This window comes from Demequina phytophila (genome assembly GCF_000971135.1).
GTDB classification, from domain to species: Bacteria; Actinomycetota; Actinomycetes; order Actinomycetales; family Demequinaceae; genus Demequina; species Demequina phytophila.
Genome location: NZ_BBLW01000008.1, coordinates 1 through 110711, shown reverse-complemented (window position 1 = coordinate 110711; position 110711 = coordinate 1). Strand labels below are relative to the sequence as shown.

Sequence of the window (110711 nt, the reverse complement as noted above, 5' to 3'; positions counted from 1 at the left end):
GTGGCGAGGTTCGGGTCGCTGAGGCTGGTGCGGGTCGCCTCCGTCGGGATCGTGCTCGCGTTCTGGGCCATGGGCCTCGCCGCGCACCTCGGCACGTGGATCGGCTTCGCGCTCGCGCTGTTCTTCGCGCTGGGCTCGTTCGAGACGCTCAACGCGCTCTCCAACGCCGAGGCGGCCACCGTCGAGCGCCATGTGGGTCGGTCGATCCTGTCCCAATTCCACGCCGTGTTCTCGCTCGCGTTGCTCGCGGGGGTGGGGATCGGGGCGCTGTACTCGTTCGCAGACGTCGCGGTGCCGGTGCATTACGCGGTCAACGTCACCGTGGTGGGTGCGGCCTACCTGGTGCTGTCGAGGGTGGCGATCCTCGACGGCGCGCGCCCGGACGTCGACAGCGTCGAGCGGCGCGACGGTCTGTTCGTGACGCTCAAGGTCGCGGCGCGCGAGCGGCGGACGCTGGCGCTCGGGTTCATCCTCTTCTGCGCGTTCACGGTCGAGATGGGGGCGGCGAACTGGGTGCCGCTCGGGATCGTCGACGACTTCGGCAGGACCGAGGCGCTCGCGGCGGCCTTCTACGCATTCCTGGTGGTGGCGCAGAGCATCGCCAGGCTGATGGGCACGCGGGTGGTCGACCGCTGGGGCAGGGTGACGGTGCTGCGCGCGTGCGGCTCGCTGGTGACGGTCGGCGCGCTGATCTTCGCGTTCACCCCCACCTTCTGGGCCGTGCCGGTGGCGATGCTGGTGTGGGGCGCGGGCGTGTCCATGGGCTATCCGCTGGCCATCTCCGCCGCCGCCGACGAGCGCAGCCACGCGACCGCCCGCGTCGCTGCCGTCGCCGCCTTCGGCACCATCGCGGGCCTCACGATGCCGCAGGTGATCGGGCTCATCGCGGAGCAGGTCCCCCTGCGCCAGGCTCTGCTGGTGAGCGTGGTCGCGGCGGGGGCGATGGTCGCGCTCGCGTCGGCCGCCCGTCCGCCCGAGCCGGCCGCGACCCAGGCGCGGCTGCGCGGCGAGGAGGGGGATCGGGGCGCGGATACCCTGGGCGCATGAATCTTGCCGCGTTGACCACCCTGCGCGTCGGGGGCCCGGCACGCGAGCTGCGCGAGGCGCACAGCGAGCCCGAGCTGATCGACGCCGTCCGCTCCGCCGACGCCGACGGCACGCCGCTCCTGGTGGTCGGCGGCGGCTCCAATCTGCTCGTCGCCGACGAGGGCTTCGACGGCGTGGTGGTCCGCGACCGCCGCGAGGACGTGTCGCTGGTCAACGACGGCGCGTGCGGCGGCCTGTCGATCACCGCCGCCGCGGGCACCCCGTGGGACGCCCTGGTGGCGCAGGCCGTGGCGTCCGAATGGAGCGGGTTCGAGGCGCTGTCGGGCATCCCCGGCTCGACGGGTGCCACCCCCGTCCAGAACGTCGGGGCGTACGGCGCGGAGGTCAAGGACATCGTGGCGGTGGTGCGCACATGGGACCGCGAGGCGGGCTCCGTGAAGACGCTTCCCCTGGTCAAGGCCGAGTTCGGCTACCGCGACTCGATGCTCAAGCGATCCATGACCCACGGGCCGTGGGGTCCGACGCCGCGCTACGTGGTGCTCGACGTCACCTTCCACACGCGGATGGCGAGCCTGTCCGCGCCGGTTCGCTATCAGCAGCTCGCGACCGCGCTCGGCGTCGAGCCGGGCGCCCGCGTGCCCATCGTCGACGTCCGCGAGGCGGTTCTCGCGCTGCGCGCGTCGAAGGGCATGGTCCTCGACCCCGCCGACCACGACACCTGGAGCGCCGGCTCCTTCTTCACCAACCCGATCGTGCACGCCGAGGCCGTCCCGGCGGACGCGCCGCGCTACCCGGCTGCCGACGGCCTGGTGAAGACGTCCGCGGCCTGGCTGATCGAGCACGCGGGCTTCTCGCGCGGCTTCGCCGTGAGGGACGATGCGCCGGCCGCGTTGTCGACCAAGCACACCCTCGCGCTGACCAACAGGGGAGCGGCCACCGCCGCGGACATCGTCGAGCTCGCGCATGCGGTCCGCGACGGCGTGCACGACGCCTACGGCATCACGCTGGTCCCCGAGCCTGTCGCGGTGGGCGTCGAGATCTAGTCCCGACGCGAGCGGCCCCCGGGGATCGTGTCCCCGGGGGCCGCCGCATCGTCCCGCCGCCGGCGGGTCGTCCGTCAGCCGTCGAACGCGATCGCCTGCAGGATGTCGAGCTTGGCCGCGCGGCGCGCGGGCGACATGGCCGCCACCACGCCTGCGACGATCGCCAGCACCATGTAGATCCCGAGCCACGTCCACGGGATCGCGACCGACGAGAAGCCGAACTCCTCGAGCGCCTTCACCAGCGCGACGCCCAGGCCCACGCCCAGGATCATGCCGAGGAAGGTGCCGAAGATCGCCATCACCAGCGACTCGATGCGGATCATGCGACGCACGGAACGGCGGCGCACGCCGACCGCGCGGAGCAGGCCGATCTCGCGGGTGCGCTCCGTCACCGAGAGCAGGAGCGTGTTCGCCACGCCCAGGACCGCGATGATGAGCGCGGCGCCGAGCATCGCGGAGATCACGCCGAGGAGCAGGTCGATGAACTGGTTGGCGAACTGCGCGAGCTCGTCGGGGGCCTGGAGCACCACCAGCGGGTAGTCCGCGGCGAGGGCCTCCGTCAGCTGCTCCTGGGCCGCCTCGGCGTCGACGCCCTCGTCGAGCACCACCATCGCCTGGATGATGTCGTACTCGCCGAACAGCTCGGCACCCGTGGCCTCGTCGACCCAGAAGTTCGCGTCGCCCTCGTTGAGGTACAGGCCGGTGACCTCGAGCGTCGCGGAGCCCTCCGCACCCTCGAGCGTGACCTGGTCGCCCACCTCGACGCCGAGCTCCTGGATCACGGGGTCGATGAAGACGCCGCCGTCCAGCTGGTCGAAGTCGGGCTCGTTGTTGTAGTCGAACGCCGCATCGGCCGTCTCGGGGTCGATGGACGCGACGGCGTAGCCGACCCCGTCGTACTGCGCCGAGTCGATGCCGGTCGACGTCACGAAGGCGACCCCGTCCTGCGACTCGAGCGTGTCGATCGCGCCCGCGGGGATGGCCCCCTGGGTCGACAGCACGAAGAAGTCCGCGTCGCTGCTCGCGAACTGGTCGGTGACCACGCTCTTGAGCGACTCCGTGAACGTGGACACCAGCGCGAGCAGCATCACGCCGATCATGAGCGCCGCCGCCGTGTTGGCGCTGCGGCGCGGCTCGCGCCGGATGTTGTTGGCGGCGAGCTTGCCGTCCACTCGGAACAGGCGCGTGAGCAGCGTCTTGAGCCCGTACGCGAGCGGCACCAGGACCTGCGCGGCGAGCAGCGTCACGCCGATGATGAGCACCATCGCGCCCGCACCCACGTAGACATAGGGACGCGGGACGTCCATGTAGAGGCCCACCACGATCGCGAGCACGCCCAGCAGCGCGAGCGCGCCTCCGACGATGTTGCGCAGGCGCAGCGGCTTCTTGGACTCCGTCGCGGACTCCCGTAGCGCCTCCATCGGGGAGATGGTCGACGCATGGATCGCGGGCATGAGCGCCGCGATGAGCGTGACCAGCGCGCCGAGCGCGTAGCCCCAGAGCAGCGCGTCGAGCGGGAGGGTCACGGTGCCGAAGATGTTGCCGGACACCGCCTCGACCACCGCGGACAGGCCGAGCGCACCCAGGTACCCGAGCGCGATGCCCACGGTCGACGCGACCACCGCGATGACGAGCGCCTCGAGCAGGATCATGGTCCGCAGCTGGCGGCCGCTCACGCCGATCGCGCGCAGCAGCCCGAACTCGCGGGTGCGCTGCGTCACGATGATGCGGAACGTGTTGACGATGATGTACGAGCCGACGAACAGCGCGATGAGCGCGAACGCGATCGCGAAGATGTCGATGTACTGGAGCAGGTCGTCGAGCTCCTGCGCCTGCTCGGCGGCCTTGTCCTCGCCCGTGATGGCGCGGGTGCCGTCGGGGATGACGTCGGAGATCGCGGTGGCGACCGCATCCTTGTCGGCCCCGTCGGAGACGATCACCGAGATGCTCTGGTAGCCGTCCGACTGCGCGAGCTCCCACGCGGTCGCCTCGGTCATGTAGCCGAGCGTCGCGCCCTGGAGCGAGTTGGACTCCCCGAACCGGACCAGGCCCACCAGCTCGAGCTCGGTCACGCCGGAGTCGGTCGCGATGGCGACCGGGTCGCCGATCGCGTAGCCCAGGCGCGGCGCGCTGTCGACGTCGAGGACGATCTGCTCGTCGGTCTCGGGGCCGTGGCCCTCGACCAGGGTCGATTGGTCGATGCGCGGCTCGCCCGCCCAGTTGAACAGCTGGCTGGGCGCTCCGCCCGCGGCCATGAGGTCGCCGGAGGGCTCGAAGTCGGCGGGCAGCACCGCCCCCATGACCTGGATGCCGCCGACCGCGAGGCCGACGCCGTCGACCGCCTGCACGGCGGCGAGGTCGTCGGTGGTGAACACGGAGTCGCCGGCGGCGAACTGGTCCCCGTCCTCGTCGGTGTCGGAGGGTGCCTCCTCGACGATCACGTCGGTGCCGGCGTAGATCTCCTCGAACAGCTGGTGGAACCCGCCCGACAGCGCGTTGGTGAGGGTGAAGGTGGCCGCGGCGAGCGCGACGCCCAGGGCGACCGCGATCGCGGTCAGCACCAACCGCTTGGGGTTGTGCTTGACGGACTTGACGGCGAGGCGGAACATCAGTGCCCCATCTGCTTCATGCGGTCGAGCACGCGGTCGGCCGTGGGCTCGCGCATCTCGTCCACGATCCGGCCGTCCGCGAGGAACAGCACGCGGTCCGCGTACGAGGCCGCCGACGGGTCGTGCGTCACCATCGCGATGGTCTGCCCGAACTCCTTGACCGCGCGGCGCATGAAGCCGAGCAGCTCCGCGCCGGAGCGCGAGTCGAGGTTGCCCGACGGCTCATCCGCGAAGATCAGCTCGGGGCGCGCGACCAGCGCGCGGGCGACCGCGACGCGCTGCTGCTGGCCGCCCGAGAGCTCGGCGGGCAGATGCGTGAGGCGGTCGGCGAGGCCCAGGATCCCGATGATCTCGTCGAACCATGCCGGGTCGATGTCGCGCCCCGAGATGTCCAGCGGCAGCGTGATGTTCTCGCGCGCCGTGAGCGACGGGATGAGGTTGAACGCCTGGAAGACGAACCCGATCTTGTCGCGGCGCACCTGCGTGATCTTGTCCTCGGACAGGCTGGAGATCTGCTGGTCGCCGATCCAGGACTCGCCTGCGGTGAGCCGGTCGAGACCCGCGAGCGTGTGCAGCAGCGTGGACTTGCCGGAGCCCGACGGCCCCATGATGGCCGTGAACTCGGCCGCGGCGATGTCGACGTCGATCCCGTCGAGCGCGCGGACCGCCGCGTCGCCCGAGCCGTAGTCCTTGGTGCCGCCGCGCATCGAGGCGGCGAGGGTGACGGTGGTGGTCATGGTGGATCCCCCTCGTGGATGGGTGGTGTCGGGGCCAGTCTGGCGAAGCGCGCGCGCCGGGGTCATCGGCCGTGAGGACGGTTCCTCATGGTCGGTCTCAGGGATGACCCCGGAGGGACGATGCGCGGGTCGGGTCGGGTCGGCCCGGCTACGGCCGCGGCAGCACGATGCCCGAGTCGTACGCCTCGACGACGGCCTGGACCCGGTCGCGCACGCCGAGCTTGGTGAGGATGTGGCTCACGTGGGTCTTGACCGTGGTGGAGGACACGAACAGCTCGGCCGCGATCTCCTGGTTCGACAGCCCGCGTGCCATGAGGCGCAGCACCTCGACCTCGCGGTCGGAGAGGTCGCCGACCGCCTCGGGCGACGGCGTGTGGTCCTCCGGCACGGCCGGTGCGGTGCGCGCGAACTGCTCGATCACGCGCCGGGTCACCTCGGGGGCGAGCAGCGCCTCGCCGCCTGCGACCACGCGCACGGCGCTCACCAGTGCGTCGCCGTCGACGCTCTTGAGCAGGAAGCCGGACGCTCCGGCGCGCAACGCCTCGTACACGTATTCGTCGTCGTCGAAGGTGGTGAGGATCACGATGCGCGTGCCGGGATGCGCGGCGAGCACCTCGCGCGTCGCGGTGAGGCCGTCCATGCCCGGCATGCGGACGTCCATGAGGACCACGTCCGGAGCGTGCGCGGAGACTATCCCGGCCGCCTCGGCTCCCGACGTGGCCTCGGCGATCACGCGGATGTCGTCCTCGGACTCGAGGATCATGCGCAATCCCACCCGCACCATCGCCTGGTCGTCGACCAGCGCCACCCGGATCATCGTCCACCCTTCGTCGTGCTCGTGGACCGCCGGCCCACCTGATCGTCGGCGGACGGCAGGACCGCCCGCACCCGGAAGCCGCCCCCGCGGCGCGGACCGTACTCGAGCGAGCCGCCGAGCGCGTGGACGCGTTCCGCCATGCCGCGCAGGCCGTGGCCGCCGCTCTGGCGCGCCGCGTCGGAGATGATCCCGCGCCCGTCGTCCTCGACGAGCACCGTGACCTCGCCCGGGCTGCGTGCGACGGTCACCTGGGCATGCGCGCCCGGCCCGGCGTGCTTCATCGCGTTGGTGAGCGCCTCCTGCACCACCCGGTAGGCGCTGAGCTCGACGCCGGCGGGCACGTGCGCGGTGCCCTCGACGCTGAGCTCGACGGGCAGCCCCGCGTCCTCCACCTGCTGCGCCAGGGCGGGAAGCGCGGCGAGCGCGGGCATGGGCTCGAGCTCCGCGAGCGCCCGGTCACGCTCGGCCGTGTCCACCGCGTCCTGCTCGGTCGCGCGGAGCACGCCGATCATGCGCTGCATCTCCGCCAGTCCCGTGCGCCCCGAGGCGGCGATGGTCTCGAGCGCCTCGGACACCCGGGCGTCGCTGTCGCGGGCGAGGCGGCGCGCGCCCTCCGCCTGCAGGGTCATCACGGTGATCTCGTGCGCCACCACGTCGTGCAGCTCGCGCGCGATCCTCGCGCGCTCGGCGCGCACCGCATCGGCGGCGACCACCTGCTGCGCCTGCTCGCGCCGCGCGTGCTCGAGCTCGAGCTCGGTGATGCGTTCGCGGCGGCGGAAGTCGACGAACCCGATCATCATGGGCACCACCACCGCGAGAGTGACCGCGATGAGCGACGTCCACGAGACGAAGTCGGTGACGACGAGCCCCACCACGGTCCACGCGATCATGAGCGCCAGCACGGCGCCGCCGTGGAGCAGGGCCGTGCGCCGCGGCACGTAGGCCGCGAGCCCGTAGAGCGCGAGGTAGATGCCGAACATCGCGGCCGTGTCGGGGTAACCCAGCCCGACCGCCACGATCCACGGCACGAGGATCGCCCACACCACGATCCTCGGGTAGCGCTGCCGCCACGCCAACGGTGCGACCTGGGCGACGATCAGCGCGACGCCGAGCGCGTCGTAGTCGCGGGGCGCCGCGGCAAGATCGCCCGCGCCGCGGGCGCCGATGAGCGCGAGGACCAGCAGCGCCGCGGCGATCGCGATGTCACCCCAGCGCGGTCCCTTGGCGTCCATCAGGCCAGCGTAGGGCGCGGACCCTGCCCCGGCATCGTCCGCACGGACGAGCCTCCGCGCCTCTAGCCGTGAAACCGGTAGCCCACGCCACGCACCGTCTCGATCGCATCGGCCCCGAGGCGCGCCCGCAGGTATCTCACATACACGTCGAGCACGTTGTCGCGCGCCGCCGAGCCCCACACCTCCTCGAGCGCACGCGCCCGCGTCACGACGCCGCCCGCGTTCTCCATGAGCAGGCGGGCGAGCTGGAGCTCGCGCGGGCTCAGCTGCACCTCCTCGCCGTCGCACGTGAGACGTCGTGCGACGGGGTCGAGCTCGCAGCGGCCCACGCGCAGCGTCGGGTCCGGCGTGGCGCTGTCGCGGCGCGCGCGCAGGCGGATGCGGGCGACCAGCTCGTCGAACGAGAACGGCTTCGGCATGTAGTCGTCGGCGCCGCGTTCGAGCCCGCGCACGGTGTCCTCGGCCGAGGTCCGCGCGGTCAGGATGATGACCGGCAGGTCGGAGCCGGCCGCACGCAGGCGCCGCAGCACGGTGAAGCCCTCCTGGTCGGGCAGGCCGATGTCGAGGACCATGACGTCGTGGGTGCCCTCGAGCGCGAGCGCGAGGCCCTCGCGGCCGGTGCGTGCGTGGTCCATCTCGATCCCGACGGTGCGCAGGCCGTCGCGCAGGCTCGCCACGAGCCGTTGCTCATCCTCGACCAGCAGGATCCTCACGGCTCCTCCCGCCATGGCACGCGGATGACGAACGTGGACCCGTGGCCGGGCGTGGAAGCGATCTCGAGCTCGCCTCCGTGGGCGCGCGCGATCGCGCTCACCAGCGGCAGGCCCAGCCCCAAGCCGTCGGCGTCGGGGTCGAGGCGCACGAAGCGCTCGCGGACGGACTCGAGGTCCGCGGGAGCGATGCCGCGCCCCTCGTCCGATACCCACGCCAGCAGGTCGGCACCGTCGCGCGCAGTGCCCACCCGCACTGCCGAGCCGTCGGCGGCGAACTTCACGGCGTTGGCCGCGAGCTGCATCCACGCCTGCGTGAGCCGCTGCGGGTCGATGACGGCCGTGCCCTCCGCGCGCGACTCGACGCTCCACGCCCGGTCTCCGAGCGTCGCCATGCGTTCCGCGACGACGTCGGTGAGCGTCGCCATCGCGGTGGGCGCGAGGCGCAGGAACTCGGGGCGATCCGCCTTCGCGAGCGTGACCAGGTCCTCGACCAGCCGCGTCATGTCGGCGGTCACGTCGAGGAGCTCGTCCCGTGTCGCCTCGACCTGGTCCGCGTCACGCGGCTCGAGGAGCTCGAGACGCGTTCTGACTACCGTGAGCGGCGTACGGAGTTCGTGCGACGCGTCGTCGAGGAGCCGCCGCTGGTCGGAGAACGCCCGCTCGAGCCGGTCGAGCATGGCGTTGACGGTCCGCGACAGGCCCGCGAGATCGTCGTCGCCGACGATCGGCACGCGCTCGCCGAGGTCGTTCTCGCTGATGTGCCGCGCGGTGCGGTCAAGCAGCCGCACCGGCTCGAGAAGGCGGCCCACGGTGACGAACCCGAGCGCACCAATCGCGACGGTCGCGACCACCGCGACGATCGCGTACACGGTGAACGTGTCGACGAGCTCGCCGACTCGCGCGCCCTCGTCGATGGCGATGGCGAGGACCGCGACGCGTGTGCCGCCCGCGTCGATGAACGGTATGGCCGCGTAGCCGTACCGCGCGGTCGACGTCGCGGCGCGCCGCACCTCGACCGCGGTGGTCGTGTCGGACCACAGCAGGTCGACGAGCTCCTGATCATCCTCGAGCCGGAGCCGGCCCTCGCTCGCGGGCACGTATCGGGCGCGCCCGTCGACTATCGCGACCGCGCCCTCGTCCTCGGTGCCGGTGTACCGGGCGACCGCGTCCCGCATGAGGGCGTCGATCCCCGTCGGATCGTTCTCGGCGATCCACCGGAGGTAGTCGTCTGCGGTCGCTGACAACTCATCGGTGACGCCGCGCTCGACCGCATCACGCTCGATGAGGAATGCGGTGGTGCCGGCGACGACGAGCGACACCCCGGTGAGCGCCACCAGGTAGATCACCACGCGGGCGCGGACGGAACCCGCGCGAGCGCCGGACTGCCCGAACCGTGAGGTCATCGTCACCTTCCGGCGCCACGCTATCGGGTTCAGTCGTCCTCGTGCTCGCTCTCGTCGGCCGAGTCGTCGGAGCCGTGACCCGAGCTGCCGCTCGAGTCGTCGCTCGCGTCCTCGCCCGAGTCGTCGGAGCCGTGACCCGAGCTGCCGCTCGAGTCGTCGCGCGCGTCCTCGCCCGAGTCGTCGGAGTCGTCGGTGGTGGCGCGGTCGCCGCCCTTGTCGTCGGTCGCGTCGTCGGCGGAGTCGTGACCCGAGTCGTCAGCCTCGTCGTCGACGCGGGTGTCTCCCGGCGGCAGCGCGACGCTGTCGTCGGCCACATCGTCGCTCACGTCATCGGGGCGGTCGCCGCCGTGGTCGTCGGACAGGTCGTCCACCGACGGGCTGTGGGGGACCGCGGAGAGGGAGTCGTCCGGGGTCGAGCTCGACGATGATGACGGCTCGGGCGTCGAGTCGTCCGACGAGCCGACGACGACGGCGTCGCCCACGGTGGGGTCCGGCTCCGCGCCGGTGCCGGAGCGCGACAACGCGGTCGCCCCGACGCCGACCCCGAGCAGGACCGCGGATGCTGCGGCGATCGTGGCCGCGAACCTTGCTGCTGAGGTGTTCATGACCCCAGCCTGCTCGCCGTCGTCTGAGAGCTCTCTCAGACGACGGCCGCGGCGCGGAGGCGCGTCCGGTCGGGGAGGACGGCGACGACGTCGGGCGTGCGTCGCCCGGCCGCGTGTCGGGGTGCGTCCCGATTCCGGGGGCCCGGGACGGAGGTCGCGGACGCGTCGTCCCAGGCGCTCGCGACGCCGGCGCGCGGTGAAGCGCCGGCGGCCGATGCTGCGCCGACGAGGAGCGATCCGGCGGCGAGCAGCGTGACGGCGATGCGGGTGGCGGTGCGGGTGGCGGTGCGGGTGGCGGTGCGGGTCATGCCGCCAGCATGGTGTGCGCACCCTGGCAGGCGGCGCAGAGACCGCTCAGGGGAGGCTGTCAGTTGTCGTCGTGCCGGGTCCAGCGGAACGTGCGCACCGAGACGATGAGGCCCAGCACCATCCACAGCGCGAGGACGATCGCCGTCGCGGGATGCTGCCACGAGCCGCTCGCCTCGGCCGCCTCGAAGCTCTCGGGAAGGAACACCGACCGCATGCCCTGCGCGAGCCACTTGAGCGGGAACACCGCTGCCACATGCTGGAGGAACGTCGGGATCTGCGTGTAGACGAGGAAGACGCCGGAGGTGAACTGCAGGAACAGCACCAGCGGGGTGAGGATCGCGGACGCGGCCTTCGCGTTGCGCAGCAGCGACGACATGGCGATGCCCAGCGTGGTCGACGCGGCCGTGCCCAGCAGGAAGACCCACGTGAACGTCCACCACCCGCTGCCGGTGGGAAGCTCCGCGTCGTAGAGCGCGACGCCGATGGCGACCAGCGCCGCGATCTGCACCACCGACACCGCGAGCACCTGGGTCACCTTCGCCGCGAAGAACGCGGTCGCGGGCAGCGGCGTCGCGTGGACGCGTTTGAGCGCGTCCGAGTCGCGGTCGATGGCGATCGAGATCGCCAACGACTGGAAGCCCGTGTTGAGGATCCCCGAGGCGATCATGCCGGGCAGGAAGTACTGCGCGAAGGACACGCCGTCCGCGATCTCCTGCCCGCCGAACACCGACCCGAACAGGAGCAGCAGCATCATCGGGAAGAAGAAGATGAAGACCATCTGCTCCCGGGTCCGCGTGAACTCCTTGACCTCGACCACGAAGCGCCCACGGGTCATGGACATCCAGGTGGGGACCGACGATGCTCGGGTGGTGGTCATGCCGAGCCCTCCTGGGTCGCGTCCTCGCCGGCTGACACGTTCGCGGCGTCGCCGATCAGCCGGAGATAGACATCCTCGAGCGACGGATGGACCACCTCGAGGCCCGCGATCTCTTCGGGCGTGCGGGCGAGCAGCTCGCGCAGGAACGCCGTGGGTGTCGCGGTCTCCTCGGTGCGGGTGACGCCGTCCTCCGTCCAGGTGACGCGGGCATCGGCGGCGCGAGCGCGCAGGCCGGCCGGCGTGTCCAGGGCGACCATGCGACCGGCGGCGATGATGCCGATGCGGTCCGCGAGGTGGTCGGCCTCGTCCAGGTAGTGGGTGGTGAGGAGGATGGTGGTGCCGTCGCCGCGGACGGACTCGATGAGCGTCCAGAACTGGCGCCGCGCCTCGGGGTCGAAGCCCGTGGTCGGCTCGTCGAGGAACACCATCTCGGGGCGGCCTATCAGCGCAAGCGCGACGTCGAGGCGCCTCCGCTGTCCGCCGGACAGCGTCGCCGGCTTCGAGCCCGCCTTCTCGGTGAGTCCCACGGCCTCGAGCATCTCGTCGACGCCGCGGGGGGACGTGTACAGGCTCGCGGCGTAGCGCAGCGCCTCGCTCGCGGTGAGCGAGCCGCGCTCTGCGGTGCCCTGCAGCATGATGCCGACGCGGCTGCGCCACTGCTTGGTCGCGTGGTGCGGGTCGACACCGAGGACGCTCACGTCGCCCGCGGTGCGCTTGCGGAAGCCCTCGAGGATCTCGACGGTGGTCGACTTGCCGGCGCCGTTCGGTCCCAGCAGCGCGAACACCTCGCCGCGCGGGATCTCGAGGTCGAGGCCGTCGACGGCATGCAGGTCGCCGTAATGCTTGTGCAGGCCGGCGATGGTGATCGCGGGTTCGGTCATGCCGTCGAGCCTAGCCAGCCCGCCCGCCAGGTGCCTCCGCCGGGAGACGGAAGGGGCGCATCGTCCCGCGGAACGATGCGCCCCTTCCGGTCGCGGGCGGCGCGTCAGCCGGCGAGCAGGTTCTGGATGCGGCCGACGCCCTCGACCAGGTCCTCGTCGCCGAGCGCGTAGCTGAGGCGCATGAAGCCGGACGGGCCGAACGCCTCGCCGGGGACCACCGCCACCTCTGCCTGCTCGAGGATCACGGTCGCGAGGTCCGCGCTCGAGGCGATCTCGACGCCGCCGACGGTGCGGCCGATGAGGCCCTCGACCGACGGGTACGCGTAGAACGCGCCCTTCGGGGTGGGGCACACCACGCCGTCGATCTGGCGGAGCATGTCGACCATGGTGCGGCGACGGCGGTCGAACGCCTCGCGCATCTGGTGGACCTCCTCGAGGCCGCCCTCGAGCGCCGCGATCGCCGCGCGCTGCGACACGTTCGCGACGTTCGACGTGAGGTGGCTCTGGAAGTTCGCCGCGGCCTTGGTGACGTCGGCGGGGGAGACCATCCAGCCCACGCGCCATCCGGTCATCGCGTAGGTCTTGGCGACGCCGTTGAGGACGATCGTCTGGTCGGCGAGCTCGGGGACCGCCTTGACGATGGGGGTGAACGTCGCGTCGTCGTAGGTGAGGTGCTCGTAGATCTCGTCGGTGAGGACCCAGATGCCGTGCTCGAGGGCCCACTCGCCGATCGCCTTGGTCTGCTCGGGCGAGTAGACGGCGCCGGTGGGGTTCGACGGGCTGCAGAACAGCAGGGCCTTCGTGCGCTCCGTGCGGGCGGCCTCGAGCTGCTCGACGGTGACGAGGTACTCCTGGTCGGCGCCGGCGAACACCTCGACGGCGGAGCCGCCGGCGAGCGCGATGGCCTCGGGGTAGGTGGTCCAGTACGGGGCGGGGAGGAGGACCTCGTCGCCCGGGTCGACGATCGCGGCGAATGCCTGGAACACGGCCTGCTTGCCACCGTTGGTGACGATGACCTGGGCGGGATCGATCTCGTAGCCGCTGTCGCGCAGCGTCTTGTCCGCGATCGCCTGCTTGAGCTCGGGCAGGCCGGCCGCGGGCGTGTAGCGGTGGTTGCGCGGCTCACGCGCGGCCGCGACCGCCGCCTCGACGATGAAGTCGGGCGTGGGGAAGTCGGGCTCGCCGGCGCCGAACCCGATCACGGGGCGGCCGGCGGCCTTGAGCGCCTTCGCCTTCGAGTCGACGGCGAGGGTGGCGGACGGCGCGATGGCGCCGAGGCGGGCGGAGACACGGCGTGCGGGCTTCATGCGGGTCATTGTTCCACCTGCGCCCCCGCGGCGGTGTCCGCGATGTGGGACGCGTGCACCTCCGCGCGGACCGGCACGGCGGCGGGCGCTCGCGGACTAGGCGAGGGCCCGCGCCTTGAGCTGCGCGTACTCCTCCGGCGTGATCGCTCCGGAGTCGAGCAGCGCCTTCGCGCGGGAGATCTCGGTGGCGGGCTGTCGCGTGAGCACGTCGATGTCCGCGTCGTCGTATGCGAGGCTCCTGGTGTACTCCACCTCCGCGGCCCGATAGTCGCGGGCCGCGGCCATGTCGCGCTCGGCCATGCCCCTGCCCCGCGCGAGGAGGTAGATGAGCGCGCCGAGCGCGGGAAGGAGGATCAGCAGCAGCGTCCACCCGACCTTGGCGCCGGTGCCGATCTCGTCGTCCCGCCATGCGTCGATCACGAACCGGATCATCAGGAAGATGAACATCACCCAGATGGTGATCCACAGTGACCACCAGAGGATGTCGAGGAAGTTGGCGAAGAAGTCCATGGCGGTGCCCCCTGTTGTGCTGTGTCCTGCCCCCGATCTCACGGTAATACCTGGCATGGGAGAGCGCGCGGGGTGGTGACGGGGCGGGGAGCGGCACGGTGGCGACTCCCAATGACACTTGCGAGCGATGAGACGCGGATCGACTCGTGAGACGAACACATCCTTCACGCGAGAACGCACGAGTCTCAAACGTCATTGGGAGTCGTCGGTTCATTGGCGCCGAGCCGATGCACCCAGGTTGCGGTGCAACTGTGTTCATCCTCAGATGCGCGGTCTACGCTCGCGCCCCCCTCGTCGAGCGGCGACGCTCGGGCGATGGATGTCGTGGGGGCTGTGGCCGGTCTGGGCGGGTGCGCGCGCCGTGCACACCTGCTGCGGCTCGGGTTCACCGACCGGCAACTCATGGCGGCGGTGGAGCGCGGACTACTCGTCCGACCGCATCGGGGTTGCTTCGCGGTCAAGGAGGCATCGTCTTGGGCGGTGCGCACGCGAGTCCTGTCCGCGCAGCTGACCTGTGTCAGCGCAGCACGGTGGTTGGACCTGCCGCTCCTCCGCACGCCGCGAGGTCTTCACCTCGCGCTCCCGGCCGACCGCGGACTCGTCGCGGACGATCGGCGCAGGCGACGTGACCTGGTGCTCCACAGGCTCGCGCGCGGGGTGACCGCTGAAGGAGACGCGCTCTGCGCGCCAGCTCTTGCCATCATCGACCATCTGGGCGCGTGCGTGCCGGCGCTCGAGCAACTGGTCGCACTCGACGCCGCGCTCAACCGCGAGCTCCTCACCACGGACGACGTGTGGCGGCTCACGGCAACCGCGATTCCCCGACGGTCGTGGCTCGCCGTCCAAGCCGAGCCGCGCTCACAAGCGCCAGGCGAGACCCTGGCGCGCATGGAGCTGAAGGCCGCAGGCCTCGCGGTCGAGCCTCAGGTGCTGATCCCAGGTGTCGGCCACGTCGACCTGGTGGTCGAAGGGCGCGTGGTTGTCGAGGTGGACGGGCTCACGTACCACTCGAGCCCGGAGGCGATGGAGGAGGACGAGCGCCGTGACAGAGAGCTCGCGCTGCGGGGCATCTCGCGGCTCCGCTACCCCTATTCGGTGGTGCGACGATCGCGCGGATTGATCGCCCGTCAGGTGCGGGCGCTCCTGATGACCGCATCGAGCCCCGCAGCCTGATGACTGCCAAGGACGCTTGTGGCTCGATCGCACTCAAGTGGCCTGCGGTGCAGTCACATCCTTCACGGGAGAATGCACGAGTCCCAAGTGTCATTGGAAGTCCACACGACGCACCCGCCCGACACTGCCGTCCCGCGCCTTCCCCGCCGTCCGCTACTCTGGTCCGGCGCACATGGCGGGTGGCGACGAGGCCGCCCACGAACCCGGGTTCGACTTCTCTCCCGGAACCGCGTAACATGTGACGTCGGCGATTGACTTTCGTCAGGCTGGTTCGCGCCTTCGGGCGGGTTGCAGCAGGGCAGAGGGACATGAGCCGCGGGGCCCCGTGAGGGATCCCGAAGGGCAGTGGCGCAATTGGTAGCGCACCGGTCTCCAAAACCGGCGGTTGTGGGTTCGAGTCCCTCCTGCCCTGCGTACGCGGGGATCTCCCGCGAGCGCAATCCAGAGAGAAGGACTTTTCGGTGAGCGAATCTGCCGTGACGGATTCCGGAGAGAAGGACCCGCGGCACGAGTCGCGCGAGGGTCTGAACATCTTCGGACGCATCGCGCTGTTCGTGCGCCAGGTCATCTCCGAGCTGCGACGTGTGGTCACCCCCACGCGCCAGGAGCTGATCCGCTACATCTGGATCGTTCTCGGCTTCGTGGCCGTGATGATGATCCTGGTGTTCGCGCTGGACTTCGTGTTCGGCTGGGTCTCGGCGAAGGTGTTCGGCGGCTGAGGCCGCCTCAAGGGGAGTGAGTGATGAGCGACGAGAAGAGTGACGAGACGGTGATGAGCGAGATCGACGGCCTGGAGCCCGAGGTCGCCGAGGCGACCCCCGCGGACGAGCTGACCGCGGACGAGCAGATCGCCGACGAGCCGCAGGCGGACGATGCGGTCGAGGCCGACATCGACGCCCCGATCGCCGACCCGGTCGCCGAGTTCAAGTCCCGCCTCCGCACCCTTGAGGGCGACTGGTACGTGGTCCACAGCTACTCGGGTCACGAGAAGCGCGTGAAGGCCGCGATCGAGCACCGCATCGAGAGCCTCCACATGGAGGACTACATCTTCCAGGTCGAGGTGACCATGGAAGAGGTCGCGGAGATCAAGGGCGGCCAGCGCAAGCTCGTCACCCGCGTCCGGATGCCCGGATACGTCCTGGTGCGCATGTACCTCACGGACGAGTCGTGGGGCGCCGTGCGCAACACCCCGGGTGTGACCGGCTTCGTCGGCCACGCCCACAACCCCGTCCCGCTCACCATCGACGAGGTCTACTCGATGCTGGCGCCCAAGGAGGTGGCCGAGGCGGCCGCCGCCGAGGAGTCCGCCACCACGCAGGCCCCCGTCGAGGTCGAGTTCGAGGTCGGCGAGTCGGTCACCGTCATCGACGGCCCGTTCGCGACCCTCCCGGGCACGATCTCGGAGATCTCGGCTGAGAGCCAGAAGCTCCACGTGCTCGTCTCCATCTTCGGCCGGGAGACCCCGGTCGAGCTGTCGTTCACCCAGGTCACCAAGATCTAGCTCGCGACAGCGAACCTGCGGCCGCCAAGCCGCACAGGCAACAAGATAAGGACCCTCAACATGGCACCCGCGAAGAAGAAGAAGGTCACTGGGCTGATCAAGCTTCAGATCCAGGCCGGCGCCGCCAACCCTGCCCCGCCGGTCGGTCCGGCGCTCGGTCAGCACGGCGTCAACATCATGGAGTTCTGCAAGGCGTACAACGCCGCGACCGAGTCGCAGCGTGGCAACGTCGTGCCCGTCGAGATCACCGTGTACGAGGACCGCTCGTTCACGTTCGTGCTCAAGACGCCTCCGGCCGCCGAGCTCATCAAGAAGGCAGCCGGCGTCGCCAAGGGCTCGTCGACCCCGCACACCGTCAAGGTCGCGAACCTGACCGACGCTCAGGTGCGTGAGATCGCCGAGGCCAAGATGGCCGACCTCAACGCCAACGACATCGACGCCGCCGCGAAGATCATCGCCGGCACCGCCCGCTCCATGGGCATCACGGTCTCCTAAGGACCTCCCACCTCAGTGGCAGGGCCGCGCTGGCCCGCACCACGAACTGCAAAGGAACAACGCAGATGACCAAGCGCTCCAAGGCTTACCGCGACGCAGCCCAGCTCGTCGACCGTGGCCAGCTGTACACGCCGATCGAGGCCCTCCGCCTCGCTCAGAAGACGTCCTCGAAGAACACCGACTCGACCATCGACGTCGTGTTCAAGCTCGGCGTCGACCCCCGTCACGCGGACCAGATGGTCCGCTCCACCGTCATCCTGCCGAACGGCACCGGCAAGACCGCCAGGGTCCTGGTCTTCGCCAACGGTGACAAGGCAGAGGCTGCCCGCGAGGCGGGCGCCGACATCGTCGGTGGCGACGAGCTCATCGAGGAGGTGGCCGCCGGCCGCCAGGACTTCGACGCCGTCGTGGCGACGCCCGACCTCATGGGCAAGGTCGGCCGCCTGGGCCGCGTGCTCGGCCCCCGTGGCCTCATGCCGAACCCGAAGACGGGCACCGTGACGATGGACGTGGCGAAGGCCGTGTCCGACATCAAGGGCGGAAAGATCGAGTTCCGCGTCGACAAGCACGCCAACCTGCACACCGTGCTGGGCAAGGCGTCCTTCGGCGACGAGAAGCTGCTCGAGAACTTCCAGGCCGTGGTCGACGAGGTGCTCCGCGCCAAGCCGTCCGCCTCGAAGGGCCGCTACATCGTCAAGGCCTCGATCTCGGCGACGCAGGGCCCCGGCATCCCGATCGACGCCCTCGCGAAGTCCGAGGCGTAAGCAGCGGGCATCCCAGACTCTCGCGCCCCGACCGGCGACCCCGGCACGGACGCGGAGCAGAGCGGCCCACGTGACGCCACCGCGTCCCACGCGCCGCTCCTGGCCCGGCTCCCCCCGCGGGGGAGCCGGGCCTTCTCGCATCCCGGGGCACGATGCCGGGTTCACCCGGGCGCGCCAGGCGTCCGCCGCATCGTCCCCCGCATTCGATTTGCGGACGATGCGCGCGTCCCGTACTATGGACGAGCCCAAGACCGCCGGTCGTCGGGCCCGGGTTCCCCGGGTTCGACCGAAGTCCCGCTCATGCGGGGTCCAGCGCAGGTGAAGCTGAAGCGCCGAGCGCGCGAACGTCTGGGCGGCCCACGGGCCGCCCTTTCCGTTTGCGGATCAGGCCCCCGGCCCCGCCTGCGCGGGGCCTTTCTCATGTGGGGGATGGGACGGGCGGTCATCCGAAGGAAGGACAAACATGGCGACGCCAGACAAGGTGAACGCTGTTGCAGAGCTCGCGGACGACTTCCGCAGCTCCGCGGCGGTGCTGATCACCGAGTACCGCGGCCTCTCCGTCCCGCAGCTCGCGAAGCTGCGCGGTGAGATCCGCGGCGCCGCGACCTACAAGGTCGCGAAGAACACTCTGACGGCGCTCGCGGCCAAGGACGCCGGCATCGAGGGTCTCGACGACCTTCTGACCGGCCCCACGGCCATCGCATTCGTGACCGGTGACCCGGTCGAGGCTGCGAAGGGTCTCAAGGCTTTTGCCAAGGAGAACGACAAGCTCGTCATCAAGGGCGGCGTTCTCGAGGGCAAGGTGATCTCTGCTGATGAGGTCAAGAAGCTGGCGGACCTCGAGTCCCGCGAGGTTCTGCTCGCCAAGGCTGCCGGCGCCATGAAGGCGTCGCTCTTTGGTGCTGCATACCTGTTCCAGGCACCGCTTGCTCAGGCAGCGCGCGCCGTCGACGCCCTGCGTGCGAAGCAGGAAGACGCGGCCTAAGGGCCGCACCCCACTACACACATCTGCTTCACGCAGGCAAGAGAGAAGGAAGTCATCATGGCTAAGCTCACCACCGAGGAGCTCATCGAGCAGTTCAAGGAGCTCTCGCTCATCGAGCTCTCGGAGTTCGTGAAGGCGTTCGAGGAGACCTTCGAGGTCACCGCCGCCGCTCCGGTCGCCGTTGCCGCTGCCCCCGCCGCCGGCGGCGAGGCCGCTGCCGAGGTCGAGGAGAAGGACGAGTTCGACGTCTTCCTCGCCGCCGTCGGCGACAAGAAGATCCAGGTCATCAAGGAGGTCCGCGCGCTCACCGGTCTCGGCCTGGGCGAGGCGAAGGCGCTCGTGGACGAGGCCCCCAAGGCCGTCCTCGAGGGCGCGAAGAAGGACGACGCCGAGAAGGCCAAGGCTCAGCTCGAGGCCGCCGGCGCCACCGTCGAGCTCAAGTAGTTCGCACGGCTTCAGCCGCACCTTCTGAACGGGGTCGGGTCCGCGAGGACCCGGCCCCGTTCTGCCGTTCCCGGGGGACGATGCGCGGGTTCCGTGCGCGCGGAGGCGGGCCCGGGCATCGTCCCGTGTCGCAATTCGGGAACCGTCGGCGTGTCGGCTGGCGCTGCGGCGCCGGGCGAGTGGACAAACCTTGCGCGGCGCTGTAGTCTGACGACTTGCGCTGTCTATCGCCCTGCCCTCAAATGCCTACCTGGCGTGCGTCCGCTTGTAGCGGGTTTCGCCCCAGGATCCGGTGGAGCCGCGGCTAGGCATCGTGGTCACGCACGATCATAAAGGGAAGGAACCACCCTTGGCTGCCTCGCGCACCGATTCCGCCATCTCCAACCGTTCCGCATCGCGCCGTATCTCCTTCGCACAGATCCAGGACCCCATCGAGGTCCCGAACCTGATCGGTCTCCAGACCGAGAGCTTCGACTGGCTTCTGGGCAACACCGCGTGGCAGGCCCGTGTGGCCGCCGCCAAGGAGCACGGCCGGAACGACGTCCCGGAGGTGGCAGGCCTCCAGGAGATCTTCGAGGAGATCTCTCCGATCGAGGACTTCGGACAGACCATGTCCCTGTCCTTCTCGGACCCGTACTTCGAGGAGCCCCGCTACACGCCGGAGGAGTGCAAGGAGAAGGACTTCACCTACTCCGCTCAGCTGTTCGTGACCGCCGAGTTCATGAACAACACCACCGGCGAGATCAAGTCGCAGACCGTCTTCATGGGCGACTTCCCGCTGATGAGCAGCCAGGGCACGTTCATCGTGAACGGCACCGAGCGCGTCGTCGTGTCGCAGCTGGTCCGTTCGCCCGGCGTGTACTTCGAGCGCACCCCCGACAAGACGTCCGACAAGGACATCTTCACCGCGAAGGTCATCCCCTCGCGCGGCGCCTGGCTCGAGTTCGAGATCGACAAGCGTGACGCCGTGGGCGTCCGCGTCGACCGCAAGCGCAAGCAGCCCGTCACGCTCTTCCTCAAGGCCCTCGGCATGACCGAGGACCAGATCGCGGAGGAGTTCGCGCAGTTCCCGGCCGTCCTCGAGACCCTGGCCAAGGACACCGTCCACGGCCACGAGGAGGCGCTCGTCGACCTGTACCGCAAGCTGCGTCCGGGCGAGCCGCCGACCGTCGAGGCGGGCCAGAACCTGCTCGACAACTTCTACTTCAACTCCAAGCGCTACGACCTCGCCAAGGTGGGCCGCTTCAAGCTCAACAAGAAGCTGGGCCTCGCGAAGGAGCTCGGCGACTCGGTGCTGGGCCTCGACGACATCGTCGCGACCATCAAGTACATCGCCGCCGCCCACGCGGGCGTCGCGACGCTGGACGGCGCCGACGGCGACGTGCGCGTCGAGACCGACGACATCGACCACTTCGGCAACCGCCGCATCCGCGCGGTGGGCGAGCTGATCCAGAACCAGATCCGCACGGGCCTGTCGCGCATGGAGCGCGTGGTGCGCGAGCGCATGACCACGCAGGACGTCGAGGCCATCACGCCGCAGACGCTCATCAACACGCGTCCGGTCGTCGCCGCGATCCGCGAGTTCTTCGGCACCTCGCAGCTGTCGCAGTTCATGGACCAGAACAACCCGCTCGCGGGCCTCACGCACAAGCGCCGCCTCTCGGCGCTGGGCCCCGGCGGCCTCTCGCGTGACCGCGCCGGCATGGAGGTTCGTGACGTCCACGCGTCGCACTACGGCCGCATGTGCCCGATCGAGACGCCTGAGGGCCCGAACATCGGCCTCATCGGCTCGCTCGCGTCCTTCGGCCGCATCAACCCCCTCGGCTTCGTCGAGACCCCGTACCGCAAGGTCGTCAAGGGTGTCGTGTCGGAGCAGGTCGACTACCTGACCGCGGACGACGAGGACCACTTCGTCATCGCGCAGGCGAACGCCGGCCTCGACGACAACGGCCGCTTCACCGACGAGCGCGTGCTCGTCCGTGGCCGCGGCGGCGAGGTCGAGTTCGTCGCCCGTGAGGCCGTGGACTACATGGACGTCTCGCCGCGCCAGATGGTGTCGGTGGGTACCGCCCTCATCCCGTTCCTCGAGCACGACGACGCGAACCGCGCGCTCATGGGCGCGAACATGCAGCGCCAGGCGGTGCCGCTGGTCCGCTCCGAGGCGCCGCTGGTCGGCACCGGCATGGAGCGCCGTGCGGCCATCGACGCCGGCGACGTGGTCGTCGCGACCAAGGAGGGCGTGGTCACCGAGGTGAGCTCGGACCTCGTCACCGTGGCGAACGACGACGGCACCACCGGCTCGTACCGCATCGCGAAGTTCCAGCGCTCGAACCAGGGCACGTCCTACAACCAGCGCGTCGTGGTCGACGAGGGTGCCCGCGTGGTGCCCGGCTCGGTCATCGCCGACGGTCCCGCGACCGACGAGGGCGACCTCGCGCTCGGCAAGAACCTGCTCGTGGCGTTCATGTGCTGGGAGGGTCACAACTACGAGGACGCGATCATCCTGTCGCAGCGCCTCGTCCAGGACGACGTCCTGAGCTCCATCCACATCGAGGAGCACGAGGTCGACGCGCGCGACACCAAGCTCGGCCCCGAGGAGATCACCCGCGACATCCCCAACGCCTCCGAGGAGGCGCTGGCGGACCTCGACGAGCGCGGCATCATCCGCATCGGCGCCGAGGTGCGTGCGGGCGACATCCTCGTCGGCAAGGTCACCCCCAAGGGTGAGACCGAGCTGACCCCGGAGGAGCGCCTCCTGCGCGCGATCTTCGGCGAGAAGGCCCGCGAGGTGCGCGACACGTCCCTCAAGGTGCCCCACGGCGAGTCCGGCACCGTGATCGGCGTCCGCGTGTTCACCGAGGAGGACGGCGACGACCTCCCCGCCGGCGTGAACCAGCTGGTCCGCGTCTACATCGCGCAGCGCCGCAAGATCCAGGAGGGCGACAAGCTCGCCGGCCGCCACGGCAACAAGGGCGTCATCTCGACGATCCTGCCGGTCGAGGACATGCCGTTCCTCGAGGACGGCACGCCGGTCGACGTCATCCTCAACCCGCTCGGTGTCCCCGGCCGTATGAACGTCGGCCAGGTCCTCGAGACCCACACGGGCTGGATCGCGAAGCACGGCTGGGACGCCACCGGCGCCACGGGCGAGTGGACCAAGAACCTGCCCGAGGGCGCCGTCACGTCGGAGCCGGGCACCCCGGTCGCGACGCCGGTGTTCGACGGCCTGCGCGAGGACGTCCTCGGCGGCCTCCGCACGGTGGTCAACCCGAACCGTGACGGCGTGCGCCTGGTCAACCAGGAGGGCAAGGCCCGCCTGTTCGACGGCCGCACCGGAGAGCCGTTCCCCGAGCCGATCGCGGTGGGCTACAAGTACATCCTCAAGCTCCACCACCTGGTCGACGACAAGATCCACGCGCGCTCGACCGGCCCGTACTCGATGATCACGCAGCAGCCCCTGGGCGGTAAGGCCCAGTTCGGCGGCCAGCGGTTCGGCGAGATGGAGGTGTGGGCCCTCGAGGCGTACGGCGCCGCCTACGCGCTTCAGGAGCTCCTGACCATCAAGTCGGATGACGTCACCGGTCGTGTGAAGGTCTACGAGGCGATCGTCAAGGGTCAGAACATCCCGGAGCCGGGCCTGCCCGAGTCGTTCCGCGTCCTCATGAAGGAGATGCAGTCGCTCTGCCTCAACGTCGAGGTCCTCAACCACGAGGGCCACGTCATCGAGATGCGCGAGACCGACGACGACGCCTACCAGGCGGCTGAGTCGCTCGGCATCTCCCTGTCCAGCCGTCCCGATGCCTCGAGCGTCGACGAGATCTGACGAGCTTCGAGCTCACTCCATACAGAAGAAGTTTTCGGTGCCGGCACACCAGCCGGCAGTAAGGAAGTAGAACCTTGCTCGACGTCAACGAGTTCGGCGACCTTCGCATCGGCCTCGCGACCGCGGATGAGATCCGCAACTGGTCGCACGGTGAAGTGAAGAAGCCCGAGACGATCAACTACCGCACGCTCAAGCCGGAGAAGGACGGCCTGTTCTGCGAGAAGATCTTCGGCCCCACCCGCGACTGGGAGTGCGGCTGCGGCAAGTACAAGCGTGTCCGCTACCGCGGCATCGTGTGCGAGCGCTGCGGTGTCGAGGTGACCCGCTCGAAGGTCCGCCGTGAGCGGATGGGCCACATCGAGCTCGCCGCCCCCGTCACCCACATCTGGTACTTCAAGGGCGTCCCGTCGCGCCTCGGCTACCTGCTCGACCTCGCCCCGAAGGACCTGGAGAAGGTCATCTACTTCGCGGCGTACATGGTCACCGAGGTGGACGACGAGGGCCGTCACGAGGACCTCCCGCAGCTCCGCAACGAGCTGGAGAAGGAGAAGAAGGCCCTCGCGAACGACCGCGACGTGCAGATCAACGCGCGCGCCGAGAAGCTCGAGAAGGACCTCGCGGAGCTCGAGGCGGAGGGCGCCAAGTCCGACGTCAAGCGCAAGGTCAAGGACGGCGCGGAGCGCGAGATGGCCAACATCCGCAAGCGCGCCGACGCCGAGATCGAGCGCCTCGACGCCATCTTCGACCGCTTCGCCGGCCTCAAGGTCCAGGACCTCGAGGGCGACGAGATGCTCTACCGCGAGATGTCGCGCCGCTACGGCTCGTACTTCAAGGGCTCCATGGGTGCGGAGGCGATCCAGAAGCGCCTCCAGACCTTCGACCTCGAGGCCGAGGCGGAGAAGCTGCGCGAGATCATCGCGACCGGCAAGGGCCAGCGCAAGACCCGCGCGCTCAAGCGGCTCAAGGTGGTCAACGCGTTCCTCACGACCACCAACTCGCCCGAGGGCATGGTGCTCGACTGCGTCCCGGTGATCCCGCCGGACCTGCGCCCCATGGTCCAGCTCGACGGTGGCCGCTTCGCGACCTCCGACCTCAACGACCTGTACCGCCGCGTCATCAACCGCAACAACCGCCTCAAGCGCCTGCTCGACCTCGGTGCGCCCGAGATCATCGTGAACAACGAGAAGCGCATGCTGCAGGAGGCCGTGGACTCGCTGTTCGACAACGGCCGTCGCGGCCGCCCGGTCACGGGCCCCGGCAACCGCCCCCTCAAGTCCATCTCGGACATGCTCAAGGGCAAGCAGGGTCGCTTCCGTCAGAACCTGCTCGGCAAGCGCGTCGACTACTCGGGCCGTTCGGTCATCGTGGTCGGCCCGACCCTCAAGCTGCACCAGTGCGGCCTGCCCAAGCAGATGGCGCTCGAGCTGTTCAAGCCGTTCGTCATGAAGCGTCTGGTCGAGCTCAACCACGCGCAGAACATCAAGTCCGCCAAGCGCATGGTCGAGCGGTCGCGCTCCGAGGTGTGGGACGTCCTCGAAGAGGTCATCCGCGAGCACCCGGTGCTGCTCAACCGCGCGCCCACGCTGCACCGCCTCGGCATCCAGGCGTTCGAGCCCCAGCTGGTCGAGGGCAAGGCCATCCACCTGCACCCGCTCGTCTGCGGCGCGTTCAACGCCGACTTCGACGGTGACCAGATGGCCGTGCACCTGCCGCTGTCGGCGGAGGCGCAGGCCGAGGCCCGCGTGCTGATGCTCTCGAGCAACAACATCCTCAAGCCGTCCGACGGCCGTCCGGTGACCATGCCCTCGCAGGACATGATCATCGGCCTCTACCACCTCTCGCTCCTCAAGGAGGGCGAGAAGGGCGAGGGCCTGGTCTTCGGCACGCAGTCCGAGGCCGTCATGGCGCTCGACGCCGGCACCATCCACCTCAACTCGGAGATCCGCCTCCGCGTGGACGGCGACACCGTCCCGCCGGTCGACTTCGAGCTGCCGGAGGGCCACGTCGACGGCGAGCCGTTCATGCTCACCACCACGCTCGGTCGGTCGCTGTTCAACGACCTGCTGCCGGTGTCGTACCCGTACGTCAACCGCAACGTCGACAAGAAGGTGCTCGGCGACATCGTCAACACCCTCGCGGAGCGCTACCCGAAGGTCGAGGTCGCGGCCTCGCTCGACGCCCTCAAGGCGGCGGGCTTCCACTGGGCGACCCGCTCGGGCGTGACGATCGCCATCGGCGACGTCGCCACCCCGGCGAACAAGCAGGAGATCCTCGAGCGTTACGAGGCGCAGGCCGCGAAGGTGCAGGACCAGTTCGACACCGGTCTCATCACCGACGACGAGCGCCGTCAGGAGCTCATCGAGATCTGGACCCAGGCGACCAACGAGGTCGACAAGGCCATGCGTGAGTCCTTCCCCAAGCACAACACCGTCCACACCATGGTCGGCTCGGGTGCTCGAGGCAACTGGATGCAGGTCCGTCAGATCGCCGGTATGCGCGGCCTCGTGGCGAACCCGAAGGGTGAGATCATCCCGCGTCCGATCAAGTCGAACTACCGCGAGGGTCTGTCCGTCCTCGAGTACTTCATCGCGACCCACGGTGCCCGCAAGGGCCTCGCGGACACCGCGCTGCGTACCGCGGACTCCGGCTACCTCACGCGTCGACTCGTGGACGTGTCGCAGGACGTCATCGTCCGCGAGGAGGACTGCGGCACCGAGCGCGGCCTGGCGATGCCCATCGCCGAGCTCACGGCCGGTGGCGAGCGCGTCAAGCACGATCGCGTGGAGACCTCGGTGTTCGCCCGCACGCTGGCGACCGACGTCGAGGACGCGGACGGCACCGTCGTGGCGAAGGCCGGTGCCGACGTCGGCGACGTCATCATCGACGCGCTGATCGAGGCCGGCGTCGACTCGGTGAAGGTCCGCTCGGTCCTCACCTGCGAGTCGGTGGTGGGCACGTGCGCGAAGTGCTACGGCCGTTCGCTCGCGACCCGCGAGCTCGTCGACATCGGCGAGGCCGTCGGCATCATCGCGGCCCAGTCGATCGGCGAGCCCGGCACCCAGCTGACCATGCGTACGTTCCACACCGGTGGTGTGGCGTCCGCGGACGACATCACGCAGGGTCTGCCGCGTGTCCAGGAACTCTTCGAGGCCCGTACCCCCAAGGGTGAGGCCCCGATCTCCGAGGTCACGGGCAAGCTCAAGGTCGACGACTCCGAGGCGACCCGTCGCCTGGTGGTCACCCCCGACAACGGGGACGAGCCGGTCGAGTACCCGGTCACCAAGCGCGCGCGCCTCCTGGTCCAGGACGGCGAGCACGTCGAGGTGGGCCAGCAGCTCGTCGCCGGTGCGGTCGACCCGAAGAACGTGCTCCGCATCCTCGGTCCCCGCGCCACCCAGAAGCACCTGGTGGACGAGGTCCAGAACGTGTACCGCTCGCAGGGTGTGGAGATCCACGACAAGCACATCGAGGTCATCGTGCGGCAGATGCTGCGTCGCGTGACCGTGCTGGACTCCGGCGAGACGAACCTGCTTCCGGGCGAGCTCGTGGAGCGCAGCCGCTTCGAGACCGCGAACCGTGAGACCGTGACCGCCGGCGGCAAGCCCGCCTCCGCGCGTCCCGAGCTCATGGGCATCACGAAGGCGTCGCTCGCGACGGAGTCGTGGCTCTCGGCGGCCTCCTTCCAGGAGACCACCCGCGTCCTCACCGAGGCCGCGATGTCCGGCAAGTCGGACTCGCTGCTCGGCCTCAAGGAGAACGTCATCATCGGAAAGCTCATCCCCGCTGGTACGGGCCTTGCCCAGTACCGCACGGCGACGGTCGAGCCGACCGAGGAGGCGAAGGCCAACCTGTTCCCGACCTTCGGGTACGAGGAGTGGGACGGCCAGTTCTTCGGCGAGGGCACCGGCCAGGCCGTGCCGCTCGAGGAGTTCGACATCCGAGACTGACCTTACGACGGGGCCGGCGGGCGCAGTCCGCTTTTGACGGCGGCGCGGAGCGCAGGTATCTTAGATGCTTGTGCCCGCGTCGCCGGGCCCCCGAGTCGCGCCCACGGTGCGACACCCGATGGAACGACACGCCCGGGCGCGGGGGTCGGGCCGACACGAATAAAACGTTCCCGCAGAACCACAGAGACACGGAGAAGTAGTGCCTACGATTCAGCAGCTGGTCAGGAAGGGCCGCCACCCCAAGGCCTCGAAGACCAAGACCCCGGCTCTTCAGTCGAGCCCCCAGCGTCGCGGCGTGTGCACGCGCGTCTACACGACGACCCCCAAGAAGCCGAACTCGGCGCTGCGCAAGGTGGCGCGTGTCCGCCTCTCGACCGGCATCGAGGTCACCGCGTACATCCCCGGTGAGGGCCACAACCTCCAGGAGCACTCGATCGTGCTCGTGCGTGGCGGTCGTGTGAAGGACCTCCCCGGTGTCCGCTACAAGATCATCCGTGGCTCGCTCGACACCCAGGGTGTCAAGAACCGCAAGCAGGCTCGTAGCCGCTACGGCGCGAAGATGGAGAAGAAGTAATGCCTCGCAAGGGACCGGCCCCCAAGCGGCCGATCATCAACGACCCCGTCTACGGCGCTCCGGTCGTCACGCAGCTCATCAACAAGGTCCTCCTCGACGGCAAGAAGTCGACGGCTGAGGCCATCGTGTACGGCGCCCTCGAGGGTGTCCGCGAGAAGTCGGGTCAGGACCCCGTCGTCGTGCTGAAGCGCGCGCTCGACAACATCCGCCCGGCGCTCGAGGTCCGCAGCCGCCGCGTCGGTGGCGCGACCTACCAGGTCCCCGTCGACGTGCGCCCCGTGCGTCAGACCACGCTCGGCCTGCGCTGGCTGGTCGACTTCTCGCGCCAGCGTCGCGAGAAGACCATGACCGAGCGCCTCATGAACGAGATCCTCGACGCCTCGAACGGCCTCGGCGCCGCTGTCAAGCGCCGCGAGGACATGCACAAGATGGCCGAGTCGAACAAGGCGTTCGCGCACTACCGCTGGTAGTCGCTGCACCGTTCGACGGAACACCAAGGAGATCCCACGTGGCACAGGACGTGCTCACGGACCTGAACAAGGTCCGCAACATCGGCATCATGGCTCACATCGATGCCGGCAAGACGACCACCACCGAGCGCATCCTGTTCTACACGGGTGTGAACTACAAGATCGGTGAGACCCACGACGGCGCGTCGACGACCGACTGGATGGAGCAGGAGCAGGAGCGCGGCATCACCATCACCTCCGCCGCGGTGACCTGCTTCTGGAACAACAACCAGATCAACATCATCGACACCCCCGGCCACGTGGACTTCACGGTCGAGGTGGAGCGCTCGCTGCGCGTCCTCGACGGCGCGGTCGCGGTGTTCGACGGCAAGGAGGGCGTCGAGCCCCAGTCCGAGACCGTCTGGCGCCAGGCCGACAAGTACGACGTCCCGCGCATCTGCTTCGTCAACAAGATGGACAAGCTCGGTGCGGACTTCTACTTCACCGTCGACACGATCAAGTCGCGCCTCGGTGCGAAGCCGCTCGTCATCCAGCTGCCCATCGGCGCGGAGAACGACTTCCTCGGCGTGATCGACCTGGTGCAGATGAAGGCCCTCGTGTGGCCCGGCGACGCCAAGGGCGACGTGACCATGGGCGCCAAGTACGAGATCGAGGAGATCCCCGCGGACCTGGCCGACAAGGCCGAGGAGTACCGCGCGGAGCTGCTCGAGACCGTCGCGGAGTCCGACGAGGCGCTTCTCGAGAAGTACCTCGGCGGCGAGGAGCTCACGGTTGACGAGGTCAAGGCCGCCATCCGCAAGATGACGATCAACTCGGAGCTCTACCCGGTGCTCTGCGGCTCGGCGTTCAAGAACCGTGGCGTGCAGCCCATGCTCGACGCGGTCGTGGACTACCTCCCGGGCCCGCTCGACGTGCCCGCGATCCAGGGCCACGACATCCGCGACGAGGAGAAGATCGTGGAGCGTCACGCCGACGCGAGCGAGCCCTTCTCGGCCCTCGCGTTCAAGGTGGTGGCGCACCCGTTCTTCGGTCGCCTCACCTACATCCGCGTGTACTCGGGCAAGCTCGAGTCGGGCGCGCAGATCATCAACTCGACCAAGGGCAAGAAGGAGCGCATCGGGAAGATCTTCCAGATGCACGCCAACAAGGAGAACCCTGTCGACGGCGTGACCGCGGGCCACATCTACGCGGTGATCGGCCTCAAGGACACCACCACCGGTGACACGCTCTGCGACCCGAACGACCAGGTCGTGCTCGAGTCGATGACCTTCCCCGAGCCCGTGATCCACGTCGCGGTCGAGCCCAAGACCAAGGGCGACCAGGAGAAGATGTCGGTGGCCATCCAGAAGCTCGCCGAGGAGGACCCGACCTTCCGCGTCCGCCTGGACGAGGAGACCGGCCAGACCGTCATCTCCGGCATGGGCGAGCTGCACCTCGACATCATCGTCGACCGCATGCGTCGCGAGTTCAAGGTCGACGCCAACGTGGGCAAGCCGCAGGTCGCGTACCGCGAGACCATCCGCGGCAAGGTCGAGAAGTACGACTACACCCACAAGAAGCAGACGGGTGGCTCGGGCCAGTTCGCCAAGGTTCAGATCACCATCGAGCCGCTGGACGCCGACTCCGAGGTCATGTACGAGTTCGACAACGCCGTGACCGGTGGTCGCGTGCCGCGCGAGTACATCCCGTCGGTCGACGCCGGTATCCAGGACGCCATGAACGTGGGCATCCTCGCCGGCTTCTCCATGGTCGGCGTCAAGGCGACCCTGGTCGACGGCGCGTACCACGACGTCGACTCGTCGGAGATGGCGTTCAAGATCGCCGGCTCGATGGCCTTCAAGGAGGCCGCGCGCAAGGCCAACCCGGTCCTGCTCGAGCCCGTCATGGCCGTCGAGGTGCGTACGCCCGAGGACTACATGGGCGACGTGATCGGCGACCTCAACTCCCGCCGTGGCCAGATCCGTGAGATGTCCGACGCCGCCGGCGTCAAGGTCATCAACGCTCTGGTCCCGCTGTCGGAGATGTTCGGCTACGTCGGCGACCTGCGTTCCAAGACGCAGGGTCGCGCGGTGTACTCGATGACCTTCGACAGCTACGCCGAGGTTCCTCGCAACGTTGCCGAGGAGATCATCGCAAAGACCCGGGGCGAGTAGTCCCACCGGTTGAGAATCAGCAACAATAACGACCAGTAGGGATGCGCCCCACGATGGCAGCGGCCATCGGCAGTCGGATCCTCTACCCGAGTCTCACAACCCAATCAGGAGGAAGCCACCATGGCTAAGGCCAAGTTCGAGCGGTCCAAGCCGCACGTCAACGTCGGCACCATCGGTCACGTCGACCACGGCAAGACCACGCTGACCGCTGCGATCTCGAAGGTCCTGCACGACAAGTACCCGGACCTCAACCCCTTCACGCCTTTCGAGGACATCGACAAGGCTCCGGAGGAGCGCGAGCGCGGTATCACGATCAACATCGCGCACATCGAGTACCAGACCGAGAAGCGCCACTACGCGCACGTCGACGCGCCGGGTCACGCCGACTACATCAAGAACATGATCACCGGTGCCGCGCAGATGGACGGCGCGATCCTCGTGGTCGCGGCGACCGACGGCCCGATGGCCCAGACGCGTGAGCACGTGCTGCTCGCCCGCCAGGTGGGCGTGCCCTACCTGCTCGTGGCCCTCAACAAGTCGGACATGGTCGACGACGAGGAGATCCTCGAGCTCGTCGAGGTCGAGGTGCGCGAGCTCCTCTCCTCGCAGGGCTTCGACGGCGACAACGCCCCGGTCATCCGCGTGTCGGCGCTCAAGGCGCTCGAGGGCGACCCCGAGTGGGTGGCCTCGGTCCAGGAGCTCATGGACGCGGTGGACGAGAACGTCCCCGAGCCCGTCCGCGACATGGACAAGCCCTTCCTCATGCCGATCGAGGACGTCTTCACGATCACCGGTCGTGGCACCGTCGTCACCGGCAAGGTGGAGCGCGGCAAGCTGAAGATCAACTCGGAGGTCGAGATCCTCGGCATCCGCCAGCCGCAGAAGACCACCGTCACCGGCATCGAGATGTTCCACAAGCAGATGGACGAGGCCTGGGCCGGCGAGAACTGCGGTCTGCTGCTCCGCGGCACCAAGCGCGAGGACGTCGAGCGCGGCCAGGTCGTGGTCGCCCCCGGCACCACCACGCCGCACACCCAGTTCGAGGGCAAGGTCTACATCCTCAACAAGGATGAGGGTGGCCGCCACAACCCCTTCTACACGAACTACCGTCCGCAGTTCTACATCCGCACCACGGATGTGACCGGCGTCATCTCGCTGCCCGAGGGCACCGAGATGGTCATGCCGGGTGACACCACCGAGATGTCGGTCGAGCTCATCCAGCCGATCGCCCTCGAGGAGGGTCAGGGCTTCGCGATCCGCGAGGGTGGCCGTACCGTCGGTTCCGGCACCGTCACCAAGATCATCAAGTAAGTCCACGACTTACTGAGAGCGAGGGCCCTCGGCTTCGGCCGGGGGCCCTCGTCCTTGCCCCGGGACGATGCGGCGACCACCGCATCGTCCCGTAGCAGGGGAGCGCCGGGTTCCGTTTGCGCGCCACGCGCGAATCTGGCACAATATTCAGGTTGCCTATCGCGGGCAGCCACACCTTCACCCGAGGCCCGGCAGAGATGTCACAGGCGCGCGTGTGTCCCACATAGGCGACACGCCCGAGCGCGGGGGTCGGGGTGATGACCATAGTTGTATCGAGAGATAAGGCAGAACCACGCCATGGCGGGACAGAAGATCCGCATTCGGCTGAAGAGCTATGACCACGAGGTCATCGACTCCTCGGCCCGGAAGATCGTCGAGACGGTCACGCGCGCAGGTGCCTCGGTCGTGGGCCCCGTGCCGCTGCCGACCGAGAAGAACGTGTTCTGTGTGATCCGTTCGCCCCACAAGTACAAGGACTCCCGCGAGCACTTCGAGATGCGCACCCACAAGCGCCTCATCGACATCGTGGACCCGACGCCCAAGGCCGTCGACTCGCTCATGCGTCTCGACCTGCCCGCGGACGTCAACATCGAGATCAAGCTCTAAGAGCTTCTACAGAAGGACTACCACCGACATGACTACGACTTCCAATGCCCAGCGCGCGGTCACCGCGCTGCTCGGTACGAAGCTGGGCATGACGCAGGTGTGGGACGCCGAGGGCCGCGTTGTGCCCGTCACGGTGATCCAGGTCGACACCAACGTCATCACCCAGGTGCGGGACGCCGAGCGCGACGGCTACGCCGCCGTGCAGCTCGCCTTCGGCGCCGTCGACCCCCGCCGCGTCACCAACCCGCTCAAGGGCCACTTCGAGGCCGCCGGCGTCACGCCGCGCCGCCACGTCGCCGAGGTCCGTACCGACGACGCGTCCGAGTACGCGCTCGGCCAGGAGATCACCGCCGAGGTGTTCGAGGCCGGCCAGCTCGTCGACGTGACCGGCACCACCAAGGGCAAGGGCACCGCCGGTGTCATGAAGCGCCACGGCTTCTCCGGCGTGGGCGCCTCGCACGGTGCGCACCGCAACCACCGCAAGCCGGGCTCCATCGGTGGCGCGTCGACGCCTTCGCGCGTCTTCCGCGGCCTCAAGATGGCCGGCCGCATGGGCAACGCCCGCAAGACCGTCCAGAACCTGCGCGTCCACTCGGTGGACGTCGAGAAGGGTCTCGTGCTCGTCAAGGGCGCGGTTCCCGGCAACAAGGGCGGCGTCGTTCTCATCCGTTCCGCCGTGAAGGGCGCGTGATCGCCATGGCTACCGCAAAGACCGTCGAGCTTCCCGCCGACATCTTCGACGTCGACACGAACGTCCCCCTGATCCACCAGGTCGTCGTGGCGCAGCTTGCTGCCGCGCGTCAGGGCACCCACGCCACCAAGACCCGCGGCGACGTCCGCGGTGGTGGCAAGAAGCCCTACAAGCAGAAGGGCACCGGCCGTGCCCGCCAGGGTTCTACCCGCGCCCCGCAGTTCGCCGGCGGTGGCACCGTCCACGGCCCGCAGCCCCGCGACTACTCGCAGCGCACCCCCAAGAAGATGAAGGCCGCCGCCCTCCGTGGCGCCCTCTCCGACCGGGCCCGCGCCGGCCGCGTGCACGTCGTCGACTCGATCGTCTCGGGTGACGCGCCCTCGACCAAGGCCGCCATCGAGGCGCTCGCCGCGATCACCGCGGGCCGTTCGGCCCTCGTGGTCATCGAGCGCTCGGACGAGCTCACGATCCTCTCGCTGCGCAACGCGGCGAGCGTGCACCTCATCGCGGTCGACCAGCTCAACACCTACGACGTGCTCGTGAACGACGACACGGTCTTCACCAAGGGTGCCTTCGACGCGTTCGTCGCGGGTCCCTCCACGGGCAAGTCCGTGAAGGCCGTCGCGACCGAGTCCGAGGCGGAGGAGAAGTAACGTGACCACGCTGAACAAGGACCCGCGCGACATCATCGTCCGCCCGATCGTCTCCGAGAAGACGTACGGCCTCATGGACGAGGGCAAGTACACCTTCGAGGTGGACCCGCGCTCGAACAAGACCGAGATCAAGATCGCCATCGAGCAGATCTTCGGCGTCAAGGTCGCGTCCGTGAACACCATCAACCGCAAGGGCAAGGCGCGCCGCACCCGCTTCGGCCTGGGCAAGCGCAAGGACGTCAAGCGCGCGATCGTCACCATCGCTGGCGACGCGGGCATCGACATCTTCAGCGGCCAGGCCGGCTAGAAGGACAGGTAAGCACTCATGGCTATTCGCAAGTACAAGCCGACGACGCCGGGCCGCCGTGGCTCGTCCGTCGCCGACTTCGTCGAGGTCACCCGTTCGGAGCCCGAGAAGTCGCTCGTCCGCCCGCTGCACAAGAAGGGCGGCCGTAACAACACCGGTCGCATCACCACCCGTCACCAGGGTGGCGGTCACAAGCGCGCCTACCGCGTGATCGACTTCCGTCGTCACGACAAGGACGGCGTGCCCGCGACCGTCGCGCACATCGAGTACGACCCCAACCGCACGGCGCGCATCGCCCTCCTCCACTACGCGGACGGCGAGAAGCGCTACATCATCGCCCCCGAGAAGCTCGGCCAGGGCGACCGCGTCGAGGCCGGCGCGGGTGCGGACATCAAGCCCGGCAACAACCTGCCGCTGCGCAACATCCCGGTCGGTACCGTCATCCACGCCATCGAGCTCAAGCCCGGTGGCGGCGCCAAGATCGCGCGCTCGGCCGGCACCTCGGTCCAGCTCGTGGCGAAGGACGGCCCGTACGCGCAGCTGCGCATGCCCTCCGGCGAGATCCGCAACGTCGACGCGCGCTGCCGCGCGACCGTCGGCGAGGTCGGCAACGCCGAGCAGTCGAACATCAACTGGGGCAAGGCCGGCCGCATGCGTTGGAAGGGCAAGCGCCCGACCGTCCGCGGTGTCGTCATGAACCCGGTGGACCACCCGCACGGTGGTGGTGAGGGCAAGACGTCCGGTGGACGTCACCCCGTCTCCCCGTGGGGCAAGCCCGAGGGTCGTACCCGCAAGGCCAACAAGGAAAGCGACAAGCTCATCGTGCGTCGCCGCAAGACCGGCAAGAACAAGCGATAAGGGAGCCTGGACATGCCTCGTAGCCTCAAGAAGGGCCCCTTCGTCGACGACCACCTTCAGAAGAAGGTGGACGCCCAGAACGACGCGGGTACCAAGAACGTCATCAAGACCTGGTCGCGTCGTTCGGTCATCACGCCGGACTTCCTGGGTCACACCTTTGCCGTGCACGACGGCCGCAAGCACGTCCCGGTGTTCGTCACCGAGTCGATGGTCGGCCACAAGCTGGGCGAGTTCGCCCCCACGCGCACGTTCAAGGGCCACGTCAAGGACGACCGCAAGGGCCGCCGCTAAGGCGCCCGAGCGAAGTAAAGGGAGTAAAGAACATGGAAGCCAAGGCGCAGACGCGGTACATCCGCGTGACCGCCCAGAAGGCTCGCCGCGTCGTGAACCTGGTCCGTGGTCAGAACGCCGTGGAGGCCTCGGCCTCGCTGAAGTTCCAGCCGCAGGCCGTCGCGACCGATGTGCGCAAGCTCATCGACTCGGCGATCGCCAACGCGCGTGTCAAGGCCGACAAGGCCGGCGAGCGCTTCGACGAGCGTGAGCTCGTCATCAAGGAGATCTTTGTGGACGAGGGCCCGACCATGAAGCGCATTCAGCCGCGCGCTCAGGGTCGTGCGAACCAGATCCTCAAGCGCTCCTGCCACATCACCGTCACCGTCGCGACCCCGGTCGCTGCCAAGTAAGGGGCCAAGTAATGGGACAGAAGGTCAACCCCCACGGCTACCGCCTGGGCATCACGACCGACCACCGTTCGCGCTGGTTCGCCGACTCGACCAAGACGGGCGAGCGCTACCGCGACTACGTGAACGAGGACGTCAAGATCCGCAAGATGATGTCGGAGGGCCTCGAGCGCGCCGGCGTGTCGAAGGTCGAGATCGAGCGCACCCGTGAGCGCGTTCGCGTCGACCTGCACACCGCGCGTCCGGGCATCGTCATCGGCCGCCGCGGCGCCGAGGCCGACAAGCTTCGCGCCAACCTCGAGAAGCTGACGGGCAAGCAGGTCCAGCTCAACATCCTCGAGGTCAAGAACGCCGAGGTCGACGCTCAGCTCGTCGCGCAGGGCATCGCGGAGCAGCTCGCGTCGCGCGTGTCCTTCCGCCGTGCGATGCGCAAGGGCATGCAGTCCGCGCTCCGCGCCGGTGCCAAGGGCATCCGCGTGCAGTGCTCGGGCCGCCTCGGCGGCGCCGAGATGTCGCGGTCGGAGTTCTACCGCGAGGGCCGCGTGCCGCTGCACACCCTCCGCGCGAACATCGACTACGGCTTCTTCGAGGCCCGCACCACCTTCGGCCAGATCGGCGTGAAGGTGTGGATCTACAAGGGCGACATGACGGAGAAGGAGTGGGCCGCCGAGCAGGCGAAGGCCCCCCGTCCCCAGCGTGGCCGTGGCGGCCGCGGCGACCGCGGTGACCGCGGCCCGCGTCGCGACAACGCCCCCCGCCAGTCCGAGGCCCCCGCGGCCGAGGCCCCCGCCGCGGCTCCGGCCGAGGCCGGTAAGGAGAGCTGACCATGCTTATCCCCCGTCGAGTGAAGCACCGGAAGCAGCACCACCCGAAGCGTTCGGGCGCCGCGACCGGCGGTACGAGCATCGCCTTCGGCGACTTCGGCATCCAGGCTCTCGAGCCCGCCTACGTCACCAACCGCCAGATCGAGGCGGCCCGTATCGCGATGACCCGCCACATCAAGCGTGGCGGAAAGGTCTGGATCAACATCTACCCGGACCGTCCCCTGACCAAGAAGCCTGCCGAGGTCCGCATGGGCTCCGGTAAGGGTTCGCCCGAGTGGTGGGTCGCCAACGTCAAGCCGGGTCGCGTGATGTTCGAGCTCGCCGGCGTGCCGGAGGAGCTGGCCCGCGAGGCCATGCGCCGCGCGCAGCACAAGCTCCCCATGAAGACCCGTTTTGTGACCCGTGAGGGTGGTGACATCTAATGGCCATCGGTACCAAGGACCTCATGCCCTCCGAGCTGGACGGCATGGAGAACGAGCGCCTCGTGGAGGAGCTGAAGAAGGCCAAGGAGGAGCTGTTCAACCTGCGCTTCCAGTCGGCCACCGGTCAGCTCGAGAACCACGGTCGCCTCAAGGCCGTCAAGCGCGACATCGCGCGCATCTACACGATCCTGCGTGAGCGCGAGCTCGGTATCCGCACCGCGCCCTCCGCGAAGGCATAAGGAACAGACATGTCGACCAAGAAGCACACGACGGCGACCGAGGAGCACCGCGCCTATCGCAAGACGCGCCGCGGCTACGTCACGTCGGACAAGATGGACAAGACCATCACCGTGGAGATCGAGGACCGCGTCAAGCACCCGCTCTACGGCAAGGTCATGCGCCGCACCAGCAAGATCAAGGCCCACGACGAGCTCAACACCGCCGGCATCGGCGACCTCGTCGTCGTGATGGAGACCCGGCCGCTTTCCGCTTCCAAGCGGTGGCGCCTGGTCGAGATCGTCGAGAAGGCCAAGTAACTAGGTTCGACCAGGCTCGCTGAGGAATCGGCGAGAACCAGACGACAGGAGACAAAGACATGATTCAGCAGGAGTCGCGACTTCGCGTCGCCGACAACACGGGTGCGAAGGAAGTCCTCTGCATCCGCGTGCTCGGCGGCTCGCACCGTCGCTACGCCGGCATCGGCGACATCATCGTCGCCACCGTCAAGGACGCGATCCCCGGCGGCAACGTCAAGAAGGGCGATGTTGTCAAGGCGGTCGTCGTGCGCACCACCAAGGAGCGCCGTCGTCCCGACGGTTCGTACATCCGCTTCGACGAGAACGCTGCGGTCATCCTCAAGAACCTCGATGGTGACCCCCGCGGCACCCGCATCTTCGGCCCCGTGGGCCGCGAGCTGCGCGACAAGAAGTTCATGAAGATCATCTCGCTGGCACCGGAGGTCATCTGATGGCGAAGATCAAGAAGGGCGACCTCGTGGTCGTCATCGCCGGCCGTGACCGCGGTCAGCAGGGCCGCGTTCTGTCGGTCGACCCCGTGCGCGAGCGCATCGTGGTCGAGGGCATCCAGCGCGTGACCAAGCACATCAAGCCGGGTACCCGCCGCGACAACGCCGAGGGTGGCCTCGTGACCGTCGAGGCCGCGATCCACATCTCGAACGTGATGCTCGTGGACCCGGAGACCAAGAAGGGCACCCGTGTGGGCTACCGCACGGAAGAGGTCGAGCAGGACGGCCGCACGCGCACCAAGCGCGTCCGCGTCGCCAAGCGCTCGGGTAAGGACGTCTGATGGCCACCGCGACCACCGCTCCGCGCCTCAAGGACAAGTACCGCAACGAGATCGTCGCGCAGCTGCGCGAGGAGTTCGCGCACGAGAACATCAACCAGGTCGGCGGCCTCGTCAAGGTCGTCGTCAACATGGGTGTGGGCGACGCCGCGAAGGACTCGAAGCTCATCGAGGGCGCGATCGCGGACCTCACCGCGATCACCGGCCAGAAGCCGCAGGTCACCAAGGCCCGCAAGTCCATCGCGCAGTTCAAGCTGCGTGAGGGCCAGCCGATCGGCGCGCACGTCACGCTGCGCGGCGACCGCATGTGGGAGTTCCTGGACCGCCTGATCTCGATCGCGCTGCCCCGCATCCGCGACTTCCGCGGCCTCAGCCCGAAGCAGTTCGACGGCAACGGCAACTACACCTTCGGTCTCACCGAGCAGTCGATGTTCCACGAGATCAACCAGGACAAGATCGACCGCGTGCGCGGCATGGACATCACCATCGTGACGTCCGCCACCACCGACGACGAGGGCCGCTCGCTGCTCAAGCAGCTGGGCTTCCCGTTCAAGGAGAAGTAGGACATGGCCAAGACTGCGCTGAAGAACAAGGCCGCCGGCAAGCAGAAGTTCGCCGTCCGCGCCTACACCCGGTGCCAGAAGTGCGGTCGTCCGCACTCGGTGTACCGCAAGTTCGGCCTCTGCCGCGTGTGCTTCCGCGAGATGGCTCACCGCGGTGAGCTGCCCGGCATCACCAAGAGCAGCTGGTAAACCACTACGCCACAGGTCCCCTAGGGAAACCACGGCGAGGAAGAGTTCAACACTCATGACGATGACTGACCCGATCGCAGACATGCTGACGCGTCTGCGCAACGCGAACGCGGCCTACCACGAGACCGTGGCGATGCCGCACTCCAAGCTCAAGGCGAACATCGCCAAGATCCTGGAGGCCGAGGGCTACATCACCGGCTCCGCCGTCGCGGACGCCGAGGTGGGCAAGACCCTCACCCTCACGCTGAAGTACGGCCCGAACCGCGAGCGCTCGCTCGCCGGTGTGCGCCGTGTGTCGAAGCCCGGTCTCCGCGTGTACGCGAAGTCCACGAACCTGCCCAAGGTTCTCGGCGGCCTCGGCGTGGCCATCCTGTCCACCTCCTCCGGTCTGCTGACCGACCGTGAGGCCGAGAAGAAGGGCGTCGGCGGCGAGGTCGTCGCGTTCGTCTGGTAACCGGAAAGGAGAACGAGAGCAATGTCCCGCATTGGCAAGATGCCCGTTCCGGTTCCCGCCGGAGTGGACGTGACCATCGAGGGTGCCGACGTCACGGTGAAGGGCCCCAAGGGCGCCCTGACCCACACCGTCGCCTCTCCCATCACCGTGGAGAAGGGCGATGAGGGCCTCGAGGTCAAGCGCCCGAACGACGAGCGCGTCTCGAAGTCGCTTCACGGCCTGACCCGCACGCTCATCGCGAACATGGTGACCGGCGTGACCGCCGGCTACGAGAAGAAGCTCGAGATCGTCGGCACGGGTTACCGCGTCGCGCTCAAGGGCTCGGACCTCGAGTTCGCGCTCGGCTTCTCGCACCCCGTCGTGGTGAGCCCCCCGCAGGGCATCACCTTCACGGTCGAGGGCCCCACCAAGTTCACCGTTGCCGGCATCAGCAAGCAGCAGGTGGGCGAGGTCGCGGCGAACATCCGCAAGATTCGTAAGCCCGAGCCGTACAAGGGCAAGGGCGTCCGCTACGCCGGCGAGCAGGTTCGCCGCAAGGCAGGAAAGACGGGTAAGTAAGACATGGGTATCGCAATCAAGGGCAAGGGCAAGGCGGTTCAGCGCAAGCGCCGTCACTTCCGCCTGCGCAAGAAGATCTCCGGCACCGCTGCTCGTCCCCGCCTCGTGGTCTCCCGCTCCTCGCGCCACATGGTCGCGCAGATCGTGGACGACACCGTCGGCAAGACCATCGTCTCGGCGTCGACCCTCGAGGCCGACGTCCGCGCGATGGACGGCGACAAGTCTGCCAAGGCGTCGAAGGTCGGCCAGCTGGTCGCCGAGCGCGCCAAGGCCGCGGGCATCGAGGCCGTGGTCTTCGACCGTGGCGGCAACAAGTACCACGGCCGCGTGGCCGCCGTGGCCGACGGTGCCCGAGAGGCGGGCCTCGCCCTCTAGGGCGCGGCCAGGAGTGAGGAATTATGGCTGACAACAACAGCGGCCGCCGTGGCGGCAACCGCCGCGACAGCGAGCCGGAGAACAAGTTCGTCGAGCGCGTCGTCACCATCAACCGCGTCGCCAAGGTCGTGAAGGGTGGTCGTCGCTTCAGCTTCACCGCTCTCGTGGTCGTCGGCGATGGCGAGGGCAACGTCGGCATCGGCTACGGCAAGGCGAAGGAGGTGCCGGCCGCGATCTCGAAGGGTGTCGAGGAGGCCAAGCGCAACTTCTTCCGCGTCCCCCGTATCCAGGGCACCATCCCGCACGCCGTGCAGGGTGAGGCCGCCGCGGGCGTCGTGTTCCTTCGTCCCGCGTCGCCGGGTACCGGTGTGATCGCCGGTGGTCCGGTGCGCGCGGTGCTCGAGTGCGCCGGCATCCACGACGTCCTGAGCAAGTCGCTCGGCTCGTCGAACGCGATCAACATCGTGCACGCGACCGTCGACGCCCTCAAGCGCCTCGAGCGCCCCGAGGCCGTCGCGGCCCGTCGCGGCAAGTCGGTGGAGGACGTGGCCCCGGCCGCGATGCTCCGCGCGCAGGCAGCGGGGGTGAACTAGTCATGGCACGACTGAAGGTCGTTCAGAAGAAGTCGGCGATCGGCACGAAGCCGCAGCACCGCGAGACCCTGCGGTCGCTGGGCCTCAAGCGCATCGGCGACATCGTCGTGAAGGAGGACCGTCCCGAGATCCGCGGGATGGTCAAGGCGGTGGACCACCTGGTCACCGTTGAGGAGGTTGACTGATGGCTGAGGCCAAGAAGCCGGCGGACGACGCCGTCGAGGAGAAGCCCGCCAAGAAGCCGGCCGCCAAGAAGGCTCCGGCGAAGGCTGCGGCTGACAAGCCCGCTGCTGCGAAGAAGCCCGCTGCCAAGAAGGCCGCGACCGACGAGGCCAAGCCGGCCGCCAAGAAGCCGGCCGCCAAGAAGGCCGAGCCCAAGGTGGAGGAGCCCGCGGAGAAGGTGACGACCCTCAAGGTCCACCACCTCCGTCCGGCCCCCGGGTCGCACACCAAGAAGACCCGCGTGGGTCGTGGTGAGGGCTCGAAGGGCAAGACCGCGGGCCGCGGTACCAAGGGCACCGGTGCTCGCTACCAGGTTCCGGAGCGCTTCGAGGGTGGTCAGACGCCCATCCACATGCGCATCCCGAAGCTGCGTGGCTTCAAGAGCCCGTTCAAGGTGTACTACCAGGTCGTCAACGTGGGCCAGCTCTCCGAGCTGTTCCCGCAGGGCGGCGAGGTGACCAAGGCGGACCTCGTGGCGAAGGGTGCGGTCCGCCGCAACCAGCCCGTCAAGGTCCTGGGTGACGGCGAGATCGCCGTCAAGGTCACCCTGGTCGACGCCGACAAGGTCTCGCAGTCCGCGAAGACCAAGATCGAGGCCGCTGGCGGCTCGGTCAACGAGGGCTAGCAGTGATCGCACCGGGCCCGTCCTGAAGGACGGGCCCGGTCGCGTATCCTCTACCTGTTCTGATTTCCCTGGAGGATCAATGCTGAGTGGCTTCATGAGTGCGTTCCGCACCCCGGATCTGCGGAGGAAGCTCCTCTTCACCATCGGCATCATCGCCGTCTACCGGCTCGGTGTCGCGATCCCCACGCCCGGCGTCGACTACGGCAACGTCGAGCTCTGCCTCGCGCAGACGAGCACCAACGCGGGCTTCGCCATCCTCAACCTGTTCTCGGGCGGCGCGCTCCTGCAGCTGTCGATCTTCGCGCTCGGCATCATGCCGTACATCACCGCGTCGATCATCGTGCAGCTGCTGCGCGTGCTCATCCCTCGTTTCGAGACGCTCCACAAGGAGGGCTCCGAGGGCCAGGCGAAGCTGACGCAGTACACGCGCTACATCACCGTCGGCTTCGCCGCGATCCAGTCCGCCTCGTACATCACGATGGCGCGCAACGACATCTTCTTCCCCGGATGCTCCGTCCCGGTCATCCCGAACGACTCGTGGAACGTCATCCTCACCATGGTGATGACCATGACGGCGGGCACCGTGTTCATCATGTGGCTCGGCGAGCGCATCACCGAGCGCGGCGTCGGCAACGGCATGTCGCTGCTCATCTTCACCTCGGTCGCCGCGGGCTTCCCCGGCATCGTCTCCTCGATCTGGAACTCGTCGAACGGTGCCCGCAACACGTTCTTCACGGCGATCGTGCTGCTCATCGTCATCGCGGCCGTGGTGTTCGTGGAGCAGTCGCAGCGCCGCATCCCGGTCCAGTACGCGAAGCGCATGGTCGGCCGCAAGATGCTCGGCGGGTCGTCGACCTACATCCCGCTCAAGATCAACATGGCGGGCATCATCCCGGTGATCTTCGCGTCGTCGCTGCTCACCATCCCGCAGGTCATCATCCAGTTCCAGGGGACCGACCCGTCCGGATGGGTCGTGTGGCTCAACGACCACGTCGCGCGGTCGAGCGCGCCGCTGCACATCGCGCTCTACATCCTCCTGATCGTGTTCTTCGCGTACTTCTACACCGCGATCACGTTCAACCCGACCGAGGTCGCCGACGACATGAAGAAGTACGGCGGCTTCATCCCGGGCATCCGTCCCGGCACTCCCACCGCGGAGTTCCTCGACTACGTCCTCTCCCGCATCACGGCCGCCGGCTCGCTCTATCTCGCGATCGTCGCGCTGGTGCCGACTCTGCTGTTCGTCGCGCTGGGCCTGTCCAACTCGATCCCGTTCGGCGGGACATCCATCCTCATCCTCGTGGGTGTGGGTCTCGACACGGTCAAGCGCATCCAGTCCCAGCTGGAGCAGCACCACTACGAAGGGTTCCTCAAGTAATGCGTGCAGTCCTCCTTGGTCCCCCCGGCGCCGGCAAGGGCACCCAGGCCGCCCGCCTCACGGAGCGGTTCGGTGTCCCCGCGATCTCGACGGGCGACATCTTCCGCGCCAACGTCAAGGGCGGCACCGAGCTGGGCCGCAAGGCGCAGGAGTACATGAACGCGGGTCAGCTGGTCCCCGACGAGGTGACGAACGCCATGGTGCGCGCCCGCCTCGCCGAGGACGATGCCGCGGCCGGGTTCCTCCTCGACGGCTACCCGCGCAACCCCGAGCAGGCCGTCGAGCTCGACTCGATGCTGGCCGATCTGGGCGTGGAGCTCGACGTCGCGATCGAGATCACCGCGGACTTCGACGTGGTGACCGAGCGTCTGCTCAAGCGTGCCGAGATCGAGGGTCGCGCGGACGACACGGAGCCGGTGATCCGCAAGCGCCTCGAGGTCTACGCGACCTCCACGGCGCCGCTCACCGCTTTCTACGCCGGGCGTGGGCTCCTGGTCCAGGTCGACGGCCTGGGCGAGATCGACGAGGTCACCGAGCGCCTCGTCACCGCCGTCGCGCGCTGACGATGTCAGGTCGCATCCAGCTCAAGACCCGCGAGGAGATGCGGGTGATGGCGCGTGCGGGCGTGATCGTCCAGCACGCGCTCGCCGCGGCCAAGGACGCGGCCGTCGCGGGTGCGACCACCGCGGACCTCGACGCCGCCGCCGCGCGCGTCATCGCAGAGGCCGGAGCGACGTCGAACTTCCTCGGCTACCACGGCTTCCCCGCGACCGCCTGCGTCTCGGTGAACGAGGAGGTCGTGCACGGAATCCCCGGCGACCGGGTCCTGGCCGAAGGCGACCTGGTGTCGGTGGACTGCGGCGCGATCGTGGACGGCTGGCACGGCGACAGCGCGATCTCCTTCATCATCGGGGAGCCGCTGGCCAAGGCGGACACCGCCCTCGTCAAGGCCACGGAGCGCGCGCTCTGGGCCGGCATCGCGGCCCTCGCGACGGCGGAGCGCATCTCCGACGTCTCGGCTGCGGTCGAGGACGTCGCCGACGAGGCGGGCCTCCATCCGCTCGAGGGATACGTCGGGCACGGCATCGGCACCGAGATGCACATGGAGCCGGACGTCCCCAACTATCGCGTGCGCGGGCGCAGCCCCCGCGTCAAGCCCGGCATGTGCCTGGCGATCGAGCCCATGCTCGTGATCGGCACGCCCGACTCGGCGGTGCTCAACGACGAGTGGACCGTCGTCTCGCTCGACGGCTCGCGGGCCGCGCACTGGGAGCACTCGATCGCCGTCCACGACGACGGGATCTGGGTGCTCACGGCCGCCGATGGCGGAGCCGCGAGGCTGGCGCCCTTGGGCGTCACCCCCGTCGCGCCCTAGGGGAGAGGCGACTGCCGCATCGTCCCTGGTGTGGCGGACAGCACACGCGTTCACGCAAGCGTTACCTCGGCGGTATGCAGGCGCAAAGCAGGGCGGTTAGCGTCGGCTCAACCGGCGCTCCGGGCGCCGGCCTGCTGAGGAGGGCGCCATGGCGCGAGGGTTTTCGTATGCTCCCGGGGCGAGCGCGGATGTCGACGAGGCCGCCGCGCCGGAGCTGACCAAGGAGCGGGTCCAGGAGCTCGGCGCGTCGCGCAACGCGCTGGTGCGGGAGGTCATCGCGCGGCGCGAGGACTGTCCGTTCGGGCTCATGGTGACGCTCGCGCACGATCACGCGGTGCCGGTGCGCGCGGCGATGGCGGCCAACCCCAGGATCCTGCACTCGATCCTCGACTATCTCGCTCATGACCGCCAGCCCGCGGTCGCGTGCGCGGTCGCCGCCAACCCGACGGTCACGCAGGACATCCTCGAGGTGCTCGCCTCCCACCGGAAGAGCGAGGTGCGCGCGGCGGCAGGTGCGGCGCTTGATGCGCGCGCTCTGGGCGCCGCGGCGGAGGACCATCACACGCCCGAGCTGCGCGACCGCGTGTTCGAGGAGTCCCAGGCGCGGCGTGCGGCCATGCTGGCCGACAGCGCCGCGGCGAGCCTCGAGGCGGCCGCGGACGAGGCGATGGCGACCGTCGACCCCGCGGTCGATCAGCAGGAGCCGCTGCCGGCGCGTCCGACCAGGACCGCGCCGGTGCGGGGCTTCCGCCCGCCCGTCGACGCATAACCGCGCTACCCACGGTTCGCCCGCCGGCAACCGTGTCGTCACCTGAGCGACAGCCGTTGCTCATGCGGGGCGCCTAGCCTCCCGTCACCGATACGGGGAGGTCATGGTGGGCGACGACGGGTGGTCCCGGGCGCTGATGGCGGCATCCGGCGTGCCGGTGGCTGCCGAGGCGCGCGACGACGGGTTGCGGGCCGTGGTGATGGAGGCGCGCTCCGACGGCCTGGCGCGGGAGCGGCTCTTCGCCCTGGCGGACCACCGCGAGCCGGCCGTCCGGGAGGCCATCGCCGCGCGCCCCGACTGCCCGCTCGGCATGCAGGCGACGCTCGCGCACGACAGGAAGGCGTCCGTCCGCGTCGCGCTGGCGTCGGGCGCCGGCCTCGCCGGCGCGATCGCGGGCGTGCTGGTCGCGGATCGCGACCTCGCGGTCCTCAAGGCGCTGGCACGCAACGCCGCCACCCCGCGGGGGGTCCTCGAGCGGCTCGCGGGGCATCGCCGGGAGGAGGTGTCCCGGCTCGCTCGGCGCGCGCTCGCGGGCGAGGTGGTCGCCGCGCCCGGAGCCGTGGTCGCGGAGCTCGTCGATCGCGGGGCCACGGTGCGCGATCCCCGTCCCGAGGATCGGTCACCGGTGGGGGACCGTCCGGACCGGGTGCTGCCGCCGCGACCGTCGGTGCCGCCGCGACCCTCGGCGAGGCCGGCGCACTGACGGGCGTCTGCACGGCCCCTCCGCGCGAGGCGAGGCACCCCGCCCCCACCCGTGTGTCGGATACGTATCGCGATGTCTGGTTCCTCACAGCGATTTGACCCGTATCCCCGAGGTTCCGGAGGATACTTGACCACACGACAAGTGCGGGAGGTACGCGGTGGTGGTTCCGGCCAGCGGGGCGTCCGAGGACGTGGCACGAGCGCTCGACCCTGAGGTCAACGGCTCCGAGCTCCTTCCTCTCGCGGTCCATCGAGACCCGTACGTGCGCGCCGCGGTCGCCGCGCGCACCGACTGCCCGATGGGCGCGCTCGTGTCCCTGGGGCACGACTCGAGCCTCGACGTGCTGAGCGCGCTGCTGGGCAACGCCCGCACCCCGTCGTCGGTGGTGCGCCGCCTCGCGGACCACCGCGACCCGCGCATCTCGGGTCTCGCGGTGCAGCGTCTGCGCAACTCGTTCCGCTGAGGCGGCTCCGGGGCGGCGCCGCCCGCCGGGGCAGGGACGCCCCTCCGCCGCGCGACGATGCGCGGCCCTGGTTGAGACGGGCCGGAGATTGCCGTATAGTTTTCCGTTGGGCGTTTTTGCGCGCCCGCATTCCCTGTCAACCAACGTTAGCGGAGTAATGGCCAAGAAAGACGGAGTCATCGAGGTCGAGGGCGTGGTGGTGGAAGCACTGCCGAACGCTTCGTTCCGAGTGGAGTTGACGAACGGGCACCTGGTGCTCGCTCACATCTCCGGGAAGATGCGCCAGCACTACATCAGGATCCTCCCCGAGGACCGCGTGGTGGTGGAGCTCAGCCCGTATGACCTGTCCCGCGGCCGCATCGTCTACCGCTACAAGTGAGCCGCCGTCCGAGCGCACCCGTGCGCGACGACGACGCAGGAAAGAACCATGAAGGTTAAGCCCAGCGTCAAGCCCATCTGCGACAAGTGCAAGGTGATCCGACGCAATGGCCGAGTGATGGTCATCTGCGAGAACCTGCGCCACAAGCAGCGTCAGGGCTAGACACACCCAGAACATCCTCGTTCGACCCTATGCATCAAACCCCCGGCTCGGAGGCCGGGGCCCGCGACTGATGAGCGGGGCGGTCGAGCGTCAGACCTCCGACTACTGATGGAGTAGATCCAGCAATGGCACGCATCGTCGGTGTCGACATCCCGCGCGACAAGCGCATGGTGATCGCACTTACCTACATCTATGGAATCGGCCGCACCCGCGCCGAGCAGATCCTCGCAGCGACCGGCATCAGCCCGGACCTGCGCGTCAAGGACGCGGACGACGACCAGCTCGTCGCGCTCCGTGACTACATCGAGGCCAACTTCACCGTCGAGGGCGACCTGCGCCGCGAGGTGGCCGCCGACATCCGCCGCAAGGTCGAGATCGGTAACTACCAGGGTCTCCGCCACCGCCGCGGCATGCCCGTCCGTGGTCAGCGCACCAAGACCAACGCCCGCACCCGCAAGGGCCGCAAGAAGACCGTCGCCGGAAAGAAGAAGTAAGACATGGCCGCTCCTACTCGCAAGCCGCGCAAGAAGATCAAGAAGACCGTCGCGCACGGTCAGGCGCACATCAAGTCCACCTTCAACAACACGATCATCTCCATCACGGACCCCTCGGGTGCCGTCGTGTCGTGGTCGTCGTCGGGCCAGGTGGGCTTCAAGGGCTCCCGCAAGTCCACCCCGTACGCCGCGCAGATGGCCGCCGAGGCCGCCGCTCGCCGTGCGCAGGACGCCGGCATGAGCAAGGTCGACGTCTTCGTCAAGGGCCCCGGTTCGGGCCGCGACACCGCGATCCGTTCGCTGACCGCCGCCGGCCTCGAGGTGACCTCCATCAAGGACGTCACCCCGCAGGCGCACAACGGCTGCCGTCCGCCGAAGCGCCGCCGCAACTAGCACGCCCGCGCGTGGTGACACGCGCTCCCGGTCGCGGGCCGATGCGGCGCATCGGCCCGTGACCGCACCATTCCAGGCTTCTGGCCCCCGCCGGACCGAACCCGGCGGGGAACGCTCGAGCATCAGATAGCGGATGCTCGGAAAGGAAACAACCGTGCTGATCGCACAGCGTCCCACGCTGACCGAGAAGGTCATCTCGGAGAACCGCTCGCAGTTCTCGCTCAAGCCGCTCGAGCCGGGCTTCGGCTACACGCTCGGCAACTCGCTCCGCCGCACGCTGCTGTCGTCCATCCCGGGCGCGGCCGTGACGTCGGTGCGCTTCGAGGGCGTCCTCCACGAGTTCACCACCATCGACGGGGTGAAGGAGGACGTGACCGAGATCCTGCTCAACCTCAAGAACCTCGTGGTCTCGTCGGAGAACGACGAGCCCGTCGTGATGTACCTGCGCAAGTCGGGCGCGGGCGTCGTCACCGGTGCTGACATCCAGCCCCCGGCCGGCGTCGAGATCCACAACCCGGACCTCCACATCGCGACCCTCAACGCGAAGGCGAAGTTCGAGGTCGAGCTCACGGTCGAGCGCGGTCGCGGCTATGTGCCCGCGGCGATGAACAAGAGCTACGACGCGGAGATCGGCCAGATCCCCGTCGACTCGATCTACTCGCCCGTCCTCAAGGTGACCTACAAGGTCGAGGCCACCCGTGTCGCGCAGCGCACGGACTTCGACGAGCTGGTCATCGACGTCGAGACCAAGTCCTCGATCTCGCCCCGCGACGCCGTGGCGTCCGCCGGAGCGACGCTCGTCGAGCTCTTCTCGCTCGCCCGCAGCCTCAACGAGGCCGCCGAGGGCATCGAGATCGGCCCGTCGGACACGGACGAGTCGCTCGAGGAGGACTACAACCAGCCGATCGAGGAGCTCAACCTCACGCAGCGGTCCTACAACTGCCTCAAGCGCGAGGGCATCCACACCGTGGGCGAGCTCACCGCACGTTCCGAGGCGGATCTCATGGATATCCGCAACTTCGGCCAGAAGTCGATCACCGAGGTCAAGGAGAAGCTCGCCGAGCTGGGCTTCTCCCTCAAGGACAGCGCCGTCGAGTACGACAGCAGCTCGTCCGTGTACTTCTCGGGCAGCGACGAGTAACAAGGAGAATTCTCAATCATGCCTACCCCCACCAAGGGCGCCCGCCTGGGCGGCGGTCCCGCGCACGAGCGTCACATGCTCGCGAACCTCTCGCAGAGCCTGTTCGAGCACGGCCGCATCACCACCACCGTGACCAAGGCCAAGCGCCTGCGCCCCTACGCCGAGCGCCTCGTCACCTTCGCCAAGCGCGGCGACCTCGCCTCGCGCCGCAAGGTGCTCGGGATCATCTCGGACAAGGGCGTCGTCCACAAGCTCTTCGCGGAGATCGGCCCCGGCTTCGCCGAGCGTGACGGCGGCTACACCCGCATCACGAAGGTCGGCAACCGCAAGGGCGACAACGCCCCCATGGCCGTCATCGAGCTCGTCGAGTTCGGCGCCCCCGCCAAGAAGGCCGTGACCAAGGAGGCCGAGAAGGCCGCCAAGAAGGCCGCGCCGAAGAAGGCCGAGAAGGTCGAGGAGGCGCCCGTCGCCGACGAGACCGTCGAGGTTGTCGAGGAGACCGAGGCCCCCGCGGCCGAGGCGACCGACGACGCCGCCGAGACCAAGTAGTCTCCGCCTTCCTTGAAGGCATCCCGAGGCGGGTCCGCATGATCACTTCAGAGATCGTGCGGGCCCGCCTCGACCTTTCCTACGACGGCACCGACTTCTCCGGCTGGGCGACGCAGCCCGGATTGCGGACCGTCCAGGGCGTCCTCGAGGACGCCCTCGCGCGGATCGTCCACCAGGAGGCGTATCCCCGCGTCACCGTCGCCGGCCGGACCGATGCCGGGGTCCACGCGCGCGGCCAGGTCGCCCACGTCGACATCGAGACGGCCGCGTGGGCGCGGATGCCGGGACGCGCGCAGCGCACTCCCGCCGAGGGCCTGCTGTCCCGCCTCAACGGCGTGCTCCCGGACGATGCGGTGGTCCGGTCGGTCTCGATCGCACCGGCGGGCTTCGACGCCCGTTTCTCGGCGACGCAGCGGCGCTACGCCTACCGGGTCACCGACCGGGTGCCCGACGTCCTGACCCGCCGCCACGTCCTGGCCGTCGACCGCCCGGTCGATGTCGACGCCCTCAACCGCGCATCGTCCACCCTCCTGGGCCTGCGCGACTTCGCGGCGTTCTGCCGAGGTCGCGAGGGCGCGACCACCATCCGCGACCTCACCGAGCTCTCCTGGCGGCGCGAGACGGAGGGCCCCGACACGGGCCTGGTGGTCGCGACGGTCCGGGCGGACGCGTTCTGCCACTCGATGGTGCGCTCCCTGGTGGGCGCGCTGCTGAGCGTGGGGCAGGGGCGTCGCGACCTCGACTGGCTCGCCATGGTGGCGGCCACCGAGGGCCGCTCGCAGGCGATCGCGGTGGCGCCCGCGCACGGCCTCACGCTGGAGGAGGTGGCGTATCCGGACGATGCGCTGCTCGCCGCGCGCGCCGAGGCTACCCGAGGGCGGCGCACCCTGCCGTGACCGACGCGCGCCGCGCCCGCGCCCGGATTGAGATTCCCGCGTGACGCGCGTATGATGGTGCGTCGTTGTGCGTTCCCTCGTGGACGGTGCCTCCCACTCGCCGCCGCAGGACCCGCCGACCGAATTGCTTCGCGGCGCCTCGGCGCCGTCCACCGAATCGAGTAGAAGTAAGGCTTCACAGTGCGTACGTTTTCTCCCAAGCCGGGTGACGTGACCAAGAACTGGTACGTCATCGACGCTACTGACGTGGTCCTCGGTCGTCTGGCCTCCCAGGCCGCTTCGCTGCTCCGCGGCAAGCACAAGGCGACCTTCGCGCCCCACGTCGACGGCGGTGACTTCGTCATCGTCATCAACGCCGAGAAGATCGCGATCTCCGGCAACAAGCTCACCGACAAGATGGTGTACCGCCACTCGGGCTTCCCGGGCGGCCTCTCCGCCGTCCCGATCGGCGAGCTCCTCGAGAAGAACCCCCGCCGCGTCATCGAGAACGCGGTCAAGGGCATGCTTCCCAAGACCAAGCTCGGCGCTGCTCAGCTGAAGCACCTCAAGGTGTACGCGGGTGCGGAGCACCCCCACGCCGCGCAGCAGCCGCAGCCCTTCGAGATCTCCCAGGTCGCGCAGTAAGCGCCGCAGCAGTTAAGGATTGATGAAAGTGGCAGATGTGACGACCGAGGTCGACAACGAGACCCCGACCGAGTACACCTCCGAGACCGCGGTCGAGCGCGGCAAGGGTGTGACCAACCTCGCCCCCGGCGCCGGCCTCGGCCGCCGCAAGGAGGCGGTGGCCCGCGTGCGCCTGGTGCCCGGCACCGGCAACTGGGTCATCAACGGCCGCACCCTCGAGGACTACTTCCCGAACAAGGTGCACCAGCAGCTGGTGAACTCGCCGTTCGCGCTCCTCGACATCGAGGGCAAGTTCGACGTGCACGCCCGCATCCAGGGTGGCGGCCCGTCCGGTCAGGCCGGCGCGCTCCGTCTGGGTGTGTCCCGTGCGCTCAACGAGATCGACGAGGACAACAACCGCCCGGCGCTGAAGAAGGCCGGCTTCCTGACCCGCGATGCCCGCATCGTGGAGCGCAAGAAGGCCGGTCTCAAGAAGGCCCGCCGCGCGCCGCAGTACTCGAAGCGTTAACCTCTCGCGCATGGCGCGACTCTTCGGCACGGACGGTGTCCGGGGCCTTGCCAACCGCGACCTCACCGCGGAGCTGGCCGTCGACCTCTCGGTCGCGGCGGCTCACGTGCTGGGCGAGCGGGGCGAGTTCTCCGGCCACCGTCCCCGTGCCGTCATCGGCCGCGACACCCGCGTCTCAGGCGAGTTCCTGAGCGCGGCTGTCGCGGCCGGTCTTGCTTCCGCCGGCGTCGACGTGCTCGACGTGGGCGTGGTGCCCACCCCCGCGGTGGCGTACCTGACCGCCTCCACGGAGGCGGACCTGGGTGTGGTGATCTCCGCGTCCCACAACCCCATGCCCGACAACGGCATCAAGTTCTTCGCACGCGGCGGCCACAAGCTCGACGACTCGGTCGAGGAGGCCATCGAGGCACGCGTGGGCGAGGCCTGGGAACGGCCGCTCGGCAAGGCCGTCGGGCGGATCGTGCCGTCCGCGCCGCTCGCCGGCGAGTACGTGGACCACGTGGTGTCGGCCGTCCGCTCGTTCGCGGGCTCGGACGCGCCGCTCGAGGGTGTCCACGTGGTCGTGGACGCGGCGCACGGCGCCGCGAGCTCCGTGGGACCGGCCGCGCTCGCCGCCGCCGGCGCACGCGTCACCACCATCAACGCGTCGCCCGACGGGCTCAACATCAACGAGGGCGTCGGCTCGACCCACCTCGGGCCGCTGCAGTCCGCCGTGGTCGAGCACGGAGCGGACCTGGGCGTCGCCTTCGACGGCGACGCCGACCGGTGCCTCGCCGTCGACCACACGGGCGCCGTGGTGAACGGCGACCAGATCATGGGCCTGCTCGCGATCGCGATGCGCGACGCCGGCACGCTGTACCGCTCCACGCTGGTCGCGACGGTCATGAGCAACCTCGGGCTGCACCAGGCGATGCGGCGCGAGGGCATCGACATCGTCGAGACCGCCGTGGGTGACCGTTACGTGCTCGAGGCGATGCGCGACGCGGGCTACACGCTCGGCGGGGAGCAGTCGGGACACATCATCGTGTCCGACTACGCGACGACGGGCGACGGTGTGCTGTCGGCGCTGCTGGTCGCGGCGCGGGTGGCCGCGAAGGGCGCTCTCCGCGTGCAGTGCGCCGGCATCGAGACCCTGCCGCAGGTGCTCATCAACGTGCGTGGCGCGGACCGGTCGCGGGTGCACACGGACCGCGACCTGCAGGTCGCGGTCGGTGCCGCGCGCCGCGAGCTGGGCGATTCCGGCCGCGTGCTGCTGCGACCGTCGGGCACCGAGCCGCTGGTGCGCGTCATGGTCGAGGCATCCACGCCGGAGGACGCCCAGCGTCACGCCGAGGCCCTCGCCACCGTGGTGCGCGAGCGCCTGTCGCTGTAGCAGTCGGCCTCCGCAGCGGGCGTGACGCTCATCCCCACGGCGGCACCGATCAGGTGATCCCCCCATCGCGGCGCCCCCGCCCACCTGGGAGACTGAGCGCGTGAACGAGCTCTGGCACATCCTGGTCGACGGCATCGATGCGGTCGAGGTCTGGGTCGAGTCGCTCATGGAGTCGCTGTGGATCTACCCGAGCGTCTTCGTCCTGTCGCTGCTCGACGGAGTGTTCCCCGTGCTGCCCAGCGAGTCGGTGGTGATCGCCACCGCGACCGCATGGAAGCAGACGGGCTCGCCGTGGGTGTGGCTCATCTGGATCCTCGCGGCCGCGGGTGCATGGTGCGGAGACCAGCTCGCGTACCTCATCGGCTCCAGGTTCGACGTGCGCAAGCACCCGTTCTTCGCCCGTTCGGGGGTGCGCAAGACCCTCGACTGGGCCGAGTCGACGCTCGAGCGCCGCGGCACCACCTTCATCATCGCCGCGCGCTTCATCCCGATGGGACGCGTCGCGGTCAACCTCACCGCCGGCGCGCTGCGGTACCCCCGGCAGTGGTTCATGATCGTCGACGCGGTCGCCGTGGCGATCTGGGCGACGTACGGCACCGCCCTCGGCATCTGGGCGGGCTCGATCTTCGAGAACCTGCTGGTCTCGATCACGGTCGGCGTCATCGGCGGCATCGTGATCGGCATCCTCATCGACAAGATCCTGGCGCGGCTGGGCTTCGCGGAGCCGGAGATGCCGGACCTGTCTGCGCAGATCGAGGAGCGCATGATGACCGGCGAGCTCCAGGTGCGGCCGCCGCGTCGCGAGCGGCGCCAGGGCAAGGACGACGAGGGCGCCTGACCCCCTCGCCCGACCGGCGCGTCGCGCGGGCGCGACCCGCGCATCGTCCGTCGCGACGCGTCAGAGCTTGCGCATGCGGACCGACTCGACGCGGTGGTCCGGCCCCTTGCCCAGGATGATGGTCGCGCGCGACCGCGTGGGCGCGATGTTGCGGGCCAGGTTCGGGGCGTTGACGGTGTCCCACACCTGACCGGCGACGGCCACGGCCTGGTCGTCGGTGAGCGTCGAGTAGGAGTGGAAGTACGAGTCCGGCTTGGCGAACGCGGACTCGCGCAGCGCGAGGAAGCGCTCGATGTACCAGCGGCGGATGTCGTCCGGGTGGGCGTCGACGTAGATGGACACGTCGAAGAAGTCGCTCACCGCGAGCTGCGAGGCGCCGGGCTCGCGTGCGCCGGAGGTCTGCAGCACGTTGAGCCCCTCCACGATGAGGACGTCGGGCTGGCGGACCACCACCTCCTGGTCCGTCACGATGTCGTACACCTGGTGCGAGTACACGGGCGCCCGCACCTCGGGGGCGCCCGACTTCACCTTGAGGATGAAGTCGCGCAGCGCGCGACGGTCGTAGGACTCGGGGAAGCCCTTGCGCGCCATGATGCCGCGCTCGGTGAGGACCTCGTTCGGGTAGAGGAAGCCGTCCGTGGTGACGAGCGCGACGTGCGGCGAGCTGGGCCAGCGGGCCATCAGCTCGCGCAGCAGGCGCGCGGTGGTGGACTTGCCCACGGCGACGGACCCGGCGACCCCGATCACGAACGGGGTGCGCGACGCGCGCTCGCCCAGGAACTGGCTGGTCGCGCTGTGGAGCAGGCCGGTCGCGCCCGAGTAGAGATCCAGCAGCCGCGACAGCGGCCGGTAGATGCGGTCCACCTCCGCGATGTCGATCGGGTCGCCCAACCCGCGCACCCGCGCGACGTCCTCCGCCGTGAGCGGCAGCGGCGTCGCGTCCGCGAGGGCGGCCCACTCGTCGCGCGTCAGGGTGACGTAGGGGGTCCCGGCGTCGGACCGTCGTGCCTCGTTCACCCGCCCATTGTTGCGCATCGTCCCGCGGGGCCGAGCGCAGGGGGACGATGCGCGGGTCGGGCCTGCGCGGCAGGTCCGGGGGTGGCATCTAGACTGGCGCGCATGTGCGGAATCGTCGGATATGTGGGGTCGGGCGCGCCCGGCGGCCGCCCGCAGGGCGTGGTGATGTCGGGTCTGGCGCGGTTGGAGTACCGCGGATACGACTCCGCCGGCATCGCCGTCGTGACCGAGGACCCGTCCCGCGTGGGCATGCGCAAGAAGGCCGGCAAGCTGGTCAATCTGGAGAAGCAGCTCGCGGAACGCCCGCTCGATGCGGCGACCGCCGCGATCGGCCACACGCGCTGGGCCACGCACGGTGCGCCGACGGACGCGAACGCGCACCCCCACCTCGCGGCGGGGGGTCGCCTCGCGATCATCCACAACGGCATCATCGAGAACTTCGGGGCGCTGCGCGCGGAGCTCCTCGACGAGGGCGTCGAGTTCCTCTCTGAGACCGACACCGAGGTCGCGGGGCACCTGCTCGCGCGTGAGGTGGACTCGGGCAAGTCGCTCGCCGACGCGATGCGCGCCATCACGCGCCGCCTCGACGGCGCCTTCACGCTGCTCGCGGTGGACGCGAGCGAGCCCCGCACCGTGGTGGGCGCGCGGCGCAACAGCCCGCTGGTGATCGGCCTGGGCGAGGGCGAGAACTTCCTCGGCTCGGACGTGGTCGCGTTCATCGAGCACACGCGCACGGCGCTCGAGCTCCACCAGGACGAGGTGGTCGAGATCACCCCGGACCGCGTCACCATCACGGACGCGCGCGGGCTGGTGGTCGAGCGGGAGCCGTACCACGTGGACTGGGACGCCTCGGCGGCGCAGAAGGGCGGCTTCGCCACCTTCATGGAGAAGGAGATCCACGACCAGCCCACGGCGGTCGCGGACACGTTGCGCGGGCGCATCGACGAGCACGGCCGCCTCCAGCTCGACGGCGGCATGATCGACGAGTACGTCCTCAAGTCCATCGACAAGATCATCGTCATCGCGTGCGGTACCGCGTCCTACGCGGGCCTGACCGCGCGGTATGCGATCGAGCACTGGACGCGGATCCCCGTCGAGGTGGAGCTCGCGCACGAGTTCCGCTACCGCGACCCGATCGTGTCGATCAAGACGCTCGTGGTCGCCATCAGCCAGTCGGGCGAGACGATGGACACGATCATGGCGGTCCGCCACGCGCAGCAGCAGGGCGCGACCGTGATCGGCATCGTCAACGCGCAGGGCTCCACCATCGCGCGCGAGGCGGACGCGGTGCTCTACACGCGCGCCGGACCGGAGATCGCGGTCGCGTCGACCAAGGCGTTCCTCGCGCAGATCACGGCGGGCTACCTGCTGGGCATCTACCTCGCCGAGCTGCGCGGCAACAAGTTCCCCGACGAGATCCTCGCGCTTCTCGAGCAGCTCGACTCGATGCCCGCGAAGATCCAGCGGGTGCTCGACACCTCGGAGCCCATCCGGGAGCTCGCCCGCTCCATGGCGGATGAGCGCACCGTCCTGTTCCTGGGCCGTCATGTCGGCTTCCCGGTCGCGCTCGAGGGCGCGCTCAAGCTCAAGGAGCTCGCATACATCCACGCGGAGGGCTTCGCGGCGGGCGAGCTCAAGCACGGGCCCATCGCGCTGGTCGAGGAGGGCCAGCCGGTGTTCATCGTGCTGCCCAGCCCCCGTGGCCGCGAGTCGCTGCACTCCAAGGTGATCTCCAACGTCCAGGAGGTCCGCGCGCGCGGCGCCCGCACGTTCGTCATCGCCGAGGAGGGCGACACCGAGGCCGCCAACCACGCCGAGCAGGTGTTCTACGTGCCCTCGGCGCCGGTGCTCATGACGCCGCTGCTGTCGGTGGTGCCGCTGCAGATCTTCGCCCTCGAGCTCGCGGCCGCCAAGGGCTACGACGTCGACCAGCCCCGCAACCTCGCCAAGTCCGTCACGGTGGAGTGAGCGTGGCGATCTTGGGGCTCGGCATCGACGTGGTCGAGATCGCCCGCTTCGAGGACGCGCTCGAGCGCTCGCCGGGCTTCCTCGACCGTGTCTTCACGCCGGCCGAGCGGCACCTGGGCCACGCGAGCCTCGCCGCCAACTGGGCCGCGAAGGAGGCGCTCGCGAAGGCGCTGGGCGCCCCCGCGGGCCTCAGCTGGCACGACTGCGAGGTGCTGCGCGAGGACGGAGGCCAGCCCCGCCTGGCGGTGACCGGCACGGTCGCGGCGCGCGTCGCCGCGCTGGGCATGACGCAGCTGCACGTGTCGCTGTCCCACGACGCGGGGATCGCCTCCGCCGTGGTCATCGGGGAGGGCTGATGTCGCGCCTGCGGATCACGATCGACCACGGCGCGATCACGCGCAACATCGAGCGCCTCGCCGCGCACGCGGGGACCGCACAGGTGATGGCGGTGGTGAAGGCGGACGCCTATGGCCACGGGCTGGTGGGCGCCGCCGCGGCCGCGCGTGCCGGCGGCGCGACCTGGCTCGGCGTCGCGCAGCCCGACGAGGCCATCGCGCTGCGCGAGGCCGGCGACGACGGCCGCGTGCTGTGCTGGCTCTACGGGCCCGAGGCGCCGTTCCGGCTGCTCATCCGCCGCGGCGTCGACCTCAGCGCCTCCTCGCTCGAGGTCCTCGACATGATCGTCGCGGCCGCCCGCATGGCCGGCGAGGTCGCCCGCGTCCACGTGTGCCTCGACACCGGGCTGTCCCGCGAGGGCGTGCGCCCCGAGGGCCTTCCCGCGCTGCTCGACGCCGCGCTCGCGGCGGACGATGCGGTGGTGATCGTGGGCGCGTGGTCGCACCTGGCCTGGGCGGACCAGCCGGGCCACCCCACCATCGACCGCCAGGCGGGGGTGTTCCGCGACGGCGTCGCCGCGATCGAGGCGCGCGGGATCGCGCTCGAGGTGCGCCACCTCGCCAACTCCGCCGCCACCCTCACCCGACCCGACCTCCACTTCGACCTGGTGAGGCCCGGCATCGCCGTGTACGGGCTCCCTCCGGTGCCCGACGCGGACGGCGGCGACTGGGGGCTCGAGCCCGCGATGCGGGTGACCGCCTCGCTCGCGCTCGTCAAGGACGTCCCGGCAGGGGAGGGCGTCAGCTACGGCCACGAGTACACGACTCCGCGCGCCACACGGCTGGGGCTCGTCACCGCGGGCTACTCGGACGGGATCTTCCGGGCCGCCGGCAGCGGTCGCGGCCCCGTCGCGATCGGCGGCCGCCGCCACGTGATCGCAGGGCGGGTGTGCATGGACCAGGTGGTGCTCGACCTGGGCCCCGACGCGCCCGAGCACGCGGGCGACGAGGTGGTGCTCATCGGCGCCGACGGCCCCTCCGCTCGCGAGTGGGCCGAGGCGGCGGGCACCATCGACTACGAGATCGTCTGCCGCTTCGGCGGCCTGAAGGAGAAGCACCCCGCATGACCGAGCCGACCGCCGCATCGTCCACCTTCACCGTCGCCGACGGCGACGCCATGCGCGCCCTCGCGCGCGACGTGCTCGCCCCGCGGCTGCGCGCGGGCGACGTGGTGATCCTCAGCGGCGACCTGGGTGCCGGCAAGACGACCTTCACCCAGGGGCTGGGCGCGGCGCTCGGCGTGCGCGGTCCCGTCGCGAGCCCGACCTTCATCATCGCGCGCACCCACCCGTCCGAGGTGGGCGGGCCGGCGCTCATCCACGTGGACGCGTACCGCCTCAACTCGCTCGCCGAGCTCGACGACCTCGACCTCGACACCACGGTCGAGTCCTCGGTCACCGTGATCGAGTGGGGCGAGGACAAGGCGGAGCAGCTGTCGCAGGACCGCGTGCACGTGGTGATCGCGCGCGAGGTGGGCGGCGAGGTCGACATGGAGCGCCCCGACGAGGGCATCCGCACCGTGACGTTCACCACCCACGGCGACCGCTGGGCCGGCGTCGCGCTCGTAGGCTAGACCCGTGATCCTCGCCCTCGACACGTCCTCCGCCATCGCCGTCGCGCTCGTCTCCGAGACCGGCGAGGTGCTCGCGCGCCGCTCCGAGTTCAACCCGCGCGGCCACTCCGAGCTGCTGTCCGGCCTCATCCAGGCGGCGCTGGACGAGGCCGGCGCGTCGGGCCGCGACGTCGAGCGGATCGTGGTCGGCACCGGCCCCGCGCCCTTCACGGGGCTGCGCGTGGGCCTCATGACCGCGCGGACCCTGGGCCACGTGTGGGGCGTGCCGGTCGACGGCGTGTGCTCGCTCGACGCGCTGGGCGCGTCCGCGGCGGGCGAGGTCACCGCGGTGGCCGATGCGCGGCGCAAGGAGGTCTACTGGGCCGCCTACCGCGACGGCGTGCGGATCGCGGGCCCCGAGGTGAGCGCGCCGGGCGACGTGCCGGTCGTGGGTGCGGTGGTGGGCCGCGGCGCGCTGCTCTACCCGGACGCCTTCCCGGGGGCGCACGAGGGTGACCCGGACCCGGCGCTGCTGGTGAGCGTGGCCGCGCGGCTGCGGGCCGAGGGGGCCGAGCCGTCCACCGAGCCGCTGTACCTGCGCCGTCCCGACGTGCACGGGGTCCCGGGCGCGTGATCGAGCTGCGCGATCTCACGGAGGACGACCTTCCGTGGATGGCGGAGGTCGAGCGGGAGCTGTTCGGCGCGTCCGCGTGGTCGCGCGATCTGATCGAGCATGACTACCTGTACGGGCTGACCCGCTACCGGGGCCTGGTGCTCGACGGCGAGCTGGTGGGCTACGCGGTCTACGGCTATGACGGCGACGCGTTCCATCTCATGAACCTCGCCCTGGTGACCGCGGTGCGGGGGCGCGGGCTGTCGCGCGTCCTCATGGACGACTTCCTCGCGGAGGCGCGTCGCGAGGGCGCGGCGGATGCGTGGCTCGAGGTCGCCGTCGACAACGTGGCCGCGCTGGGGCTCTACCGGGCGTACGGCTTCGAGGACGTGCGGATCCGCCGCAAGTACTACCAGCCCGAGGGTGTGGACGCGTTGGTCATGAGGGTGGAGCTGGCCGCGTATCAGCCGGAGGCCTAGGTCGGGACGCTCAGTCCTCAGGAATCGCGATCCGCCTCGGACTCGGGACGGTCAGAGCTCGCGGACCCCGGTCTCGGCGGTGATGCGGCCGCGGCGGTCGCCGGACCGGTCGTCGCCCTCGACGGGGTGACCCACGCCCAGGATGACCTCGGAGCGCCAACCCGCGGGCATGAGCGAGGCGTCCAGCGCGGCCTTGTCGAAGCCGCCGTAGGGGCGCAGCGCGAGGCCCTCGGCGCGCAGCGCGATGATCAGGTAGCCCAGCTGCAGCATCGCGCCCGAGTGCGCGAGCGAGGCGCGCATCTCCGGGTTCGCCTCGAAACGCTCGGCCAGCTGCGGCATGCCCGGGGCCCAGGTCTCGTGCAGGTCGTGGAAGCGGTCGTCGTGGGCGGCGACCAGCAGCAGGGGCGCCTCCTCGAGCTTGGGGCGGTTGAACGGCGCCGCGGCCTCGATCACGGCCGAGCGGGCGGCCTCGGACCGCGCGACCACGACGCGGAGCGGTTGCGTGTTGTTGCTCGTGGGCCCGAACTTCGCGAGGTCCCACGCGCGGGTCACGAGGTCCGCATCCACCTCGCGCCCGTCGAACGCGATCGCCGAGCGCGCCTCGGTGAACAACGCTTCGCGAGCCTCCTGGTCGAGGGAGAAGGCGACGGTCGGCTGGGGGAGGTTCGCGGTTGTCATATCAACAATTGTGCGCCTGCAAGCGGCGTGCTCGCGACGGCCGGAGGTCCCGGGCCTCCACAGGCGGAGGCGGCGCGCTGGACCCCGCGGTGATACCGGGTGATACTCGAAGGATGAAGACGGCGATCTCCCTTCCCGATCCGGTGTTCGAGGCGGTCACGGCGCGCGCCAAGCTGCTCGGCGTGAGCCGTTCGGAGTTTCTCGCGCGCGCGGCGCAGCGTTACCTCCGCGAGCTGGACGACCACGGCCTCACCGGGCGCATCGACAGCGTCCTCGAGCGCGTCGCGGTGGCCGAGGACGAGTCGGCCCGCTTCGTGCTCGAGACGGGTCGTGGCCTGCTGGAGCGCGAGGAGTGGTGACGCCTCGGACGCCGGCGGAGCGCGGGTCGATCCGGTGGGTGGACCTGGGCCCGGCGGCAGGAAGCGCACCGGCGCATCGGCGACCCGTGCTCGTGGTCCAGTCCGACGCGTACAACCGGTCCCGGCTGGGCACGGTGACGGTGCTCGCGATCACCAGCAACACCGCGCTCGCCGCGCTCCCCGGCAACGTCTTCCTGCCCGCGGACGTGACGGGCCTGGCGAAGGACTCGTGCGTCAACATCACGGCCGTCGCGACCGTCGACCGCGGGGCGCTCGAGGCGATCGCGGGGCACGTTCCCCGGCACCTCATGGACGAGGTCGACCGGGGTCTTCGCGCGTTCCTCGCCCTCTGACCGCGCCGGCCGCGCCCCCGACTACAGTTGACCCGTGGCTTTGGTACTGGGACTTGAGAGCACCTGCGATGAGACGGGCGTCGCGCTCGTCGAGGACGGCGAGCTGCTCGCCGACGTCGTCGCCTCCTCCATGGACGAGCACGCCCGGTTCGGCGGCATCGTCCCCGAGGTGGCCTCCCGCGCGCACCTCGAGGCCGTCCTGCCCACGCTCGACGAGGCGCTGAGCCGCGCCGGCCGCAGCCTGTCCCAGGTGGACGCGGTCGCCGTCGCCGCCGGCCCCGGGCTGGTCGGCTCGCTCACCGTGGGCAACTCCGCGGCGAAGGCCCTGGCCCTGGGCCTCGGCAAGCCGCTCTACGGCGTCAACCACGTCATCGGCCACGCCGCCGTCGACCAGCTGGTCCACGGCGCCTTCCCCGACCGCACCATGGCGCTGGTCGTCTCGGGCGGTCACACCTCGCTGCTCATGGTCGACGACATCGCGACCGACGTCCGCGAGCTCGGCCACACGCTGGACGATGCCGCGGGCGAGGCGTTCGACAAGGTGGGACGCCTCCTGGGGCTGCCGTACCCCGGCGGTCCGCATGTGGACCGCCTCGCGCGCGAGGGCGACCCCGAGGCGATCCCCTTCCCGCGTGGACTGTCCAAGCCCAAGGACATGGCCAAGCACGCCTACGACTTCAGCTTCTCCGGCCTCAAGACCGCCGTCGCCCGGTGGGTCGAGGCGCGCCGCGCGTCCGGTCAGGAGGTCCCGATCGAGGACGTGTGCGCGAGCTTCGCCGCCGCCGTGGCGGACGTCCTGGTCACCAAGACCCTGAACGCCTGCCGCGAGCACGACGTCGAGACCCTCGTGATCGGCGGCGGCTTCTCCGCCAACAGCCAGCTCCGCGAGCTCGCCCAGGCGCGCGGCGAGGCGGCCGGCATCGACGTCCGCATCCCGCCGCTGCGCTACTGCACCGACAACGGCGCGATGATCGCCGCGCTCGGCCACGCGGTCGTCGAGGCGGGCGTGCGCCCGAGCGGCCTCGGCATCGGCGTCGACTCCTCGATGCCGCTGTCGACCATCACCGTCTGATGCGTCACGCGGCCCGAGCCGCGGCGGCCGCGCTCGCGGTCTCGCTGCTCGCCGCCTGCACGCCCCACACGGCGACGCCCTCCCCTTCGGCCACGCCGGCGACCGGCACATCGTCCGTCCCGGCGCCCGCCGCGAGCCCCGCGGCGGTCGCGACGCCGGCGGTCGAGAGCCTCGCGTGGGGTCCCACGGTCGAGCAGTGGGACGATGCGCTGGCGACCGCGCGCGACCTGCCGCTGCGGCGGGTGGCCGGGCAGGTGGTGGTGGCCGATGTGTACTCGCCGGACCCGCAGGCGGCCGCCGCGCTGGTGCGCGACCACCACCTCGGCGGAGTGATCCTCATGGGTGGCGCGGCGCCGTCCGCGGACGCGGTCGCGGCGCTGGCGGATCGCGTCCAGCACGCGGACGACCGTGACTGGCCGGTGTGGATCTCAGCCGACGAGGAGGGCGGATGGGTGTCGCGCCTGTCCGCCGCGGTGCCGAGCCTGCCGGCCTTCATGGCCGCGGGCGCCGCGACGGACAAGGCCGCGGTCGCCGACGCGTACCGGTCGTCCGCGGCGGACATGCGGGTGCTCGGCGTCACGGTCGACTACGCGCCGGTCGCCGACGTCACGATCGGTCCGGCGGACCCGATCATCCGCACGCGCAGCGCGGGCTCGGACCCCGCGAACGTGGGCGAGACCGTGGTCGCAGCGGTCGCCGGGTTCGTCGACGGCGGCGTGGTGCCGGTGATCAAGCACTTCCCCGGCCACGGCTCCGTGACGGTCGACTCGCATCGGGGGCTTCCCGTGCAGTCGAGCCCGCTGCGACGGCTCGCGCGGACCGACCTGGTGCCGTTCGCGGAGGCGATCGAGGCGGGTGCGCCCGCGGTGATGATGGGGCACATCGCCGTACCCGAGTGGGGTGAGGGGCCCGCGACGCTCGAGCGGTCGGCGTACCGCTACCTGCGCGACGAGCTCGGTTTCGAGGGCGTGGCGGTGACCGACGCGCTCAACATGGCCGCCGTCGCCGAGGGTCGGACCCCGGGGCAGGCGGCGGTCCAGGCGCTCCGCGCGGGCGCCGACGTGCTGCTCATGCCCGGGGACGCCGGCGAGGCCGTCGACGCGGTGGTCGCCGCGGTCCGGGAGGGTCGCCTCTCGCGCGACCGCCTCGACGAGGCCGCCGCGCGGTCCATCCTGCTGATGCGCTGGTCGGACGGTCTGGGCGGCGAGCCGGCCACCGCGGCCTATCCGCGCGCGCTCGCGGCCGCGGGCGCGACCGTCGCGACCGACGACTGCTCCACGCCGCTCGTCGGGCGACGGGCCATCGTGGTCGCGGGGCCGGACGATGCGGTGGCAGCGCTCGAGGGCGCGCTCCGCCGTCGGGGGGTGACGGTCGGGGACGGCGGCACGGCCATCGCTCTGCTGTCCTCGGGTCAGTTCCGGGCGGATGCGGACGTGGTGGTGTCCCTCGGTGATCCGTGGGGGCTGTTCGACTCGCGCGCGGACGCGCATGTCGCCGTGTACGGCGACTCGACGGCGGCCATCGGAGGGCTCGCGGACGTCCTGGTGGGCGACAAGGATCCGGGCGGCGACTGGCCCGTCGAGCTGCGGGGCGCTCCTCCCGCGTGCGCCGCGTCCTGACGCGTCGATTCCCCGCCCCGTCGCGCCATGGGGAAACCAGCGACGGTTCCGGGCGATCGCCGATCGCTAGGGGGAGCTGAACGACACCGCCGCCGCCGCGCGTACGGCGTCCGCGATCGCTGTGAGGCTCGCGGACTGCACGCGCCACTGCTGCCAGTGCAGCGCGACGTCGAGCTCGGGGCCGCCCAGCGCCACAAGCTCACGCCCCTCGCGCTGCGACTCCGGCAGCAGGCCCCAGCCCAGCCCCAGCGCGATCGCCTCCGCGAACTCGGTCGAGGAGGGGACGCGGTGGCGCGGCGCCGCCGCGGGGTCGGCGCCCACGGCCGAGAGCCACCGGCCCTGGAGGTCGTCGCGCGCGTCGAAGTCGACCACCGGCGCGACCGCGAGGGCGGCGGGCGTGGCGCCGTCGGGGAGCCAGCGCGTCACGAACGCCGGCGCCGCCACCGCGCGGTAGCGCATGCGCCCCAGCGGCGACACCGCGCAACCCGGCACCGCCGCGGCGCGCGTGGTGACCGCGGCGACCACCTCGCCACGCGCGAGCAGCTCCGCCGTGTAGGACTCGTCCTCGCGGCGCAGGTGCACCGTCGCGCCGAGGCCGGGGACCACGTCCGCAAGGGGCCGGAGCAGCCACGTCGCGAGCGAGTCCGCGTTGACCGCGATCCGCAGCGGTGCGGGTCGGTCGGCGGGGATCCCGAGCGCGCTCGCGGCGTCGGCCTCGAGCAGAGCCACCTGACGCCCGAAGCGGACCACCGCCTCGCCGGCCGGCGTCGGGCGCACCGGCCGGGACCGTACGAGCAGCACCTGTCCGGTGAGGCGTTCGAGGGTCGCGAGGCGCTGGCTCACCGCCGACTGGGTGACGTGGAGCGCGCGCGCAGCCGCATCGAGCGATCCCTCGTCGACGACGGCAGCGAGCGTCTGCGCGAGGTCGGCGGGGATCTTCATATAAGCAAACCTAATAGACCATCCACAATTGTGAGTAGTGCTGTGGAGAACTGGCGCCTACCGTGTCGTCATGACCTACCTCGCCGGACTCGGGCTCGGCCTGTCGCTCATCGTCGCGATCGGCGCGCAGAACGTGTTCGTGCTGCGCCAGGGCCTGCGGCGCGAGCACGTCGGTCTCGTGGTGCTCATCTGCGCGGTCTCGGACGCCGTGCTCATCGCCGCGGGTGTCGCCGGCGTCGGCGCCGCGATCGAGGCGGTGCCGTGGCTGGTGACCGCCGCGCGCTGGGCGGGCGCGGCGTTCCTGCTGGGCTATGCGGCGCTCGCCGCCCGGCGCGCGCTCCGGCCCGAGGGCGAGCGCCTCGAGGCGGACGATGTCGCGGTCGACCCCGCCGCCCCGGCCCCCGGGGCGGCGGGCCGGGTCGCGACGGCGACCCGCGCATCGTCCCTCCGGACGGTCGCGCTCACGTGCCTCGCCCTCACGTGGCTCAACCCGCACGTCTACCTCGACACGGTGGTCCTGCTGGGCACCGTCGCGACCACGCACGACGCGCGATGGCTGTTCGCGGCGGGCGCGATCACGGGCAGCGTCGTGTGGTTCACGGCGCTCGGCTACGGGGCCCGCCTGCTGTCCGGAGTGCTGGCGCGGCCGGGCGCGTGGCGGGTGCTCGACGGGGCGATCGCCGTGGTGATGGCGGCCCTCGCCGTGTCGCTCGCGCTGGGTGAGTAGACGTCGCGGGCCCCTAGGCTGGCGGCATGGCACGGATCACGGAGGCGCAGGTTGCGGAGGTCAGGCGCCGCGTCGAGGCGGGCGAGGCCCGCATGGCCGTCGCGGAGGCTGTCGGGATCTCGAAGGCGAGCGTCGACTCGATCATGAGCGGGCGCAGGGGCGGGCCCTCGAGGCGTGCCGGCACCCTCAACCCGGATCAGCTCGCCCGCATCGCGGCGCTCGCCGCCTCCGGCATGTCGCAGACCGCCATCGCGCGCGAGGTGGGCACCAGCCAGCAGATGGTGTCGAAGGCGTTGAAAGCGGGCGGCTAGCCCGGGACCGGCTCCACCAGCAGCGCAGCGTGGCGCCCCTCGAGGCGGGTGAGCACGAGGGTCGCGCGACCGGTCCCGCGCAGCTTGAGCCGCGGTCGCAGCTGCTCGGGCGTGAGGTCCACGCCCCGCTTCTTGATGTCGACCGTCCCGATGTCGCGGGCGCGCAGCTCCTTCGCGAGGACCTTGACGTCGAGCGGGAGCCGTTCGAGCACCCGGTACGCACGGGCGAACGGCGTCACGACGGGTGCGTCCGCGGTGAGGTAGGCGATCGACGGGTCGACCAGGCGGGCGCCCAGACTCTCCGCGAGCACGCCCACCAGCCCGGCACGGATCACGGCGCCGTCGGGCTCCAGGAGGTGCTCGCCCAACGCCCCGGCGGGGGCCCGGTCCGTGGGGCCCGCGATCTCGTGGCGCACGCCGCCGCGGACCACCAGGGCGGCGTGGCCCTCGCGCCGCGCGGCCGCGCCGGCCCACAGGCCCACCTCGACCACGTCGCCGTCGACGCTCACCCACTCGGCCTCGAAGCCCGCCGGCACGGCCTCGTGGGGCAGGCTCGGGCCGGCCTTCACCCCGAGCGCCCGGTAGCGGGAGGCCAGGTCGAGCACCGCGTCGAGCGGGGGCGAGTAGTCGGAGGGGTCGTGACGGCGCCCGCGAGCGTTGCGCCGGGCGGGATCCGCGAACACGCCGTCCACGTCGGCGTCCGCGAGGAGCACGAGCGAGTCGCCGTGAACCACCCGCGCCGCGGGCCACGGCGCGAGGTTGTGGGCCGCGAGGATCGCCGTCGCCTCGTCGGCCTCGAAGGCGACGACCCCGAGCCCGCGCGCCGCCACCGCCCGTGCGTCCGCCCCGAGCCCGGCGGTGAGGTCCGCGACCGCGGTGCACCCGGCATCCGCGAAGCGTTCGGCGTGCAGCGTGGACACCACGGCTCGCGACGCCTGCTCCAGGCCCGCCCGATGGAACACCATGGTGTCGACGGCGTCGCCCAGCCGCGGCCGGGCCTCGCGTCGCAGCTCCGCGAGCGACATCGCGGCGGCGACCAGCTCGGGCGCATGCCCCTCGCGGCGCAGCCGCCCCGACACCGCGAGGGCGTCCTTGGGGGAGAAGTCGCCCAGCGAGCCCGCGAGCTCGAGGCACGCGTCGCTGACGGTGAGGCGCGCGGCGACGGGGTCCATGCCCGGATCATTTCACGGGTCGCGAACACCGGACCGTCCATTAGCACTCGCCTAGGGCGAGTGCTAGATTGAGGGTGCTCTTCTGAGCGCGGCACCTTGGGAACGACCCCCGCGACGGCGTTCCCGCAGGTCCGCACCCCGAACTTCGAGAACGGAAGGTGAGGTCCGCATGTCGGTCTCCATCAAGCCCCTGGAGGACAAGGTCGTTGTCAAGGCGGCAGCCGCCGAGACGACCACCGCGTCCGGACTCGTGATCCCCGACACGGCCAAGGAGAAGCCCCAGGAGGGCGAGGTCGTGGCGGTGGGCCCGGGTCGCATCGACGACAACGGCAACCGCGTCCCGATCGACGTCAACGTCGGCGACAAGGTGATCTACAGCAAGTACGGCGGCACCGAGGTGAAGTACGCGGGCGAGGAGTACCTCATCCTCTCCGCGCGCGACCTGCTCGCCATCGTCGGCTAGGCAGCCCACGCAGCGACGGGCCCCGGGGCGTCAGCCCCGGGGCCCGTTCGCGTCTCCGCGTGCGGCCGGGTACGGGAGGCGCCCGCCGCATCGTCCGCCTGGACGATGCGGCGCCTCCCCGGCGTCTAGCTCGCCTTCTTGAGGCGGCCGGCGAGGATGGCGTGACGCTCGTCCTCGCTCAGCCCGCCCCACACCCCGAACGGCTCGCGCGCCTGGAGCGAGCGCTCGCGGCACGTGTCGAGCACGGGGCAGTTGGCGCAGAACTCCTTGGCCGCCTCCGCCCGCCGACGTCGCGCCGCGCCGCGCTCACCCTCGGGGTGGAAGAACAGATTCGGATCGGCGGCGCGGCACGCGCCTTCGTATTGCCACTCCCACTGATCCTGAGTCGGTGCGGGCAGTTTCGCCACGGCCTCCATCACGCCCCCTCTATGGGTTCGTCGCCGGCTCGCCCCCAGATGGCGCCGTTGCCATCCGAACCGCCTATTGGTCCTGGTCAATGTGCTCCCGGCGGGCTTGTGGCCCCCGATCGCGCAATCCCTCATTGCCATTCTTAACACCGTCCGCGGGCGATGGGAAGGCCCGATTTGCCTGGTTTCTGACATCCTTGCGACGGCCTAGAATGTGCCAATGGTTCCGCTCGAGAACGATCCCTTCGCCTTCACCGGACTCACCTACGACGACGTCCTCCTGCTCCCCGGCGAGTCGGATGTCATCCCGTCCGAGGTGGACACCACCACGCAGCTCACCAAGGGCATCTCCGTCGCCGTGCCGCTGCTGTCCGCGGCCATGGACACCGTGACCGAGGCCCGCATGGCGATCGCGCTCGCGCGCTTGGGCGGCCTGGGCGTGCTGCACCGCAACCTCTCCATCGAGGACCAGGCCCACCAGGTCGAGATCGTCAAGCGGTCCGAGTCGGGCATGATCACCGACCCCGTGACCGTGGGACCGGAGGCGACGCTCGCGGAGCTCGACGCGCTGTGCGCGAAGTACCGCGTCTCCGGCCTGCCGGTCGTCGACGAGGACCAGCGCCTCCTGGGCATCATCACCAACCGCGACCTGCGCTTCATCAACCCGGCCGAGTTCGCGTCGCGCCTGGTCAAGGACCAGATGACGCCCATGCCGCTGATCACCGCGCGCGAGGGCGTGTCCAACGCCGAGGCGTCCGAGCTGCTCGCCAGGCACCGCGTCGAGAAGCTTCCGCTCGTGGACGCGGACGGCCGCCTCACGGGCCTCATCACCGTCAAGGACTTCGTCAAGACCGAGCGCTACCCGCTCGCGTCCAAGGACTCTGAGGGCCGCCTGCGTGTGGCAGCCGCCGTGGGTTTCTACGGCGACGCGTGGGAGCGCGCGACGGCGCTGGTCGAGGCCGAGGTCGACTGCCTGGTGGTCGACACCGCGCACGGCCACGCCCGCGCCATGATCGAGATGATCCAGCGCCTCAAGTCCGACCCCGCGACCAGCCACGTGCAGGTGATCGGCGGCAACGTCGCGACGCGCGAGGGCGCGCAGGCGCTCGTCGACGCGGGTGTGGACGCCGTCAAGGTGGGCGTGGGCCCCGGCTCGATCTGCACCACCCGCGTGGTCGCAGGCGTCGGCGTCCCGCAGGTGACAGCCGTCAACGAGGCGTGGAAGGCCGCGCACCCCGCGGGCGTCCCCGTGATCGCCGACGGCGGGCTCCAGTACTCGGGCGACATCGCGAAGGCCTTGGTGGCCGGCGCCTCCTCCGTGATGCTCGGCTCGCTGTTCGCCGGCTGCGCCGAGACGCCTGGCGACCTGGTGCTGGTCAACGGCAAGCAGTTCAAGAGCTACCGCGGCATGGGCTCGATGGGCGCCATGGCGTCCCGCGGGCGCGTGTCCTACTCGAAGGACCGCTACTTCCAGGCCGATGCTCCCAGCGATGACGACCTCATCCCCGAGGGCATCGAGGGTCGCGTGCCGTACAAGGGCCCCCTCTCCTCCGTGGTGCGCCAGCTCGTGGGTGGCCTGGGCCAGTCGATGTTCTACGTCGGTGCGCGCTCCATCCCGGAGCTGCAGGCCAAGGGCAAGTTCGTCCGCATCACGCCGGCAGGGCTCAAGGAGTCCCACCCGCACGACGTCCAGATCACCGTCGAGGCTCCGAACTACGCCGGTCGCGGCTGAGCCGGACGGCCCGTAGCGCCGCGTGGATCTCGCCTGGCAGACGCTCGCGATCCTCGCGGTCGTCGCGCTGATCGCGGGCTTCCTCGACACGCTTGCGGGAGGGGGCGGGCTGCTCACGCTGCCCGCCCTTCTCCTTGTCGGCGTGCCGCCGCTGCAGGCGCTCGGCACCAACAAGCTGCAGGGTTCGTTCGGCACGGGCATGGCCACGTGGCAGGTGATCCGCCGTCGCCGGGTCCGATGGTCCGATGCGCGCTGGCCCATGCTGGGGGCCTTCCTGGGCTCCGTGGCCGGATCGGTAGCGATCCAGTTCGCGGACGTCGACGCGTTGCGGGTGCTCATCCCGGTGGTGCTGGCGCTGATCGCGGCCTACTTCGCGTTCGTGCCCAAGGCGCACGAGCCGCCCGCCCGCGCACCGATGTCCGCCGCGCGCTACGAGGCCACCGTCGTGCCCGCGATCGGCGCCTATGACGGCGCGTTCGGCCCCGGCACCGGGTCGCTGTTCGCGCTGTCGGGCGTGACGCTGCGCGCGTACGGCCTGGTGCGCTCCACCGCCGTCGCCAAGACCCTCAACTTCGCCACCAACGTCGCATCGCTCCTGGTCTTCGCCTGTGTCGGGCAGATCGCCTGGGTGGTGGGCGGCGCCATGATCGCCGGCCAGGTGGTGGGAGCGTACGTCGCGTCGCACGTGCTCTTCCGCGTGTCCCCGGTGGTGCTGCGCGTGCTCATCGTGGTGATGAGCGTGGGCATGCTGGTGCGCTACCTGGTCGGGTAGCGCACCAGCATCGCCCGACCTGCATGCGTGCGAGATCGGGGTGTGATCCTGCATGCAGGCCGCTCTCGACCCGCATGCAGGACCGGCCGGTAGGTGGTCCTGCATGCGGGCCGAGCGGCACCGGCACCGCGGCTCAGGGGTAGAGGCCCCTGAGCCGGTGGGCCTCGGTGACGCGTTGGACCGCGAGCGCGGTGGCGGCCTCGCGATAGGACAGGCCGTGCGCGGTCGAGTAGTCGACCACCGCGTGCCACGCCGTGGTCATCTTCTCCTCGAGGCGGTCGTTCACGTCCCGCTCCGACCACTGGTAGGCCTGGTTGGCCTGCACCCACTCGAAGTAGGACACGACCACGCCGCCCGCGTTGGCGAGGATGTCGGGCACCACCAGCACGCCCTTGTCCGCGAGGATCGCGTCCGCGTCCTTGGTGGTGGGACCGTTCGCGCCCTCGACCACGATGCGCGCCTGCACCCGGTCCGCGTTCGCTCCGGTGAGGACGCCCTCGACTGCGGCGGGCACGGCGACGTCGACGTCGAGCAGCAGCACGGAGGCAGGGTCGATCGACTCCGTCCCCGGGAAGTCCACCACGGAGCCGGTGCGGTCGACGTGCTCCGCCAGGCGCCCGATGTCGAGGCCGCGGTGGTCGTAGATCGCGCCGTCGATGTCGGACACGGCGAGCACGCGCACGCCCGCGGCGGACAGGAAGCGTGCCGCGTCGCGGCCCACCTTGCCGAAGCCCTGCACGGACGCCGTGGTGCGTTCGGGGTCGAGCCCGTGTGAGGCCATCGCCATGAGCGCGATGTGCGCGACGCCGCGCGAGGTGGCCGATGCGCGACCGAGCGATCCGCCCAGGCTCACCGGCTTGCCCGTCACCACGCCCGGCACCGTGTGACCCACGGACGCCGAGTAGGTGTCCATGATCCACGCCATGGTGCGCTCGTCCGTGCCGATGTCGGGCGCCGGGATGTCCTTGGTGGGACCGATGATCGGCAGGATCTCCGACGTGTACCGCCGGGTGACGCGCTCGAGCTCCGCGACCGAGTGCTCGCGCGGGTCGATCGCGATGCCGCCCTTGGCCCCGCCGTACGGGACGTCGACCAGAGCGCACTTCCAGGTCATCCACATCGCGAGCGCCCGCACCTCGTCGAGGTCGACGTTGGGGGCGAAGCGCAGGCCGCCCTTGGCGGGGCCGCGCGAGAAGTTGTGCTGCACGCGGTAGCCCGAGTACACCGCGATGGAGCCGTCGTCGCGGCGCAGCGGGACGCTCACCATGAGCTCGCGTCGCGGGGTGGCCAGCATCTGGCGGGTCCCGCCGTTGTAGCCGAGGTGGGCGAGCGCGGCATCGAGTTGCGAGTGCGCGTCCGCGAGAGGGCCGGCCCCTGAGGGGGCGGCCGTCGTGGTGGTGGACCACGTCATTGTGACCTCCGAGTTGTCGGTCCCTCGACACTAACGCCGCGCCGAGCACCCTCCGGTGGCCGCCGTGGCCAATGCGCGGGGCACCTTTGTCCCGCGCGTCCAGTGCGGAGGGGCGATGCCGCCGCTAGAAGAGCGCGCCCGTCTCGCCCCCCGCGGTGCCCGTCGGGGCGGGGGCGGAGGCCCCCGGGGCGACGGGCCAGGTGGGGTCCGGAAGATCGTCGGTGGTGCCCTTGGACTTGAGCCACGCGGCGAAGCGGACCGCCCACACGCGGTGCGCGTCCGCCTGGAGGTCGTGCAGCGAGTCGAGAGGTGTGTCCCGCATGGTGGGGTACGCCGCGGCGAGCGCATGCACCAGCTCGAGCGTCGCGAGCACGTCGGCGTCCGCCGCGTGGAGCTCGTCCGCGACCACGCTGACGGAGTACAGCGTGCACAGGTCGATGAGCTTGCGCTTGCCCTTGCGGTACTGGTCGAGCTTGCGGTCGAGCACCAGGGGGTCGACCACCGGGCGGACCTCGCCGCGCGACAGCCGCGAGGCGAGCGACGGCAGGCCGTGGCGAGCGAGCTCGTTCTCCAGCAGCGTGAGGTCGAACTGCGCGTTGAAGGCCACGACGGGGACGCCCGCGTCGAGCGCCTCCGCCAGCGCGGTGGCGATCTCCTCGAGCGCCGCGGGGGGCTGGACGCCCTCGGCGCGCGCCCGTTCGGTCGAGATGCCGTGGACGGCGCTCGCGGCCGCGGGGATGGGGATCCCGGGGTCGATCAGCCAGGTGCGCGTCGACACCTCGCCGGCACGTCGCGTGATCACCGCCGCCGTGACGATGCGGTCCCGCTCCGTGGACACGCCCGTGGTCTCGGTGTCGAAGCCCACCATGGTCTCGTCGAGCCAGTTCATGCTCCTAGCCTGGCACGGACCGCCGACAGCGCCGGCACGGTTGTCCACAGGCCGGGCCCGCGCATCGTCCCGCCGCCGTGTCCTGCCCGGACGATAGGGTGGAGCCCGTGAGCAACGAGATCGAGATCGGCCGCGGCAAGCGCGGCCGCCGGGCCTACTCCTTCGACGACATCGCGGTGGTGCCCTCGCGGCGCACGCGCGACCCGAAGGTCGTGAACCTCGGCTGGCAGATCGACGCGTTCCACTTCGACATCCCCGTCATCGGCGCGCCCATGGACTCGGTGATGAGCCCCGCGACCGCGATCGCGCTCGGCAACGCGGGCGGCCTGGGTGTGCTGGACCTCGAGGGTCTGTGGACGCGCTACGAGGACCCGACCGCGGTGCTGGCGGAGATCGCGGCGCTCGCGCCCGAGCAGGCGACGTCGCGCATGCAGGAGCTGTACCGCGAGCCCATCAAGGACGCGCTCATCACGGCACGCCTGCAGGAGATCCGCGCGGCCGGCGTGGTGGTCGCGGGCGCGCTGAGCCCGCAGCGCACGCAGGAGCACTACGCGACGGTGCTCAAGGCGGGCGTGGACCTGTTCGTCATCCGCGGCACCACGGTGTCCGCCGAGCACGTCTCCGACGGCGCGGAGCCGCTCAACCTCAAGAAGTTCATCTACGACCTCGACGTGCCCGTCATCGTCGGCGGCGCATCGACCTATCAGGCGGCGCTGCACCTCATGCGCACCGGCGCCGCGGGCGTGCTGGTGGGCTTCGGCGGCGGCGCTGCGCAGACCACCCGGACCACGCTGGGCATCCACGCGCCCATGGCCACCGCGGTGTCCGACGTCGCGGCCGCGCGCCGCGACTACCTCGACGAGTCCGGCGGCCGCTACGTGCACGTCATCGCGGACGGCGGCCTCGGGCGCTCGGGCGACATCGTCAAGGCGATCGCGTGCGGCGCGGACGCCATCATGCTCGGCGCCGCGCTCGCGCGCGCGGAGGAGGCGCCGGGCGCCGGCTACCACTGGGGCCCCGAGGCCCACCACCCCGAGCTGCCGCGCGGCGAGCGCGTACCGGTGGGCACCACCGGGACCCTCGATGAGATCCTCTTCGGTCCCGGCACGCACGCCGACGGCACCTCGAACCTCATGGGGGCGCTGCGCCGCTCGATGGCGACCACCGGCTACTCGGACCTCAAGGAGTTCCAGCGCGTCGACATCGTGGTGAGCCCGTACCAGGCGGGCTAGCCGCACCACCCCTTCTCCGGACGCCCGGGCGAGCGATCGCCCGGGCGTCCGCGCGCGTCGGCACGAAGTGGAGCGCGGTTCACCCGTGAGATCCATCCGCGGAACACGTAAGTGAATCGCGCTTCACATGGGAGGCGAGTCTGTGCCATGCTCGGAGTGCACGCGGCGAGCAACGGCGCCCGACCCGCGTGACCCCAGGAGCGGGTGCCGGTCAGGAGTCCCCATGAAGGCCGTCCGCTTCGATGCGTGGAAGACGCGTCCCGCCCTGGTCGACGTCGATCGTCCCGTCCCCGGCCCCGGCGAGGTGCTGCTCAAGGTCGCGGGCTCGGGCGCGTGCCACTCGGATGTCGCGCTCTACGCGATCTTCGACCAGGACATCGCGATGCCGCAGCTGCGGCCCTCCTACATCCTCGGGCACGAGGTCACCGGCTGGGTCGAGGAGACGGGTCCGGGTGTGGTGGGGATCGAGCCGGGCACGGCGCACATGGTCTACGCGGCGCGCGGCTGCGGCCACTGCGCGTCCTGCGCACGCGGCGAGGACACCCTGTGCGACAACGTCGCCTCGATGACGTCGCTGGGCAGCGGGCTCGGGCTCGACGGCGGCATGGCCGAGTACATGACCGTGCCGGTCCGCAACCTCGTGCCGCTGGAGGGCGCCGACCCGATCAAGGCCGCCCCCTTGGTGGACGCCGGCCTCACCGCCTATCACGCGGTCAAGCTGGCGCTCCCGCGGCTGACGTCCGGCGGGCGTACCGCCCTGGTGATCGGGCTGGGCGGCGTGGGCCAGTTCGCGGTGCAGATCCTCGGCGAGATGACCGCGGCGACGGTCCTGGCGACCGACATCAAGGCCGAGGCCTGCGACCTGGCCGCCGAGCGCGGTGCGACCGTGGTCGAGGGCGGCGAGGACCAGGCGGCGCGGATCCGCGAGCTCACCGGGGGCCGCGGCGTCGACGCGGTCTTCGACCTGGTGGGCACCGAGGACACCATCCGGCTCGCCCAGTCCGTGGTCGCGGTCCGCGGCCGCATCACCGTGGTCGGGCTGGCCGGCGGCCGCACCGACTGGGGCTTCTACACCACGCCCTTCGAGGCCGAGCTCACCGGCACGTACATGGGCACCCTCGAGGAGCTCCACGAGCTCGCCGCGCTCTACCGCGCCGGCCGGCTCGAGGTCGACATCACCCCCTTCGCGCTCGAGGACGCGCTCGACGCGTACGCGCGGCTCGAGACGGGGACGATGCTCGGGCGGGCGGTCATCGTGCCGCACGGCACCGTGACGGTGGACGATGCGGCGGTCGCGGCGGACGCGGAGGCGGTCCCCGTCGCGGGCTGAGGGGGGCTGCGCGTCAGCGGGGTGGGAGCACCGACACGGCCACCGGGGGCCGCCCCCCGGCGCGCAGCCGCGCGACCGCCGACTCGACGGCGGCCACCGTGCCGGACAGCACGGTGAGATCGCCCGCGGGATCCGCCCAGGCGTCGACGCCCTCGCCCGGGTCACCGGGCGCGACGCCGCCCGGAAGGATGGCGACGGCCCTGACCCGTGCATCGTCCGCGCGCACCAGGTCCACGTCGCGTACCACCGCGAGCCGGGCGAGCGTGCGCACCAGCACCTGTGCCAGCCGCTCCGACGCGGCGAACTCGACGCACAGCGTGCCCACCCCCGCGTGGACGTCGAGCGTCGATAGCGACCCGAAGCTCACGCCGCGCTCCGAGAAGACCCCGGTGAGGGCGGCGGAGGCGCCGCTGCGGTCCTCGACCCGGATGAAGGCGAACCAGCGCCGCGTGAGGGTGCTCATGGTGCGCCCCCGCCCCACGCGACCACGGACTCGTTGATGGACTGCGCGACCTCCCACAGGACGCGGCTCTCGTCGGCGGCGAGGGTGTCGAGCATCACGCGGGACCAACCGTCCGGTCCCACGGCGACCGGCACGCCCAGCACGCCGTGCCACGGCGACCCTCCCAGGTCGATCTCACCGTCCAGCAGCACCTGTCCCGCCACCACGATGTCGCGTCCATCGAGCACCGTCCGCACCAGGTCCGCCGTCGCGTTGGCGGTGCCGTGCGCGGTCTTCGCGCCGCTTTGATGCGTGAGGTAGGGGCGGATCACCGCCTGCACGTCCGGCGGATAGGCGTCCACCGCCGCGAACGCTGTGGCGATGTCCGGAGCATCCGAGATGCGCTGCTTCGCGGCGGCCACCTCGGAGCGGAACGAGGCCAGGGTGCGGTCGCCGCGCACACGGTCGACGATCTCGGTGCGCTCATCCGGGTCGAGCCCGCGGAGACGCACGGACGACCACAGAGGGACCATGCGGTCGCCGTGCTGACCCGCCACGAACCCGCTCACGCGGTGGCGTCGGATGCCCAGGGTCGCGGCGATCTCGCGTCGGAACCGCAGCGTGTCGAGCCATGCGCCCATGCCGATCACGCGGTGGCGGCCAAGCCGGCGGGCGAACACCTCGACGGCGAGCTCGACCGGGTTGGAGACCACGATCACGACCTCGTGGCCGCTGCCGTGCGCGGCGAGCGCGTCCGCATACTCCTCGAACACGCGCCGGTTGTCGTGGGCGAGGCGGTCGCGGTCGATCGGCTGGCCGGTGCCGGTGGGCAAGGTGCGACCGGCGGTCATCACCACCACGTCCGCGACCACGTCCTCGGGCCGCGACGCGACGTCGATGTGAGGCGCGTGCTCGTCGTGCGCGTCGATGAGGTCGACGCGCAGACCGTGCACGGCCTGGCCGGACGCGCCGCCCGGGCGGCCGACCAGCTGCAGCCGCGACGTGGGGCCCAGGTCGCCGCGCTCGATCAGCGCGCCGCACACCGCGCGGCCCACGTCCCCGGTGGCTCCGACGATCGCGACATCCATGCGCTCGACCCTACGGGGCGGATGTTTCGGGCGCGTGGCCGGGGGTCACGCCGCGGGCCGGTCGATCACCACGATCGCGCCGGTGAACATGCCCATCGTGCAGGCGTACGGGTAGGTGCCCGTCTCGGTGGGGGTGAACTCGACGGTCGCGGCGCCGCGCAGCACGTCGATGCTGTCGAACCCGAGCGAGCGGGCGTCGACCACGTTGGCGCATCCGTAGAACTCCGGTGACAGGGTCCAGCGCACGGGCTCGTCCGCGTACACGACGGTGACGTCGGGAGAGTAGCCGTCCGCGACCACCGCGGTGCTCACCTCCTGGACGCCGTCCACGTCGACGACGTTGGATGTCCGCTCGGTCGCGGTGACGGTGCCGACCCGCAGTCCCGGGGCGATCTGGGTGAGCGCGCCGGTGCCGGTCACCAGGGCGAAGGCCAGCACCACGACGCCGACGACGCGCAGCGCGCGTCCCGATCCGTGCTGCGCGGTCGAGGCCGCCGCGCCGGCGGCGAGCAGCCCCGGGGTGGTGCCGACGGCGAAGACGGCCATCACGGTCGCACCCGCCACCGGGCTGCCCGTCGACAGCGCGTACAGCTGGACCGCCTGCGTGAACCCGCAGGGCAGGAAGAACGTGGCGGCGCCCACCGCCATCGCGCGCAGCACGCCCGCGCCTCCGACGTCCGCGCGAGCCCAACCACCCCACCGCCCCGGCAACGACACCTGCCACGCGGCGAGGCGCGGCGACGCACCCGTGAGGCGCACGCCCACCACGGCCATCACCGCCGCGGCCGCGAGCACCAGCAGCCCGAGCAGCAGCCCCGAGGGTGCGACGGTCCGCCCCACGGCGCCCACCAGGGCGCCGAGCACGGCGAAGCCCACGACGCGTCCCGCGTTGAAGGCGAGGTGGGGACGCATCCTCGCGAGGCCGGTGGCGTTCGACGGCACCGACGCGGCGAGCGACACCACGAGCCCGCCCACCAGCGCCATGCATGTCGACACGCTCGCCGCGACGCCCAGCCCGAGGACCACCACCAGCGATCCCGCCGACGCGCCCGCGGTGAGCTCCTGCACCCGCTGGTCCAGCCCGAGCGCCCACGCGAGGATCGCGATCGCGCCCACGCCCGCGACCGACAGCGCGAGGTCCCGCCACACGCGATGCTCGCGGCTGAGCCACGGTCGGGTGCCGACGCTGTACGGGCCGTCCGCGAGGGCGCGGTCGAGGTCGCCGTCCGAGGGCAGGCGTGATCCCGTGAGCGTGAGACGGCCGCCGCGGCGGTCCGCGACGGCGGACTCGACGCCGGGCAGCGACAGCGCGGCGGTCGCCACGGTGCCCTCGCACGCGGCGCACGTCATCCCGGCGATGGGGATGGTGCGTTCGGCCATGGGGACGCTCCTTCGAACGGACCCAGGCTAAGCGACCCTTCCGTCACCCCGCCCGGGACCGATGTCGCGAGCCTGCCCGTCGGGCAACGTTCAACCGAGCTGCTCGCCCAGCTCCAGCCAACGCTCCTCGAGCGCCGCGTTCTCGTCCTCGAGCGCCTGCAGGCTCTTCATGAGCGTCGCGAGCCCCGCGAAGTCGGACTGGTCGTGCATGGCCATCTCGTGGTGGGTGCCCTCGGTGAGCTCCTGGATCTTCGCCATCCGGCGCTCGACCGCCTTGAGCTCCTTCTCCACCTCGCGGCGCGCGGCGCCGGTGAGGGTGGACGATGCGGCGGTGACGGGCGTCGCCGAGGTGACCGGCGCATCGTCCCCCTGCCCGAACGTGCCGATGCCGGAGGTGCCGCCCGCGCGCCGTTCGCGCGACAGCTCGACGTACTCGTCGACGCCGCCGGGGAGGTGGCGCAGGCCGCCGTCGACCACGGCGTACTGCTGGTCGGTGATGCGCTCCATGAGGTAACGGTCGTGGCTCACCACGATGAGGGTGCCGGGCCACGAGTCGAGCAGGTCCTCGAGCGCCGCGAGCATGTCGGTGTCGAGGTCGTTGGTGGGCTCGTCGAGGACCAGCACGTTGGGCTCGCTCAGCAGCACCACGAGGAGCTGCAGGCGGCGGCGCTGCCCGCCGGAGAGGCGTCCGACGGGCGTCTTGAGCTGCGCGGACGTGAAGCCCATGCGCTCGAGCAGCTGGCTGGGCGTCATCTCCTGGCCGTCGCTCAGCTGGATCGACGAGTACTGCTTGACCACGGCGGAGACGCGCTGGTCGGCGAGGTCCTCGAGCTCGGCGAGCTGCTGGCTGAGCTGGCGGACGCGCACGGTGAGGCCGGTCTTGACGCGGCCGCTGGTGGGTTCCTGGTCGCCGGTGACCAGCCGCAGGAACGTCGACTTGCCGGCGCCGTTCTCGCCGAGGATGCCGATGCGGTCACCGGGGCCGATGTTGAAGTCGAGGTCCTTCAGGACCTGCTTGTCGCCGTAGCTCACGCCCACGCGGACGAGCTCGACCACGTCCTTGCCCAGGCGGGCCGCGGCCATGCGGTGCAGCTTGACCGCGTCGCGGATGGGTGGGACGTCCGCGATGAGCTCGTTGGCGGCGTCGATGCGGAACTTCGGCTTGGAGGTGCGGGCCGGGGCGCCGCGGCGCAGCCACGCGAGCTCCTTGCGCATGAGGTTCTGGCGGCGCTGCTCGGTGACGGCGGCGATCCGGTCGCGCTCCACGCGCTGGAGCACGTATGCGGCGTACCCGCCCTCGTACTGGTCGACCTCGCCGTCGTGGACCTCCCACGTGCGGGTGGAGATCTCGTCGAGGAACCAGCGGTCGTGGGTGACCACCAGGAGGGCGCCGCGGTTCGCGGGCCAGCGGCGCTTGAGGTGGTCCGCGAGCCACGTCACGCCCTCGACGTCGAGGTGGTTGGTGGGCTCGTCGAGGAAGATCGCGTCGTGGTCCTCGACGAGGACGTGCGCGAGCGCGACCCTGCGCTGCTGGCCGCCGGAGAGGTCGCCGACGACCGCCTCGGCCGGCAGGTCGGGCACCAGGCCCGCCATGATGTCGCGGACACGGGGGTCGGCCGCCCACTCGTGCTCGTCGCGGTCGCCCACGATCGCCTGGGCGACGGTGAGGGACTCGTCGACGTGGTCGGACTGGTCGAGCACGCCGATGCGGGTGCCGCGGGCCACGGTGACGCGACCGTCGTCGGGTTCGATCCGGCCCGCGAGGACCTTGAGGAGCGTGGACTTGCCCGCGCCGTTGGTGCCGACCATGCCGATCCGGTCGCCGTCGTCGAGGCCGATCGAGATGCCGGCGAGCACCGGTCCGGTGCCGAAGTCCAGGTGAAGCGCCTCGGCGCCAAGCAGGTGTGCCACCCGGCGATTTTAGTCGCGACGCGCCGTGCGCTCATCCACCAGGCTTCAGCACTGATCCACACAGAGGCCCCATGTGAACGCTGGACATGACCAGACCGGGCCGGTCCGAGGCGCGTGTGTGTGGAGGAGCGCCCGCGGGCCTAGGCTCCCAGCCATGAGATGCGTCGCGATCCGCCACGTCGCCTTCGAGGACCTCGCGATATGGGAGGCGGAGATCGCCGCCCACGGCTACGAGGTGATCTACCTGGACGCCGGGGTCGACGACCTCGCGCCGTTCGCCTCGGCGGAGCTCGGCGTGGTGCTCGGCGGGCCGGTCGGTGTCGGGGACGTCGATGACTACCCCGTGCTCGCCGAGGAGGCGGCCCTGCTGGCCTCCCGCGTCGCGTCCGCGATGCCGACGCTGGCCGTCTGCCTGGGGGCGCAGCTGCTCGCGCACGCGCTCGGAGGCCGGGTCGAGCCCGGCCAGCCCGAGGTCGGGTGGGGGACCGTGGATCTGGCGCCCGCCGCATCGTCCACCCCGCTGCGTCACCTCGACGGCGCGCCCGTGCTCCACTGGCACGGCGACCGGATCGTGCCGCCGCCGGGCGCGACCGTCCTCGCCTCGACGCCTGCCACGCCATGCCAGGCGTTCGCGTACGGCAGTGCGCTCGCGGTCCAGTTCCACCCCGAGGTCGACGCCGAGCGCATCGAGCGCTGGCTGATGGGCCACACGGGGGAGCTGCGCGGGCTGGGCGTCGCACCGGGCGAGCTGCGCGCGCGGTCGCGCGAAGTGGGGGACGATGCGGCGGTCGCGGGCATCCTGATGATCAGGGAGCATCTGCGCGGCCTGGAGGGGAGCCGGTCATGAATCTGCGGCAGGCGGCGCTCGGCGCCGCGGCGCTGGACCTGGGCGCGATCGTGGTGTTCTCCGCGATCGGCCGCGCGAGCCACGAGGAGGGCATCCTCGGCGAGAACGGCTGGGGGCTGCTCGAGACGGTGTCGCCGTTCGCGACCGGCGCCGCGTTCGGGTGGCTGATCGCGCGCGCGTGGCGGCGTCCCTGCGACTGGAGGCGGACCGGCGTGATCGTGTGGGCATCCACGCTGGTGGGCGGCATGGTCCTACGTGCCATCTACGGCCAGGGGGTGCAGGTGTCGTTCGTGATCGTCGCGGGGACGGTGCTCGCGGCGTTCCTCATCGGCTGGCGGGTGCTCTCCGGGGCGATCGCGAGCCGCCGGGGCCTCAAGGGCTGAGCTCAGACCGTCAGCACGACCTTGCCGAGGTGCTCGCCGCCCGCCACGCGGGCGATCGCGTCGCGGGCGCGCGCGAGCGGGTAGGTGGAGTCGATCGTCGGCCGCAGGCCGGTGCGGGCCAGAAACGCGAGCAGCGCCGCGAGGTCCTCGCGGGTTCCCATCGTGACGCCCTGGATGCGGAGCTCGTGGAAGAACACCCGGGTCAGCAGCGCGGGGTCCGGGTCGCCCGTGGTGTGGCCGGCGATGGTGATGGTGCCACCGTTCCTGACCGAGGCGATCGAGTGCTTCCACGTCGCATTGCCGACCGTCTCCACGACGGCGTCGACCCGGTGGGGCAGCCGTGCGCCCGGCTCGACGGCTGCGGCCGCGCCCATCCGCAGCGCGGCCTCGCGCTTGGCCTCCGAGCGGGAGGTCGCGATCACCTCGAGACCCGCCGCGGCGCCGAGAGCGATCGCCGCGCTCGCGACCCCGCCGCCCACTCCCTGTACCAGCACGGACTGCCCGGGAGTCAGACCGGCGCCGTGGAACAGCATCCGGTACGCCGTGAGCCAGGCCGTCGGGAGGCAGGCCGCCTCCTCGAAGGAGATCTCCCTGGGTTTGGCGATGAGGTTCGCGGTGGGGACGGACACCCGCTCCGCGAAGGTGCCCTGATAGCGCTCCGACAGGATGCTGCGCGGCTCGCGCGGGCCCACGCCGTGGCCGTCCGCGCCGATCACGCCGTGCACCACCACCTCGGTCCCGTCGGGGGCGACGCCGGCCGCGTCGCAGCCGAGGATCATCGGCAGCTGGTGCTCGGCCAGGCCCACGCCCTTGAGGCTCCACACGTCGTGGTGGTTGATCGAGGTGGCACGCACGTCGACCGTCGACCAGTGCTCGTGGTCCTCAGGCTCGGGTCGCTCGCCCACGTCGAGCGCGCTCGGGGGATCGTCGGGGCTGAACCGGGCGGCGTAGGCGGCGAGCATGGCTCTCACCCTAGGACGATGCGCGGGCGGGCGGTGGGACCGAGGTCACCCGCGCATCGTCCCCCTGGGACGAGGCTGCGCGCTCGCTACTGCAGCGTCTTGTAGGTATAGACGGTCCTGAACGAGGTGACGTCGGCCCACGAGTTCTCGCCGAGCCCGATGCCGATGTGGATCTTCTTCGACGTCTCGGGGAGCTTGAGCGCGCCCAGGGCCTGAGAGCCCTCACGCGCCTCGCCGACCTTCGTGGACCCTGTCGAGGTCCGGTCGTAGCTCCACACGGCGATGCCGGAGACGTCGGCCCAGGTCGCGTAGACCCGCACGCTCGTGCCGCCGAACCTCTCTGAGCCGACGACCTCGGATGGCACGTTGATCTTCCCGTAGGCGGCGAGCGACAGCGATTCGAAATCGAACGCGTCGTAGCCCTGGCAGAACACGTCTCCCCACCCGTAGTGATTCGCCACGCAGTAGCCGTCCTCCGAGTAGTCGAACGGCTGATAGCTCGTCATGACAGCGCTGGCCGGGTAGGTCTTGATGAGCGTCTTGGTGACCAGGGTCCTGGCGCTGACGTTGACGACGGTCGTCGCCTTCTTGGTGCTGCCCTCGGGGCCCTTGACCGATACCGCGACGCTGTAGGTGCCGGGCACGATTGCGCCTCCGATGCGGCCATCCCACGTGAGCGTGCGCTTCTTCGACGTGGTGAGGCTCCACGACTTCACGGTCTTGCCGTCCCTCACGACCTTGACGGTGCCCCGCGCGGGCAGCACGGTCCCCGTCGTGGTGCGCGGGATGATGGTGAACGCGACGGAGTCGCGGTACGAGTCCTTCGCCGGGTACACGGTGCCGACGCTCTTCTTCAGGCCGACGCTCGTGATCGCCGTGGCCGAGACTCGGACCGTGGTCGACGCGGTGCGCCTGGCGCCCTCCGGACCCCGGAGCGCGGCGGTGACCGTGTAGGAGCCGGCGACGACCTTCCCGCCGACTCGGCCGTCCCAGGTGAGGGTGCGCTTCTTCGACGTCGTGAGGGCCCACGACTTCACCGTCTTGCCGTCCTTGACGACCTTGACCGTGCCCGTGGCGTCGAACGCCGAATCCCTGGTGGTCGAGGGCGTGACCGTGAACGCCACCGTGTCGCGGTAGCTGTCCTTGAGCGGGTAGACGGTGCCGAGGCTCCGCGACAACGCGAGGCCCGTGACCGCGGTCGATCCGACTGTCAGCGAGGCGCTGTCCGAGTACTCGATCGCCGCCGGGCCGCTGACCGTGGCCGTCACGGTGCCCGTGCCCGCCCCGAGGTTCGTGGCGTAGATCTTCTTGGTCACGGCGTCGCCGGTCGTCGACGCGATGGACGGCGCGGTGGTCTTGCCGCCCACGGTCGACGTGAGCGTGCCGGTGAACGGCACGGTGAGCCCGGTCTCGTCGGTGGCGCTGACGGTCGCGACCGTGGTGCGCGGCGACGCGCCGGACCAGGTGAAGATCGTGGAGTTGGACAGGGTGAGGCTGACGTCCAGCGGCTCGCCCGAGCCCACGGTGAGGAGCGCGAGCGCGGAGTCGCCTGCCGCCGGCACGACGTAGATCTCGTAGTGGCCCGGAGCGAAATCGTCCACCGAGACCGGGATGGTCGCCGGCACGGCCGGGTCGACGATCTCGATCGGCTCGTAGGTGACGATTCGCGGGCCGGCGCCGGTCTCGTTGACGTAGACGGTGAGCGTCGTGGCGACGTCGGAGGTGACCGTCACCTCGGTCTCGTCGCGCACGCCGTCGCCGGCGGGGAGCGTCAGGACCCCGGCCTCGCCGACTGTCAGGGTCGCGGCGTCCGCGGCCGAGGCCGCGGTGGCCAAGCCCCCGAACGCGAGCGCGGATGCGGTGGTGATGGCCAGCGCGCGTGCGCCGAATCGTGATCTCACGGGTTGGTTCCCCCCAAGTCTCGTGACAGTGTTCGCGCGACGGTATCGCGCCTGGGTGCCACGCTCAACCTGCCTGTGGCCAGAGTCACCCGCGCCGCCCGGTCGGACCGGGCAAAGGGGGGCATACCGCCTGCTGTGCTAGGAAATCTGGCGGGCACGCGAAAGGGGGACGATGCGCGGTGGCGGCCCGCGCATCGTCCCCCTGGGAGGAGAGGGAGAGGAGTCCCTACTCGTTGTCGCCGTCGGTCGCGAGCGCGCCCGAGAGCTTGGCCTGCACCTCGGTGCCGGCGCCGGACCAGACCCACTCGGCGACCTCGGGGAGGTCGGCGCCGGTCTCGTACGCGTAGCGCTGGGCCTCGAACCGCTTGTCCTGCAGCTTCTGGCGCAGCGACGCGGCGCGCGTGCCCAGACCCGGCACGCGGTCGATGACGTCCATCACCAGGTGGTAGCGGTCGATGTCGTTGACCATCGCCATGTCGAAGGGCGACGTGGTGGTGCCCTCCTCCTTGAAGCCGCGCACGTGCAGGTTCGCGTGTCCGTTGCGGCGGTAGGTCAGGCGGTGGATGAGCCACGGGTAGCCGTGGTAGTTCATGATGATCGGCTTGTCCGAGGTGAACAGCTGGTCGAACTCCCGGTCCGTCATGCCGTGCGGGTGCTCCTTGGGCGGCTGCAGGCGCATGAGGTCGACCACGTTGACCATGCGGACCTTGAGGTCGGGCAGCTCCTCGCGGATGATGTCGATCGCCGCGAGGATCTCCATGGTGGGCACGTCGCCGATGCCGCACATGACCACGTCGGGCTCCTCGCCCAGCGGCACGTTGGACGCGAAGTCCCAGATGCCGGCGCCGCGCGCGAAGTGGTTCTCCGCCTCCTCGATGGTGAGCCACTGCGCCTGCGGCTGCTTGCCGGCGACCACCACGTTGACGCGGTCGCGGCTGCGCAGGCAGTGGTCGTAGGTCGCGAGCAGGGTGTTGGCGTCGGCGGGGAGGTACACGCGGACCACCTCTGCCTTCTTGTTCACCACGTGGTCGATGAAGCCCGGGTCCTGGTGCGAGAAGCCGTTGTGGTCCTGACGCCACACGTGGCTCGACAGCAGGTAGTTGAGCGACGGGATGGGGCGGCGCCACGGGAGCTCGTGCGCGACCTTGAGCCACTTGGCGTGCTGGTTGAACATCGAGTCGACGATGTGGATGAAGGCCTCGTAGCTGGTGAACAGCCCGTGGCGGCCGGTGAGGTTGTACGCCTCGAGCCAGCCCTGGCACTGGTGCTCGGAGAGCATCTCCACCACGCGGCCCTCGTGGCTCATCTTGCCGTCGTCGGGGTCGATCTCCGCGTTCCACACCTTGTCGGTGACGTCGAGCACGGCCTGGATGCGGTTCGACGCGAGCTCGTCGGGAGCGAAGATCCGGAAGTTGTCGGGGTTGTTGCGCATGACCTCGCGCAGGAACTCGCCGAGGGTGCGGGTGGCCTCGCCGATCTCGGCTCCGGGCGCGGGCACGTCCACCGCGAAGTCGCGGTAGTCGGGCATGACCAGGTCCTTCATGAGCACGCCGCCGTTGGCCTCCGGGCGGGCCGACATGCGCAGCTCGCCCTTCGGGACGGTCGCGAGGACCTCCGGCTTGACCACGCCGGCCTCGTCGAAGAGGTCCTCCGGGCCGTACGACTGCAGCCACGCCTCCAGGGTGTGGAGGTGGTCGTCGGTGTCGCGGGCGTTGGACAGCGGCACCTGGTGCGCGCGCCACGACCCCTCGGTGCGCTTGCCGTCGATCGACGGCGGGCAGGTCCAGCCCTTGGGGGTGCGCAGCACGATCATGGGCCACATCGGGCGGTCCATGTCGGGGTTGACCTTGGCCTCGGCCTTGATCGCGGCGATCTCGTCCATCACCTCGTCGAGCACGGCGGCGAAGCGCGCGTGGAACGAGGCGGGGGTCTCGTCGTCGAAGCCGGCGGTGAAGACGTGGGGCTTGTGGCCGTAGCCGACCATGAGCGCCTTGAGCTCGTCCTCGGAGATGCGGCTGAGGACGGTCGGGTTGGCGATCTTGTAGCCGTTGAGGTGGAGGATCGGGAGGACCACGCCATCGGTGGCGGGGTTGATGAACTTGTTCGAGTGCCAGCTGGTGGCGAGCGGGCCGGTCTCGGCCTCGCCGTCGCCCACCACGGCCGCGACCAGCAGGTCGGGGTTGTCGAACGCCGCGCCGTACGCGTGGCTGAGCGCGTAGCCCAGCTCGCCGCCCTCGTGGATGGAGCCGGGCGTCTCGGGCGCCACGTGCGACGGGATGCCGCCGGGGAACGAGAACTGCTTGAACAGGCGCTGCAGGCCGCGCTCGTCCTCGGAGATCTCCGGATACGTCTCGTTGTACGTGCCCTCGAGGTAGCTCGCGGCGACCAGGCCGGGCCCGCCGTGGCCCGGGCCGATGATGTACATCGTCGGCTGCTGGCGCGAGGTGATCATGCGGTTGAGGTGCGTGTAGATGAAGTTGAGGCCGGGCGTGGTGCCCCAGTGGCCCACCAGGCGCTTCTTCACGTGGTCGCGGTGCAGCGGCTCCCGCAGCAGCGGGTTGTCGAGCAGGTAGATCTGCCCGACGGACATGTAGTTGGCTGTCCGCCACCACAGGTCGATCGCCTCGACCTCGGCATCGCTGACGGAATCCGCGGTGCGGCTGGACCAGGGCGTCGGTGCCATGTTTTCCTCCATCTCGGGTACCTGGCCAGCATGGCATGGTGAACGTTCACACGGCGCGGCGAAGGTCCTGATTCGGAGGCGAATTCCCGGTGAACGCTGCCGTGGCCGGGGGGCGGCGCATCGTCCCTCCGCGCCGTGCGTGCGTCTGTCCACACAATGGCGCTCCCCCCGCGCGGATCCGAGGCATCTCTCGCGCGTGAGACGCCGCTGGTGTGGATCAGTGCGGAATCCGTGTGGATGGGCGCAAGCCGCCGGAACGCGCCGAGGGCCGGCCTCCCCTGTGGGAGACCGGCCCTCGGGACGATGCGGTGGCTGGCTAGGAGACCGAGGCGATCGACTGGAGCGCGATCTCGCGCTCCTCGTTGGTCGGGATGACCCATACCTGGACGCGCGAGGACGCCGTGGAGACGAGCGTCGCCTCCTTCTTGCGGCCCGCGTTGAGCTCGAGGTCGAGCTCGACGCCCAGCTCCTCGAGGCCCGCGAGCGACTCGGCGCGCACGATGTCGTCGTTCTCGCCGACGCCCGCCGTGAACACGATCGCGTCGAGGCCGCCCAGCTGAGCCATGTACTGGCCCACGTAGCCCTTGATGCGGCGCGTGTAGATGTCGAGCGCGACCTTGGCCTCGTGGCTGCCCTCCTCGATCGCCTTGTGGACGTCGCGCATGTCGGAGTAGCCCGTGAGGCCGAGCATGCCGGAGCGCTTGTTGAAGAGGTCGTCGATCTCGTCGATGTCCATGCCGGCGGCGCGGTGCAGGTGGAACACCACGGCGGGGTCGATCGCGCCGGTGCGCGAGCCCATCACCAGGCCGTCGAGCGGGGTGAGGCCCATCGAGGTGTCGACCGCGACGCCGCCCTTGACCGCGTCCGCGGACGCGCCGTTGCCCAGGTGCAGCGTGATGATGCGCAGCTCCTTGGGGTCGCGGTCCATGAGACGAGCGCACTCGCGGGACACGTATCCGTGCGAGGTGCCGTGGAAGCCGTAGCGACGGATGCCGTGCTCGTGGGCGAGGCGCTGGTCGATCGCGTACGAGTACGCGGCCTCGGACAGCGTCTGGTGGAACGCGGTGTCGAAGACGGCGACGTGCGGGATGTCCGGGAACGCGGCGCGCGCGGCGGCGATGCCGGCGACGTGGCCGGGGTTGTGCAGCGGCGCGAGCACGGACAGCTTCGCGATGGCGTCCTGGACCTCGTCGTCGATGATGGTGGGCGCGGAGAACTCCGAGCCGCCCTGTACCACGCGGTGGCCCACCACGGTGAGCTGGGAGAGGTCCACGCCCGAGCCGGGCTGGGACAGGGACTCGATGACGGAGCGCACGCCCTCGTTGTGGTCCGTCACGCGCTCGACCAGGCCCGACGCGAGCGGCGCGTCGAGGGTGGTGTCCACCACCTGGTACTTGATCGAGCTGGAGCCGCAGTTGAGCACGAGGGCGATGCCGTTGTAGTTGACGCTCACGCGTTGCCTTCCGGGGAGTCGAGGTTCTGGGCCTGGATCGCGGTGATCGCGACCGTGTTGACGATGTCCTGCACGAGCGCACCGCGGGAGAGGTCGTTGACCGGCTTGCGCAGGCCCTGCAGGACGGGGCCGACGGCGACCGCTCCCGCGGAGCGCTGCACGGCCTTGTAGGTGTTGTTGCCGGTGTTGAGGTCGGGGAACACCAGGACGGTGGCCTGGCCCGCGACGGGGGAGCCGGGCGCCTTCGACGCCGCGACCGAGGGCTCGACGGCGGCGTCGTACTGGAGCGGGCCGTCGACCAGCAGGTCGGGGCGGCGCTCCTGCACCAGGCGGGTCGCCTCGCGCACCTTGTCGACGTCCGAGCCCGTGCCGGACTCGCCGGTCGAGTAGGAGAGCATCGCGATGCGCGGCTCGACGCCGAACTGCGCGGCGGTGTCCGCGGAGGAGATCGCGATGTCCGCGAGCTGCTCGGCGGTCGGGTCCGGGTTGACGGCGCAGTCGCCGTAGACCAGCACGCGGTCCGCGAGGCACATGAGGAAAACGGACGAGACCACGGAGACGCCGGGCACGGTCTTGATGATCTGGAACGACGGCAGGATCGTGTGCGCGGTGGTGTGGGCGGCGCCGGACACCATGCCGTCCGCGAGGCCCAGCTCGACCATCATGGTGCCGAAGTAGCTGACGTCCTGGACGCGGTCGCGCGCGGCCTCGAGCGTCGCGCCCTTGTGCTTGCGCATCTCGTAGTAGTCGTGCGCGAAGCGCTCGACGTACTCGGGGTCCGTGGGGTCGATGATGGTCGCGTCCTCGATGTCGAGGCCCAGCTCCGCGGCGCGGGCACGGATCGAGGTCTCGTTCCCGAGGATGATGAGCTCCACCACGTCGCGGGTGAGGAGGGACGAGGCGGCGCGGAGGATGCGGTCGTCGCCGCCCTCCGGGAGGACGATGCGCTGCTTGCGCGAGCGGGCGCGGTCCAGCAGGCCGTACTCGAACATGAGCGGCGTGATGACGTCCGTCCGGGCGAGATCGAGCGCCGCCGTGAGGCGCTCGGTGTCGACGCGCTGATCGAACATCGCGAGCGCGGTGTCCACCTTGAGCTGGCTCTCGCGCGACAGGCGGCCGCGGGTGGTGGAGCAGCGTCGCGCGGTCTCGAACGTGTCGAGCGCGGTGCGGACCACGGGCAGCGGCGAGCCGAGGCCCTCGACCAGCCGGCGGACCGCGGAGCGGGGCTCGAGGCCGCCGGTGAGGATCACGCCCGACAGCGACGGGAAGCCCTCCGCGCCGTGCGCGGCCAGCAGGGCGAGCACGGTGTCCGAGCGGTCGCCGGGCACGATCACCACGGAGCCGTCCTCGAGGCGGTCGAGGAGGTTCGACGTGGTCATGGCGCCCACGATGATGCCGCGGGTCTCGCGCGAGAGCAGCGCCGGGTCGCCCGTGACGAGCGTGCCCTCGACGGCCTCCACGAGCTGGTTCATCGACGGTGCGATGAGCAGCGGGTCCTCGGGCAGGACGCCCAGGCGAAGGTCCTCGGGCAGCAGCGCGGCGATCGCGTCGACGTCCTCGGCCTCGGCACGGTTGACGAAGATCCCGGCGACGGTCGCGTGGGACCCGGCGAGCTCGAGCCGCGCCTGATCGATCACCTGCGCGACCTCGGCGGGGGTGCGCTCGCTGCCGTGCACCACGAGCACCACGGGGGCGCCCAGGTTCGCGGCGATGCGACCGTTGAACTCCAGCTCGGCGGCGGCGGACACGTCCGTGTAGTCGGTGCCGACGATCACGACGGCGTCGCAGCGGCGCTCCACCTCGTGGAAGCGGGACACGATGGTCGACAGCGCCTTCTCGGGGTCGGCGTGGACGTCCTCGTAGGTGACTCCGATCGCCTCCTCGTAGGACAGGTCGATGCTGTCGTGCCCGAGGAGCAGCTCGAGCACGTAGTCGGAGCCGTCGGCGACGCGGGCCACGGGCCGGAAGATCCCGACGCGTCCCACCTGCTTGGCGAGGAGATTGGTGATGCCGAGGGCGATGGTCGATTTGCCGGTGTCGCCTTCGGCCGATGCGATGTAGATGCTTCGTGCCACGGACCCTATGGTTCCACGAACTCCCGGGACCCACGTGGTCGAAGGTCCCGCATGAGCCGTGCGATGGTGACCCCGCACCCCGCCTGCCCTCGTGCTTTCGGCGCGGCCCGCCTACTCTGAGCGGAGGCCGCGCTGAGGGGTCAGGCCCGATGCTCCCTCGCGCACGCGGCCGTGCGACGCGAGGGGGGGGATGATGGCGACCGAGGACCAGGTCGACAGGTACGCCCGCGTCTCCGCGCTGCTCTCCGGCTTCTTCGACCGAAGCGCCGGCGGCCTGACGGGCGCCGAGGGCGCCGCCGCGGGCACGGTGCGGACGTTCGCGCTCATCTCGATCGGCACCACCGTCGGCTTCACCCTGCGCTACCTCACGTACCCCGGCATCATGACGGGTCCGATGCCCTGGTTCAGCCTGGGTACGCTCCTCGCGTTCGTCGGCGTGCTGCTCCTGGTGCGCGCGGGGCGGCAGCTCGCGGGCGCGGCCCTGTACCTGACCGCCGCCACGATCGGCATGATCGACATGGCGTTCGTGCTGGGCTGGGGTTCGGGCCACCACCTCTACATGATCACGTCCGCGCAGCTGGTGTTCCTCATGTTCACCGACCGTCAGCGGGGCTGGCGCTGGCTGTTCGTGGTGATCTCCGCGACGGCGTTCCTGGTCGCCCAGCTCGCGGCGCCCGGCATCGGGCCGTACGCGGTCGCGAGCGAGCTGAGCGCGGTGTTCGCGGTCAACGCGATCGGTACCGCGACGCTGATGTTCGTCCTGTCCGTGGTCGCGCACTACCGCGCCGGCGCGGCGCGGGCGGAGGTCGCGCGGTACGCCGAGCGAGCGGCCTACCTCGCCAACACGGATCCCCTCACCGGGCTCGCGAACCGTCGCCCCGTCATCGCGCGGCTCGAGCAGCTCGGCAGCGCGGCGGTCGGCACATACTGCGTCGCGATCGCGGACCTCGACCGTTTCAAGGAGCTCAACGACGAGCACGGCCACGCGTGCGGCGACCGGGTCCTCGCGGCGCTCGGCGATCGTTTGCGCGGCGAGGTGCGGGCCGCCGACGAGCTGGGCCGCTGGGGCGGCGAGGAGTTCATCGTGGTGCTCGCGGATACCGAGCTGGCCGACGCAGCCGTCATGATGGAGCGCATGAGAAGGATCGTCCGGGACACCCCGGTCGCGTGCGGCGACCACTCCCATCGCGTCACCCTGTCCATCGGCGTGTCCTCGGGCGTCGCGGACGGCGCCAGCCGCCGCGTGGTCAAGCGCGCCGACGACGCGCTCTACGACGCCAAGCTCGCGGGCCGCGACCGCGTGTGCGCGCGCCCCTACGACGACGCACCCACCGCGCCGACCCCCGTGGTGCGCGGCCGGTGACGGCGGCCACCGACCGCGGCGCCATCCTCTGGGGCCGCGTGATCTCCGCCGTGCTCATCGCGCTGCTCGCGGTGGGCGTCTGCGGCGCGCTCGGCTGGTGGCAGTGGACCCGCGCGTCCACCACCGGTCGCACCGTCCAGCCGGAACCCGCGGTCCCGCTCGCCGAGGTGCTGCTGCCCGCGGAGTCGGCAGGCCTCGCGTACGGCCGCCAGGTCACCGTGACGGGCACCTGGGCGGACGAGGACGCCGCCGTGGTCACCGGCCGCGAGGTCGATGGCGCGGCCGCGGAGATGCTGGTGCGCCCGCTCACCGTCCCCGCGGATCAGACCGGCACCGGCGAGGACGCGACCCTCGCCGTCGTCGTCGGCTGGCGCCCCGAGGGCGACGTCGCGGGGGTCGACGATGCCCCGGGAACCCAGGCGACCATCGAGGGCTATCTCCGGGCGCCCGAGGCGTCCGCCGCATCGTCCACCCCGACGACCGACCCGGCCGAGGGCACCTTCTGGTCCTCCGCGATGGCCACCTCGGAGCTCGCGCAGACCTGGCCCGCGCCGCTCTACAGCGCGCTGCTGGTGTCCTACGACGGCACCGAGACGTGGACCGCGCTCGAGCCGCTGCCGCCGACCACGGAGCTCAACTTCCGGTCCGCCGCGTACGCGCTCGAGTGGTGGCTGTTCGGGGCGTTCGCGCTGTTCATCACCGTGCGCTGGATACGGGACAATGGACGCGTTCCCCCAACCCGAGAGGACGGCGCGTGAGCGACGCTTCCAGCAAGATCCCCGGCGCGCTGCAGCGATACCGCGTCATGGCGTTCGTCACCGGAACGCTGCTGATGATCGTGTTCGTGGGCCTGATCAGGTACATCCCGGGCCTCGAGGATCTCAAGGAGACGCTCGACCCGATCCTCGGGCCCATCGCGATCCTGCACGGGTGGGTGTTCATCGTCTACCTCGCCACGGTCACCCAGCTGTGGATGCTCATGAAGTGGGACCTCGGGCGCCTGGTCTACATGGCCGCCGGCGGCGTGGTCCCCCTGCTGTCGTTCTTCGCCGAGCGCCGCGTGCACGCGGAGGTCTCGGCCCAACTGGAGGAGGCCAAGTGACCGAGACCCAGCACCGTCCCGTCCTCGTCGTCGACTGCGGCGCCCAGTACGCCCAGCTGATCGCGCGCCGCGTGCGCGAGGCGAGCGTCTACTCCGAGGTGGTGCCGCACTCGATGAGCGCGGCGGACATGCTCGCGAAGAACCCCGCCGCGGTGATCCTCTCGGGCGGCCCCTCCTCCGTGTACGAGGACGGCGCCCCGCAGATCGACCCCGCACTGTTCGAGGCCGGCGTCCCCGTCATGGGCATCTGCTACGGCTTCCAGGCCATGGCGCAGGCCATGGGCGGCACCGTCGCGAAGACCGGTCTGCGCGAGTACGGCCGCACCCAGGCGTCCGTGGGCACCGCCGGCACCGCGCTCGCGGGCAGCCCCGCCGTCCAGGAGGTCTGGATGAGCCACGGCGACTCCGTGCAGGAGGCGCCCCCCGGCTTCGACGTCCTCGCCACCACCGAGGGCGCGCCCGTCGCGGCGTTCGAGAACCTCGACAAGCGCATGTGCGGCGTGCAGTGGCACCCCGAGGTCAAGCACTCGCCGCTGGGCCAGCACGCCATCGAGAACTTCCTCTACAACGTCGCGGGCCTGCAGCCCGACTGGACGCCGTCGAACGTCATCGACGAGCAGGTCGAGCTGATCCGTGCGCAGGTGGGCTCCAAGCGGGTCATCTGCGCGCTGTCGGGCGGCGTCGACTCCGCCGTGGCGGCCGCGCTGGTCCAGAAGGCCGTGGGCGACCAGCTCACCTGCATCCACGTCGACCACGGCCTCATGCGCGCCGGCGAGGTCGAGCAGATCGAGAAGGACTTCGTCGCCTCGACCGGCGTGCGCCTCATCATCCGTGACGAGAAGGACCGCTTCCTGGGCGCCCTCGCCGGGGTGTCCGACCCGGAGACCAAGCGCAAGATCATCGGCCGCGAGTTCATCCGCGTGTTCGAGGACTCCGCGCGCCAGGTGGTCGAGGAGGCCGGCGCGCACGGCGAGGACGTCGAGTTCCTGGTCCAGGGCACGCTCTACCCCGACGTGGTCGAGTCCGGCGGCGGCGAGGGTGCCGCGAACATCAAGAGCCACCACAACGTGGGCGGGCTTCCCGACGACCTGCAGTTCTCGCTGGTCGAGCCGTTGCGCGCCCTGTTCAAGGACGAGGTCCGTGCCGTGGGCCGCGAGCTGGGCATCCCCGAGGAGATCGTGGGACGCCAGCCGTTCCCCGGCCCCGGCCTGGGCATCCGCATCATCGGCGAGGTCACGTGGGAGCGCCTCGAGATCCTGCGGCGCGCCGACGCGATCGCCCGTGAGGAGCTCACCAAGGCCGGCCTCGACCAGGAGATCTGGCAGTGCCCCGTGGTGCTGCTCGCCGACGTCCGCTCGGTGGGCGTCCAGGGCGACGGCCGCACCTACGGCCACCCGGTCGTGCTGCGCCCCGTGTCCTCCGAGGACGCTATGACGGCCGACTGGTCGCGCGTGCCCTACGAGGTGCTCGCGCACATCTCCAACCGCATCACCAACGAGGTGGCCGAGGTCAACCGCGTGGTGCTCGACGTCACGAGCAAGCCGCCGGGCACCATCGAGTGGGAGTGAGCTGAACGGACGAGGCCCCGAGCTGATGCTCGGGGCCTCGTCCGTTGCTCGGGGGTGCCGGGCCGGCTGGTGCGGGTCCTGCATGCAGGACCGATCCGCATGCGGTCCTGCATGCAGGAGAGATGTCTCCTGCATGCAGGACGCGCTACTGATCCGTCCTGCGCTCGCCGTCGGCGGGTTCGGGATCGGGGGTGTCGGACACCGGTGCGGTGGCCTCCGCCTCGATGACCTCGGTGTCCGCGGTCTCGTCCCACCGCTGCGCGGGCTCGGCCCACGTGTGACCGTCCGTCTGCGAGCGGGGAGCGGGCATCTCGGCGGTGGGGGCGAGCGGGGCGGCGGAACCACCCGACGGGGCGGAGCCCTCGGGGGCCCCGACCTCGTCGACCGCGGCGACCCGCGCATCGTCCCCCGCGGTGCGGGAGGTGCTCGCGACGGCGGCCCGCTCCTGGCGCGACTGCCGGGACGCGGCGGCGAGCGCGGAGGCGAGCAGCCAGCCGCCCAGCACCACCAGCGCGACGATCGCGAGGACCTCGAGGTCCACGTCGTAGCCGGACAGCGCGGCGATGGTGAACGCGCCGGCCGCGGCCACGATGGCCCCCCAGATGACGCCGGTGACGCGCTCGGCGGCGCCACGGCGGGGACGGATCTCGGCGCTCATCGCGCCACCTCCTCGGACTCCTCGATGATGATGGTCGCGTAGCCGTCGAACGGATCGGCGGTCAGTGCGGCGTCGGTCGCGCCCGGGTTCGACAGCGAGACGCCGGTGCCGTCCCACAGGTCGCACGCGACCTCCCGGTCGGGCCAGTAGACGGTCGCCGAGGCGCCGCCCTTCGTGGTGAGCGTGAAGGACGTGTCCGCGGCCATGCGGACGGTCGTGAACGCCGCCGTGAGCGTCTCCGCGCCCGGGTCCTTCGGGTCGATGCTCACCAGGCCGCGGGACTCGCCGGCTGAGGACGGGACGTCCTCGGTGGCGTAGCAGCCCGACGGCAGCGAGATGGTCGCGTAGTCGCCGTCGAACGCGGACAGCGCGTCGAACGTGTCGATCGGGTCGGGCTCGACCTCGGTGACCGCGTCGCCGGTCGCCTCCTGCGGGCCGCTGCCGAAGCCGTCGACCTGGATCTCGGGCAGGTACTGGTCGGCCCAGCCGTCGCGGAAGTCGTCCGCGTTCGCGATGAGGATCGCCGCGGGGATGAGTCCCACCGCGGACAGGAACGCGAGGAAGCCCATGCGGCGGCCCGTCGCCGCGACCAGCACGAGGATGACGCCCAGGCCGGTGAGGAACAGCGGGCCCCACGCGATCACGGGGTGCACGGCGAGGAGCTCCTGCCAGTCCGCCCACACGATCCCGGCGCCGGAGATCACCAGCCACGCGAGCGTGAGCAGGTAGAAGGGTGCGCCGGGGCCCGGCACCCGCGGCGCGCGCGGCGGGCGGGCGGCGTACGGGGTGCCGTGATGGGCGGGGGACGATGCCGGGGCGGGCTGGGCGGCGGCCGGCGCGTATGCGGGGGGAGGGGTGCCGTAGCTGGACGCCGCGTACGCGGTGGAAGCCGTGGCGGCCGCCTGCTCCGCGGCGGCGTTGGCGGCCGTGACGGCCTCGTCGACCGCGGTCGCGGCGTAGGCGGCGGCGCTCGCGCGCTCCTGCGCACGCTGCTCGTGGCGGGCGGCGCGGTAGGCGTCGCGCTGGGCACGGCGGTCGGCGGCCCACGCCGGCGGCACCGCGTACACGGGCGGCGTGCCCGGGGGCTGCTCGCCGCGCTCGCGGTTGCGGCGCGCCATCATGACGATGAAGAAGATGACGCCGCCGATCACGGCGAGGGGGACCACGACCGCGAGCATCACGGCGAACGCGGTGAGGAGCCCGTGCGCGGGACCGCTGTCCACCGCGTTCCACGGCCAGTTGGCGGTGTCGAACCGGAACGGGCCGCCGGTGTCCCCCAGGCCGATCAGCCCGAGGATCGCGATGATGCCGATGCCCACGAGCGCGCCCACGTTGGGCACCCCGCGCCCGAAGTCCTGGACGACGATCCTGCCCTGGCGGTCGGGCAGCAGCGCCCACGCGGCGGCATACGCGAGCAGCACCACCCCGTTGAGGAAAACTGCGAGCACCACGAGGCCCACACGGGTCCAGGCACGCGACCAGTTCAGGCGCTCGGCGATGCCGCCGGCGACGCCGCTGAACACGCGGGCATCGCTGCGGGTGATGCCCCATCCGCGGATGGTGGCGAAGAACCCTGCCTCGGCGGGAGGGGTCTGCGGTTGAGTCATGGGTCTCTCCTTGTGGATCTTCCTCGAGTCTCGCGCCGCGGTGCGCGGGCCCGCTATGAGGGAGCACCCTGATTCGCACCCTGATCCTGGGGTGCGCCGCGCATCGTCCCGGTGGCCGACGAGCGAGGGCCGGCCGCTGTGCGAAGGTGGTGCCATGACCGCCCCCGCGACCCGCCTGGCGCGGCCGCTGGAGCGTCGCTCCCCGGCCGTGCAGTGGTGGCGCGCCACGGTGGGCCTGGTGCTGCTGGGCATCGCGGCGGCGCTGCTGGTGAAGAAGTACGAGTGGGCGCATCTGGCCTGGTGGCTGATGCCGCTGCTGCTGTTCGTGGTCGCCGTGGTGCTGGTGTGGAGCCCGCTCGAGAACGCGGTGCAGCTCGACGCGCGGCGGCCTGACGTGGGCGGGCTGTTCTCGCGCGACGCGTGGCTGCGGGCGGTGGCGGGTGTGGCGCTCGCGCTGGGCGCGCTCGGCTGGTTCGCGATGGGGACCGGCGGATGGAACCCGGTGGTGCGTGCCGTGGTGGTGCCGATCGTGGTGATCACCGCGCTCGCACTGGTGCTCGCTCCGTGGTGGCTGAGGCTGCTGCGCCAGGTGGGCGTGGAGCGCGAGCGCCGCGTGCGGGAGTTCGAGCGCGCGGAGATCGCCGCGCACCTGCACGACTCCGTGCTGCAGACCCTCACGCTCATCCGCGCGAAGGCGGACGACCCGGCCGCGGTGTCGCGCCTCGCGCGGGCCCAGGAGCGCGACCTGCGCGCCTACCTCTACCAGGACCGGCGCACCACCGACGAGTCGGTGGCCACGGCGCTCGCGACCGTGGTGGCCGAGGTCGAGGATGCTCACGCCGTCGAGGTCGAGGTGGTGACCGTGGGCGACGCGCCCACCACGCCCGGCCTGGCCGCCGCCGTGCGCGCGGTGCGCGAGGCCGTCCTCAACGCGGCGCGCCACGCTCGCGGACCGTACTCGGTCTACGCCGAGGTGACCGCCGCGGGCCTCGAGGTCTTCATCCGCGACGGCGGGCCCGGCTTCGACCTCGCGGCGGTGCCCGCGGGCCGCCTGGGGATCCGCGATTCGATCATCGGGCGCGTGGCCCGTCACGGCGGCACCGCCGAGGTCGCCTCCGCGCCCGGCGGCCGCACCGAGGTCGCCATCACCATGCCCCGGGAGGAGCAGCCATGACCGTGTCCGTGGTGATCGTGGACGACCACGACGTCATCCGAGTGGGGGTTCGCGAGAGCCTGGAGCCCGACATCTCCGTGATCGGGGAGGCGCGCGACGTCGAGTCCGCCGTCGCGGAGATCCGTGCCAAGGCGCCCCAGGTGGTGATCCTCGACGTGCACCTTCCCGGCGGCACCGGAGGAGGTGCGCTCGACGTGCTCGCGGAGGTGCTGCACCATCCCGGCGCGCCCAAGGTGCTCGCGCTGTCCGTATCCGACTCCGCCGAGGACGTGGTCGCGACGGTCCGGGCCGGCGCGCGCGGCTACGTCACCAAGTCGATCTCCGGGCCAGACCTGTCGGATGCGGTGCGCCGCGTCGCCACCGGGGACGCGGTGTTCTCGCCGAGGCTGGCCGGGTTCGTGCTCGACGCGTTCGGCGCGGCGGGCGGCGAGGTGGCCGCGGCGGATGAGGACCTCGACAAGCTCACCGAGCGCGAGCAGGAGGTGATGCGGCTCATCGCGCGCGGCTACACGTACCGCGAGGTGGGGGAGAAGCTTTTCATCTCCATCAAGACTGTGGAGACGCACGTGGGCAAGGTGCTGCACAAGCTGCAGCTGTCCAACCGGCACGAGCTCGCGCATTGGGCGGCGCAGCGCCGAATCGTCTGACCGGCGCTCATCCCTGGTTGAAGAGCGACACCGCGCGCGCGATCACGAGCGCCAGCAGCACGAACCCCGAGAACGCCTGCAGCCCCATCAGCGCCTTGGCGCGCACCGACAGCGGGATCGAGTCGGAGGCGGAGAACGCCATCGAGTTCGACAGCGACGAGTAGAGGTAGTCGCCGAACCTGGGCCGCCAGCCGGCGAGGCGCGAGGAGGCGGCCGCGACCTCCTCGATCGCGTCGTGGTCCTCGTCCTGCGCGAAGCGGATGTCCGCGGGCGGCAGGTCGGCGCGGTCGAGCGCGCGGCGCACGACCGGCCCGCCGCGATCGAGCTCCCACAGCACCAGGGCGAACGCGATGACGTTGGTGAGCCACACCTGCGCGGCGGACAGGAGCAGACGGGTGCCCGACCCGGTGGTGGGCTCGACCAGGGACAGGATCAGCTCGACCAGCATCACCTGGTTCGCGGCGGCGAGCAGCAGCGCCTGGGCGACGGAGATCCCGCGCGTCCACGCGGTCTGCCGATGCATGCGCACCGGGTTGACCACCAGGAGGGGGACGAGGAGCAGCAGCCCGATCCCCACGACCGCGTAGCGCAGCGTCGGCAGGAACGTCGACGGCAGCGCCAGGTAGAGGGCCAAGGCGACCAGCAGCGCGGCGACCGCCGGCCAGCGGTGCTCGCCGCGGGCGCCCTCAGGGATCGCCGTCATGAGGCGATTCTGCCGCGCCTGCTACCCTTGGGGGTACTTGCAGGGTCGATGACGGCCCTCCTGCGTCGCGGATTGCTTCCACTTCTCGCCAGCGCCCGGGGATCCCGGCTGCGCGGCTCGTAGAAATTCTCTTCGGCGAACGAGAGCGGACACCTCCGCCTTCGCCACCAAAGAAGGTGCGCTCGCCCGCCCGGGCGACGTGCGCATCGTCCCCTGCCCGAAAGGCACCTGAATGTCCTCCACCACCTTCGCCGAGCTCGGCGTGCCCGTCCAGCTGACGGACGTCCTCGAGCGCGAGGGCAAGACCCACGCGTTCCCCATCCAGGTGGGCACGCTCCCCGACACGCTCGCCGGACGCGACGTGCTGGGCCGCGGCCGCACCGGCTCCGGCAAGACCCTCGCGTTCTCGCTGCCCACCGCCGCGCGCCTCGGCGCCCGCGGCGGCCGCGCCAAGCCGGGCCGCCCCCGCGCCCTCATCCTGGCGCCCACCCGCGAGCTCGCCACCCAGATCGACGCCGTCATCGCCCCGCTTGCGGAGGCGTTCGGCATGCGCACCACCACCATCTTCGGCGGCGTGAGCCAGCAGCGTCAGGAGCGCGCCCTGCGCGCCGGCGTCGAGATCGTGGTCGCCTGCCCCGGCCGCCTCGAGGACCTCATGGGCCAGGGCCACGTGTCGCTCGACGCCGTCGAGGTCACCGTGCTCGACGAGGCCGACCACATGGCAGACCTGGGCTTCCTGCCCGGCGTCACCCGGATCATGTCCAAGACACCGCAGCGTGGCCAGCGCCTGCTGTTCTCCGCGACGCTGGACAACGGCGTGGACAAGCTGGTCAAGCGGTTCCTGTCCGACCCCGTCACGCACGCGGTCGACTCCGCGGACAGCCCCGTCGAGGCTATGACCCACCACGTGTTCCACGTCGCGGGCGCGGACGCCAAGCGCGACCTCATCCACACGCTCGCGTCGGGCACGTCCCGCCGCATCCTGTTCACGCGCACCAAGCACCAGGCGAAGAAGCTCGCGAAGCAGCTCACCGCCGCCGGGATCCCCGCGGTCGACCTGCACGGCAACCTGTCGCAGAACGCGCGCGACCGCAACCTCGCGGCCTTCGCGGGCGACACCGTCCGCGTGCTGGTCGCCACCGACGTCGCGGCGCGCGGCGTCCACGTCGACGGCGTCGAGCTGGTGGTCCACGTGGACCCGCCGGCCGAGCACAAGGCGTACCTCCACCGGTCCGGCCGCACCGCGCGCGCGGGCTCCGCGGGCGACGTGGTGACCGTCGTGATGCCCGAGCAGCGCCGCGAGACCCAGCAGCTGCTGCGCAAGGCCAACATCACCGTCAAGCCGCAGGAGGTCAGCGCGACGTCGTCGCAGGTGACGCGCCTGGTGGGCGAGGTCGCCGCGTTCGTCGCGCCGACCGCCGCGGGCCCGGTGCCGCAGCCCGCGCAGCGCTCCAAGGCGCCGCGGAACGGCGCGGGTTCGCGTACCGGTGCGGGCTCGGGTGCGGGCTCGGGCTCGGGCGACCAGGCACGCGGCGGCGGTCGTCGTCGTGGTCGTGGCCGCGGTGGTGCGGGTGCCTCGTCCGGGGCCGGCGCCTCGACGGGCGGCTCGCAGCAGCGTGCCCAGCGCCCCGCCACGCGCGGCGGCTCGACCGGTCATGCCGCGTCAGCCGGGAGCACCGGAGGCGCCGCGGCGTTCTCCTCGCGCGGAGGTTCCGGCGTGTCGCGCCGCCGCCGCGCACGATAACGGTGATATCCCTGCTAGGTAGCGTCGCAGGGGTTGTGCCCTGAGGCGGTCCGTCCTATGGTCGGTCCCATGGGGGGCAACGAGGCTGAGGGGCTGATGCGGACCGCCGCGCCGCCAGCGGGCGCGGTCGCGCCCGGTGACGACGGGTTCGTGGGACGGCGCGCGCGCCGCACGCGTGCGCATGAGTACTGGAACGCGCGGCCGTGGTCCGTGCGCCAGCAGGATCGGGAGGCGAATCCCTCGCCGCCCGCTCCGCCGCCGCTCGCCGCGGTGCCTCAGCATGTGGGCCCGTTCGAGCAGACCTCGGCGGGCCTGCCCATGCGCCTCGCGGCCGCCTCGCCCGCCGCGCCGCCGCGTGTCGAGCCCGACGAGGTGATCCAGCTGCCCCGCCAGTCCGGCGAGGTGCCGGTGGTCGCGGATCGTGCCGCGTCGCCCGTCGCGAGCCCGGATCCGTCCCTGCCGACCATGGCCTTCCCGCTCGCGGTGGTGCCCGACCTCGTGTTCGAGCCCGAGAGCGCGTCGGGGGACGATGCGCCGGTCCCGTCGGGCGATCCCGTCGCCGATGCGGTGGTCGCGGGTGTCGTCGCGCCTGCGGCCTCGAGCGAGGCCGACAGCGTCGACGAGGCCCTGGAGATGCTCGTCGCGCTCGCGCCGCATCTCAGCTGCCTCGCGGCGGACGAGGTGCCCGAGGGGCGCGTCACGTTCGCCCGCTGCCACGAGCTGCTCGCGAAGATGCACCGCTCCGTGAGCGACCGCAACGTGTGGCGTGACCTGATCCGGCTGTGCGACGACGATCCGGACCCGGACGTGCGCCGCGCGGCGGACGAGGCGCTCGAGGCGCTCGAGGCGTTCGGCACGTCCCCGAAGGCCTGAGCCCACCTTCGCGCAGCACGGTCCGGGCCGCGACACGCGGGCCTGGACACGTTCACAGGCGAGACCTGGCGGCGTGTCGCTCGTCAGACCGTGCTCAGCGAACTCGGGCGGGGGCGGGGGTCGGAGGCAGCGCCTAGACTTTCCGGGTCATGGATGCGCTCTTCGAACTCGACGGCACCGATCCCTCGGAGCCCCAGCCCGCCACGCCCGCGAACTCCGCTCCCGAGCCCGTCGGGCCCGAGCCGGAGGAGTGGTTCGAGCCCGCGCCCGACGAGGCCTACGAGCCCGAGCCGGAGGACGCGTGGATCCCGCCGGCCCCCATCCTCTCGGGCCACCACCGGCCTGCCGCGGCCGCGAACCGGCCGGTGCGCGACGCATCGTCCCTGGTGGCGGGGCTCAACCCGCCGCAGGCGGAGGCCGTGACCCACGAGGGCGAGGCGCTCCTCATCATGGCTGGCGCCGGGTCGGGCAAGACCCGCGTGCTCACGCACCGCATCGCGCACCTGCTCGAGACCCACCGCGCGCGCCCGCATCAGATCCTCGCGATCACCTTCACCAACAAGGCCGCGGCGGAGATGCGCGAGCGCGTCGAGGCGCTCGTGGGCCCCGGGGCGCGCGGCATGTGGGTCGCGACGTTTCACAGCGCCTGCGTGCGGATCCTGCGCGCGGACCACAAGCTCGCCGGCCTGAGCAGCACCTTCTCGATCTACGACACGTCCGACCAGGTCAACCTCATGAAGCTCGTCATGAAGGAGCTGAACCTCGACCCCAAGAAGTTCACGCCCAAGGCGATCCTGGGGCGGATCGGCAAGTTCAAGGACGAGTTGATCGAACCCGAGGTCGCGCTCGCGGGCGCCTCGATGGCGTCCAAGTTCTCCATCGAGCACGCCGCCGCGACCGCCTATCCGCTGTACCAGCGGCGCCTCGAGGCGGCGAACGCGGTGGACTTCGACGACATCATCGTGAAGACGGTCGCGCTGCTGCAGCACCACCCCCAGGTGGCGCGCGCCTACCGCGAGCGCTTCCGCCACATCCTGGTCGACGAGTACCAGGACACGAACCACGCCCAGTACGTCCTGGTGCGCGAGCTCGTGGGCCCGTCGGACGACGCGAGCCTGCCGGCCGGCGAGCTCACCGTCGTGGGTGACGCGGACCAGTCGATCTACGCGTTCCGCGGCGCCACCATCCGCAACATCATGGAGTTCGAGAAGGACTACCCGAACGCGCACCTGGTGCGCCTCGAGCAGAACTACCGCTCCACGCAGAACATCCTCACCGCCGCCAACACGGTCATCCAGAACAACGCGGACCGCCGCCCCAAGAACCTGTGGACCGACTCGGGCGCGGGGGAGAAGATCAAGGGCTACGCCGCGGACACCGAGCAGGGCGAGGCGCAGTACATCGCGACCGAGATCAAGCGACTCATGGACGAGGACGGCGTCGCGCCCACCGACATCGCCATCATGTATCGCGCCAACGCGCAGTCCCGCGCCGTCGAGGAGCGCTTCATCCGCGCCGAGATCCCCTACAAGGTGGTCGGCGGCACGCGCTTCTACGAGCGCAAGGAGATCAAGGACATGCTCGCGTACCTCGCCGCCGTGGTGAACGAGGACGACGACGTCGCGACCCGCCGCATCATCAACGAGCCCAAGCGCGGGATCGGTGACACCGCGGTCGAGGCGGTCGAGGGCGTGCGGCGCGGCCTGGTGGCCGCGGGCGAGGCGGCCAGCTTCGGCACCGCGCTGCGCCGCCTGGACGATGCGCCGATCCAGGCCCGCTCGCAGCGTGCCATCGCGGACTTCGTGCGGCTGATGGACGACCTGCGCGCGCTCGCGGCGGACAACGGCCCGGCGGGTGTGCTCGACGCCATCGCGGACCGCACCGGCCTGCTGGCCGCCCTGCGGTCGAGCGAGGACCCCCAGGACGCGAGCCGGATCGAGAACATCATGGAGCTCGTGGCCGTGGGCCGCGAGTTCTCCGAGGAGAACCCCGAGGGCACGCTCGCGGACTTCCTCGAGAAGGTCGCGCTGGTCGCGGACGCGGACCAGGTCCCCGACACCGACGGCACCGGCGGCGTGGTCACCATGATGACGCTCCACACCGCCAAGGGCCTCGAGTTCCCCGTGGTGTTCCTCACCGGCATGGAGGACGGCACGTTCCCCCACATGCGGTCGATCGAGTCGGGCGACACCAAGGACATGGAGGAGGAGCGTCGCCTCGCCTACGTGGGCCTCACCCGCGCCCGCGAACGCCTCTACCTCACGCGCGCCGAGGCCCGCTCGAGCTGGGGCGCCCCGCAGTACTTCACCGCGAGCCGGTTCGTCGAGGAGATCCCCGCGGAGCTCATGGAGTGGACCCGTGCCGCGGTGACCATGTCCTCGCTGCGCGCGCAGTCCGACCGCGGCACGTCGCGTGGCGGCGCGTGGTCGGGCATGGGCTACGGCTCGGGCGGTCACGGCGGCAACCAGGATCGCGAGGACGGCAACACGTACGCGCGCGCCGGCGCCGTCAGGAGCCGCCGCGTGCCTCCCAGCCCGCCGGGCGTCGGCTCGGGCGACATCGGTTTCGAGGTGGGCGAGCGCGTCCTCCATGACAAGCACGGCATGGGCAAGGTGGTCGGCACCGAGGGCGTGGGTCGCAACGCCGTGGTGAAGGTCGACTTCGGCGGCGAGGTCAAGCGGCTGGTCCTGCGCTTCAACTCCCTCGACAAGCTGTAGCACCCGGCGCTAGCGTTCCCCCAGGTAGGCGTCGATGCCGAGCCTCGAGGGGGGGGACGATGCGCGGGTGGGCATGGGCGGGAGCGGTCGCCGTGGCGGCGGTCGTGGCGGCGCTGGCGGTGCCGTGGGTGCCGGCGGCTTCCGCCACCACGGTGCCCGTCGAGCGCGAGTGGACGCTCACGGACGAGGAGTCCGGCCATTGCGTCGACGTCGGCTTCTCGACCACCCTCGAGGGAACGGAGCGGCGCCCGGTGATCGCGGCGCTGCCCTGGCGCGTGTGGACGGACACGTCGCTCGTGGGCGACACGGTCGCGAGCGTGCACGCCGGGACCGGATGCGAGGGCACCGGCGAGCTCTCGGCGCTGGACGCGGGGATCGTGGTGGGCGACGCGACCTGCGGCCAGTGGGACTTCGGGCCGCCGTCGATGGGCGACACGCTCGGCGAGACCACGTTCGGATGTGACAACTCCTCGATCCGCCTCGACGTGGGCAACCTCGACCCCGCCGAGGGCATGGAGATGCATCAGGAGATCTACCCGTGGTGGGGGATCGGCCGCGACGGCTGCATCGACGTCATCGCGTGGGCGGACATCAACTGGACTCTCGGCGAGGGCGGTCACGCGTCCGGCGTCGGCCTGCCGGGAGCCGAGACCTTCTGCCTGTCCGACGCGGGCTGAACCGCCGCATCGTCCCTCGCGCGCGACGCGGTCCGCCGCCCGCCGCTAGGCTCGTCGTGGACCGTTACCCCAGGAGGATGGCATGTCGGACAAGACCTCGAAGGTGTCGATCGTCGGCGCGGGCGCCGTGGGCTCGACCCTCGCCTACGCAGGCCTGATGCGCGGATTCGCGCGAACCGTCGCGCTGTACGACATCAACACCGCGAAGGTCGAGGCGGAGGCCCTCGACCTGGCGCAGGGCATCCAGTTCATGCCCGAGGCGACGGTGCTCGGCTCCTCGGACATCGGCGTGGTCGAGGACTCCGACGTGGTGGTCATCACCGCCGGCGCGAAGCAGCAGCCCGGCCAGACCCGCATGGACCTCGCCGGCGCGACCATCTCCCTCATGGACAAGGTGCTGCCGCCCCTGCTCGAGGTCGCGCCCGACGCCATCTACATCCTGGTGACCAACCCCGTCGACGTGGTGACGTACGCCGCGATCAAGAAGTCCGGCATGGACCCGAGCCGCATGTTCGGCTCCGGCACCGCGCTCGACACGTCGCGCCTGCGCCACCAGGTCGCGAAGTACTGCGACATCGCGGTGGGCAACGTGCACGCATACATCGCGGGCGAGCACGGCGACTCCGAGGTGGCGCTCTGGTCCTCGGCGACCATCGGCGGCCAGCCGCTCATGGAGTGGCGCGGCCGCGACGGCGAGATCGTGATGACGCCCGAGGTGCGCGAGCAGATCCACCACGACGTGATGCGCTCCGCGTACACGATCATCGAGGGCAAGGGCGCGACCAACTACGCCGTCGGCGCCGCGGGCGCGCGCATCGTCGAGGCGGTGCTGGGCGACCAGCGGCGCATCATGCCGGTCTCGACCCTCATCGACTACCCGGGCGTCGGCGAGGTCTGCATGTCGCTGCCCGCCGTGATCGGCCGCAACGGCATCGAGCACCAGGCCACCACCCCGATGGACGACTCGGAGAGGGCGCTGCTCGAGGCGTCCGCCCGCTCCATCAAGGAGACCGCTCAGCGCTTCGGGGTCGGCTGACCCCACCGCGCCACACGGCACGATGCGCCGGGAGCCCGAGGCTCCCGGCGCATCGTCCGTTGTAGGCGTCAGACCCCCACGAGCTCCTTCTCGCGCGGCGGCTCGGGAGCCGCGCCCTCGATCCGGACCTGCGGGATCCAGCCGAGCCAGCGCGGCAGGGTCCAGTTGTGGCGGCCCAGCAGCGTCATGATGGACGGCACCAGGACCGTGCGGACCACGGTCGCGTCGATGATGACCGCGGCGGCGAGCCCGAAGCCCATCTGCTGGAACTCCGCGAGGTCGCCGAGCGCGAAGCCCAGGAACACCGCGACCATGATGAGCGCCGCGCCAGTGATGAGCGAACCCGTGCGGGACAGGCCGAACACCACGGATTCGCGGGTGTCGCCGGTGCGGTCGTAGTGCTCCTTGATGCGGCTGATGAGGAACACGTGATAGTCCATCGACAGCCCGAACAGCACCGCGAACAGGAACAGGGGCAGCCATGGCGCGATGCCGTCGACCTGCGCGAAGCCGAACAGCTCCGCGCCCCAGCCCCACTGCGACACCGCGGTGAGGAGGCCGAGCGCCGCGCCCGCGGAGAGCACGTTGAGCACGATCGCGGTGAGCGGGATGGCGAGCGTGCGGAATGCGACCAGCAGCAGCACGAACGTCGCGCCGAGCACCGTGAGCACCACCCACGGGGCGTAGTCGAGGATGGTCGCGGTGAAGTCGTCGGACTCCGCCTGGTCGCCGCCCACGTAGGCGACCGCGTCCGTCCCGTCGAGCGCGGCCGGGACCATGACGGTCCGGAGACGCTCGATCGCCTGCTCGGCCTCGACGGAGGAGGCGTCGTTGACGTCGCGGGTGTCGATGAACGCCGCGTCGCCGTGCCAGTCGACGGCGGTCTCGGCGAAGGCCGGGTCGTCCTCGATGGTGCGCGCGAGCCGCTCCACCTGGACGGTCGCGGACCCGGCGTCGTCGATCGCGACCACCGTGCCGCTCTGGCCCTGGCCGAACTGGTCGACCAGCACCTCGGAGGCCTGCCGCATCTCGTTGTCCGCGGGCAGCGACTCGACGCCCGCGAAGGTGAGGCGCATGGAGAGGAACGGCAGCGCGAGCGCGACGAGCACCGCGAGCCCCAACCCGGCTGAGATCGCGGGGCGCGCGATGACGGTGCGCGCGATCGCGGTCCACGCCTTGGGCTCGCGACCCGGGTGGGCGGTAGGGACGCGCCCGCGGTTGACGCGGTGACCCAGGAGGCGCAGCACCGCGGGCAGCAGCGTGAGCGCCGCGATCACGGACATGATCGCCACCAGGATCGCGCCGGCGCCGAGCGAGCGCATGATGGTCGACGGCACCAGCAGCAGACCGATCAGGGAGATCACCACGGTGATGCCCGAGAACATGACGGCGCGGTTGGCGGTCGAACCGGTGACCGCGACGGCGTCCTTGACCGTGCGGCCGTGCGCAAGCTCCTCGCGGAAGCGCTGCACCGCGACCAGGCTGTAGTCGATGCCGAGCGCGAGCCCCATCATCGTGATCATGTTGACGATGAAGAACGACAGCTCGAACACCTGACCGACGATCGCGGTCGCGCCGAGCGCCGTCACGATCGACACGGCGGCGACCATGAGCGGCAGGCCGGCGGCGACCAGCGCGCCGAACACCACCACGAGGATCACCAGCGCCACCGAGATGCCGATCATCTCGCCCCGCGCGAGCGAGTCCTCCGCGATCGCGTCGAACGCCTGCTGCGCGGTGACCTCGCCCAGGTTGAGCAGGGTGAAGCCCTCGACGTCGGCGGCCGCGGTCGCACGCTGGATCTCGAGCGCGACGGCGTCCTCGTCGTCCGGCATCACCTCTGCGGTGACGAGCGCCGCGGTGCCGTCCTCGGAGACGGGGAACGGCTGGTCGGTGGTCAGTGCGGTCACCTCGACCACACCGGGGATGGCGTCGAGGCCCGCGACCACGCCGGCGATCACCTTGTCGAAGGCCGGGTCGCCGAAGGTCGCGCTGTCCGCGCGGACCACCACGGTCTCGCTCTCGGTGGCGGAGGCGCTGCCGCGCAGCTCCTGGTTGCGGTCGTCGGCCTCCTGCGAGTCGGTGGCGACCAGCACGCGGTCGTCCTGCGTGAGGCTGTCGCCCAGCCCCCCGGCGGCGAGCACGGCGGCGGCGATCGCCACCAGCCAGGCCGCGATGGTCAGCCACGGCCGGGCGGCCGCGCCTCGGGCGATCCGCCCGGTCAGTCCGATGTTCATGGGTCCTCCCCCTGTGGGTGCCGCGGTGGGGCCGGGTGGCCCGGGTGCGGCTCTCTCGAACGTAGGCAGCGACCGCGGCGTGGCGCGGCCCGCTTCCGGATGAATCGTGGGCCTCGCGCGGGTGAAGAGCCGTGTGACCCTCATGGGGGATTCGTGCGTGCGCCTCCCCCGTCCGGGGGAAGGGTCCCATCCGTGGGAATGAGGACGCCGGGTGCCCTCGCCCGGCACCATGTCCGTATGGATCTGGTCCGCACCTACTTCGCCGCCTCATGGGAGGCGCGCACCTGGACCGCGATCGGCTACCTGCTCATCTCGCTGCCGATCGCGATCGTGCTGTTCGTCTACGCGGTCACCATGTACGCGCTCGGCGTGGGCCTCGCGGTGCTGTGGGTCGGGCTGCTGATCCTGCTCGCGGTGCAGGCCTCGCTGCGGCCCATCCAGAGCTTCGAGCGCGGCCTCGCCAACGCCCTCATCGACGCGTGCGTGCTGCCCCCGGCGCCCATGCGCGTGCCGCAGGGCGGGCGGGTCAAGCGCGCGCTCGCGCCGTTCCACGACGTGCCCTCGTGGCGCGCGCTCGGGTGGATCGCGGGGCGCATCGTGCTCGCGCCGCTGGGGTTCGCGGTGGCGGTGGTGGCGCTCGTGGTGCCGGTGTCGCTGATCGCCGCCGTGGTGATCGCGCTGGCGTACCAGACCGGGCTGCTCGACGCGCTGGGGTGGGGCACCGTGGACGCCGAGGCGCGCGCGGTGGTCGACACCGTCACCTTCTGGGTCGCGGTCGGCAGCCCCGTGGTGCTGGTGGTCGCGCACCTGCCCGCGTGGGCGGTGCGCGGGATGGCCGGCGTGCATGTGGTGGCCGCGCGCGGCTCGCTCGGGCTGTGCGACACCGACATCGCGAAGGCCGCGACCGCGCGCGCCGAGCTCGCCGAGGAGCAGGTGCGGATCGACCAGGAGCTGCACGACAGCATCGGCCACATGATCACCATGAACATCGTCCAGGCGGGCGCGGGCGCCCACGTGTTCGACACCGACCCGGAGTTCGCCCGCCAGGCGCTGAGGAACATCGAGGAGCGCGGCCGCGCCGCCATGGGCGAGCTCGACCGCATCATCGCGACCATCCGCGGCGAGCAGGCGGAGCGCGCGCCGCTGCCCACGCTCGCCGACATCCCCCGCTTCATCGACGCCGCCCGCGAGGCCGGCATGACGGTCGACGCGGAGGTCGACGTGGTGGCGGTGCCTCCCGCGCTCGGGCGCGCGGCCTTCGGGATCGTGCGGGAGTCGCTCACCAACGCGGCGCGCCACGCGCCCGGCGCGACCGTCCGGGTGAGGGTCGCGCGGGAGGACGATGCCCTGGGCATCGAGGTGGTCAACGGCGCCCCGGTCGGGGAGCGGGTGGGCGGCGGCACCGGCCGCCGGCACGGCGTCTCGGGGATGCGCGACCGCGTCACGCTGCTGGGCGGGCGCACCGCGATCGGTCCCACGGCGGACGGCGGCTACCGGGTGATGGCGCTGCTGCCGCTCGAGGCGGCGCTCCGCACGGCACCCGTGGGGTCCCCGTGGGACGATCTGCGCGTGGAGGTGGACGCGTGAGGGTGGCGATCGTCGACGACGATCCGCTGGTCCGGATGGGCCTGCGCGCGATCGTCGGCTCGGAACCGGGCTGGGAGGTCATCGGCGAGGCGGGCGACGGCGCCGAGGCGGTCACGCTGGCCACGCGTGAGAAGCCCGACGTCGTGCTCATGGACATCCGCATGCCGGGCGTCGACGGGCTGACAGCGACCCGCGAGATCGTGGCGGCGGGGGTGCCCACGCGCGTGCTGGTGCTCACCACGTTCGAGGTCGACGAGTACGTGTTCGACGCGATGCGCTCGGGCGCCTCGGGGTTCGTGCTCAAGCGGGTGCCGCCCGCGGAGCTCATCGAGTCCATCCGCGTGGTCGCGTCCGGGCAGTCACTGCTGTTCCCCGCATCGACGCGCGCCGTCATCGAGCGGTTCGCGACGGCGGGCACGCAGAGCCTTCCCGACCTCACCGAACGGGAGCAGGACGTGCTCCGCGCGCTCGCGCGGGGCCGCTCGAACGGTGAGATCGCGTCGGAGCTGTTCGTGGCGGTGGAGACCGTGAAGTCGCACGTCGCCTCGATCCTCATGAAGCTCGGGGTGCGCGACCGCACGCAGGCTGTGATCGTGGCGTACGAGAGCGGCTTCGTGTCCCCGGGCGACACCGCGCCCTGACCCCGCCGTCACTTCGCTGAGCACGGTCTGGCGCGCGACACGCGGAGCCTGCCCGCGCATCCC

Annotated in this window: 117 protein-coding genes and 1 tRNA gene (1 of these 118 running past the window's edge); 86 read left to right on the top strand and 32 right to left on the bottom strand. The window is 70.9% G+C overall.

Annotation, left to right across the window (positions count from 1 at the left end; genetic code table 11):
• Together AOM01_RS12380 and AOM01_RS12375 are read left to right on the top strand one after the other, a co-directional pair.
• Window positions 1–1047, top strand: the 3' portion of a protein-coding gene (locus AOM01_RS12380) for an MFS transporter (protein ID WP_062294051.1). 159 nt of this gene lie to the left of the window's left edge; 1047 of the gene's 1206 nt are visible here — the last part of the coding sequence; the start codon falls outside the window, past its left edge; its stop codon occupies window positions 1045–1047.
• Window positions 1044–2090 carry a UDP-N-acetylmuramate dehydrogenase gene (locus tag AOM01_RS12375; protein WP_062294048.1) on the top strand — a complete coding sequence of 349 codons (1047 nt, stop codon included), beginning with the start codon at window positions 1044–1046 and terminating at the stop codon, window positions 2088–2090. The genes AOM01_RS12380 and AOM01_RS12375 overlap by 4 nt, the downstream gene beginning before the upstream one ends.
• Window positions 2091–2164: 74 nt before the next feature.
• Here AOM01_RS12375 and AOM01_RS12370 read toward each other — a convergent pair whose 3' ends face one another.
• The 12 genes from AOM01_RS12370 to AOM01_RS12315 form a co-directional block, all read right to left on the bottom strand.
• Window positions 2165–4699 carry an ABC transporter permease gene (locus AOM01_RS12370; RefSeq protein WP_062294043.1) on the bottom strand — a complete coding sequence of 845 codons (2535 nt, stop codon included), beginning with the start codon at window positions 4697–4699 and terminating at the stop codon, window positions 2165–2167.
• Entirely contained in the window at window positions 4699–5436 is a 738-nt protein-coding gene (locus AOM01_RS12365) for an ABC transporter ATP-binding protein (RefSeq protein ID WP_062294040.1), read from the bottom strand. The genes AOM01_RS12370 and AOM01_RS12365 overlap by 1 nt, the downstream gene beginning before the upstream one ends.
• Window positions 5437–5584: 148 nt before the next feature.
• Window positions 5585–6253, bottom strand: coding sequence for a response regulator (locus AOM01_RS12360; RefSeq protein ID WP_062294038.1), 669 nt, complete (start codon window positions 6251–6253; stop codon window positions 5585–5587).
• Entirely contained in the window at window positions 6250–7485 is a 1236-nt protein-coding gene (locus AOM01_RS12355) for a sensor histidine kinase (RefSeq protein WP_062294035.1), read from the bottom strand. The genes AOM01_RS12360 and AOM01_RS12355 overlap by 4 nt, the downstream gene beginning before the upstream one ends.
• A gap of 62 nt (window positions 7486–7547) precedes the next feature.
• Complete coding sequence (locus AOM01_RS12350; protein WP_369401591.1) at window positions 7548–8198, bottom strand: response regulator transcription factor; 651 nt, start codon at window positions 8196–8198, stop codon at window positions 7548–7550.
• Entirely contained in the window at window positions 8195–9601 is a 1407-nt protein-coding gene (locus AOM01_RS12345; RefSeq protein WP_062294030.1) for a sensor histidine kinase, read from the bottom strand. The genes AOM01_RS12350 and AOM01_RS12345 overlap by 4 nt, the downstream gene beginning before the upstream one ends.
• A 29-nt stretch (window positions 9602–9630) precedes the next feature.
• Window positions 9631–10206: a hypothetical protein gene (locus AOM01_RS12340; protein ID WP_062294028.1), complete on the bottom strand. Its 576-nt coding sequence runs from the start codon at window positions 10204–10206 to the stop codon at window positions 9631–9633.
• A 35-nt stretch (window positions 10207–10241) separates the two neighbouring features.
• The gene (locus AOM01_RS12335; protein ID WP_062294026.1) at window positions 10242–10514 is read right to left on the bottom strand and encodes a hypothetical protein; all 273 of its coding nucleotides are present in this window, start codon (window positions 10512–10514) and stop codon (window positions 10242–10244) included.
• Between the two features lie 59 nt (window positions 10515–10573).
• The gene (locus AOM01_RS12330; RefSeq protein ID WP_062294025.1) at window positions 10574–11392 is read right to left on the bottom strand and encodes an ABC transporter permease; all 819 of its coding nucleotides are present in this window, start codon (window positions 11390–11392) and stop codon (window positions 10574–10576) included.
• On the bottom strand, window positions 11389–12273 hold the full coding sequence (locus AOM01_RS12325) for an ABC transporter ATP-binding protein (RefSeq protein ID WP_062294023.1): 885 nt from the start codon (window positions 12271–12273) through the stop codon (window positions 11389–11391). Before AOM01_RS12325 ends, AOM01_RS12330 begins: the two co-directional genes overlap by 4 nt.
• 104 nt (window positions 12274–12377) lie before the next feature.
• Window positions 12378–13580 (bottom strand): pyridoxal phosphate-dependent aminotransferase, encoded by a 1203-nt coding sequence (locus AOM01_RS12320; RefSeq protein ID WP_174441895.1) that lies wholly within the window; start codon window positions 13578–13580, stop codon window positions 12378–12380.
• A gap of 96 nt (window positions 13581–13676) precedes the next feature.
• Complete coding sequence (locus AOM01_RS12315; protein WP_062294018.1) at window positions 13677–14090, bottom strand: SHOCT domain-containing protein; 414 nt, start codon at window positions 14088–14090, stop codon at window positions 13677–13679.
• A gap of 633 nt (window positions 14091–14723) precedes the next feature.
• On the opposite strand from AOM01_RS12315, the gene AOM01_RS12310 reads away from it, so the two are divergent.
• From AOM01_RS12310 to AOM01_RS12060, 52 genes are all read left to right on the top strand, one after another.
• Complete coding sequence (locus AOM01_RS12310; protein WP_169746562.1) at window positions 14724–15263, top strand: putative endonuclease domain-containing protein; 540 nt, start codon at window positions 14724–14726, stop codon at window positions 15261–15263.
• A gap of 339 nt (window positions 15264–15602) precedes the next feature.
• Window positions 15603–15675: transfer RNA gene (locus AOM01_RS12305), tRNA-Trp, on the top strand.
• Between the two features lie 49 nt (window positions 15676–15724).
• Window positions 15725–15982 carry a preprotein translocase subunit SecE gene (gene secE / locus AOM01_RS12300; protein WP_062294013.1) on the top strand — a complete coding sequence of 86 codons (258 nt, stop codon included), beginning with the start codon at window positions 15725–15727 and terminating at the stop codon, window positions 15980–15982.
• 23 nt (window positions 15983–16005) lie between these two features.
• Window positions 16006–16764, top strand: a complete 759-nt coding sequence (gene nusG, locus AOM01_RS12295; RefSeq protein ID WP_062294009.1) for a transcription termination/antitermination protein NusG — start codon at window positions 16006–16008, stop codon at window positions 16762–16764.
• 60 nt (window positions 16765–16824) lie between these two features.
• Window positions 16825–17259, top strand: a complete 435-nt coding sequence (gene rplK, locus AOM01_RS12290) for a 50S ribosomal protein L11 (RefSeq protein WP_062294006.1) — start codon at window positions 16825–16827, stop codon at window positions 17257–17259.
• A 65-nt stretch (window positions 17260–17324) separates the two neighbouring features.
• Complete coding sequence (rplA, locus tag AOM01_RS12285) at window positions 17325–18023, top strand: 50S ribosomal protein L1 (RefSeq protein ID WP_062294003.1); 699 nt, start codon at window positions 17325–17327, stop codon at window positions 18021–18023.
• Window positions 18024–18486: 463 nt separating this feature from the next.
• On the top strand, window positions 18487–19008 hold the full coding sequence (rplJ, locus tag AOM01_RS12280) for a 50S ribosomal protein L10 (protein WP_062294000.1): 522 nt from the start codon (window positions 18487–18489) through the stop codon (window positions 19006–19008).
• Between the two features lie 57 nt (window positions 19009–19065).
• On the top strand, window positions 19066–19452 hold the full coding sequence (gene rplL, locus AOM01_RS12275; RefSeq protein WP_062293997.1) for a 50S ribosomal protein L7/L12: 387 nt from the start codon (window positions 19066–19068) through the stop codon (window positions 19450–19452).
• Between the two features lie 349 nt (window positions 19453–19801).
• Window positions 19802–23275 carry a DNA-directed RNA polymerase subunit beta gene (gene rpoB / locus AOM01_RS12270; protein ID WP_062293993.1) on the top strand — a complete coding sequence of 1158 codons (3474 nt, stop codon included), beginning with the start codon at window positions 19802–19804 and terminating at the stop codon, window positions 23273–23275.
• A 74-nt stretch (window positions 23276–23349) separates the two neighbouring features.
• Window positions 23350–27222, top strand: coding sequence for a DNA-directed RNA polymerase subunit beta' (locus AOM01_RS12265; protein ID WP_062293990.1), 3873 nt, complete (start codon window positions 23350–23352; stop codon window positions 27220–27222).
• Between the two features lie 199 nt (window positions 27223–27421).
• Complete coding sequence (gene rpsL, locus AOM01_RS12260; RefSeq protein ID WP_062293987.1) at window positions 27422–27796, top strand: 30S ribosomal protein S12; 375 nt, start codon at window positions 27422–27424, stop codon at window positions 27794–27796.
• A complete protein-coding gene (rpsG, locus tag AOM01_RS12255) occupies window positions 27796–28266 on the top strand; it encodes a 30S ribosomal protein S7 (RefSeq protein WP_042213191.1) in 471 nt (156 codons plus the stop codon). Before rpsL ends, rpsG begins: the two co-directional genes overlap by 1 nt.
• Before the next feature lie 38 nt (window positions 28267–28304).
• Window positions 28305–30419, top strand: a complete 2115-nt coding sequence (fusA, locus tag AOM01_RS12250) for an elongation factor G (RefSeq protein WP_062293984.1) — start codon at window positions 28305–28307, stop codon at window positions 30417–30419.
• Window positions 30420–30539: 120 nt separating this feature from the next.
• Window positions 30540–31730, top strand: coding sequence for an elongation factor Tu (gene tuf, locus AOM01_RS12245; protein ID WP_062293981.1), 1191 nt, complete (start codon window positions 30540–30542; stop codon window positions 31728–31730).
• A gap of 297 nt (window positions 31731–32027) precedes the next feature.
• Window positions 32028–32336, top strand: a complete 309-nt coding sequence (gene rpsJ, locus AOM01_RS12240) for a 30S ribosomal protein S10 (RefSeq protein ID WP_042213186.1) — start codon at window positions 32028–32030, stop codon at window positions 32334–32336.
• Between the two features lie 28 nt (window positions 32337–32364).
• Window positions 32365–33027 (top strand): 50S ribosomal protein L3, encoded by a 663-nt coding sequence (gene rplC, locus AOM01_RS12235; RefSeq protein WP_062293979.1) that lies wholly within the window; start codon window positions 32365–32367, stop codon window positions 33025–33027.
• A gap of 5 nt (window positions 33028–33032) precedes the next feature.
• The gene (rplD, locus tag AOM01_RS12230) at window positions 33033–33680 is read left to right on the top strand and encodes a 50S ribosomal protein L4 (protein WP_062294245.1); all 648 of its coding nucleotides are present in this window, start codon (window positions 33033–33035) and stop codon (window positions 33678–33680) included.
• Between the two features lies 1 nt (window position 33681).
• Complete coding sequence (rplW, locus tag AOM01_RS12225; RefSeq protein WP_062293976.1) at window positions 33682–33987, top strand: 50S ribosomal protein L23; 306 nt, start codon at window positions 33682–33684, stop codon at window positions 33985–33987.
• An 18-nt stretch (window positions 33988–34005) separates the two neighbouring features.
• Window positions 34006–34845, top strand: a complete 840-nt coding sequence (gene rplB, locus AOM01_RS12220; protein ID WP_062293973.1) for a 50S ribosomal protein L2 — start codon at window positions 34006–34008, stop codon at window positions 34843–34845.
• A gap of 12 nt (window positions 34846–34857) precedes the next feature.
• On the top strand, window positions 34858–35136 hold the full coding sequence (gene rpsS / locus AOM01_RS12215) for a 30S ribosomal protein S19 (RefSeq protein ID WP_062293970.1): 279 nt from the start codon (window positions 34858–34860) through the stop codon (window positions 35134–35136).
• 32 nt (window positions 35137–35168) lie between these two features.
• Entirely contained in the window at window positions 35169–35528 is a 360-nt protein-coding gene (gene rplV, locus AOM01_RS12210; RefSeq protein WP_062293967.1) for a 50S ribosomal protein L22, read from the top strand.
• 11 nt (window positions 35529–35539) lie between these two features.
• Entirely contained in the window at window positions 35540–36349 is an 810-nt protein-coding gene (rpsC, locus tag AOM01_RS12205) for a 30S ribosomal protein S3 (protein ID WP_062293965.1), read from the top strand.
• A gap of 2 nt (window positions 36350–36351) precedes the next feature.
• On the top strand, window positions 36352–36771 hold the full coding sequence (gene rplP / locus AOM01_RS12200) for a 50S ribosomal protein L16 (protein ID WP_062293962.1): 420 nt from the start codon (window positions 36352–36354) through the stop codon (window positions 36769–36771).
• Window positions 36771–37010, top strand: coding sequence for a 50S ribosomal protein L29 (gene rpmC / locus AOM01_RS12195; protein WP_062293959.1), 240 nt, complete (start codon window positions 36771–36773; stop codon window positions 37008–37010). The genes rplP and rpmC overlap by 1 nt, the downstream gene beginning before the upstream one ends.
• Window positions 37011–37019: 9 nt before the next feature.
• On the top strand, window positions 37020–37307 hold the full coding sequence (gene rpsQ / locus AOM01_RS12190; protein ID WP_062293957.1) for a 30S ribosomal protein S17: 288 nt from the start codon (window positions 37020–37022) through the stop codon (window positions 37305–37307).
• Between the two features lie 59 nt (window positions 37308–37366).
• Complete coding sequence (gene rplN, locus AOM01_RS12185; RefSeq protein WP_062293953.1) at window positions 37367–37738, top strand: 50S ribosomal protein L14; 372 nt, start codon at window positions 37367–37369, stop codon at window positions 37736–37738.
• Window positions 37738–38076, top strand: a complete 339-nt coding sequence (gene rplX, locus AOM01_RS12180) for a 50S ribosomal protein L24 (protein ID WP_062293951.1) — start codon at window positions 37738–37740, stop codon at window positions 38074–38076. Before rplN ends, rplX begins: the two co-directional genes overlap by 1 nt.
• Window positions 38076–38636, top strand: a complete 561-nt coding sequence (gene rplE, locus AOM01_RS12175; RefSeq protein WP_062293948.1) for a 50S ribosomal protein L5 — start codon at window positions 38076–38078, stop codon at window positions 38634–38636. The genes rplX and rplE overlap by 1 nt, the downstream gene beginning before the upstream one ends.
• 3 nt (window positions 38637–38639) lie before the next feature.
• On the top strand, window positions 38640–38825 hold the full coding sequence (locus AOM01_RS12170; RefSeq protein ID WP_042213145.1) for a type Z 30S ribosomal protein S14: 186 nt from the start codon (window positions 38640–38642) through the stop codon (window positions 38823–38825).
• A 55-nt stretch (window positions 38826–38880) separates the two neighbouring features.
• Window positions 38881–39279 (top strand): 30S ribosomal protein S8, encoded by a 399-nt coding sequence (gene rpsH / locus AOM01_RS12165; RefSeq protein ID WP_062293945.1) that lies wholly within the window; start codon window positions 38881–38883, stop codon window positions 39277–39279.
• Window positions 39280–39300: 21 nt separating this feature from the next.
• Entirely contained in the window at window positions 39301–39837 is a 537-nt protein-coding gene (rplF, locus tag AOM01_RS12160; protein WP_062293942.1) for a 50S ribosomal protein L6, read from the top strand.
• 3 nt (window positions 39838–39840) lie between these two features.
• A complete protein-coding gene (gene rplR / locus AOM01_RS12155; RefSeq protein ID WP_062293939.1) occupies window positions 39841–40212 on the top strand; it encodes a 50S ribosomal protein L18 in 372 nt (123 codons plus the stop codon).
• Window positions 40213–40235: 23 nt separating this feature from the next.
• Window positions 40236–40805, top strand: coding sequence for a 30S ribosomal protein S5 (gene rpsE, locus AOM01_RS12150; RefSeq protein WP_062293935.1), 570 nt, complete (start codon window positions 40236–40238; stop codon window positions 40803–40805).
• A gap of 2 nt (window positions 40806–40807) precedes the next feature.
• Window positions 40808–40990 carry a 50S ribosomal protein L30 gene (rpmD, locus tag AOM01_RS12145; protein ID WP_062293932.1) on the top strand — a complete coding sequence of 61 codons (183 nt, stop codon included), beginning with the start codon at window positions 40808–40810 and terminating at the stop codon, window positions 40988–40990.
• A complete protein-coding gene (gene rplO / locus AOM01_RS12140) occupies window positions 40990–41652 on the top strand; it encodes a 50S ribosomal protein L15 (RefSeq protein ID WP_082110234.1) in 663 nt (220 codons plus the stop codon). The genes rpmD and rplO overlap by 1 nt, the downstream gene beginning before the upstream one ends.
• Window positions 41653–41731: 79 nt before the next feature.
• Window positions 41732–43030, top strand: a complete 1299-nt coding sequence (secY, locus tag AOM01_RS14470; protein WP_062293930.1) for a preprotein translocase subunit SecY — start codon at window positions 41732–41734, stop codon at window positions 43028–43030.
• Window positions 43030–43593 (top strand): adenylate kinase, encoded by a 564-nt coding sequence (locus AOM01_RS14465; protein ID WP_062293927.1) that lies wholly within the window; start codon window positions 43030–43032, stop codon window positions 43591–43593. The genes secY and AOM01_RS14465 overlap by 1 nt, the downstream gene beginning before the upstream one ends.
• 2 nt (window positions 43594–43595) lie before the next feature.
• Entirely contained in the window at window positions 43596–44405 is an 810-nt protein-coding gene (gene map / locus AOM01_RS12125) for a type I methionyl aminopeptidase (RefSeq protein WP_062293924.1), read from the top strand.
• Between the two features lie 148 nt (window positions 44406–44553).
• A complete protein-coding gene (locus AOM01_RS12120; RefSeq protein WP_062293921.1) occupies window positions 44554–45174 on the top strand; it encodes a hypothetical protein in 621 nt (206 codons plus the stop codon).
• Window positions 45175–45277: 103 nt separating this feature from the next.
• The gene (locus AOM01_RS12115; RefSeq protein WP_062293918.1) at window positions 45278–45877 is read left to right on the top strand and encodes a hypothetical protein; all 600 of its coding nucleotides are present in this window, start codon (window positions 45278–45280) and stop codon (window positions 45875–45877) included.
• Window positions 45878–46067: 190 nt separating this feature from the next.
• Window positions 46068–46340 (top strand): hypothetical protein, encoded by a 273-nt coding sequence (locus AOM01_RS12110; RefSeq protein ID WP_169746561.1) that lies wholly within the window; start codon window positions 46068–46070, stop codon window positions 46338–46340.
• A 157-nt stretch (window positions 46341–46497) separates the two neighbouring features.
• Complete coding sequence (infA, locus tag AOM01_RS12105; protein ID WP_042213122.1) at window positions 46498–46719, top strand: translation initiation factor IF-1; 222 nt, start codon at window positions 46498–46500, stop codon at window positions 46717–46719.
• A 48-nt stretch (window positions 46720–46767) separates the two neighbouring features.
• Window positions 46768–46881, top strand: coding sequence for a 50S ribosomal protein L36 (gene rpmJ / locus AOM01_RS14260; protein WP_062069916.1), 114 nt, complete (start codon window positions 46768–46770; stop codon window positions 46879–46881).
• Window positions 46882–47006: 125 nt separating this feature from the next.
• Window positions 47007–47375 carry a 30S ribosomal protein S13 gene (gene rpsM, locus AOM01_RS12100; RefSeq protein ID WP_062293912.1) on the top strand — a complete coding sequence of 123 codons (369 nt, stop codon included), beginning with the start codon at window positions 47007–47009 and terminating at the stop codon, window positions 47373–47375.
• A 3-nt stretch (window positions 47376–47378) separates the two neighbouring features.
• On the top strand, window positions 47379–47768 hold the full coding sequence (gene rpsK / locus AOM01_RS12095; protein WP_061963598.1) for a 30S ribosomal protein S11: 390 nt from the start codon (window positions 47379–47381) through the stop codon (window positions 47766–47768).
• 154 nt (window positions 47769–47922) lie between these two features.
• Window positions 47923–48909, top strand: coding sequence for a DNA-directed RNA polymerase subunit alpha (locus AOM01_RS12090; RefSeq protein WP_062293909.1), 987 nt, complete (start codon window positions 47923–47925; stop codon window positions 48907–48909).
• Window positions 48910–48927: 18 nt separating this feature from the next.
• The gene (gene rplQ / locus AOM01_RS12085) at window positions 48928–49458 is read left to right on the top strand and encodes a 50S ribosomal protein L17 (RefSeq protein ID WP_062293907.1); all 531 of its coding nucleotides are present in this window, start codon (window positions 48928–48930) and stop codon (window positions 49456–49458) included.
• 38 nt (window positions 49459–49496) lie between these two features.
• Window positions 49497–50354, top strand: coding sequence for a tRNA pseudouridine(38-40) synthase TruA (gene truA, locus AOM01_RS12080; protein ID WP_062293904.1), 858 nt, complete (start codon window positions 49497–49499; stop codon window positions 50352–50354).
• A gap of 180 nt (window positions 50355–50534) precedes the next feature.
• Window positions 50535–50978 carry a 50S ribosomal protein L13 gene (gene rplM / locus AOM01_RS12075; RefSeq protein ID WP_062293900.1) on the top strand — a complete coding sequence of 148 codons (444 nt, stop codon included), beginning with the start codon at window positions 50535–50537 and terminating at the stop codon, window positions 50976–50978.
• Between the two features lie 28 nt (window positions 50979–51006).
• Entirely contained in the window at window positions 51007–51486 is a 480-nt protein-coding gene (gene rpsI / locus AOM01_RS12070; protein ID WP_439645131.1) for a 30S ribosomal protein S9, read from the top strand.
• Window positions 51487–51496: 10 nt separating this feature from the next.
• The gene (glmM, locus tag AOM01_RS12065) at window positions 51497–52858 is read left to right on the top strand and encodes a phosphoglucosamine mutase (RefSeq protein WP_062293896.1); all 1362 of its coding nucleotides are present in this window, start codon (window positions 51497–51499) and stop codon (window positions 52856–52858) included.
• Between the two features lie 100 nt (window positions 52859–52958).
• Entirely contained in the window at window positions 52959–53696 is a 738-nt protein-coding gene (locus tag AOM01_RS12060; RefSeq protein WP_062293894.1) for a DedA family protein, read from the top strand.
• A 60-nt stretch (window positions 53697–53756) separates the two neighbouring features.
• Here the strand turns inward: AOM01_RS12060 and coaA are convergent, their stop codons facing one another.
• A complete protein-coding gene (gene coaA, locus AOM01_RS12055; RefSeq protein WP_062293891.1) occupies window positions 53757–54731 on the bottom strand; it encodes a type I pantothenate kinase in 975 nt (324 codons plus the stop codon).
• An 84-nt stretch (window positions 54732–54815) separates the two neighbouring features.
• Here coaA and glmS point away from each other — a divergent pair, with 84 nt between their 5' ends.
• The 6 genes from glmS to rimI are packed head-to-tail and all read left to right on the top strand — an operon-like array spanning window position 54816 to window position 59720.
• Window positions 54816–56681, top strand: a complete 1866-nt coding sequence (gene glmS, locus AOM01_RS12050) for a glutamine--fructose-6-phosphate transaminase (isomerizing) (RefSeq protein WP_062293888.1) — start codon at window positions 54816–54818, stop codon at window positions 56679–56681.
• A 2-nt stretch (window positions 56682–56683) separates the two neighbouring features.
• Complete coding sequence (locus AOM01_RS12045) at window positions 56684–57037, top strand: holo-ACP synthase (protein WP_062293885.1); 354 nt, start codon at window positions 56684–56686, stop codon at window positions 57035–57037.
• Window positions 57037–58143 (top strand): alanine racemase, encoded by a 1107-nt coding sequence (gene alr / locus AOM01_RS12040; RefSeq protein ID WP_062293881.1) that lies wholly within the window; start codon window positions 57037–57039, stop codon window positions 58141–58143. The genes AOM01_RS12045 and alr overlap by 1 nt, the downstream gene beginning before the upstream one ends.
• The gene (tsaE, locus tag AOM01_RS12035; RefSeq protein WP_062293877.1) at window positions 58140–58649 is read left to right on the top strand and encodes a tRNA (adenosine(37)-N6)-threonylcarbamoyltransferase complex ATPase subunit type 1 TsaE; all 510 of its coding nucleotides are present in this window, start codon (window positions 58140–58142) and stop codon (window positions 58647–58649) included. Before alr ends, tsaE begins: the two co-directional genes overlap by 4 nt.
• A 4-nt stretch (window positions 58650–58653) precedes the next feature.
• Window positions 58654–59262, top strand: a complete 609-nt coding sequence (gene tsaB, locus AOM01_RS12030; RefSeq protein ID WP_062293871.1) for a tRNA (adenosine(37)-N6)-threonylcarbamoyltransferase complex dimerization subunit type 1 TsaB — start codon at window positions 58654–58656, stop codon at window positions 59260–59262.
• Window positions 59259–59720 (top strand): ribosomal protein S18-alanine N-acetyltransferase, encoded by a 462-nt coding sequence (gene rimI, locus AOM01_RS12025; protein WP_062293868.1) that lies wholly within the window; start codon window positions 59259–59261, stop codon window positions 59718–59720. Before tsaB ends, rimI begins: the two co-directional genes overlap by 4 nt.
• Before the next feature lie 51 nt (window positions 59721–59771).
• Here the strand turns inward: rimI and AOM01_RS12020 are convergent, their stop codons facing one another.
• Entirely contained in the window at window positions 59772–60398 is a 627-nt protein-coding gene (locus AOM01_RS12020; protein WP_062293865.1) for a malonic semialdehyde reductase, read from the bottom strand.
• 113 nt (window positions 60399–60511) lie between these two features.
• On the opposite strand from AOM01_RS12020, the gene AOM01_RS12015 reads away from it, so the two are divergent.
• From AOM01_RS12015 to AOM01_RS12000, 4 genes are read left to right on the top strand one after another with little or no spacing between them, the layout of a single operon-like run.
• Window positions 60512–60757 (top strand): ribbon-helix-helix protein, CopG family, encoded by a 246-nt coding sequence (locus AOM01_RS12015; protein WP_062293863.1) that lies wholly within the window; start codon window positions 60512–60514, stop codon window positions 60755–60757.
• Complete coding sequence (locus AOM01_RS12010; RefSeq protein WP_062293860.1) at window positions 60754–61110, top strand: type II toxin-antitoxin system PemK/MazF family toxin; 357 nt, start codon at window positions 60754–60756, stop codon at window positions 61108–61110. Before AOM01_RS12015 ends, AOM01_RS12010 begins: the two co-directional genes overlap by 4 nt.
• A gap of 34 nt (window positions 61111–61144) precedes the next feature.
• Window positions 61145–62182 carry a tRNA (adenosine(37)-N6)-threonylcarbamoyltransferase complex transferase subunit TsaD gene (gene tsaD / locus AOM01_RS12005; protein ID WP_062293857.1) on the top strand — a complete coding sequence of 346 codons (1038 nt, stop codon included), beginning with the start codon at window positions 61145–61147 and terminating at the stop codon, window positions 62180–62182.
• On the top strand, window positions 62182–63801 hold the full coding sequence (locus tag AOM01_RS12000; protein ID WP_062293854.1) for a glycoside hydrolase family 3 N-terminal domain-containing protein: 1620 nt from the start codon (window positions 62182–62184) through the stop codon (window positions 63799–63801). Before tsaD ends, AOM01_RS12000 begins: the two co-directional genes overlap by 1 nt.
• Window positions 63802–63867: 66 nt before the next feature.
• On the opposite strand, the gene AOM01_RS11995 is transcribed toward AOM01_RS12000, so the two are convergent.
• Complete coding sequence (locus AOM01_RS11995) at window positions 63868–64743, bottom strand: ArgP/LysG family DNA-binding transcriptional regulator (protein ID WP_062293851.1); 876 nt, start codon at window positions 64741–64743, stop codon at window positions 63868–63870.
• Window positions 64744–64813: 70 nt separating this feature from the next.
• Between AOM01_RS11995 and AOM01_RS11990 the strand changes: the two genes are divergently transcribed.
• Complete coding sequence (locus tag AOM01_RS11990) at window positions 64814–65470, top strand: LysE/ArgO family amino acid transporter (RefSeq protein WP_062293848.1); 657 nt, start codon at window positions 64814–64816, stop codon at window positions 65468–65470.
• 26 nt (window positions 65471–65496) lie between these two features.
• Entirely contained in the window at window positions 65497–65781 is a 285-nt protein-coding gene (locus tag AOM01_RS11985; protein ID WP_062293845.1) for a helix-turn-helix domain-containing protein, read from the top strand.
• Here AOM01_RS11985 and AOM01_RS11980 read toward each other — a convergent pair.
• The gene (locus AOM01_RS11980; protein WP_062293842.1) at window positions 65778–66953 is read right to left on the bottom strand and encodes a THUMP-like domain-containing protein; all 1176 of its coding nucleotides are present in this window, start codon (window positions 66951–66953) and stop codon (window positions 65778–65780) included. The genes AOM01_RS11985 and AOM01_RS11980 overlap by 4 nt on opposite strands.
• Window positions 66954–67122: 169 nt before the next feature.
• On the opposite strand from AOM01_RS11980, the gene groES reads away from it, so the two are divergent.
• Window positions 67123–67416 carry a co-chaperone GroES gene (gene groES, locus AOM01_RS11975; RefSeq protein ID WP_062293839.1) on the top strand — a complete coding sequence of 98 codons (294 nt, stop codon included), beginning with the start codon at window positions 67123–67125 and terminating at the stop codon, window positions 67414–67416.
• A gap of 125 nt (window positions 67417–67541) precedes the next feature.
• On the opposite strand, the gene AOM01_RS11970 is transcribed toward groES, so the two are convergent.
• Window positions 67542–67832, bottom strand: a complete 291-nt coding sequence (locus AOM01_RS11970; protein ID WP_062293836.1) for a WhiB family transcriptional regulator — start codon at window positions 67830–67832, stop codon at window positions 67542–67544.
• 211 nt (window positions 67833–68043) lie between these two features.
• Between AOM01_RS11970 and guaB the strand changes: the two genes are divergently transcribed.
• Together guaB and AOM01_RS11960 are read left to right on the top strand one after the other, a co-directional pair.
• On the top strand, window positions 68044–69555 hold the full coding sequence (gene guaB / locus AOM01_RS11965) for an IMP dehydrogenase (protein ID WP_062293833.1): 1512 nt from the start codon (window positions 68044–68046) through the stop codon (window positions 69553–69555).
• A gap of 22 nt (window positions 69556–69577) precedes the next feature.
• Complete coding sequence (locus AOM01_RS11960) at window positions 69578–70327, top strand: TSUP family transporter (RefSeq protein ID WP_062293830.1); 750 nt, start codon at window positions 69578–69580, stop codon at window positions 70325–70327.
• Between the two features lie 133 nt (window positions 70328–70460).
• On the opposite strand, the gene AOM01_RS11955 is transcribed toward AOM01_RS11960, so the two are convergent.
• Both AOM01_RS11955 and AOM01_RS11950 read right to left on the bottom strand, forming a co-directional pair.
• Window positions 70461–71738, bottom strand: a complete 1278-nt coding sequence (locus AOM01_RS11955) for a Glu/Leu/Phe/Val family dehydrogenase (RefSeq protein ID WP_062293827.1) — start codon at window positions 71736–71738, stop codon at window positions 70461–70463.
• 124 nt (window positions 71739–71862) lie between these two features.
• Window positions 71863–72627 carry an exonuclease domain-containing protein gene (locus tag AOM01_RS11950; protein ID WP_082110233.1) on the bottom strand — a complete coding sequence of 255 codons (765 nt, stop codon included), beginning with the start codon at window positions 72625–72627 and terminating at the stop codon, window positions 71863–71865.
• A 107-nt stretch (window positions 72628–72734) separates the two neighbouring features.
• On the opposite strand from AOM01_RS11950, the gene AOM01_RS11945 reads away from it, so the two are divergent.
• Both AOM01_RS11945 and AOM01_RS11940 read left to right on the top strand, forming a co-directional pair.
• Window positions 72735–73859, top strand: coding sequence for a GuaB3 family IMP dehydrogenase-related protein (locus AOM01_RS11945; RefSeq protein ID WP_062294241.1), 1125 nt, complete (start codon window positions 72735–72737; stop codon window positions 73857–73859).
• A 223-nt stretch (window positions 73860–74082) separates the two neighbouring features.
• Entirely contained in the window at window positions 74083–75189 is a 1107-nt protein-coding gene (locus AOM01_RS11940; RefSeq protein WP_082110232.1) for an NAD(P)-dependent alcohol dehydrogenase, read from the top strand.
• A gap of 13 nt (window positions 75190–75202) precedes the next feature.
• Here AOM01_RS11940 and AOM01_RS11935 read toward each other — a convergent pair whose 3' ends face one another.
• The 4 genes from AOM01_RS11935 to AOM01_RS11920 form a co-directional block, all read right to left on the bottom strand.
• Window positions 75203–75652, bottom strand: coding sequence for an ACT domain-containing protein (locus AOM01_RS11935; protein ID WP_156155966.1), 450 nt, complete (start codon window positions 75650–75652; stop codon window positions 75203–75205).
• The gene (locus tag AOM01_RS11930) at window positions 75649–76719 is read right to left on the bottom strand and encodes a malate dehydrogenase (protein ID WP_062293822.1); all 1071 of its coding nucleotides are present in this window, start codon (window positions 76717–76719) and stop codon (window positions 75649–75651) included. The genes AOM01_RS11935 and AOM01_RS11930 overlap by 4 nt, the downstream gene beginning before the upstream one ends.
• 45 nt (window positions 76720–76764) lie before the next feature.
• Complete coding sequence (locus AOM01_RS11925) at window positions 76765–78099, bottom strand: urease accessory protein UreH domain-containing protein (protein ID WP_062293819.1); 1335 nt, start codon at window positions 78097–78099, stop codon at window positions 76765–76767.
• 90 nt (window positions 78100–78189) lie between these two features.
• Window positions 78190–80010 (bottom strand): ABC-F family ATP-binding cassette domain-containing protein, encoded by a 1821-nt coding sequence (locus AOM01_RS11920; protein ID WP_062293816.1) that lies wholly within the window; start codon window positions 80008–80010, stop codon window positions 78190–78192.
• 154 nt (window positions 80011–80164) lie between these two features.
• Here AOM01_RS11920 and AOM01_RS11915 point away from each other — a divergent pair, with 154 nt between their 5' ends.
• Window positions 80165–80857: a glutamine amidotransferase-related protein gene (locus tag AOM01_RS11915; RefSeq protein ID WP_062293813.1), complete on the top strand. Its 693-nt coding sequence runs from the start codon at window positions 80165–80167 to the stop codon at window positions 80855–80857.
• Window positions 80854–81240: a DUF3054 domain-containing protein gene (locus AOM01_RS11910; protein WP_062293810.1), complete on the top strand. Its 387-nt coding sequence runs from the start codon at window positions 80854–80856 to the stop codon at window positions 81238–81240. The genes AOM01_RS11915 and AOM01_RS11910 overlap by 4 nt, the downstream gene beginning before the upstream one ends.
• A 2-nt stretch (window positions 81241–81242) precedes the next feature.
• On the opposite strand, the gene AOM01_RS11905 is transcribed toward AOM01_RS11910, so the two are convergent.
• The 5 genes from AOM01_RS11905 to pta all read right to left on the bottom strand — a co-directional run bounded on the left by AOM01_RS11905 (window position 81243) and on the right by pta (window position 90314).
• A complete protein-coding gene (locus AOM01_RS11905) occupies window positions 81243–82202 on the bottom strand; it encodes a zinc-binding dehydrogenase (RefSeq protein ID WP_062293808.1) in 960 nt (319 codons plus the stop codon).
• A gap of 86 nt (window positions 82203–82288) precedes the next feature.
• A complete protein-coding gene (locus AOM01_RS11900; protein ID WP_062293805.1) occupies window positions 82289–84103 on the bottom strand; it encodes a hypothetical protein in 1815 nt (604 codons plus the stop codon).
• A gap of 226 nt (window positions 84104–84329) precedes the next feature.
• Window positions 84330–86786: a phosphoketolase family protein gene (locus AOM01_RS11895; RefSeq protein ID WP_228374299.1), complete on the bottom strand. Its 2457-nt coding sequence runs from the start codon at window positions 86784–86786 to the stop codon at window positions 84330–84332.
• Between the two features lie 316 nt (window positions 86787–87102).
• A complete protein-coding gene (locus tag AOM01_RS11890; protein ID WP_062293798.1) occupies window positions 87103–88239 on the bottom strand; it encodes an acetate/propionate family kinase in 1137 nt (378 codons plus the stop codon).
• A complete protein-coding gene (gene pta / locus AOM01_RS11885; RefSeq protein ID WP_062293795.1) occupies window positions 88236–90314 on the bottom strand; it encodes a phosphate acetyltransferase in 2079 nt (692 codons plus the stop codon). The genes AOM01_RS11890 and pta overlap by 4 nt, the downstream gene beginning before the upstream one ends.
• A gap of 193 nt (window positions 90315–90507) precedes the next feature.
• On the opposite strand from pta, the gene AOM01_RS11880 reads away from it, so the two are divergent.
• Genes AOM01_RS11880 through guaA form a run of 4 tightly spaced genes read left to right on the top strand, consistent with a single transcriptional unit; the run spans window position 90508 to window position 94347 of the window.
• A complete protein-coding gene (locus AOM01_RS11880) occupies window positions 90508–91677 on the top strand; it encodes a GGDEF domain-containing protein (RefSeq protein WP_169746560.1) in 1170 nt (389 codons plus the stop codon).
• The gene (locus tag AOM01_RS11875) at window positions 91674–92435 is read left to right on the top strand and encodes an SURF1 family protein (RefSeq protein WP_062293789.1); all 762 of its coding nucleotides are present in this window, start codon (window positions 91674–91676) and stop codon (window positions 92433–92435) included. Before AOM01_RS11880 ends, AOM01_RS11875 begins: the two co-directional genes overlap by 4 nt.
• The gene (locus AOM01_RS11870; protein ID WP_062293785.1) at window positions 92432–92779 is read left to right on the top strand and encodes a DUF3817 domain-containing protein; all 348 of its coding nucleotides are present in this window, start codon (window positions 92432–92434) and stop codon (window positions 92777–92779) included. Before AOM01_RS11875 ends, AOM01_RS11870 begins: the two co-directional genes overlap by 4 nt.
• Window positions 92776–94347 (top strand): glutamine-hydrolyzing GMP synthase, encoded by a 1572-nt coding sequence (guaA, locus tag AOM01_RS11865; protein ID WP_062293782.1) that lies wholly within the window; start codon window positions 92776–92778, stop codon window positions 94345–94347. The genes AOM01_RS11870 and guaA overlap by 4 nt, the downstream gene beginning before the upstream one ends.
• 145 nt (window positions 94348–94492) lie before the next feature.
• Here guaA and AOM01_RS11860 read toward each other — a convergent pair whose 3' ends face one another.
• A complete protein-coding gene (locus AOM01_RS11860) occupies window positions 94493–95005 on the bottom strand; it encodes a hypothetical protein (RefSeq protein WP_062293779.1) in 513 nt (170 codons plus the stop codon).
• Entirely contained in the window at window positions 95002–96612 is a 1611-nt protein-coding gene (locus tag AOM01_RS11855) for a PspC domain-containing protein (protein WP_062293776.1), read from the bottom strand. Before AOM01_RS11855 ends, AOM01_RS11860 begins: the two co-directional genes overlap by 4 nt.
• 154 nt (window positions 96613–96766) lie before the next feature.
• On the opposite strand from AOM01_RS11855, the gene AOM01_RS14635 reads away from it, so the two are divergent.
• Both AOM01_RS14635 and AOM01_RS11845 read left to right on the top strand, forming a co-directional pair.
• A complete protein-coding gene (locus AOM01_RS14635; RefSeq protein WP_062293773.1) occupies window positions 96767–97786 on the top strand; it encodes a sensor histidine kinase in 1020 nt (339 codons plus the stop codon).
• On the top strand, window positions 97783–98433 hold the full coding sequence (locus AOM01_RS11845; protein ID WP_062293770.1) for a response regulator: 651 nt from the start codon (window positions 97783–97785) through the stop codon (window positions 98431–98433). The genes AOM01_RS14635 and AOM01_RS11845 overlap by 4 nt, the downstream gene beginning before the upstream one ends.
• Before the next feature lie 7 nt (window positions 98434–98440).
• Here AOM01_RS11845 and AOM01_RS11840 read toward each other — a convergent pair whose 3' ends face one another.
• Window positions 98441–99136 (bottom strand): hypothetical protein, encoded by a 696-nt coding sequence (locus tag AOM01_RS11840; RefSeq protein ID WP_062293767.1) that lies wholly within the window; start codon window positions 99134–99136, stop codon window positions 98441–98443.
• A 232-nt stretch (window positions 99137–99368) separates the two neighbouring features.
• Between AOM01_RS11840 and AOM01_RS11835 the strand changes: the two genes are divergently transcribed.
• The 5 genes from AOM01_RS11835 to AOM01_RS11815 all read left to right on the top strand — a co-directional run bounded on the left by AOM01_RS11835 (window position 99369) and on the right by AOM01_RS11815 (window position 106183).
• Window positions 99369–100880 carry a DEAD/DEAH box helicase gene (locus AOM01_RS11835; protein ID WP_082110228.1) on the top strand — a complete coding sequence of 504 codons (1512 nt, stop codon included), beginning with the start codon at window positions 99369–99371 and terminating at the stop codon, window positions 100878–100880.
• 69 nt (window positions 100881–100949) lie between these two features.
• Window positions 100950–101753, top strand: a complete 804-nt coding sequence (locus AOM01_RS11830; protein WP_062293764.1) for a hypothetical protein — start codon at window positions 100950–100952, stop codon at window positions 101751–101753.
• Window positions 101754–101902: 149 nt separating this feature from the next.
• Window positions 101903–104470, top strand: coding sequence for a DNA helicase PcrA (gene pcrA / locus AOM01_RS11825; RefSeq protein WP_062293762.1), 2568 nt, complete (start codon window positions 101903–101905; stop codon window positions 104468–104470).
• 59 nt (window positions 104471–104529) lie between these two features.
• A complete protein-coding gene (locus AOM01_RS11820; protein WP_062293759.1) occupies window positions 104530–105147 on the top strand; it encodes a hypothetical protein in 618 nt (205 codons plus the stop codon).
• An 82-nt stretch (window positions 105148–105229) separates the two neighbouring features.
• Window positions 105230–106183 (top strand): L-lactate dehydrogenase, encoded by a 954-nt coding sequence (locus tag AOM01_RS11815; protein ID WP_062293756.1) that lies wholly within the window; start codon window positions 105230–105232, stop codon window positions 106181–106183.
• Between the two features lie 68 nt (window positions 106184–106251).
• Here the strand turns inward: AOM01_RS11815 and AOM01_RS11810 are convergent, their stop codons facing one another.
• A complete protein-coding gene (locus AOM01_RS11810) occupies window positions 106252–108420 on the bottom strand; it encodes an MMPL family transporter (protein WP_062293754.1) in 2169 nt (722 codons plus the stop codon).
• Window positions 108421–108657: 237 nt separating this feature from the next.
• Here AOM01_RS11810 and AOM01_RS14460 point away from each other — a divergent pair, with 237 nt between their 5' ends.
• Window positions 108658–110007: a sensor histidine kinase gene (locus tag AOM01_RS14460; protein WP_062293751.1), complete on the top strand. Its 1350-nt coding sequence runs from the start codon at window positions 108658–108660 to the stop codon at window positions 110005–110007.
• The gene (locus AOM01_RS11800) at window positions 110004–110648 is read left to right on the top strand and encodes a response regulator (RefSeq protein WP_082110226.1); all 645 of its coding nucleotides are present in this window, start codon (window positions 110004–110006) and stop codon (window positions 110646–110648) included. The genes AOM01_RS14460 and AOM01_RS11800 overlap by 4 nt, the downstream gene beginning before the upstream one ends.
• Window positions 110649–110711: the final 63 nt, after the last annotated feature.

Excerpts from the sequence above, each read along its gene's own strand:
- AOM01_RS12375 (WP_062294048.1), top strand. The coding sequence starts at position 1,044 with ATGAATCTTGCCGCGTTGACCACCCTGCGCGTCGGGGGCCCGGCACGC.
- AOM01_RS12370 (WP_062294043.1), bottom strand. The coding sequence starts at position 4,699 with ATGTTCCGCCTCGCCGTCAAGTCCGTCAAGCACAACCCCAAGCGGTTG.
- AOM01_RS12365 (WP_062294040.1), bottom strand. The coding sequence starts at position 5,436 with ATGACCACCACCGTCACCCTCGCCGCCTCGATGCGCGGCGGCACCAAG.
- AOM01_RS12360 (WP_062294038.1), bottom strand. The coding sequence starts at position 6,253 with ATGATCCGGGTGGCGCTGGTCGACGACCAGGCGATGGTGCGGGTGGGA.
- AOM01_RS12355 (WP_062294035.1), bottom strand. The coding sequence starts at position 7,485 with ATGGACGCCAAGGGACCGCGCTGGGGTGACATCGCGATCGCCGCGGCG.
- AOM01_RS12345 (WP_062294030.1), bottom strand. The coding sequence starts at position 9,601 with ATGACCTCACGGTTCGGGCAGTCCGGCGCTCGCGCGGGTTCCGTCCGC.
- AOM01_RS12340 (WP_062294028.1), bottom strand. The coding sequence starts at position 10,206 with ATGAACACCTCAGCAGCAAGGTTCGCGGCCACGATCGCCGCAGCATCC.
- AOM01_RS12335 (WP_062294026.1), bottom strand. The coding sequence starts at position 10,514 with ATGACCCGCACCGCCACCCGCACCGCCACCCGCACCGCCACCCGCATC.
- AOM01_RS12330 (WP_062294025.1), bottom strand. The coding sequence starts at position 11,392 with ATGACCACCACCCGAGCATCGTCGGTCCCCACCTGGATGTCCATGACC.
- AOM01_RS12325 (WP_062294023.1), bottom strand. The coding sequence starts at position 12,273 with ATGACCGAACCCGCGATCACCATCGCCGGCCTGCACAAGCATTACGGC.
- AOM01_RS12320 (WP_174441895.1), bottom strand. The coding sequence starts at position 13,580 with ATGAAGCCCGCACGCCGTGTCTCCGCCCGCCTCGGCGCCATCGCGCCG.
- AOM01_RS12315 (WP_062294018.1), bottom strand. The coding sequence starts at position 14,090 with ATGGACTTCTTCGCCAACTTCCTCGACATCCTCTGGTGGTCACTGTGG.
- nusG (WP_062294009.1), top strand. The coding sequence starts at position 16,006 with ATGAGCGACGAGAAGAGTGACGAGACGGTGATGAGCGAGATCGACGGC.
- rplK (WP_062294006.1), top strand. The coding sequence starts at position 16,825 with ATGGCACCCGCGAAGAAGAAGAAGGTCACTGGGCTGATCAAGCTTCAG.
- rplA (WP_062294003.1), top strand. The coding sequence starts at position 17,325 with ATGACCAAGCGCTCCAAGGCTTACCGCGACGCAGCCCAGCTCGTCGAC.
- rplJ (WP_062294000.1), top strand. The coding sequence starts at position 18,487 with ATGGCGACGCCAGACAAGGTGAACGCTGTTGCAGAGCTCGCGGACGAC.
- rplL (WP_062293997.1), top strand. The coding sequence starts at position 19,066 with ATGGCTAAGCTCACCACCGAGGAGCTCATCGAGCAGTTCAAGGAGCTC.
- rpsG (WP_042213191.1), top strand. The coding sequence starts at position 27,796 with ATGCCTCGCAAGGGACCGGCCCCCAAGCGGCCGATCATCAACGACCCC.
- tuf (WP_062293981.1), top strand. The coding sequence starts at position 30,540 with ATGGCTAAGGCCAAGTTCGAGCGGTCCAAGCCGCACGTCAACGTCGGC.
- rpsJ (WP_042213186.1), top strand. The coding sequence starts at position 32,028 with ATGGCGGGACAGAAGATCCGCATTCGGCTGAAGAGCTATGACCACGAG.
- rplC (WP_062293979.1), top strand. The coding sequence starts at position 32,365 with ATGACTACGACTTCCAATGCCCAGCGCGCGGTCACCGCGCTGCTCGGT.
- rplD (WP_062294245.1), top strand. The coding sequence starts at position 33,033 with ATGGCTACCGCAAAGACCGTCGAGCTTCCCGCCGACATCTTCGACGTC.
- rplB (WP_062293973.1), top strand. The coding sequence starts at position 34,006 with ATGGCTATTCGCAAGTACAAGCCGACGACGCCGGGCCGCCGTGGCTCG.
- rpsS (WP_062293970.1), top strand. The coding sequence starts at position 34,858 with ATGCCTCGTAGCCTCAAGAAGGGCCCCTTCGTCGACGACCACCTTCAG.
- rplV (WP_062293967.1), top strand. The coding sequence starts at position 35,169 with ATGGAAGCCAAGGCGCAGACGCGGTACATCCGCGTGACCGCCCAGAAG.
- rpsC (WP_062293965.1), top strand. The coding sequence starts at position 35,540 with ATGGGACAGAAGGTCAACCCCCACGGCTACCGCCTGGGCATCACGACC.
- rplP (WP_062293962.1), top strand. The coding sequence starts at position 36,352 with ATGCTTATCCCCCGTCGAGTGAAGCACCGGAAGCAGCACCACCCGAAG.
- rpmC (WP_062293959.1), top strand. The coding sequence starts at position 36,771 with ATGGCCATCGGTACCAAGGACCTCATGCCCTCCGAGCTGGACGGCATG.
- rpsQ (WP_062293957.1), top strand. The coding sequence starts at position 37,020 with ATGTCGACCAAGAAGCACACGACGGCGACCGAGGAGCACCGCGCCTAT.
- rplN (WP_062293953.1), top strand. The coding sequence starts at position 37,367 with ATGATTCAGCAGGAGTCGCGACTTCGCGTCGCCGACAACACGGGTGCG.
- rplX (WP_062293951.1), top strand. The coding sequence starts at position 37,738 with ATGGCGAAGATCAAGAAGGGCGACCTCGTGGTCGTCATCGCCGGCCGT.
- rplE (WP_062293948.1), top strand. The coding sequence starts at position 38,076 with ATGGCCACCGCGACCACCGCTCCGCGCCTCAAGGACAAGTACCGCAAC.
- AOM01_RS12170 (WP_042213145.1), top strand. The coding sequence starts at position 38,640 with ATGGCCAAGACTGCGCTGAAGAACAAGGCCGCCGGCAAGCAGAAGTTC.
- rpsH (WP_062293945.1), top strand. The coding sequence starts at position 38,881 with ATGACGATGACTGACCCGATCGCAGACATGCTGACGCGTCTGCGCAAC.
- rplF (WP_062293942.1), top strand. The coding sequence starts at position 39,301 with ATGTCCCGCATTGGCAAGATGCCCGTTCCGGTTCCCGCCGGAGTGGAC.
- rplR (WP_062293939.1), top strand. The coding sequence starts at position 39,841 with ATGGGTATCGCAATCAAGGGCAAGGGCAAGGCGGTTCAGCGCAAGCGC.
- rpsE (WP_062293935.1), top strand. The coding sequence starts at position 40,236 with ATGGCTGACAACAACAGCGGCCGCCGTGGCGGCAACCGCCGCGACAGC.
- rpmD (WP_062293932.1), top strand. The coding sequence starts at position 40,808 with ATGGCACGACTGAAGGTCGTTCAGAAGAAGTCGGCGATCGGCACGAAG.
- rplO (WP_082110234.1), top strand. The coding sequence starts at position 40,990 with ATGGCTGAGGCCAAGAAGCCGGCGGACGACGCCGTCGAGGAGAAGCCC.
- secY (WP_062293930.1), top strand. The coding sequence starts at position 41,732 with ATGCTGAGTGGCTTCATGAGTGCGTTCCGCACCCCGGATCTGCGGAGG.
- AOM01_RS14465 (WP_062293927.1), top strand. The coding sequence starts at position 43,030 with ATGCGTGCAGTCCTCCTTGGTCCCCCCGGCGCCGGCAAGGGCACCCAG.
- map (WP_062293924.1), top strand. The coding sequence starts at position 43,596 with ATGTCAGGTCGCATCCAGCTCAAGACCCGCGAGGAGATGCGGGTGATG.
- AOM01_RS12120 (WP_062293921.1), top strand. The coding sequence starts at position 44,554 with ATGGCGCGAGGGTTTTCGTATGCTCCCGGGGCGAGCGCGGATGTCGAC.
- AOM01_RS12115 (WP_062293918.1), top strand. The coding sequence starts at position 45,278 with ATGGTGGGCGACGACGGGTGGTCCCGGGCGCTGATGGCGGCATCCGGC.
- infA (WP_042213122.1), top strand. The coding sequence starts at position 46,498 with ATGGCCAAGAAAGACGGAGTCATCGAGGTCGAGGGCGTGGTGGTGGAA.
- rpmJ (WP_062069916.1), top strand. The coding sequence starts at position 46,768 with ATGAAGGTTAAGCCCAGCGTCAAGCCCATCTGCGACAAGTGCAAGGTG.
- rpsM (WP_062293912.1), top strand. The coding sequence starts at position 47,007 with ATGGCACGCATCGTCGGTGTCGACATCCCGCGCGACAAGCGCATGGTG.
- rpsK (WP_061963598.1), top strand. The coding sequence starts at position 47,379 with ATGGCCGCTCCTACTCGCAAGCCGCGCAAGAAGATCAAGAAGACCGTC.
- rplQ (WP_062293907.1), top strand. The coding sequence starts at position 48,928 with ATGCCTACCCCCACCAAGGGCGCCCGCCTGGGCGGCGGTCCCGCGCAC.
- truA (WP_062293904.1), top strand. The coding sequence starts at position 49,497 with ATGATCACTTCAGAGATCGTGCGGGCCCGCCTCGACCTTTCCTACGAC.
- glmM (WP_062293896.1), top strand. The coding sequence starts at position 51,497 with ATGGCGCGACTCTTCGGCACGGACGGTGTCCGGGGCCTTGCCAACCGC.
- coaA (WP_062293891.1), bottom strand. The coding sequence starts at position 54,731 with ATGCGCAACAATGGGCGGGTGAACGAGGCACGACGGTCCGACGCCGGG.
- glmS (WP_062293888.1), top strand. The coding sequence starts at position 54,816 with ATGTGCGGAATCGTCGGATATGTGGGGTCGGGCGCGCCCGGCGGCCGC.
- alr (WP_062293881.1), top strand. The coding sequence starts at position 57,037 with ATGTCGCGCCTGCGGATCACGATCGACCACGGCGCGATCACGCGCAAC.
- tsaE (WP_062293877.1), top strand. The coding sequence starts at position 58,140 with ATGACCGAGCCGACCGCCGCATCGTCCACCTTCACCGTCGCCGACGGC.
- AOM01_RS12020 (WP_062293865.1), bottom strand. The coding sequence starts at position 60,398 with ATGACAACCGCGAACCTCCCCCAGCCGACCGTCGCCTTCTCCCTCGAC.
- AOM01_RS12015 (WP_062293863.1), top strand. The coding sequence starts at position 60,512 with ATGAAGACGGCGATCTCCCTTCCCGATCCGGTGTTCGAGGCGGTCACG.
- AOM01_RS12000 (WP_062293854.1), top strand. The coding sequence starts at position 62,182 with ATGCGTCACGCGGCCCGAGCCGCGGCGGCCGCGCTCGCGGTCTCGCTG.
- AOM01_RS11995 (WP_062293851.1), bottom strand. The coding sequence starts at position 64,743 with ATGAAGATCCCCGCCGACCTCGCGCAGACGCTCGCTGCCGTCGTCGAC.
- AOM01_RS11990 (WP_062293848.1), top strand. The coding sequence starts at position 64,814 with ATGACCTACCTCGCCGGACTCGGGCTCGGCCTGTCGCTCATCGTCGCG.
- AOM01_RS11985 (WP_062293845.1), top strand. The coding sequence starts at position 65,497 with ATGGCACGGATCACGGAGGCGCAGGTTGCGGAGGTCAGGCGCCGCGTC.
- AOM01_RS11980 (WP_062293842.1), bottom strand. The coding sequence starts at position 66,953 with ATGGACCCCGTCGCCGCGCGCCTCACCGTCAGCGACGCGTGCCTCGAG.
- groES (WP_062293839.1), top strand. The coding sequence starts at position 67,123 with ATGTCGGTCTCCATCAAGCCCCTGGAGGACAAGGTCGTTGTCAAGGCG.
- AOM01_RS11970 (WP_062293836.1), bottom strand. The coding sequence starts at position 67,832 with ATGGAGGCCGTGGCGAAACTGCCCGCACCGACTCAGGATCAGTGGGAG.
- guaB (WP_062293833.1), top strand. The coding sequence starts at position 68,044 with ATGGTTCCGCTCGAGAACGATCCCTTCGCCTTCACCGGACTCACCTAC.
- AOM01_RS11955 (WP_062293827.1), bottom strand. The coding sequence starts at position 71,738 with ATGACGTGGTCCACCACCACGACGGCCGCCCCCTCAGGGGCCGGCCCT.
- AOM01_RS11950 (WP_082110233.1), bottom strand. The coding sequence starts at position 72,627 with ATGAACTGGCTCGACGAGACCATGGTGGGCTTCGACACCGAGACCACG.
- AOM01_RS11940 (WP_082110232.1), top strand. The coding sequence starts at position 74,083 with ATGAAGGCCGTCCGCTTCGATGCGTGGAAGACGCGTCCCGCCCTGGTC.
- AOM01_RS11935 (WP_156155966.1), bottom strand. The coding sequence starts at position 75,652 with ATGAGCACCCTCACGCGGCGCTGGTTCGCCTTCATCCGGGTCGAGGAC.
- AOM01_RS11930 (WP_062293822.1), bottom strand. The coding sequence starts at position 76,719 with ATGGATGTCGCGATCGTCGGAGCCACCGGGGACGTGGGCCGCGCGGTG.
- AOM01_RS11925 (WP_062293819.1), bottom strand. The coding sequence starts at position 78,099 with ATGGCCGAACGCACCATCCCCATCGCCGGGATGACGTGCGCCGCGTGC.
- AOM01_RS11915 (WP_062293813.1), top strand. The coding sequence starts at position 80,165 with ATGAGATGCGTCGCGATCCGCCACGTCGCCTTCGAGGACCTCGCGATA.
- AOM01_RS11910 (WP_062293810.1), top strand. The coding sequence starts at position 80,854 with ATGAATCTGCGGCAGGCGGCGCTCGGCGCCGCGGCGCTGGACCTGGGC.
- AOM01_RS11905 (WP_062293808.1), bottom strand. The coding sequence starts at position 82,202 with ATGCTCGCCGCCTACGCCGCCCGGTTCAGCCCCGACGATCCCCCGAGC.
- AOM01_RS11895 (WP_228374299.1), bottom strand. The coding sequence starts at position 86,786 with ATGGCACCGACGCCCTGGTCCAGCCGCACCGCGGATTCCGTCAGCGAT.
- AOM01_RS11880 (WP_169746560.1), top strand. The coding sequence starts at position 90,508 with ATGGCGACCGAGGACCAGGTCGACAGGTACGCCCGCGTCTCCGCGCTG.
- AOM01_RS11860 (WP_062293779.1), bottom strand. The coding sequence starts at position 95,005 with ATGAGCGCCGAGATCCGTCCCCGCCGTGGCGCCGCCGAGCGCGTCACC.
- AOM01_RS11855 (WP_062293776.1), bottom strand. The coding sequence starts at position 96,612 with ATGACTCAACCGCAGACCCCTCCCGCCGAGGCAGGGTTCTTCGCCACC.
- AOM01_RS14635 (WP_062293773.1), top strand. The coding sequence starts at position 96,767 with ATGACCGCCCCCGCGACCCGCCTGGCGCGGCCGCTGGAGCGTCGCTCC.
- AOM01_RS11845 (WP_062293770.1), top strand. The coding sequence starts at position 97,783 with ATGACCGTGTCCGTGGTGATCGTGGACGACCACGACGTCATCCGAGTG.
- AOM01_RS11840 (WP_062293767.1), bottom strand. The coding sequence starts at position 99,136 with ATGACGGCGATCCCTGAGGGCGCCCGCGGCGAGCACCGCTGGCCGGCG.
- AOM01_RS11835 (WP_082110228.1), top strand. The coding sequence starts at position 99,369 with ATGTCCTCCACCACCTTCGCCGAGCTCGGCGTGCCCGTCCAGCTGACG.
- AOM01_RS11830 (WP_062293764.1), top strand. The coding sequence starts at position 100,950 with ATGGGGGGCAACGAGGCTGAGGGGCTGATGCGGACCGCCGCGCCGCCA.
- pcrA (WP_062293762.1), top strand. The coding sequence starts at position 101,903 with ATGGATGCGCTCTTCGAACTCGACGGCACCGATCCCTCGGAGCCCCAG.
- AOM01_RS11820 (WP_062293759.1), top strand. The coding sequence starts at position 104,530 with ATGCGCGGGTGGGCATGGGCGGGAGCGGTCGCCGTGGCGGCGGTCGTG.
- AOM01_RS11815 (WP_062293756.1), top strand. The coding sequence starts at position 105,230 with ATGTCGGACAAGACCTCGAAGGTGTCGATCGTCGGCGCGGGCGCCGTG.
- AOM01_RS11810 (WP_062293754.1), bottom strand. The coding sequence starts at position 108,420 with ATGAACATCGGACTGACCGGGCGGATCGCCCGAGGCGCGGCCGCCCGG.
- AOM01_RS14460 (WP_062293751.1), top strand. The coding sequence starts at position 108,658 with ATGGATCTGGTCCGCACCTACTTCGCCGCCTCATGGGAGGCGCGCACC.